Annotated in this window: 82 protein-coding genes, 3 pseudogenes and 1 riboswitch (1 of these 86 running past the window's edge); of the genes and pseudogenes, 49 read left to right on the plus strand and 36 right to left on the minus strand. The window is 47.1% G+C overall.

Annotated elements, in window-relative coordinates; genetic code table 11:
• Positions 1-423: 423 nt before the first annotated feature.
• The 10 genes from CIK99_RS04305 to CIK99_RS04350 all read right to left on the minus strand — a co-directional run bounded on the left by CIK99_RS04305 (position 424) and on the right by CIK99_RS04350 (position 9,486).
• A complete protein-coding gene (locus CIK99_RS04305) occupies positions 424-1,041 on the minus strand; it encodes a hypothetical protein (protein WP_005812828.1) in 618 nt (205 codons plus the stop codon).
• Between the two features lie 17 nt (positions 1,042-1,058).
• A complete protein-coding gene (locus CIK99_RS04310) occupies positions 1,059-2,297 on the minus strand; it encodes a hypothetical protein (protein ID WP_006743467.1) in 1,239 nt (412 codons plus the stop codon).
• Entirely contained in the window at positions 2,294-2,692 is a 399-nt protein-coding gene (locus CIK99_RS04315) for a hypothetical protein (protein ID WP_005812832.1), read from the minus strand. Before CIK99_RS04315 ends, CIK99_RS04310 begins: the two co-directional genes overlap by 4 nt.
• A 288-nt stretch (positions 2,693-2,980) precedes the next feature.
• The gene (locus CIK99_RS04320) at positions 2,981-3,808 is read right to left on the minus strand and encodes a hypothetical protein (RefSeq protein WP_094380152.1); all 828 of its coding nucleotides are present in this window, start codon (positions 3,806-3,808) and stop codon (positions 2,981-2,983) included.
• Between the two features lie 67 nt (positions 3,809-3,875).
• Positions 3,876-5,126, minus strand: coding sequence for a site-specific integrase (locus tag CIK99_RS04325; protein WP_006743468.1), 1,251 nt, complete (start codon positions 5,124-5,126; stop codon positions 3,876-3,878).
• A 37-nt stretch (positions 5,127-5,163) separates the two neighbouring features.
• Positions 5,164-5,478: a hypothetical protein gene (locus CIK99_RS04330; RefSeq protein ID WP_006743469.1), complete on the minus strand. Its 315-nt coding sequence runs from the start codon at positions 5,476-5,478 to the stop codon at positions 5,164-5,166.
• Between the two features lie 12 nt (positions 5,479-5,490).
• Positions 5,491-5,811, minus strand: coding sequence for a helix-turn-helix domain-containing protein (locus CIK99_RS04335; RefSeq protein WP_006743470.1), 321 nt, complete (start codon positions 5,809-5,811; stop codon positions 5,491-5,493).
• Between the two features lie 148 nt (positions 5,812-5,959).
• Positions 5,960-7,222 carry a site-specific integrase gene (locus CIK99_RS04340; protein WP_006743471.1) on the minus strand — a complete coding sequence of 421 codons (1,263 nt, stop codon included), beginning with the start codon at positions 7,220-7,222 and terminating at the stop codon, positions 5,960-5,962.
• Positions 7,223-7,348: 126 nt separating this feature from the next.
• Complete coding sequence (locus CIK99_RS04345; protein ID WP_006743472.1) at positions 7,349-8,521, minus strand: tyrosine-type recombinase/integrase; 1,173 nt, start codon at positions 8,519-8,521, stop codon at positions 7,349-7,351.
• 590 nt (positions 8,522-9,111) lie between these two features.
• Positions 9,112-9,486, minus strand: coding sequence for a desulfoferrodoxin (locus tag CIK99_RS04350; RefSeq protein ID WP_094380511.1), 375 nt, complete (start codon positions 9,484-9,486; stop codon positions 9,112-9,114).
• Positions 9,487-9,748: 262 nt separating this feature from the next.
• Between CIK99_RS04350 and CIK99_RS04355 the strand changes: the two genes are divergently transcribed.
• Positions 9,749-10,900, plus strand: a complete 1,152-nt coding sequence (locus tag CIK99_RS04355) for an ATP-binding protein (protein ID WP_094380154.1) — start codon at positions 9,749-9,751, stop codon at positions 10,898-10,900.
• Positions 10,901-11,003: 103 nt separating this feature from the next.
• Here the strand turns inward: CIK99_RS04355 and cbiB are convergent, their stop codons facing one another.
• The 3 genes from cbiB to CIK99_RS04370 are packed head-to-tail and all read right to left on the minus strand — an operon-like array spanning position 11,004 to position 14,471.
• Entirely contained in the window at positions 11,004-11,963 is a 960-nt protein-coding gene (gene cbiB / locus CIK99_RS04360) for an adenosylcobinamide-phosphate synthase CbiB (protein ID WP_094380156.1), read from the minus strand.
• A complete protein-coding gene (locus tag CIK99_RS04365; RefSeq protein ID WP_094380158.1) occupies positions 11,942-12,946 on the minus strand; it encodes an aminotransferase class I/II-fold pyridoxal phosphate-dependent enzyme in 1,005 nt (334 codons plus the stop codon). Before CIK99_RS04365 ends, cbiB begins: the two co-directional genes overlap by 22 nt.
• A gap of 49 nt (positions 12,947-12,995) precedes the next feature.
• Positions 12,996-14,471 (minus strand): cobyric acid synthase, encoded by a 1,476-nt coding sequence (locus CIK99_RS04370; RefSeq protein WP_094380160.1) that lies wholly within the window; start codon positions 14,469-14,471, stop codon positions 12,996-12,998.
• Positions 14,472-14,938: 467 nt separating this feature from the next.
• On the opposite strand from CIK99_RS04370, the gene CIK99_RS04375 reads away from it, so the two are divergent.
• The 7 genes from CIK99_RS04375 (at position 14,939) to bglX (ending at position 35,654) form a co-directional block, all read left to right on the plus strand.
• Complete coding sequence (locus tag CIK99_RS04375) at positions 14,939-16,045, plus strand: AraC family transcriptional regulator (RefSeq protein WP_094380162.1); 1,107 nt, start codon at positions 14,939-14,941, stop codon at positions 16,043-16,045.
• A 15-nt stretch (positions 16,046-16,060) separates the two neighbouring features.
• Positions 16,061-18,742 carry a leucine-rich repeat domain-containing protein gene (locus CIK99_RS04380; protein WP_094380164.1) on the plus strand — a complete coding sequence of 894 codons (2,682 nt, stop codon included), beginning with the start codon at positions 16,061-16,063 and terminating at the stop codon, positions 18,740-18,742.
• Positions 18,743-18,748: 6 nt separating this feature from the next.
• Positions 18,749-28,990, plus strand: coding sequence for a leucine-rich repeat domain-containing protein (locus tag CIK99_RS04385; RefSeq protein WP_094380166.1), 10,242 nt, complete (start codon positions 18,749-18,751; stop codon positions 28,988-28,990).
• A 202-nt stretch (positions 28,991-29,192) separates the two neighbouring features.
• Positions 29,193-29,780, plus strand: coding sequence for a hypothetical protein (locus tag CIK99_RS04390; protein ID WP_144007897.1), 588 nt, complete (start codon positions 29,193-29,195; stop codon positions 29,778-29,780).
• 100 nt (positions 29,781-29,880) lie between these two features.
• Entirely contained in the window at positions 29,881-31,218 is a 1,338-nt protein-coding gene (locus CIK99_RS04395; RefSeq protein ID WP_158215898.1) for a metallophosphoesterase, read from the plus strand.
• 283 nt (positions 31,219-31,501) lie between these two features.
• Positions 31,502-33,391, plus strand: coding sequence for a histidine kinase dimerization/phospho-acceptor domain-containing protein (locus CIK99_RS04400; protein WP_144007898.1), 1,890 nt, complete (start codon positions 31,502-31,504; stop codon positions 33,389-33,391).
• Between the two features lie 4 nt (positions 33,392-33,395).
• Entirely contained in the window at positions 33,396-35,654 is a 2,259-nt protein-coding gene (bglX, locus tag CIK99_RS04405; RefSeq protein ID WP_094380175.1) for a beta-glucosidase BglX, read from the plus strand.
• 86 nt (positions 35,655-35,740) lie between these two features.
• On the opposite strand, the gene CIK99_RS04410 is transcribed toward bglX, so the two are convergent.
• From CIK99_RS04410 to nrdD, 4 genes are all read right to left on the minus strand, one after another.
• Positions 35,741-38,755, minus strand: coding sequence for a C10 family peptidase (locus CIK99_RS04410; RefSeq protein ID WP_094380177.1), 3,015 nt, complete (start codon positions 38,753-38,755; stop codon positions 35,741-35,743).
• A 768-nt stretch (positions 38,756-39,523) separates the two neighbouring features.
• Entirely contained in the window at positions 39,524-40,210 is a 687-nt protein-coding gene (locus tag CIK99_RS04415) for a PD-(D/E)XK nuclease domain-containing protein (RefSeq protein ID WP_371590944.1), read from the minus strand.
• 132 nt (positions 40,211-40,342) lie between these two features.
• Positions 40,343-40,819: an anaerobic ribonucleoside-triphosphate reductase activating protein gene (nrdG, locus tag CIK99_RS04420; RefSeq protein WP_094380181.1), complete on the minus strand. Its 477-nt coding sequence runs from the start codon at positions 40,817-40,819 to the stop codon at positions 40,343-40,345.
• Positions 40,820-40,823: 4 nt separating this feature from the next.
• Positions 40,824-42,917 carry an anaerobic ribonucleoside-triphosphate reductase gene (gene nrdD / locus CIK99_RS04425; RefSeq protein WP_094380183.1) on the minus strand — a complete coding sequence of 698 codons (2,094 nt, stop codon included), beginning with the start codon at positions 42,915-42,917 and terminating at the stop codon, positions 40,824-40,826.
• Positions 42,918-42,955: 38 nt separating this feature from the next.
• Positions 42,956-43,184, minus strand: a riboswitch (cobalamin riboswitch).
• Between the two features lie 411 nt (positions 43,185-43,595).
• Here nrdD and CIK99_RS04430 point away from each other — a divergent pair.
• The 5 genes and pseudogenes from CIK99_RS04430 (at position 43,596) to CIK99_RS04440 (ending at position 50,036) form a co-directional block, all read left to right on the plus strand.
• Entirely contained in the window at positions 43,596-45,212 is a 1,617-nt protein-coding gene (locus CIK99_RS04430) for an AAA family ATPase (protein WP_094380513.1), read from the plus strand.
• Positions 45,213-45,314: 102 nt separating this feature from the next.
• A pseudogene (locus tag CIK99_RS16010) lies at positions 45,315-46,196 on the plus strand (leucine-rich repeat domain-containing protein); the annotation flags it as partial.
• A 24-nt stretch (positions 46,197-46,220) separates the two neighbouring features.
• The gene (locus CIK99_RS15715) at positions 46,221-47,300 is read left to right on the plus strand and encodes a hypothetical protein (RefSeq protein WP_254047721.1); all 1,080 of its coding nucleotides are present in this window, start codon (positions 46,221-46,223) and stop codon (positions 47,298-47,300) included.
• A 36-nt stretch (positions 47,301-47,336) separates the two neighbouring features.
• Positions 47,337-47,495, plus strand: coding sequence for a hypothetical protein (locus CIK99_RS15200; RefSeq protein ID WP_158215900.1), 159 nt, complete (start codon positions 47,337-47,339; stop codon positions 47,493-47,495).
• 183 nt (positions 47,496-47,678) lie between these two features.
• The gene (locus CIK99_RS04440) at positions 47,679-50,036 is read left to right on the plus strand and encodes a beta-galactosidase (RefSeq protein ID WP_371590886.1); all 2,358 of its coding nucleotides are present in this window, start codon (positions 47,679-47,681) and stop codon (positions 50,034-50,036) included.
• A 58-nt stretch (positions 50,037-50,094) separates the two neighbouring features.
• Here CIK99_RS04440 and CIK99_RS04445 read toward each other — a convergent pair whose 3' ends face one another.
• Positions 50,095-50,403 carry an STAS domain-containing protein gene (locus CIK99_RS04445; protein WP_094380187.1) on the minus strand — a complete coding sequence of 103 codons (309 nt, stop codon included), beginning with the start codon at positions 50,401-50,403 and terminating at the stop codon, positions 50,095-50,097.
• Positions 50,404-50,833: 430 nt separating this feature from the next.
• On the opposite strand from CIK99_RS04445, the gene CIK99_RS04450 reads away from it, so the two are divergent.
• Entirely contained in the window at positions 50,834-51,829 is a 996-nt protein-coding gene (locus CIK99_RS04450) for a S9 family peptidase (protein WP_094380189.1), read from the plus strand.
• Between the two features lie 2 nt (positions 51,830-51,831).
• The gene (locus CIK99_RS04455; RefSeq protein WP_094380190.1) at positions 51,832-52,827 is read left to right on the plus strand and encodes a bile acid:sodium symporter family protein; all 996 of its coding nucleotides are present in this window, start codon (positions 51,832-51,834) and stop codon (positions 52,825-52,827) included.
• 141 nt (positions 52,828-52,968) lie between these two features.
• Here CIK99_RS04455 and CIK99_RS16015 read toward each other — a convergent pair.
• The 6 genes and pseudogenes from CIK99_RS16015 to CIK99_RS04480 all read right to left on the minus strand — a co-directional run.
• Positions 52,969-53,064 (minus strand): annotated as a pseudogene (locus CIK99_RS16015) (aquaporin); the annotation flags it as partial.
• Entirely contained in the window at positions 53,065-53,688 is a 624-nt protein-coding gene (locus CIK99_RS04460; RefSeq protein ID WP_094380193.1) for a lysine exporter LysO family protein, read from the minus strand. It abuts the pseudogene before it with no gap.
• On the minus strand, positions 53,685-53,957 hold the full coding sequence (locus CIK99_RS04465) for a LysO family transporter (RefSeq protein ID WP_094380195.1): 273 nt from the start codon (positions 53,955-53,957) through the stop codon (positions 53,685-53,687). The genes CIK99_RS04460 and CIK99_RS04465 overlap by 4 nt, the downstream gene beginning before the upstream one ends.
• Positions 53,958-54,066: 109 nt before the next feature.
• On the minus strand, positions 54,067-56,610 hold the full coding sequence (locus CIK99_RS04470; RefSeq protein WP_144007899.1) for a hypothetical protein: 2,544 nt from the start codon (positions 56,608-56,610) through the stop codon (positions 54,067-54,069).
• A gap of 3 nt (positions 56,611-56,613) precedes the next feature.
• Positions 56,614-57,201: a FecR domain-containing protein gene (locus tag CIK99_RS04475; protein ID WP_094380199.1), complete on the minus strand. Its 588-nt coding sequence runs from the start codon at positions 57,199-57,201 to the stop codon at positions 56,614-56,616.
• 15 nt (positions 57,202-57,216) lie between these two features.
• Positions 57,217-57,708 carry a sigma-70 family RNA polymerase sigma factor gene (locus CIK99_RS04480; RefSeq protein ID WP_094380202.1) on the minus strand — a complete coding sequence of 164 codons (492 nt, stop codon included), beginning with the start codon at positions 57,706-57,708 and terminating at the stop codon, positions 57,217-57,219.
• Positions 57,709-57,918: 210 nt separating this feature from the next.
• Here CIK99_RS04480 and CIK99_RS04485 point away from each other — a divergent pair, with 210 nt between their 5' ends.
• From CIK99_RS04485 to CIK99_RS04495, 3 genes are all read left to right on the plus strand, one after another.
• Positions 57,919-58,866: an SPFH domain-containing protein gene (locus CIK99_RS04485; RefSeq protein ID WP_254047722.1), complete on the plus strand. Its 948-nt coding sequence runs from the start codon at positions 57,919-57,921 to the stop codon at positions 58,864-58,866.
• A 253-nt stretch (positions 58,867-59,119) separates the two neighbouring features.
• On the plus strand, positions 59,120-60,025 hold the full coding sequence (locus tag CIK99_RS04490; protein ID WP_094380204.1) for a neutral zinc metallopeptidase: 906 nt from the start codon (positions 59,120-59,122) through the stop codon (positions 60,023-60,025).
• Positions 59,925-61,877, plus strand: coding sequence for a heparinase II/III family protein (locus tag CIK99_RS04495; protein ID WP_254047723.1), 1,953 nt, complete (start codon positions 59,925-59,927; stop codon positions 61,875-61,877). The genes CIK99_RS04490 and CIK99_RS04495 overlap by 101 nt, the downstream gene beginning before the upstream one ends.
• Here the strand turns inward: CIK99_RS04495 and CIK99_RS04500 are convergent.
• Positions 61,840-62,208, minus strand: coding sequence for a thioesterase family protein (locus tag CIK99_RS04500; protein ID WP_094380206.1), 369 nt, complete (start codon positions 62,206-62,208; stop codon positions 61,840-61,842). The genes CIK99_RS04495 and CIK99_RS04500 overlap by 38 nt on opposite strands.
• A gap of 117 nt (positions 62,209-62,325) precedes the next feature.
• Between CIK99_RS04500 and CIK99_RS04505 the strand changes: the two genes are divergently transcribed.
• The 5 genes from CIK99_RS04505 to CIK99_RS04525 all read left to right on the plus strand — a co-directional run bounded on the left by CIK99_RS04505 (position 62,326) and on the right by CIK99_RS04525 (position 71,118).
• Positions 62,326-64,887, plus strand: coding sequence for a DUF3943 domain-containing protein (locus CIK99_RS04505; protein ID WP_254047724.1), 2,562 nt, complete (start codon positions 62,326-62,328; stop codon positions 64,885-64,887).
• Positions 64,888-64,894: 7 nt separating this feature from the next.
• Positions 64,895-66,133, plus strand: a complete 1,239-nt coding sequence (locus CIK99_RS04510; RefSeq protein ID WP_158215901.1) for a class I SAM-dependent methyltransferase — start codon at positions 64,895-64,897, stop codon at positions 66,131-66,133.
• Positions 66,134-66,169: 36 nt separating this feature from the next.
• Complete coding sequence (locus CIK99_RS04515; protein WP_094380210.1) at positions 66,170-67,318, plus strand: N-acetyltransferase; 1,149 nt, start codon at positions 66,170-66,172, stop codon at positions 67,316-67,318.
• A gap of 30 nt (positions 67,319-67,348) precedes the next feature.
• Positions 67,349-69,292, plus strand: coding sequence for a DNA topoisomerase IV subunit B (locus CIK99_RS04520; RefSeq protein ID WP_094380213.1), 1,944 nt, complete (start codon positions 67,349-67,351; stop codon positions 69,290-69,292).
• Between the two features lie 305 nt (positions 69,293-69,597).
• A complete protein-coding gene (locus tag CIK99_RS04525) occupies positions 69,598-71,118 on the plus strand; it encodes a S41 family peptidase (protein WP_254047730.1) in 1,521 nt (506 codons plus the stop codon).
• A 117-nt stretch (positions 71,119-71,235) separates the two neighbouring features.
• Here the strand turns inward: CIK99_RS04525 and CIK99_RS04530 are convergent, their stop codons facing one another.
• Positions 71,236-72,933, minus strand: a complete 1,698-nt coding sequence (locus CIK99_RS04530) for a Na/Pi cotransporter family protein (protein WP_094380217.1) — start codon at positions 72,931-72,933, stop codon at positions 71,236-71,238.
• A gap of 87 nt (positions 72,934-73,020) precedes the next feature.
• Here CIK99_RS04530 and CIK99_RS04535 point away from each other — a divergent pair, with 87 nt between their 5' ends.
• Positions 73,021-74,682 carry a nucleoside kinase gene (locus CIK99_RS04535; RefSeq protein ID WP_094380521.1) on the plus strand — a complete coding sequence of 554 codons (1,662 nt, stop codon included), beginning with the start codon at positions 73,021-73,023 and terminating at the stop codon, positions 74,680-74,682.
• A 28-nt stretch (positions 74,683-74,710) separates the two neighbouring features.
• Here CIK99_RS04535 and dusB read toward each other — a convergent pair whose 3' ends face one another.
• Genes dusB through CIK99_RS04555 form a run of 4 tightly spaced genes read right to left on the minus strand, consistent with a single transcriptional unit; the run spans position 74,711 to position 78,645 of the window.
• On the minus strand, positions 74,711-75,691 hold the full coding sequence (dusB, locus tag CIK99_RS04540; protein WP_094380219.1) for a tRNA dihydrouridine synthase DusB: 981 nt from the start codon (positions 75,689-75,691) through the stop codon (positions 74,711-74,713).
• Between the two features lie 48 nt (positions 75,692-75,739).
• The gene (dprA, locus tag CIK99_RS04545; protein ID WP_094380221.1) at positions 75,740-76,879 is read right to left on the minus strand and encodes a DNA-processing protein DprA; all 1,140 of its coding nucleotides are present in this window, start codon (positions 76,877-76,879) and stop codon (positions 75,740-75,742) included.
• A gap of 12 nt (positions 76,880-76,891) precedes the next feature.
• Entirely contained in the window at positions 76,892-77,296 is a 405-nt protein-coding gene (locus tag CIK99_RS04550) for a thioesterase family protein (RefSeq protein WP_094380223.1), read from the minus strand.
• A gap of 59 nt (positions 77,297-77,355) precedes the next feature.
• Positions 77,356-78,645, minus strand: coding sequence for a DUF2851 family protein (locus tag CIK99_RS04555; protein WP_094380225.1), 1,290 nt, complete (start codon positions 78,643-78,645; stop codon positions 77,356-77,358).
• A 107-nt stretch (positions 78,646-78,752) separates the two neighbouring features.
• Between CIK99_RS04555 and dapB the strand changes: the two genes are divergently transcribed.
• The 5 genes from dapB to CIK99_RS04580 all read left to right on the plus strand — a co-directional run bounded on the left by dapB (position 78,753) and on the right by CIK99_RS04580 (position 83,158).
• Positions 78,753-79,508: a 4-hydroxy-tetrahydrodipicolinate reductase gene (gene dapB, locus CIK99_RS04560; RefSeq protein WP_094380227.1), complete on the plus strand. Its 756-nt coding sequence runs from the start codon at positions 78,753-78,755 to the stop codon at positions 79,506-79,508.
• Positions 79,509-79,609: 101 nt separating this feature from the next.
• Positions 79,610-81,043 (plus strand): signal peptidase I, encoded by a 1,434-nt coding sequence (lepB, locus tag CIK99_RS04565; protein WP_094380229.1) that lies wholly within the window; start codon positions 79,610-79,612, stop codon positions 81,041-81,043.
• A 10-nt stretch (positions 81,044-81,053) separates the two neighbouring features.
• On the plus strand, positions 81,054-81,572 hold the full coding sequence (lepB, locus tag CIK99_RS04570; RefSeq protein WP_094380232.1) for a signal peptidase I: 519 nt from the start codon (positions 81,054-81,056) through the stop codon (positions 81,570-81,572).
• 49 nt (positions 81,573-81,621) lie between these two features.
• Positions 81,622-82,245, plus strand: coding sequence for a WbqC family protein (locus tag CIK99_RS04575; RefSeq protein WP_094380234.1), 624 nt, complete (start codon positions 81,622-81,624; stop codon positions 82,243-82,245).
• Between the two features lie 28 nt (positions 82,246-82,273).
• Positions 82,274-83,158, plus strand: coding sequence for a helix-turn-helix domain-containing protein (locus CIK99_RS04580; RefSeq protein ID WP_094380236.1), 885 nt, complete (start codon positions 82,274-82,276; stop codon positions 83,156-83,158).
• Here the strand turns inward: CIK99_RS04580 and CIK99_RS04585 are convergent.
• Together CIK99_RS04585 and ung are read right to left on the minus strand one after the other, a co-directional pair.
• A complete protein-coding gene (locus CIK99_RS04585; RefSeq protein WP_094380238.1) occupies positions 83,155-83,742 on the minus strand; it encodes a DUF3109 family protein in 588 nt (195 codons plus the stop codon). The two genes, CIK99_RS04580 and CIK99_RS04585, sit on opposite strands and share 4 nt — an antisense overlap.
• Positions 83,743-83,804: 62 nt before the next feature.
• Positions 83,805-84,470, minus strand: coding sequence for a uracil-DNA glycosylase (gene ung / locus CIK99_RS04590; protein ID WP_094380240.1), 666 nt, complete (start codon positions 84,468-84,470; stop codon positions 83,805-83,807).
• A 143-nt stretch (positions 84,471-84,613) separates the two neighbouring features.
• Between ung and CIK99_RS04595 the strand changes: the two genes are divergently transcribed.
• Positions 84,614-85,918 (plus strand): LruC domain-containing protein, encoded by a 1,305-nt coding sequence (locus tag CIK99_RS04595; RefSeq protein ID WP_094380242.1) that lies wholly within the window; start codon positions 84,614-84,616, stop codon positions 85,916-85,918.
• A gap of 332 nt (positions 85,919-86,250) precedes the next feature.
• On the opposite strand, the gene CIK99_RS04600 is transcribed toward CIK99_RS04595, so the two are convergent.
• The 3 genes and pseudogenes from CIK99_RS04600 to CIK99_RS16020 form a co-directional block, all read right to left on the minus strand.
• Positions 86,251-87,447, minus strand: coding sequence for an ATP-binding protein (locus CIK99_RS04600; RefSeq protein ID WP_094380244.1), 1,197 nt, complete (start codon positions 87,445-87,447; stop codon positions 86,251-86,253).
• A gap of 242 nt (positions 87,448-87,689) precedes the next feature.
• Entirely contained in the window at positions 87,690-88,157 is a 468-nt protein-coding gene (locus tag CIK99_RS04605) for a hypothetical protein (RefSeq protein WP_094380246.1), read from the minus strand.
• Between the two features lie 134 nt (positions 88,158-88,291).
• A pseudogene (locus CIK99_RS16020) lies at positions 88,292-88,453 on the minus strand (ATP-binding protein); the annotation flags it as partial.
• A 997-nt stretch (positions 88,454-89,450) separates the two neighbouring features.
• Between CIK99_RS16020 and CIK99_RS04610 the strand changes: the two are divergent.
• The 15 genes from CIK99_RS04610 (at position 89,451) to CIK99_RS04675 (ending at position 110,371) form a co-directional block, all read left to right on the plus strand.
• Positions 89,451-89,657 carry a hypothetical protein gene (locus CIK99_RS04610; RefSeq protein WP_144007902.1) on the plus strand — a complete coding sequence of 69 codons (207 nt, stop codon included), beginning with the start codon at positions 89,451-89,453 and terminating at the stop codon, positions 89,655-89,657.
• Between the two features lie 239 nt (positions 89,658-89,896).
• Complete coding sequence (locus tag CIK99_RS04615) at positions 89,897-91,033, plus strand: ATP-binding protein (protein ID WP_094380250.1); 1,137 nt, start codon at positions 89,897-89,899, stop codon at positions 91,031-91,033.
• A gap of 457 nt (positions 91,034-91,490) precedes the next feature.
• A complete protein-coding gene (locus tag CIK99_RS04620) occupies positions 91,491-94,742 on the plus strand; it encodes a TonB-dependent receptor (protein ID WP_094380252.1) in 3,252 nt (1,083 codons plus the stop codon).
• A 32-nt stretch (positions 94,743-94,774) separates the two neighbouring features.
• The gene (locus tag CIK99_RS04625; protein ID WP_094380523.1) at positions 94,775-96,409 is read left to right on the plus strand and encodes a RagB/SusD family nutrient uptake outer membrane protein; all 1,635 of its coding nucleotides are present in this window, start codon (positions 94,775-94,777) and stop codon (positions 96,407-96,409) included.
• A gap of 36 nt (positions 96,410-96,445) precedes the next feature.
• A complete protein-coding gene (locus tag CIK99_RS04630) occupies positions 96,446-97,357 on the plus strand; it encodes a hypothetical protein (RefSeq protein WP_094380254.1) in 912 nt (303 codons plus the stop codon).
• A gap of 106 nt (positions 97,358-97,463) precedes the next feature.
• Positions 97,464-99,149: a C10 family peptidase gene (locus CIK99_RS04635; RefSeq protein ID WP_094380256.1), complete on the plus strand. Its 1,686-nt coding sequence runs from the start codon at positions 97,464-97,466 to the stop codon at positions 99,147-99,149.
• 263 nt (positions 99,150-99,412) lie between these two features.
• A complete protein-coding gene (locus CIK99_RS04640; RefSeq protein ID WP_094380259.1) occupies positions 99,413-99,634 on the plus strand; it encodes a hypothetical protein in 222 nt (73 codons plus the stop codon).
• Positions 99,635-99,647: 13 nt separating this feature from the next.
• Positions 99,648-99,815: a hypothetical protein gene (locus tag CIK99_RS15205; protein WP_158215902.1), complete on the plus strand. Its 168-nt coding sequence runs from the start codon at positions 99,648-99,650 to the stop codon at positions 99,813-99,815.
• Between the two features lie 93 nt (positions 99,816-99,908).
• Positions 99,909-101,138, plus strand: a complete 1,230-nt coding sequence (locus tag CIK99_RS04645; protein ID WP_094380261.1) for a nucleoside recognition domain-containing protein — start codon at positions 99,909-99,911, stop codon at positions 101,136-101,138.
• Positions 101,139-101,171: 33 nt separating this feature from the next.
• Entirely contained in the window at positions 101,172-101,726 is a 555-nt protein-coding gene (locus CIK99_RS04650; protein WP_254047726.1) for a four helix bundle suffix domain-containing protein, read from the plus strand.
• 158 nt (positions 101,727-101,884) lie between these two features.
• Positions 101,885-103,351 (plus strand): lipopolysaccharide biosynthesis protein, encoded by a 1,467-nt coding sequence (locus CIK99_RS04655; protein ID WP_094380263.1) that lies wholly within the window; start codon positions 101,885-101,887, stop codon positions 103,349-103,351.
• An 11-nt stretch (positions 103,352-103,362) separates the two neighbouring features.
• Complete coding sequence (locus CIK99_RS04660) at positions 103,363-105,477, plus strand: S46 family peptidase (RefSeq protein WP_094380265.1); 2,115 nt, start codon at positions 103,363-103,365, stop codon at positions 105,475-105,477.
• Between the two features lie 65 nt (positions 105,478-105,542).
• On the plus strand, positions 105,543-108,389 hold the full coding sequence (locus CIK99_RS04665) for a sugar-binding domain-containing protein (RefSeq protein ID WP_094380267.1): 2,847 nt from the start codon (positions 105,543-105,545) through the stop codon (positions 108,387-108,389).
• Between the two features lie 114 nt (positions 108,390-108,503).
• Positions 108,504-109,331, plus strand: a complete 828-nt coding sequence (locus CIK99_RS04670; RefSeq protein ID WP_094380268.1) for a glycerol acyltransferase — start codon at positions 108,504-108,506, stop codon at positions 109,329-109,331.
• Positions 109,332-109,372: 41 nt separating this feature from the next.
• Positions 109,373-110,371 carry a GNAT family N-acetyltransferase gene (locus CIK99_RS04675; RefSeq protein WP_094380270.1) on the plus strand — a complete coding sequence of 333 codons (999 nt, stop codon included), beginning with the start codon at positions 109,373-109,375 and terminating at the stop codon, positions 110,369-110,371.
• A 60-nt stretch (positions 110,372-110,431) separates the two neighbouring features.
• Here CIK99_RS04675 and dgt read toward each other — a convergent pair whose 3' ends face one another.
• Positions 110,432-111,769 (minus strand): dGTP triphosphohydrolase, encoded by a 1,338-nt coding sequence (dgt, locus tag CIK99_RS04680; RefSeq protein ID WP_094380526.1) that lies wholly within the window; start codon positions 111,767-111,769, stop codon positions 110,432-110,434.
• Positions 111,770-111,889: 120 nt separating this feature from the next.
• On the opposite strand from dgt, the gene dut reads away from it, so the two are divergent.
• The 4 genes in view from dut to CIK99_RS04700 are tightly spaced (at most 26 nt apart) and all read left to right on the plus strand, a layout consistent with a single transcriptional unit that may run on beyond the window.
• On the plus strand, positions 111,890-112,324 hold the full coding sequence (dut, locus tag CIK99_RS04685) for a dUTP diphosphatase (RefSeq protein ID WP_094380272.1): 435 nt from the start codon (positions 111,890-111,892) through the stop codon (positions 112,322-112,324).
• Between the two features lie 24 nt (positions 112,325-112,348).
• The gene (locus tag CIK99_RS04690) at positions 112,349-114,058 is read left to right on the plus strand and encodes a tetratricopeptide repeat protein (RefSeq protein WP_144007903.1); all 1,710 of its coding nucleotides are present in this window, start codon (positions 112,349-112,351) and stop codon (positions 114,056-114,058) included.
• Positions 114,055-114,903: a DUF4292 domain-containing protein gene (locus tag CIK99_RS04695; RefSeq protein ID WP_094380276.1), complete on the plus strand. Its 849-nt coding sequence runs from the start codon at positions 114,055-114,057 to the stop codon at positions 114,901-114,903. The genes CIK99_RS04690 and CIK99_RS04695 overlap by 4 nt, the downstream gene beginning before the upstream one ends.
• A 26-nt stretch (positions 114,904-114,929) precedes the next feature.
• On the plus strand, positions 114,930-115,343 hold the start of the coding sequence (locus tag CIK99_RS04700) for a murein hydrolase activator EnvC (protein ID WP_094380278.1). It continues 1,206 nt past the right edge of the window; the window shows 414 of its 1,620 coding nt (coding positions 1-414); its start codon is at positions 114,930-114,932; its stop codon lies off the right edge, out of view.

Below are 115,343 nucleotides of genomic sequence, written 5' to 3' on the forward strand. Positions count from 1 at the left end.
AATCTGTGTGCGACTTCTACAATTTGAAGTTGTATGCTTTTTTTGAAACAGGTGACATTTTGGATACAAATGGATATGAAGCCAAAGGCTTGAACAATGCCAACCATAGTTTAAACAAACTTTATATTGCTTTAGAAACGGCAACCTACATCTGAAGTATATCAGAATTGTAAATTCCCATTTAGCGGACTATATAAAAAGTATTCCATAACCATCTATACGTGGTTTACGGAATGCTTACTTTATAACAATTAGGTTTACACTCGTTTATTTTGACGGTGCAAAGTTACTCATGCTATCTGGCTCCCACAACGGGCAATAGTGCACATTTTCAAGAAAATGACGTTTTCAAGAAAAAAAATATCCCTACAAACTTAGACTATGCCAAGTTTCGTAGGGATTTTGGAGGGTATAAACATTAGATTACTTCGTCCAGTGGTAGTGACTGTCGAGCATCAGGAAGATAGCCAAGCCGAAAATAACGAGTCCAAGGACAAAGAAGAACCAGAAGAAATACTGCACATAGTGTCCGAGGTAGGTTCCGTCGTACTCCTTGTACCTTTCCTGAACCCTTCTACGTTCTTCATAAAACATTTGATTGACCTCACGGATATGCTTCTGCATCTGAGTGGTCATCCATTCATGTTGTTTGTCGAACATGTCCTGAATCTTCTTCCAGTCAACATCATCGACTCTGACTGAAACCTTCAACTTGGTTGGGGCATCCTTCAGAACATTGTCAATGTGGGTATTGATGGTGTCAACCTTACCACTGATAGTGTCAACGGCATTGCCAAGAGCAGTCTGAGCTGAATTGTACTTACGGATGGCAGACTCCAGTTGAAGAGTTGCATTGATCCAAGTGTTGGTCGCTTTGTCAATGTTCTCACTCAACTGCCTGAGTTCAGGCGCACGACTGACAACAGCATCCTCGGCATCATGCTCTTCAATCTCTTCCTGGACTTCGTTCATCATGTCATCGAAGTCAGGCTTCTGCTCGTCATCTTCGATGAGTTCTTCTACATGTTTTGTTCTTCTCATTGATATGTAGGATTTGTCTAACGGTGGAATGAACGTCTTTTCTGCGGTGGCTTGCACATGGCATGAGCCATCTGGAGGCAACGGCGAGCCCGCTCACGCTCGTCTTCGTCATCATCCTTACCCCAACCAGAGGAAGGAGCAGAACCACCACCGCCACAAGATTCGGACACGGTTGTTGCTGCATCAATCATATCAAGGAAGAGAAGCATACCTACATGAGAAATGTCCTCTCTTGATGCAGTCATATCAGAATCAGGAACCTGAACCTCATTGAGGAAGATGTCCTTGACCGTGTTCGGAATATAGATTCTCTTCATTTCACCGCTAACATTGACATTGAAGGCAGTCTTGGTAGCAACTGGCAATGGCTTAGAATTGGACTGGGTAGGTTTCGTTGTCTGAGCAACATGGCGAGCAGGGCGAGCCGGTGAAACGGAAGGTGAAGCAGGTCGCATCTTGACCTGAGTAGGCTTAGGATGCATCTTCTTCCATGTGGCTTCAAGCTGTGATACCATGAACTTTCGACCGATGGCAGAAGCCTTGAACACTGAGGCATTCTTGCCGATGGTGTAGCCCACAAGTTTGCAGTTAGTAGTGTCATACCTTGGATTGACCTCATAGCCTCTCATGCGAAGCATATCAAAGTAACGGTCAATGTCGAAACTATCCATCTTCTGAAGGGTATATTCGCAAAACTCCGCTATATCTTGTTGGCGCATTTCACGAACCTCCTGAGGTTGCTCCCAACCATGCCTTGCGTTGATAATTTCCGCAGCCCTTATTGCTCTGATGTGAACATCGTGAACATCGTTGGTCTTGCCGTCATTATCCACACGGCAACAGTCAAGATGCAGGTGAAGGGTTCCAGACTTGGAATCCCGATGCAAGGCAGCAACACTCATAGAATTGCGGAAATTGGTCTTGACCTTCTCCTTAAAGCCTTTGGGTAAAAGTCCGACTGAATCCAAAGCTTCCAATCCTTCATCAGCGAGGTTTGCCCAGTCATCCAAGGTATAGTTCTCTGACTCTTCCTTGGATGGGGAGAGTACAAACGTGGTCATGAAGCGTTCCAACTTTCGCCCAACAGTCCTGTCCTGTTGATGCAACTGGCAGTGATGCTTCATCCGATACCAGATTTCGGTGGCATCGAGATAGTCAGGCATGTGGTTCACCTTGACCACGGTTGCATCCTCCTTCTCCATTGCGTACCTTGCGGCATTGCCGCCATAGGCTACTGGTCTTGCGAGTATAATCATTCGTCTTCTTGAACTTTGGTCAGTACAGGAGAAGTAAGGTTGTCTTCAATGCTATACCAGTGTTTGATGAGTCGTTCAACGGCTTCAATCCACCACTTCATGAACTTTGGAGATCTGAACATCTTCTGCTTTTCCTCGGGTGAAGCATCGTGCAACTTACTGCGGACTTTTATCAAGTCGGTACGTGCCTCAGTCAGAGAGTTCAGGGCTTTGCTTTCCTCTGGAGTGAGTCGCTGACGTGGGTGATGCTTCTTGCCAGTCTCAACGAGATACTTGCCTATGCTCATACCACATTCCTTAGCGAGTTTTTTCAGTTCCTTCCAGTCCTTATCGGTACAGCGGAAGGAATGCACCCTTGTGGGTGTCTTCTTGATAATCTTCTTTTTCTTAGCCATATCTTTGAATATGATTAAAGGGATGAATATAAATCAGTAAAAAAGAAGGACATAGGTCTGCGAGCCTGCGAGTAGCCCGAGAAACTTTTAGGACTGCATAAATTTGGTCACAAATAATGTAGTACAAAAGGATTTCTCGAAAAGTACCTCTTAAAAATCGGTCCTTTTACCTGCTAAGTTCCCGTCAGGGCTTAGAAAGTCGTTTCGGCTTGCCGTGTTGTCCTGTATCGGTAAACGTCCTTTGGGATGGTTTGGCGGTGCAGGTCGCATTCCTGAGTCCTCAGACGGCTATTTGTTGCCGTTCTGGTTGTAGTAGCCGTTAGGCTTCTGATAGCCGTTGAAAGGCGGTCTTTGATTGCCGTTAGGCTGTTGTGGCTGCTGTCCTCCTTGCTGAGAAGGTATCTGCTCATGCTGCTTCCCTTCATTCTGCTTGCCATCGGCTTCACCTTGGGGAGAAGGGCTGTCAGCAGACTGCGGGGAATTGTTTTCAGGAGGTGATGTTGACTTGTTGCCATCTGCTCCAGACTTACCCACATTGCCACTATCATTAGATTGTGGTGATTGGTGCGACACATTGCCAGTTGTCTGAGGATTGTTGCCCTCGGCAGAGTCATTGGATTTGTCATCGGCAGAAGCAGAACCTTCCTTGTCCTTCTTCTTGTCATCAGGATCCTCAGTGATGATGACCTTGGAGGCAGGAACTTCCGCATGGATGATTGCCGTACTGTCGTTATTGCGCTTTAAGGCAAAGGCATTCGACACGAACTTGGCATCAACATACCAGCCTGAGAGACAATGAAGGGTGTAGATGCGGTTATCTTCCACTTCCTGAGAAGAGAAAATGCCCACAGCCTCCATAGCATCCAACAGCTTTGGAACCGTCTTGCGGTCTTTGTCCCAGAGTTTGGCAAGTTGGGTATTGTCAACCATAACTTGACCTGCCAAGATTTCTACTTGCTTGGTCTTGCTGATTTGCACAAGTTTTGGAACTGGCTCGGCAAGATCCACAAGCGACATGAAGCATTCCATACGGTCAATCTTGTACTTCTTGCTTCGAAGATGCTTCAACTGCTCTTCAGAGAAAGTGAAGCAACGATGTAATTTTTTATCGTCCATAGTCTATGATATTATTGAAATGTAACCGAATAAAGGGAAAAGGAATATGCCATCAAAAAGAAGAGAATCACTGGATAAGTTCAACCAGGGATTTCTTCATGTCATCATCAATGACTCGGTATCGGGCAAAAGCAACGCTGCCTTTGGCATGACCAGACATAGAAGCAACCAAATCAGGGTCTTTGACCATGCGGTAAAGATTACCGATAAAAGTCCTTCGTGCAAGATGAGAGGTAGCCACATCTGAGATTGGCTTCTTCTCTTCAAGCCGTGTCTTAGGGTTAATCACAGTGACAACACGATTTACCTTGGCACGCTTCAAGATTCTACGGATAGCATCGTTGAACTTGAAGTTATAATGCTTGGGGAAGATTGGTTCATCATCACCATGGTCATGGCCATCAAGGATAGCCATAGCCTTGGGGATAAGAGGAACCCTTACAACGTCACCTAACTTGCCCTTGGTCTTGATGGGGATATATTCCAGAACACCGTCAATAATGTTCTTGGGGGTGAAGGTCACAAGATCACTATGACGGCATCCGACCATACACTGAAACACGAACATATCACGATACTCAGCAAGTTCTGCATCATCCGTTAGGTCTGCATCCAGAACTTGGTCACGCTCCTGAATGGTCAGGAAATATGGAGTGCCATAGAGTGCCTTGGGCATGTCATAGCCAAAGAAGGGGTCATTGTTTGTGACTCCCTGCTTTCGTACCCAGTTGCAGACGGTACGCATCAAGGTCATGTTAGTGACGATGGTATTCATAGATATGTCATAGTCAGAAGACAGGAAATCCGCAAACACACGAAGATCATCGGCAGTCATGCTGTCAATGTTCATCGGGTGTTTGTGTTCATCCTCAAAACGAGTAACCTTGTCAATCAGGCATCGGGTGTTGCACTCCTGATGCTTGCCGAAATGCTTGTTCTGAAGGTACCTCTCTGCCCAGATGACAAAGGATTTGCTTACCGCCATGCCACTGCCCATGCAATAGGCATTGGGGTGGTGATAGGCAAATATCAGTCGTCTTAGCCAGTCGGAGTTTGCTCCGATATAGTATTCCCTGGTTATGATACCTGTAATCTCCTTGACCTGTGAGTCAAAGAGGTTTCTGGTATCGTCATCCACAAGATTGACACGGCTCTTGTAGCCCTGTCGTTCTTGGCTCCAGTGATTGGGATTGATCTGAAGTTCGCTTGCGCACTTGACATCAAGCCCTTTGTCACGGACACGGAAGTACACCGAAGCACGGCTGTCAAGGTCGTTCTTCGATGTATCTTTCTGACGTATGTAAGCGGTAACTCTCATTGATATGTCTATGATATGACAAAAGGGAAAGAAGAAACTATCTGCGGAAATGCAGGTGACGATGCTCGGGATAGTCCGAAGCAATGTCCTTCAGCTGCTGTTCAAGTCGCTCGTTCTGGTATGGAGTGAGCGCATGGATAGCCTTGATGCAGACACTCTGCACAAGCAGGGTTCGTCTGCCGATAGTGTTTTCTTGGTCAATGCCCTTGTTGGCATGTGAAATCTCGCACAGTTCATTGAAGGCATCCTTCATACTGTGATAGCCTGTGCCATCCTTGGCATAGGTAACGGCAAGGCTGGCTACCTGAGCCAGTTTGTCGTTGTACTGCTGTTGATTGAAATCCTGATTCATAATACTCATTGATTAGTGGTTGGCAAGTTCATTCAGCTTCTGGGCTGCTGCCTCCTTGGTCTCAGCCTCAGACATGCTGCGGTTCTGACGCATCCACTTCAGAAGTTCAGCCTTCTCAAAGTAGATGAGTTTGCCGTTTGGACGGAAGAAAGGAAGCTCATGACGATGGGTCATCTTGTAGAGACTGCTCTTTGATATACCCATGAAAAGGGCTGCTTCTTCAAGTGTCAATACCTCCTTGGCTGCGCTGAGAGTGTTCTCCAGAACCTCGATGCGATGCTCAAATGACTCTACCTTCAAAAGAAGAGTCTCGTTGTCAATAGTCTTATTCATAATCTTGATATTTAGTTGTTTACGTTATCCTGAATGCTTGGTTTTGAGATAGCAAGCCCCTAAGGGTAGCGGAAACCACTACCTTGAATCAGGGCACTGCTTTTGATGAAATGAAACTGGTTGTTATCCTGAATCGGCTCGTTAGCCGTTATTCGTTATCCTGTATATCTATGACCTTGCGAGGGTGCGTGTTGGTCGCTGCCGTTCGCTTGGTTCGTGGAATCTTCTTGTTCTCGGTGTGTGGCTTGCGACTCCTGAATACCGTCTTGGTATTGGAGATAGCCTTGACCTTTTCCTCAGTCAGCACGTCTGCATAGACTGCGGTTGATTTGAGCGACTTGTGACCCATGAGTTTCTTGGTGGTCTCGATGTCACCAGTAGCCGCTTGGATCAATGTGCCAAAGGTATGTCGGGAGGTATGGAAGGAGATTGTCTTCGTGATACCTACCTTCTTGGCTATTCGTTTGAGAGCTGCATCCACATTGGCATGGGCAGGAAGGTGGAAAACCTTGTCATCCTTCTTGGGTGGCATCCATGCTTCTGCGGTTGAGCAGATTGGGACGGCATTGAGTTCCTTGGTCTTCTTCTGGACGATTACAAGTGTGTTCGTTACCTCGTTCCTCATGATGTTTGACCATCGCAAAGCCCTTATGTCGCTGATGCGTAGTCCTGTAAGGCAAGCGAAGCCAAATGCCAACTGGGTTTCCCTGACTCCGTTAGTCTCTTCGGATGCCATGAAGAGTTTGAGTTCATCGGGTGTAAGGTACAGCTTGTGACCAGACTTTGGCTTGGAGATTGTGTCTTCCTTCTCCAACTGATAGAAGGGGTTTGCCTTCAACTTGCCAGTCTTGACTGCCTTGTTGAATACTGCGACAATGCGTTGCTGCATGTTCCGCAAACTGGCATTACTCAACGGCTTTGCCTTGACTCTCACATACTTCTGAGGTACATAGTCATTCTTCAGCCAAAGAAAGAATGCCTTGAACCATGTCTTATCGAACTTCATCAGAGTGATGTGCGGTCTGCGTTTGGCTTTCAGAAACTCCTTCATGCGTTCTTGAAGGTATTGAGTCTGCTCGACAGTCCTCTTGGAATATTCGGGATTGCCGTCCATCCACTCCATGTAAGTCTGGATCCAGTCAATGACTTCGGGTGAGTCATCGTTGGGAATGTCGGGTACAACCATCAAGTGACCTTTCTCGGGAATGGTCTCGGGATGAAGGACGCGCTCGGCACGAATCTCCTGCGCACGTTTCAAGGTAGCCTCGTTGCGTTCCTTTGTCTCTTGGTTAATCTCAGGGATTAGGTAGAGGGAAAGGAACTCAAACTTGCGCTTGCCATTCTCATAGATGTCAAGATACAGGCTCTTGTTGTCGTTTTCAAGGTCTTTTTGTCGAAGTGTGATGGTCATATCAATGATTGTTATAATTGGTTATACCACTGGGGTGAAACACCACCCTGGTTTATCAAAGGGGGTGATTTCAAGTCACCTCCCTTAACTCTTTGAAGGGGGGGGGGTACTTTCAAAGTACATCCTTTACTTGAACATTCCATCAATGAGGTTGATGGCTTCCTCCTTCTTCTTATCTACGATTTTCGCATAGATTTCAGTGGTCTGAATGTTGGTGTGACCCATCAACTTGCTTGTGGTGAACAGGTCTGCGCCAAGTGTCAGCATCATTGTGCCGAAGGTGTGACGTGAACAGTGGAAACTGATGTGCTTCTCTACACCTGCTGCCTCTGCCCATTTGCGAAGGGCTCTGCCTATGACGGTCTGAGTAGTTGGTATATCAAAGAAGGGAGTTGTTATTCCCTTTGGTTTTGGTAACCAACGCTTTGCCTCTTCAGAGAGTGGGATGATGACAGGCTTCTCCGTCTTCTGCATTTCCATGTCAATATACTCGCCCTTGCCGTCAGGAGTCTTGAAAATGTGAATCGGTGCAAGTTTGTACATATCACTGAGTCGCAATCCAGTGAAACAAGCAAAGATGAAGGCTTGCTTGACCTCTGGGCGGTAACTGTCGGTTGCCATGAGGGCTTTAAGTTCCTCAATGGTAAGGTATTCCTTCTTGCCATCCTTTGGCTGAATGCGCTCCTTGGCATCCAGTTCCTTCATTGGATTGTTTCGGATAATACCTTGACGGACAGCATTGTTGAGAGTAGTCGAGAACATGCCGAGGTAACGGCTTGCCGTGTTCTGGCTGATAGGTCTTGGCTCAATGTACTTGCAGTGTGAGTTTGGGAAGGTGCGAAGGAACTTCACATACCCACGGCAGAAATCAGCATTGACCTCTTCAAGGGTGATGAAGGTCTGATTGGACTCTTCAAGATATTTCTCCACGGTGTGAAGCATTTCAACACGACAATGGAGGGTTGACTTCTTGGTGCTGACTCCACCTTCACAATACTTCTTGATCCATCCTGTCAAGAGTTGTGAACCCTGCTTGACGGTTTCCCAGTCTTGCACTCCGTGACCATGGAGAGCCTTGATGCGCTCTGCCTTGATACGTTCTGCGAGTGCCATCGTTTCCTTGTTCTGCTCCTTGCAGAGTGGATTGACCTCAGGAATGATATAGAGTTTCAGATACTCATACTTTCTGACTCCCTTCCAGTAGATGTCAAGATAGATACTCTTGTTGCCATCTGCGAGAGGTTTGAGACGAATCTTAATCGGCTCCTTCAGTTTGACTTGTTTCTTTGGTCTTGCCATGCTTGTTTATATTTTATTTTGGTAATTTACTCCCGAAAGAAGGGAAAATGAATTTTGCAGAGGGTCTGCGAGGGTTGGGCTTTTCGGATGCTGATATATCGTTTCTGCATCGTGATTATGCCTTTGAAAGCATGTGCAAAGATATGAAAATCAAGCCATATATGAGAAACAAATCAGAAACAAAAATCATTTTATTATATCTTTTTAAGAGTCGGTTGAGCAAGAATCGGAAAAATCAAAAAATCGCTTATTCGCTTGATACTAAGCACTTTATTTGTCACTTCCTTTCTTATCCTTTCCAACCAATTTTGGAGGACTAAGATATTGATTACATCCTATTCTTTGCATCCTGACCTGCTCCAGTTCCTTTATACTTGCTATTTGCCGTATTGAAACGATATGAGACGCGAAGCTGAACACATGGATAATAATTGTAGTTGTTACTCTTTTTATAATTGACAAATAATTGATATTTGCCTATTTGACGTAACAACTTCGTGTTTGGTTGCAAAGGAATAAAAAACTATCAATCACATACCTATGTATCACACGATTTAGTGTCACACATAGGTATGTGATTATTTCCTTCGTCATGCTTTCCATAGTCCATGCAGGTTACAGTACTCCCTTACGCACAGACACTCTTCACTGGTGATAAACGTTGCCTCGGGTTTACATCCGGGCTTAAGTTCACGCCTTAATACCGACGTCGGTGTCAGCAACTCTACCCATTGGATATAGTGTTCGTCGAGCATCGGATGCTCCACACTTCCCACTTTTACGCGGTATCCATTGACTGTTTTCTCAACCACAGGCACATGTTTCTCCTGTGCTGCATCGGTTGTGTTCTCCTTGAGTAAAATCATCGGTTTGCCGCAGCACACCAAATCCCCTACTCCGGGATTCAACACTTCCACAATGTTGCCGCAAACGGGGCAACGATAGATTTCCCTTAGTTTTGTCATATAATCTCCTTTCTTTTTACGAGCGCACCTATACACTCATGATTATTCGGTGCAAATATAGCAAATAATCTCCCACTTGTCAATACTTATAATAATTTTTTATGTCTATTTTGCATCTATTCTCAATCTTTAATCTTTAGTCATACAATCTGAAATAGTTAATAAAAAATAATAATAATCCCCGATGCTTGCATAATCGGAAAAATAATCAGATATTTGCATTACGAAAAGTTCGTAACGACATTAACGTAATTGCAATGACATGGACAAAAAGCCGAGAAGAATAGCCAATCCATTCCTCGTATATGGATATGAAGGACCGCACTATTTCTGTGACCGGGAAGAAGAAACCCGCAAGTTGGTGTCCGCCCTGGCTAATGGAAGAAACGTTACCCTTGCAGCCCAGCGACGTATAGGCAAAACGGGACTGATACATAATGTGTTTAATAGGGTAAGAAACAGTGAGGACGACATAATCTGTATCTATGTGGATATTTTCCCAACAAGATGCCTCGCTGATTTTGTACATATCCTGGGCAAGGCCGTCTTTGAGGCAGTGCAAAGCCATAGTGAACGACTGTTTTCAAGAGTGGCTTCGTTTCTCAGTGGTTGTCGCCCCGCAATAAGCTTCGACCCTTTGACCGGTTCGCCGAGTTTCTCTATTGACATACCCCCGTCGATGGAGGAAAAGACATTATCTGACATATTCGACTGTCTTGAAAAGTCCGACACTCCTGTATATATCGCCATTGATGAGTTTCAGCAGGTTGCATCCTATCCTGAATCCGGGACAGAGGCCATGTTGCGCTCTCGCATCCAGTTTATGCATAATGTACACTTTATCTTCTCAGGCAGTCAGCAGCATCTTATATATGAGATGTTCTTGTCGGCGAAGCGTCCGTTCTACAACAGTACTCAGATTATGAGTCTTACCACCATTCCATTAGAGAGTTACTACACATTTGCCGAAAACCTGTTTGCCGAAGGAGGCAGGACGATAGACGGAACGCGATTCAAGTTCATCTATGACAGTTTCGAGGGACATACGTGGTATGTGCAGACCATACTCAACCGATTATATGAAACAGGCGGCAATATTACGGACAAGAGTCAGGTGATAGAAGCCATAAAGAGCATTGTGAGGGAAAACACCATGGTTTATCAAACCACTATTGCCATGTTGCCCGACAAACAACTGCAAGTGTTGAAAGCCCTTGCCAAGGAGGGCAAGACCGCCACTCCCAACAAAGGAGCCTTCATCCAAAAATACAGTCTGAAGGCTGCAAGCTCCGTGAGCAGTGCCCTGATGTCGCTTGTTGACAAGGAACTTGTGTATCGCTCTCAGGAAGGCTATTCGGTGTATGACCGTTTCATGGAGATTTGGCTGAGGGAGGATTTGTTTAGCACTGTTTAACAAAGTCTTTCAATGGATGAGAATAATCGATAATGCTATTACGACAATGGAGGGTTTATGTATTTTGAGGCAAGATTATCAGGGGTGCTGAGTAGTTACTGGCTCATACAAATAATAAGAGTATAATAATAATTACTCCTAAAGTCTCGGCAGTGCGGTTGATGCGCACTGCCTTTTCCATGTCTTCTCTTGTCAGTGGTTTGTCTTGATTGCCGATATATGGCTTGTCGAATGTCTCGCCAAAATACTTGTGGGGACCGCCGAAACGGCAACCGAGGATGCCGGCAAGGGCGGCCTCAGGCCATCCGCTGTTGGGACTGGCATGACAGGGACCGTATTTCATTACGAAGCTGACGAGGTTGAGCCTTCGTGCTGCTATCAGCATCAATAGTGCAGTAAGTCGGGCGGGGATGTAGTTGGCAATATCGTCGATGCGTGCCGCCGCCTTGCCGAATTTCAGATAGCGTGGCGAATGATAGGCTATCATCGAGTCGAGGGTGTTCACCATCTTGTAGCCCATCATCGCCGGCACTCCGCCTATGGCCAACCAGAAGAGTGGGGCAATCACACCGTCGTTGAGATTCTCGGCAAGTGTCTCAAGTGCGGCCTTGCGCACTTCCTCGTCAGTGAGTTCGGATGTGTCGCGACCTACTATGCGTGCCACTTGTTGGCGGCCCTCGTCGAGCGAGCTGTCGATGGCATAGAACACCTGGCGCACCTCGCGTATGAGTGTGGTGCCGGCAAGACAATAGAACACCAATATAGCGCGCATCGCCATACCTAAATATACATTAACCTTGTCGGCAACGACTATCATTGTCCAGGTGGCAAATACCACAACAGTTATTAGCATAACGGCAAGCAACGCTCCCTTGAGTACACGCCATTTCCCCAGATTGAGCATACGTTCGCCCTTGGCTATCATCTTGCCGAATAGCACCACGGGATGGGGCAGACGTTCAGGATCGCCAAAGAGGCGGTCGAGAAGCCAACCTATTAGGAATGAGGAAAGAGGAACGAGAAGTGAGGGATTGGAAGTAATTACTTGGTAATTGATGTCCATTGTCTTATTGCATTTATGAGGATTTCGTTTTCTTCTTTGCTTTGTGCTGCCACACGGAAGTGGCGGGGAGAGAGGGTGCGGAAGTTGGAAGCGTCGCGGATGAGGATGCCATGCTGCTTGGCGAGCCAATCTTTCAGTTCGGCAGCCGTGCCTACTGCCAGTTCGCATAGCATAAAGTTGGTGTCTGATGTCATGGCAGATATTCCTTCAATCTCATCAAGAGCATTTCTCAGTCTTTTAGCCTCTGCGATATAATCTTCAATGTATTGGATAGCCTTAAAACCATTGTCGAGGATATAATGTCCGGCAGATATGGCGAGAGCATTCACGCTCCATGGGCGCATACACTCCCTTATGGCCTTGGCAAAGCGGCGGGCGGTGACGATATATCCAAGTCGGATACCGGGAATAGCGCATGTCTTTGTCATGGAATGTATCTGTATGATATTGCCAGCATCTACGGCTTCCTTTGCAGTCATCGTCGGAAAGAGTGTGATGTCCTCGTATGACTGGTCGATAATGAGTGTACCGAATTCCCTTGCCAACAACATCATTCCGCTTGCGTCGATAGCCTCGCCCGTAGGATTGTTGGGATTGCAGATCCACACGGCATCAGTGTCCTCGTCAGCATCGCCTTGTATGAGCAGACCTGCATTGCGACAGGCATCCTCGTATTCCGAAAATGTAGGTTGGATGATATGATGATGTGATAGTCCGAGATTGCGGCAAGCCTCGGCAGCGAGGTATATGGCATCCGTGGCACCATTGGTCACGATGATACATTCCGCGTCGATTCCTTCTTTTTCTGCTATCTTTGCCTCAAGGGTCAGTGCTTCAGGTTCAGGATAATTGCAAATCTTGTCCATCTCACCCCGCAAGTGTTCCACAAGCGGTGTGATGTCAGCGTGGGAATAGATGTTCGAACTGAAATTGATCCGAATATCCTCGTATTCGTATATGTCGTCTCCGTGGCCGGTTATCATCTGCTATGAAATTAAAATATTAAAGAAATAAAAGATTAGTGGGTAATGTTCATGGGCGACTTAGGATTTCATATACTTTCGCCATGTCAACGTGCTTCCTGACATGGTCGGCAAGGCGATTGTAGTGTTGTTCCTTGTATTCCACAAAGTCGAAAGATGTTGTGTCGCTCTGCCCGAGGAGGAAGTTGATCATGCCAGTATTGTCGAGACAGCCATGGAGATAGGTACCCATGCAGTGGCTGTCGGCTATGCAGCCTTCGGGAGTGCCGTCGGCCTTGATGGTCAGCGGTTTATATGTTTCATCGTCGATAGGAGTGGATATGCCTTGATGGATTTCATAGCCTCTCATCTTTTCGCTTCCTGTGGCAAGCGTGAACTCCGTCTGGCATGTGATTTTCTTCTTGCCCATTACGGTTCGCATGGGCAGCAGACCGATGCCTTCGATGTGGATGGCGTCGCCCTCCGTGCGTCGAGGGTCGTCGATGCTTATGCCAAGCATCTGATAGCCGCCACAGATGCCGAAGATGGTTTTCCCTTGTCTGTGGGCTTCCCTTATGGTGTCGGCTACTCCTTCTTCCTTCAGGTGGCGCAGGTCGTCGATGGTGGCCTTGCAGCCAGGAAGGATGATGATGTCGGCCCTGAGCAACTGCTCTCGTTCTGTGGTGTAATAGACGTTTAGGCGATGGTCTTGCTCAATGGCGTTGAAGTCGGTGAAATTGCTCAGATGTCTTAGTTTTACCACTGCAATATTTGTCTTGCCGTCTTTGGCATGGCGTTGCTTCTTGTCGAGCACCACGCTGTCTTCGTCCTCCACGCCGATATCCTCAAGATAGGGCACAACGCCGAGTACAGGCACATGGCATAGCTCTTCAATCATTCGCCGTCCGTCGTCAAACAGTCGCAGGTCGCCACGAAACTTATTGACAATGATACCTTTTATGCGCTGGCGGTCGTTGGGAGTCTGGAGCATAACGCTGCCGTAGAGACTGGCGAACACACCGCCACGATCGATGTCGCCCACGAGGATCACGTCGGCATCGGCATGTCGAGCCATTGGCATATTCACGATATCCCTGTCGCGCAGGTTCAGTTCAGAGATGCTTCCGGCTCCCTCCATGACGATAGGCGAAAAGCGCGAAGCCAACCGGTCGAAAGCCTCGCATGCCTCACGTCTGAGCCAGTCCTTGCCCTCGCCACGGAAGTAGCTGTAGGCATCGCGGTTGCCTATTGGCGCACCGTTGAGCACTACTTGCGACGTGTGGTCAGACTGCGGTTTGAGCAGAATGGGGTTCATATCCACATGGCACGGAATCATGGCCGCCTCGGCCTGTGCAGCCTGTGCCCTTCCTATTTCCAGTCCTTCGGGTGTGGCATACGAGTTGAGTGCCATATTCTGAGCTTTGAACGGAGCAGGATGATAGCCGTCTTGCCTTAATATTCGACAAAACGCGGCAGCGATGACGCTTTTGCCCACATCGCTGCCCGTCCCCACAAACATAATATTTCTAAGTGTCTTTTTTGTCATTACCTTTAGGACTCAATAAATTTTTTCGCACATCCTTGACAAGTCTGTCAGTGAATTGCCAATCTTCTGAATTTTTGTCTTTGCAAAGATACAAATGTTATCTCGAAATATCGCATTTATGGCTAAAACGTTATTTCTATTTAACATTTTGTTGGTGGATTTAATAGTGATATTTTGGATTGTCCATACAATAGGCGGAATACCATTGTTTTGCGGCAAAGATACTCCGTCCGGACTTTATCACGATGGACAATCCAGTACGAAATAAGCAGAATATTGCCGCCTTCGAGTTAAGATGAAGGCGGCTTTGTTGTTATTATAAATTGTGTCAATACGGAAAAAATGTGTCAATACGTAAAAAAGTGCGATTTCTTTCTAATTAATCGTTTCAGGCAGCAGTGTATTATGATTAAATTTCGTATTTTTGCAAAAGTAATTTCACTATATATAATACACAATCTACACGTATGGAACAACAATTATTGACAGTTGAAGCATTTGCCCATTATATGCGGGGAGCCATAACAATATTCTTCGTGTTCTGGTGTTTTAAACTATATACATACAGGCGCCGCAACAGGATGATGCGACTATTGTTCTATACGACTATATTCATAGCTTTCAGTTATATAAAGGATTCTGTGTTCCTCTTTGCGCAATGGAAAAACTCCTTTTGGCTCGATGATTTTGTCAACACTGTCGATCTTCTGTTCATACCTCTTGTCTGTGCCTTCTTCATCGAAGCTACCAATCCTGGTTATCCCACTCGCCGTCAGTTAGCCGCATTGTTGTCTATGCAGGCGTTATTCATACCGCTATTCTTGATTTTCCCCGATGAAATCGTGGTTTTTTGTGCTTTTTCGGTAGCGTGTGTCATAGCTTTGTCAACCATATTCCTTGTAGTTGCGTTCTCCGTGAAGTACCGCCGATATATAAAGCTAAACTATTCTTATAGAGATAATATCGATGTCGCTTGGGTTGAGTTGTCGTGTGTGGCATTTTTCGTATCACTGTTTGTCTATTATTTTGCCTTCGACTATACCACATGGCTAAGCGAGGCGCTCTACAATGTCTTCTCAATAGCATTATGGACATTCCTTTTCCTCTTTTCAACAAGACATCGTGTGGTAAAAATGCTAAAGCCGGAAGATAACGATGAGGAGCAAGCCGCTGAGAAAATTGAAGATCCCAAGTCAGACAACGAAGAAGTAATGTCGCATAACTATATTTTGGCAGTAAGGTTAGAGCAGAAGATGAGTCAGGACAAGCTCTATCTCAATCCGAAGCTAACCTCCGTTGACGTGGCCACTGCCATTGGCACCAACAAGACCTACCTGTCTGACTACCTTAACAACACGCTCAACACGTCATTCTTCGACTATATCAACACTTTCCGAATCAACGAGGCGTGTCGTATCATCGAGATGATGCCCGAACAAGGCAGGGAATCGATGTCGGTAGTGGCGCAGAAGAGTGGTTTCAATTCCCTCTCGTCGTTTCATCGCTACTTTGTAAAGTTAAAAGGTATCAGTCCCAAAAGTTATTACGTCAACAGCTTAATGAAGAAAAATTAAATAATGTGATTGCTTATGAAAAAAATGATTACCGTTTTATTGCTCGCGGCAATAAGTCTTTCAGCCAGTGCCGACAAGGACATCTATCAAGACCAGCTGCTGTTTCATTGCTTTGACGATGGGACGGCTGAAGTAAGACGCTCAGATTATCACGATACCCGGGAGATGGACATCGTGATACCCGAAACGGTGGAAGCAGACGGAAAGACCTATACCGTGACATCCATCGGAGATTATGTCTTCGGGTATCAGATAAGCAGCATCCAATTGCCCAATACGATACGCCGCATAGGCAGTTATGCCTTTTGGGGCTCAGGACTAACGTCAATCACACTGCCCGAGTCGCTTGAAGAGATAGGCGAGGGAGCATTCCAATTGCTGGCTTTGACCACTGTGACCATTCCCGAGGGAGTGAAAGAAATCAGCAAGTCGGCATTCCAAGATAACGAGTCGCTGACTACGGTCGTTCTTCCGTCACATCTTGAGCGTATAGGAGAATCTGCATTCATAGGGTGCTCAAGCCTCGCGTCCATTTCCCTTCCCTCAACGCTCAAGTCGATAGGGTCGTCAGCCTTTTCTTACAATTTTGCCCTTGCCTCTATCATTATTCCAGAAAGTGTAGAGGAGATAGGTGAGCAAGTTTTCAGTTTTAGTGGTCTTACCTCTCTCACATTGCCGAAGGGTATCACAAAAGTGCCTTATGGTCTTTTGTCTCGTTGTAATAAACTGACTGAGGTTGTCATTCAAGATGGAGTAAAGGAGATAGGAGGGTATGCTTTTACTGGCTGTACCAAGCTCGTCTCTGTCACACTGCCTGAAGGACTTGAATCTATTGGCGAGGCAGCTTTCAAGAGTTGCAAGAAACTTACATCGATAGAACTGCCGTCTTCATTGACGACTATCGGTGGCTATTCATTTGGAACTTCCGGACTCGTTTCTCTCACCTTGCCTGCTGCCTTAAAGTCAATAGGCTACAGGGCATTCGTTGACTGCAAATCGTTGGAGTCGCTTGTCATACCGCAGTCTGTGGAGAGAATAGGTGCAGATATAGTATCAAACTGTGCTGCCCTTGTGGAGTTGCAATTGCCGCAGTCGCTCGACATCATCGAAGGCCGCATCCAAGTTCCTGAGACAGCAAAACTCACCTTATACGGAGAGGGAAATGCGCTGGAGATAAGCAGCGACATGATAGTCAACAACCGCAAGGACGGTACAAAAGCTCTGCTCTATGCCTCACCGTCAATGGCTATAGACGGAGTGCTCACCATCCCCGGCGACATATCAGTGATAGGAGATTATGCTTTGGAGAATTACGAAGCCGACAAGATTGTCCTTCCCGAGGGAGTGACCCATATAGGTGTTTCTACCTTCTCCAATTCTGCGGTCAAGGAGGTTAATCTCCCGTCGTCATTGAAAACTATGGGGCAAGACGCCTTCTATACATGTGAGAGACTGGAGAGAATAGCCATTCCTGAAGGTATAGAGGTTATACCAGGCAGTTGCTTTTTTTTCTGCACGTCTTTATCCTCTCTGACACTTCCAAGTTCATTGAAGACTTTAGATGCTTTCTCTCTTTGCGGTTGTAGTTCATTGACGACATTGGATTTGCCTGAAGGCCTCGAAACCATCGGTATTGACGCATTGTTAAATGTAGGCATCACCGAACTCACCATTCCCTCTTCATGCACCAAATTTAACTTATCAGGACAAAAACAGCTGAAGAAAGTCACACTGCCGGCTGGGATGACAGAATTGCCGATGAATGCATTCCGCCGCATGACCTCCCTCGAAAGTGTAGTTCTTCCCGCTGGTATCACCGCCATTCCATCTAATCTCTTCTCAGGATGCACAAGCCTTAAGAGCCTTACCATCCCCGAGGGAGTTAAAACCATTGGCGAGGCAGCTTTCGCAGAGTCAGGCATAGAGTCTATTGTGATACCTGAATCGGTTGAGAAGATAGACAATTACACATTCCAAGGTTGTCCCAACTTGCAGAGCATAGACATCAAGGCTCCCATCAAGTCATTGCCAAATTATTTTGCTTTGGAATGTCCAAACCTGAAATCCGTGTCCCTACCCGAAGGTCTTGAGGAGATAGGCTTTAAGGCCTTTGTACATTGTTCTTCACTGACAGAGGTCTCTTTGCCTTCTACTGTCAAGAATATGAAGTATGCAGCTTTTGCCCAGACAGGTCTTGAGTCAGTCTCTCTGCCCGACGGTATCGAGCATGTGGGAGAGTTCTGCTTCCAGGAAATAGCCGCAGAGCGTGTCGATCTTTCCAACACATCCCTTACCGAAATGTATCGTGGTTTATTTGTTAAAGCTGAGTCGCTGAAGGAAGTGATATTGCCAGCCTCGCTGAAGATATTGAATAATGCCAACTTCCTCGAATGTGCCTCGCTGACCACGGTGAAGTGTCTTGCCCAGGAGCCTCCTCTTGTTGGAGAACCCTGCTTCGAAGATGCCGTAAAGACATCCGCAACGCTCTATGTCCTTGATGCCTCTCTGGCGGCATACAAGTCAGCCAACGTGTGGAAGGACTTCTTTGCCGTGAAGGGCTTGACAACCACGGGCCTCTCATCGCCCGAAGCAGCTGATGACGACACCGAGCGCATCTACGACCTAAACGGCCGCATGATCAACGAGTCGTCGGTCAAGGGAGTGTATATCAAGAATGGAAAAAAGTATGTTAAATAAGAAAATATGAAAAGGACAGCAGGAAATTTAAGGTTATGGCATTGCCGCGGGATATTCTTGGCGGTGGCGCTTTGTTTGACATCACTTGCTTATGCGCAGTTGTTGGATATGCCGAAACTGGTAGATGGGTATTATGAGTTGGAGACTCCTGCCCATCTACGGATTTTCAGCAGTGCGGTCAACAGCGGGTCGCAGACTCTAAACGCCCGGCTTGTAGCCGACATCGACATGTCGGGCGAGGGCGAGTTTGTGCCTATCGGAACGTACGGAAAGGGCTACCGCGGCTACTTTGACGGCAACGGACATACAATAAAGGGACTGAAGCTGCCTGCGCAGAACTACTCGGGACTCTTCGGATATATGGACGGTGGACGGGTGAGCAACCTCACGCTGCAGTCGCCCGTGCTATATCTCGACAACACGACCGTGAATTACGCCGGACTTGTCTGCGGCCATCTGAGCAAGGGCAGCGGCGTGGTTCACGGCGTGATTGAGAACTGCCACGTGCGCGACGGCATCTTGGCAGAGGCAGGAGCCGCATACTTCAACTGGGGCGACAACCATGGCGGCATCTGCGGAAAGGCAGACGTGGCGGCTGAGGTAATCGGATGCACCTTCAGCGGAACTATTCATGGCGACGACTACCTCGGCGGCATCGTGGGCGAGCTGAACTCAGGAGCGCAGATACGCGACTGCACGGTGCTCACAGGTACGAAAATAATCGCACATGAATATGCAGGCGGCATCGTCGGGTATATCGGTGAGATAGGCACGAAGGTGATAAACTGCTCTGTGCAGACGGGATGCACCATCACGGGCTCGCCCAACGGCACCATCTATGGCTACAACGGCGGTCAGGTATCGAGTGCGGCATACACCGTGGAAGGACTTAACTATGCCACCACCGGCGACGTGCAGAGGGCAGAGACGGGCAGTTCGTGGTGTACGGAGATGAAGGTGACGGGCATCGCCGACGCCACCCTGCGCGACTATACCATCTATACCGACATTGGAGCCACCTATTCATATTTCACCTCCGACCTCGCAGGCTACGCCTTCTCCTCGCAGCCACAGGCGAGGAGCCTCACTTTCGCCGACTGCAACAAAGGATCGCAGGCATACAAGTGGATAAATATGCGCATTGCCGACAACGCCTTCCGCAGTTGTCAGGGCATGGAGGCACTGTATATGAAATACACCGTGACGAGCGGTGTTGACCATACGGTGATGCTCGACCCGACGGATGTATATCCCACAGGCAGCGCAGCCTTCTACGACTGTCCCAACCTGAAGGTGTATGTGGACGCCGACAAGTATAATGACTTCATCAACAATGAGCGTTGGAGCAAGTATGCCGACCGCATCGTGGGCACGACAGCCATGCGAGTGGCCGACTTCGCCAATGCGGGCGTGAACTATGCCCGCAACCACCAGAAGAACCCCACAGCAGACTATTCCATAGAGGTGCACAACGGCGTGAACGTCTATCCCGTACACGTCATAGGTCCGGCATCAGACCTTGGCAGCTCTTACGACGGCATAGCCACCATATACAACGACCCCGGCGCCACCTACGCCTACCGCACCACCAAGATATGGGCGGAAGCTTACCGCAACCAGCCGCAGCTGCGCATCGTGCGCTTCTTCAACGCCAAGAGCGGCACGGTGTATGCCCCGCTCAGCATGGAGATAGGCAGCAGGGCATTTGCCGACTGTCCGGGACTGCAATACATTGACCTCGTATATGGCAACACCTCCACGAGTAAATACGAAAAGCTCACCCCGACGCAGATATATCCCGCCGACGACACCATGCTTCAGGGCAGCCCCGATGCCCTCATCCGCGTATGGCCCGACCAGGTGGAGGCGTTCAAGGCCGACGCGCGTTGGGGCAAGTATGCCGACCGCATCGTGGCGTGGAGCAAGGAAGGCAAGGAGTACATCTCCGACGGACTGACCTACAGCACCTTCGCCGCCAACGCTTCGAACAGTTCGCTGTCTGTGGATGAGCTGAACAGCAAGGGCAAAGGACACAACGACACCCTGCGCGCACGCCTTTTGCAGAACGCAAGCGACTTCGTCAGTCTCACGAGCGAGATGGTTGAACGCTGCATCAACAGCGAGAGCGACACGCGCACGTTCTATACCCATGTGACCAACGTAAGCGATGACTACCTGAACAGCAACGGCGGTTCGGTGACGCTCTACAACGACATAGGCGAAACCTACAAATACCGCACCGTGCTGATTGACGAGGGGGCATTCAGGAACAACACCAGCCTCCGCCGCCTCACCTTCGGCGACATCAACACATCGCGCAAGTCCTACGACGACCTGCAGCTCATCATAGAAAGGGGCGCGTTCAAGGGATGCACCAACCTCCGAATGATAGACCTCGGCTACCGCAAATATACGGGAACAAACGTCATCGTCTATCTCACCCCAAGTCAGATTATCCCTGCCAAGGATCTCTTCGACGAGGACAGTCAGGTGATTATCCGCATCGGCGAGGGCACGAAGGAGCAGTTCCTCGCCGACCCTAACTGGGCGCAGTATGCCGACCGGCTGGTGGAATACAACGAGAGTGCCGACTACTATGACGTGGGCGGACTGCGCTATTCCGTCTTGACCGACAGCGTGGGCAACCGCCTTACCATCACCGGCGACGATGACTACACGATTTATGTCACCGACATCACCGAGGACGTCAGCAACGGGAAGACTAAGGACTTCACCATACTCAACGACATAGGAAGAGACCGCCGGTATGCCACCCGGAAGATTGGCGTGAGAGCCTTCGACGAGTCAGCGATAGAGACACTCTCATTTGCCGACTGCTACGCGGGGGTAAAGGCCTACAAGTGGCTTGGCGTGGAGATAGCCGACGAGGCGTTCTACAACTGCAAGTCGTTGAAGGCCATATATATGAAATACACCATTTATTCGGGCACCAACCATACCGTGATGCTAGACCCGACCGACGTCTATCCCACGGGCGAACGGGCATTCACGGGCTGCGACAGTCTGAGGATATACGTCGATTACGACAAGTATGACGCCTTCATCAACGACGAGCATTGGAAGCCCTACCGCCATCTGATTGTGCCTACCACAGAGATGCGCACCTTGGAGTTCACCAAGGGCGGAGCCGCCTACACCCGTGTCAACGCGAAGGACGGCACCGGCAGCTATATAATAGAAAAAGGTGAGGGCGACGTGAATGTATATCTCACCCAGATAACAGGACCAGCCACCGACCTCACCACATCCTATTATGGCGCGCTGACCATATACAACGACCCCGGAGTGACCTACGCCTACCGCACCACACGCATACAGGCAAACGCCTTCAACGGATGCGACCAACTGGTTAATGTCCGTCTGCTCGGGGCTTCGAGCGGCACCGTCTATTCCGGCGTCAACATGACCTTGGGCAGCGGCGCCTTCGCCAACTGTCCCGCACTGAGATACATCGACCTCGTGTATGGCAACACCAACACGAATACCTACGAGGCACTCTCGCCCGATGCCGTCACTCCCGACGACGAGACGCTGATCAGCGGCAGCGAGTATGCCTACATCCGCGTATGGCCCGACCTGGTTGACACGTTCAAGAAACACCCGAAATGGTCGGCTTACCGCGAGCGCATCATCGCCTGGACACCCGTGGGACGCGAATACGTGGGTCAGAACGGAGTGACCTACGAGGGCTACACCGTGCGCGGCAGCGAGGGCGACTACTCGATGGACTATCAGGACATGTGCAGCGGCAAGGAGGGACACAACGCCAAGCTGATGGAGCAGTTGAAGAAGCACGCCGAAGACTATGTGAAGGTGGATTGGGAGCAGTTCAAGGACACGGTGTATAACAACTACTATTACACCCACGTCACCGCCGTTGACCAGAACCACCTCATGGACGGCAACCGCACCATCACCATATATAACGACATAGGCCGCTACTACAACTACCGCACGGTGTGCATCGACTCCACCGCCTTCCAGGGCAACGAGCTTGTCACCGCCATCGACTTCGGCGACGTCAACACCAATGTGGGCAATGCACATCTGCCACTGAAGCTGCTCATACAGCGCGGCGCATTCAAGGGATGCCGCAACCTGTTGAGCATCAATATGGTTTATCATAAATACACGGGCACCAACGACATCGAGTATCTGCGCCCCGAGCAAGTCATACCCGCCAAGGAACTGTTCGACTCCACGCAGCACGTGTTCATCTGCGTGTCGCCCGAACTGGTGAACGCCTATAAGGCCGACCCCAACTGGTCGCAGTACAAGAGCCAGATTGTGCCCTACGTGAAGAGCTACGACACCTATACCGACCTCGGCGTGGTGTATGAGTACTTCCCCGTGCTGATGGACAGCGACGGCGAGGCGCAGTACAACCGCACCTACTACAGCAACAAGCGCAACGCCGACTTCCGCAGCGACTACCTGTGGATGAAGAAGGGATATGGCGAGTTTGAGTGGAGCGACATCCTCACCGACGACGACTATGGCGAGACGGTCATGGAGGTGACATACGCGCAGATAACCGCCGCCGACACCACCTATCTGAAGAAATACGACGGACACCTGAGAATCATCAACGACATCGGTCTGTCGAATGTGTATAAGACCATTGCCGTGTCGCCCACCGCGTTCCGCGGCAATGAATACATCGAGTGGGTGGACTTCACCGACTTGAGTTACGAGCCGCGCGCCAACAACTACACCGAGATAGGCATCCTGCTGCCCGACAGCGCGTTTGCGGGATGCAAGAACCTGAAGCACATCGACTTGGTGCAGTATGTCACCGTCGGTGTGCCCAACCACTACGAAGCACTTTCGCCCAAGCAGGTTATCGTGGGCGAACATGCCTTCGACGGCTGCCACGAGAACTTCGAGATACGCGTGACGGGCGAAATGTACCCGCTCTTCATCAACGACCCCAACTGGGCAAAATACCGCGACCGCATAGTCATCTTCGAATATACCCCCGACGGCAATGACAACAGTTACACCGTGGAGGGCGTGACCTATTCTCCGGCATCGCACATACTCAACAACCTGCCTACCGAACAGAAGGCCTATATGGCATGGTCGCTGTGGAACCTGCCTGTGCAGATAGTGAAGACGGCTGCGATAGCTGCGCTGTCAACTGCCACGGCAGGTGTGTTTGGAGCCGTGACGAGCGGAGCTACCTTGGTGAATGGATTGTCAACAGTAAGTAATTTAGTGCTTCAAAATATCTCCAATTTCTCCATTGCCTCGTTCTGTACCAACCTGGCTGTCGGTGCAACTACTACTACTACCAGCATTATGTTCTCAGAGATGGGAATGGGATATCTTGGCTCGATAGTGAATATGGCAGTATCCTTCGGTGCAAGCGGAATAGCCAACGGCATCAATTCTGGCATACAAGGCGTGACGAAAAAAGTCATCGACGGTGTACTCATAAGCAAACTGGCTGAAGCCGGACTTAAAACCGGACTGGAGCAGGGCATCAAGAGTGCAGGAGCAGCTTTGGCAATACCAGGCCTGTCAAATGCCATTGGAGCAGCCCAACTCGCAATGAACTCTAACGATCCCATAGAGTTAGAGACTTACTCCAAGGACGAGAGTGCCGACCTTATCGGAAAGATGGATGCCGGAGGCGGCTCGTTTGGCAGCTGGTTCTCAGGCACTGCACATGAGCGCAAGGTTGACGGCATCTACCACATGTACGTCAAGGACGTGGACGACAAAACCATAGAGGCAAATGACGGCGTGCTGACCTTCTACAACGACATCGGCGCCTATTGGCACTACCGTACTGTTGCCATGGCACACGATGCGGCAAGGGGAAAGCAGAGCATACGCTCCATACGCTTCAAGGACAGCAACGGAATAAGCGTAAACAACCAGACCACCTTCGAGATGGTGGTGCCCGACAGCGCCTTCATGGGATGCACCAACCTCTCTGACATCTATATGTTCATGGACTGTACGGAGGGTACCAACACCACCCAGGCTCTTGGTCCCGACAACTTCATCCTGCATGGATTCAACGTCTTCAAGGACTGCCCGAACCTCAAGATACACGTGGCCCCCGACCGCTATGAGGAGTTTGCCAACGACACCATCTGGAAGCAGTATAACATCGTGGTCGATAATACCTACGAGGAGCCAACCTGCGACAACGTGGCAGGAGCCTACTACGGCTACAACTTCAAGAAAGGCTCGCTGTGGGAATACACGACCATCAACGACAAGACCCACTATAACGTGCATGTGGTGAAGCCGGAGCAGAACTACATCAACAGCCACAATGGCGAGTGTGTATTGATTACCAACTTCGGACGAACCTACAACTACAACACGACTTACGTGAAACGCAAGGCGTTTGATGGTTGCGCTCCACTGAAGACCGTGAAGTTTCGAACTACATGGGCTGACAAAGAACGTGCATACGTAACGCCGCAGTATGAGCTGCGCGACTCGGCATTCGCCAACTGCCCGGAATTGGAGAGCTTCTATCTCTTCTACGACGAGCGAAACCCAAACTATGAAGAGTGTCGTTCAAAGTTCGTGTCCTTCGACCCGGCACAGATTACATTAGGCAAGGACGTGTTTGCTGGTTCGCCGAAGGTTAAACTGAAGATGCGCTACGATATGCTCGGAGAGTACTTGTCTGACCCGTCATGGAATAAATACATGGAGCTGTTCAGCCCCACGCTGACATGCCTCAAGGACAAGCAAATACAGCAGATTTTCAGCAGCGACGAACTCGAAGTGATTGAGGGTTACAAGGATGAGATATCGCCCTGGTTTGAGGCGAAGCTCGACGACAAATATCTCGACACCGACGAGCCATACAACCGCAACTTCGACAAGTTGAAGAACAATACGGAGATTTACTACTTCGATGAGTTCAAGTGCTGGGAAGCACTCGAACTGCGTAAGGTTTGGCCCGCCATGTTCAGCGGTGCCTCCAACCTGCGCAGCATAGAGCTTCCGGCATCCATCACCGAGATAGGCGATGAGGCATTCATGGGATGCGCTAATCTTGCCTCCATCACCTTGCCCGACACCGTTTGTCATATTGGTGCGAGGGCATTCAAGGAGAGCGGTGTGCAGCGATTCTATGTGGGCAACCCCGTGCCTGCCGAATTGGGTGAGGAGGCTTTTGCAAGCAACTTTGCCAACTATGTCATCTATGTTCCGAAAGAAAACCTGGATGCTTATCTGCAGGCGTGGAGCCAATACTGCGAGCATATCCAGGCATACGACGAGAAGGGTGAATACATCACCGTATATACCAACGACGAGACCGACGTGCTTGACAAGAAGTTGGGACTGGAGTTCACGCCTGAAATGTGGGAGATAACAGCTAATAGAAAAGTTTTGACATGTTTATATTACGGCCTTGAAAATCTGAAAGGCAGTTTCAAACAGATCAAAGGACTCAAGGTGGTAGGAACAATTGGTGTGTATGATGTGGCTCTCATCAGTATGCTTGCCAACTATGGACTTGAAGAACTCGACCTGTCTGAAACTCGTGTCAACTCAGAAGTGTTGTCTGATAGGTTCAAACGATACTATTCAAAAGATTGGCTTTCACGTAACAATACGTTTGCTGAAGGGAAATACTATTTTTATATTACGTGTTTTGGGGCGTTTGCAGAGAACAATACCCTAAAGAAGGTCATTCTTCCCGAAGACGGAAATAGTGCGGACAAACCGTATATAGGTACTTATGATTTCGCATACTGTGATAAACTGGAGACAGTCATAGTCAAGAAACCATCGGACAAGTGGGGTGCCCAAGTCTTCTATGCCACACGTCTAAAGAATCTTGTCTCGCTGTCATCGGAATATTTTGACTATGAGAATGTTCTTAAAGATTGCCAAGTAACAACGCTCTACTGCCCCTCGAGCGTGAATGCCCAATTCGCCACCAAGAGCGAGAGCCTGTTCCGCGAGGTGCTCTCGCCATATAAGGACGACGAGGTGTTCCGCATCCTTGCCATGCACGATGCCTTCAGCTACGACCGCCTTGGCACGGTGACATCCACCAAGGACTGGTTTCGCGGCTCGAACATCAAGAACTTCGACGAGTTCTACATAGCTATTCAGGACACCGTGCTTGCCGACTACTGTTTCGCCGACTGCAAGCAGTTGGAGACCATCTCGCTGCCCACAAACCTGGTCTATCTCGACAATACGGCATTCAAGGGCTGCACGTCGCTGCGCGAGATCAACGTCTTTGGCGTGGAGCCGGCCCAACTGGAGAGCGAGAACGTCTTCGACGACCTGCCTTCCGACTACCGCATCCGCGTGCTCAGCGAGAAGGTGGACGACTATGTGAAGGCATGGCCGGAGAAGGTGGCCCGCCATATCATCTCCTTCGCCAACGACGGAAAGATGACCGAGATTGTGATGAGCAAGGCGGGCGTGCTTGCCGACTCGCTCGGACTGTCTCTCTCGTCCAACAAGATGGTGGTGATAGGCGGCGACCTGTCGAAGCACAAGAAAGTGAAGGTGAGCGGACCCGTCAACCACTACGACCTCAATACGCTCGCTGCCATGGCAGGACAGGTGCGTGACTTTGAGAAGGAAATATCGGTTTCAAGTTCAAGTTATGACTCCGAGGAGATTTGGGGTACCAAGCTGATGCCCGACGTGTGTGCATCAAATGCCTCCCTGAATTACATCGACCTCTCCGACGCCTATCTCGTCAATGAGCAGGGCGAGCGTCAGGAGAACTTCCGAATGATGCGCAACCAGTTCCAGAACTGCGACCGACTGAAGACCATCATCCTGCCGCGCTCTATCGACAAGCTGTCCATCGACGCCTTCTCCTATTGCGACCGCTTGACCAATGTCGTTCTTGGAGAAAAGCCGACATGGCTCAGGTTCTGGTCGCTTACCAACTGCCCGCGTCTGAAGACCGTGACGACATTGTCTGACAAGCTCACTATTGAAGATGAGGCATTCAACGAGACCTTCACGCTCGACACACTCTTCTGCGCCCGCGACAACCATCTGGCTCTGGCCAACAATGCTATGGTGCAACGCTATGTGAAGAATGTCATCCCGGCATACGACGACCACGGACTGATGCGCATCCTCGCACCCCGCGGCTATACCACTCAGGAGCATCTGGCAAGACTGGAGTCGTTTGACAACCTCTTCCATGGTGATGCCGACGTGAAGGACCTCCGTGCCTTGAGCAGGAGTTATCGGGTGAAGAGCATTGCCGACGGCACCTTCGCCAACATGAAGAGCCTGCGCTATGCCGCACTGCCAGACAGCGTGCTTACCCTTGGCAAGGCACTCTACAGCGGTTGCGACTCGCTGAGGTACATCGACTGGCAGAACTGCAAGTCGATGCCGATAAGCAACATCGACCGCAGCGACGAGAAATCGCCATTCTATGGAATGAACAGGCGCACGCTCGTCTATGTTCCCCTCGCCGCCGCCACTGATGACCTTGACGAGAACGTTGTGAACACATCAGCCAGCGGACTGTGGCAGGCAAAGTCATACTATACCGACGACCAGCAGACAGTGGAAGTGCCCTACGCATTCACTACACAGAAGGCAGAAATCAACCGCGTCTTTATGCCCGACGTGAAATCCACCGTCTATCTGCCATTCTCCATCGACGAGACTTCAGCCGATGTCCTTGGTAAGTTCTACGAGTTTGACGAATATGAGAGTGAAACGGGCAATGTATATTTCAAGCGGGTGAACAGCACCGAGGCAGGCAAGGCATACCTCTTCAAGCCTAACACCGACAAGTTGGTGGCAGAGGGAGACCTCGACGTTTGCGTCACTGAACACAACGGCGGAACAGCCGACGGCCTGTACGGCACCTGGGAACGAAAGGTGTGGACAGAAGACCCTGGCAACATCTACGGCTATGCCGCATCGGCAGGCAATGGAGCCGAGAGTGCGGGTCAGTTTGTGAGGGTGACGAAAGGAGCGTCAGTCAATCCGATGCGCGCATGGCTGAGGCTGATGACCTACGGCACATCCACAAAACCCGCCATGTTGTCGGCATGGTTTGACGACGAGTTGTTGGGTGGCACTGGCATCAACCCCATCGACAATCCGAATCCCCTGACTCCCGACACCCTCGTGGATGTATATGGCATAGACGGCCGCCTGGTTCGCGAGTCTGTTCCCTTCGGCAGCAGTCTGTTGGGACTCGCCGACGGCATATACATCATCAATGGACAAAAGATAATTATCAACAATTAAATATAAATAAGGTATGAATAAATAAGGTATGAATAACAAGAAAAAGTATGTAAAGCCGCAAATGGAATGTTATGTAATCAATAATACGTGCATGCTCTTGGTGTCAGGCACGGAACAAAGAAATACAGAAAATACATGTGATGCTCTCGACTTCAGCGGAGAATTAGGCTAAATTAAAATCATCATGCAGGATATGAAATCAATGAAGTATATATTAATGTCTCTCACCGCACTTGCCCTCTGGGCGTGCGGTGGCGACGACGAACCGGATGTGCCGCAGCCGTCGGTAGCTACAACCGTGACGGCAAAGTATCAGGTCTCGCTAAGCGACGACCTCTTGAAGGTGGCCGACGTGACAGCCTATTACGTCTCAGCCGACGGCACAGTGAAGAATGAACCCGTGCAGACATCGCCATGGACTAAGGAGGTGAGCATTGCCGCCGACAAGTCTTTCGGCTTCGCACTGAAATACGGAGTGAAGTCGTCGGCAGATATCGATACCGAGAAAGAATACTCGATCAAAACCACCGAGAGCATCTCCTACGACGTGAAAGATCAGTATGCCTCCTCTATGGCATCGGGCAAGAAGGAGCGTACCACCCTCAGTGCTTCTGTCATGGGTGAGGGCGTAGCCAAATATCTCGCCAATATCAGCTCCTCCTCCGCCTTCCGCTGGGACGGCTCATCCATGTCGTCAGCCACAATTGACTGGGGCTTCAATGCCGACATCACCGGCGGCTATACCGATACTCCCGTTAGTGGCGACCCTGCTACTGGAGACGGAGAGTAATACAAAAAGTAAATAAATATATAAAAATATGGATAAAGCAGTTAGAAGAGTCTTTTGTGGACTTTCATTAGGACTATTGACAACACTTTCAAGTTGTGTTGTGAATTCTGATAACCCGGCGATGCCTCAGCAGCCGGGCAGTTATAAGGTGATGGTGATTTCAGACATCCACCTCTTCGACATGGACAGAATAAGCCACGAGGGCGAGGCTTGGGAGAAGCGCCTTCTGTTGGAGGACAAGAACTATGCCTATTGTGCGGCTTCCATGGAGGCACTTGTGCAGAAAGTGAAGAGTCAGAACGTGAAGTATGTGATAGTGCCGGGCGACCTGACAAAGGATGGCGAGGTGATAAACCACGAGTTTGCCGCCTCGTTTTTCAGGAAGATGGAAGAGGCCGGGGCAAATGTGTTTGTGATAAACGGCAATCACGACATCTCTAATGCCGATGCCAAGGAGTTCACCGCAGAGGGAGAGTTCCCGATAGAAACCGCCACAAGTGCCGACTTCAAGCGTATCTATCATGACTTTGGCTATGCGGAAGCCATTTCTCAGGAAACGGAGGGACTGTCGTATTCTGTGGATATGGGGAAAGACATCAGGCTTATTATGCTCGACTCAAACATCTACAACGACTCAAAGGCCGACCCGCACCAGGAGACTGCCGGCACGCTGAAGCCTTCAACCATGGCATGGGCTAAGGAGCAGTGCGCCAAGGCCATTGCCGAGGGCAGAACGCCTGTGGGAGTGCTCCATCACGGACTTGTAGAGCACATTCCAAACATCCAGACTGTATTTTTGTCCGAATTCCTTGCCGACAACTACAAGGAGGCAAGGCGTGAGTTGGCTACTGCGGGTATGCACATAGTACTGACTGGTCACAACCATGCGCAGGACATTGCCAGTGTGGAAGAGGACGGCAAGCCGTTCTATGACATACAGACAGGAAGTCTCGTTACGCTTTGTCCGTTGAGGTATATAGACATCGACACTGAGAAGCGCACCATGAGTTTAGAGTCGCAGGTGATTGATCAACTGGCTGACGGTACGAAGTTGTTTGAGACACTACTTGAGAATAGTTTTTGGGGAATACGCCGAAACTTCATGCAGCTCATCGAGTCAAACCTAAGAAAAATGGGCTATGCCGGTGAGAAACTTGAGGCAACAATGCAGATGCTCACCACGCTGCCTGTATCTCACGATGGCAGCTATCTCCTGCTCGATGCTCTTGCCGATGCGTATTTAGTCCATCGTCAGGGCGATGAGACGATGACGGAGAAGGTTCAGGAAGTATGCTCCATATTGCAGGGCTATGCTGACTTGACATCTATGACCGGCGACACCGCGTCGGCCCAGTTGCTTCTCATGGTCAAGAATCTCTATGCCGGCCTGTATGTGGATTCTCCGTCGGCCGACAATACTCTTGTAATATCATACTAACTCACCTATTGCAAGTATTTCCTCTTTTTGTGCACGAAATCCGGCTGAAGCTCACTTCCTTTTGGGTTTTAGTCAGATTTCGTGCACTTCTTTCCGGAAATGTTCTGCCGTTATCTGCTTGATTTAGCCAAGGAATAATGCATCGTTGAGCAAGAGACAACTGTTTTGTTGTTATATCAAACGATGCGAAATCGGCCAAATGGCATGGTGTAACTTTTTTTAACCTTTTGTTGCTTTGATTATAAATAATTATTAGTACTTTTGCTGCCAAAAGAAATACATCATGAAAAAACTATTGTTATTGATTATCATTGCCGTTATGGCCAAATTGAATGTTTTGGCGGCCGACGGCGGGAAGACATCTGTTAGACAAGAAAATAAGGTGCTCGTGCTCAGTTCGTATTTTCAAGGATACGGCTGGGCCGGAGTTCTTGAAAGTTCTATTGTTTCACACTTTTCGGTTGACCGAAAATGGAATGTCGAGGTGGATTATCTCGACCTCGTAGCCAATCGTGACAGCAGTTTCATGCACCATGAGGCTGAGCGGCTGATGGCCGAACACGATGCCAACAAGAAGAATATCGTGGTGCTGCTTGGCGAGGAAGCCTGGATAATGTATCGTACATATATGTCTAAGGAATGGAAGAATGTGCCCTGCGTTGCCATTTTCTCCGGCACCTACACCATCAGTGCCTCTAACTACAGTTCTTGCCGCGAGATTACCGATGACATGAAAATTTCATTGGCGGACTCGCGCAAGGGAATAAATGCCACACTCATCAACGATCCGTTTTTTGTTGAGCCCACCATAGAACTCGCTTTGAGTCTGAAACCGCAGACCCGACACCTTGCCCTCGTGAGCGACACATGGCAGATAGGATTCATGGTGAGGGAAAAGATCAAACGGATAGTTAGCGAGAAATATCCGAGTCTCGACCTTATCGACCTCAACAACAGAGATCTCACCACAGCCCAACTGAAAACCCGCTTGGCCACACTTCCGAAGCATACCGCGGTTATCTTCGACTCGTGGTTCAGTCAGAGCAAGAACTCCGCCAACCGTGCCCTTTATCCTGATAATGCCATGAGATATATAGCCAGTTCGCTGACCAATGATGTGGTGTTCGGTCTTTTTGATGTGGGCATACGCGATGGAGTGCTTGCTGGCGGTATATATGCTACTTCCGAAGAACTGCAATCCACCCTCATCAACGTGCTTATGAAGATAGAGAACGGTGTGCAACCCAAGGATATGCCCTTGGTGAAGTTGGACAACGCCAACACATACCTGAACTACCAGACGTTGAAGAAATACGGCATCCCCGAGAATCTCTATCCCAAGAATGCCATCTATTACGGCAAACCCATAAGCTTCTTTGAGCGTAATGAGAAATACATTCTTGGAGGAGTATGTGCCCTGATAGCCATTGTTATCCTAATCAGTGTGGTAGCGTTCTTCGAGCGCAAACTCAAGCGTCAGGCAAAGATGCTGCTTCTTGTTTCGCGCGAGAATGAAAAGGGCAAGTCGAACTTCATTACCAATATGGGCCAGCTGATGCGCTCGCCGCTCCACGCCATACAGATGTCGATAGACATGCTGGACACGTCGAACATGAACGACAACAACAAGGAACTGCTCTCCTTCATCAACCAGAACAAGAGCATGCTGCTGAATATCTTCAATGACATCATCGACCTCGGCAAGGCTGGCGAGAACGACCTCAACCTCTCACTTACCGACGTGGATGTAGAGCCGGCAATAATGAATATCCGAGAGGCGCTGGGCAATGTCAGTGGCATACAGTTCACTATTGACGGCGACGGCAACACCCATTTTGTCAAGGCCGACCCCAAGCGCTTCTCCCAGGTAGTGAGCTATGCCATCGTCAATGCCGACTATTACAAGATGAAAGGCAAGGTGGACGTGAAGTTCTGGGGCAATCAGGACGAGGTGGTTGTACAGGTGGGATGCATCGCCAACTTTACTGAAAAAGACACAGAAGACCTGTTCGACGTGTTCAACAACCGCACCAATCCCGCCAAGAGTGGCCGCAGCAATCTCGAACTCCCACTATGTCGCAAACTCATGCAAGCCATGGGAGGCAACATCACCCTCGAACGTCTTGCCGACAACCAGTGGGCGTTTGTCATAAAAGCCATCCAAAATATATAAATATATGAAGAAAACAGCATTGTTCATTATGGCGATACTGACAGTCACGTCGGTATTCGGCCAAAAGAAACCGATGAATGAGTTTATCGACGAACTGATGTCGAAGATGACTCTCGAAGAGAAAATTGGTCAGCTCAACCTGTTGCCTGGTGGCGACATCACCACTGGTGCAGTGATGAATAGTCCGTTGGCGCAGCTCACTGCCGAGGGTAAGCTCGGTGCGGTGCTCAACGTAAAGGGACAGGACAAAATCAAGGACTTGCAGCAAATAGCTATAAAGAAAAGTCGCTTGGGCATTCCGCTCCTCATCGGCCAGGATGTAATCCATGGCAACCAGACCGTGTTCCCCATACCATTGGCACAGTCTTGCTCGTGGGACCTCGAGGCCATAGAGAACGGAGCGCGTATTGCCGCCAAAGAAGCTACGGCACAGGGCATCAACTGGGTGTATAGCCCTATGGTGGATATTGCCATCGACCCTCGTTGGGGACGAGTGGCTGAAGGAGCCGGCGAGGATCCGTTCCTCGGTTGCCGCATTGGCGAGGCTCTTGTCAGGGGGTATCAGGGCAACTATGGCAAGGAGAACGCCATGGCATGCGTAAAACATTTCGCATTGTATGGAGCCGCCGAGGCTGGTCGTGACTACAACACGGTGGATATGAGTCGAGTGAGGATGTATAATCAGTATCTTGAGCCATATAAGGCTGCCGCCAAGGCAGGAGCGGGTTCGTTTATGTCGTCGTTCAATGTGGTTGATGGCATTCCCGCCACATGTAACCGATGGTTGCTCACCGACCTTCTGCGCAACGACTGGAAATACGACGGATTCGTTGTCACCGACTATGGCTCGATCAACGAGGCTGTGGTGCATGGCATCGGCGACCAGTCTGTCACCTCCGAGCGTGCCTTGAAGGCAGGAACAGATATGGACATGTGCTCAAATGCCTTCATCGCCCAACTGTCAGGACTGCTGCAGTCGGGACGCATATCACAGGCCGACATCGACACCGCATGCCGTCGTGTGCTCGAAGCCAAGTACAAACTCGGACTCTTCGACGACCCCTATCGCTTCTGCGAACCAAAGCGCCTGAAGACCGACCTCTATACCGAAGAGCATCGAAAGGCAGCAAGGGACATGGCTGCAGAGACGTTTGTGCTACTTAAAAATGAAGACCTCCTTCCTCTGAAGAAACAAGGTAAGATTGCTCTTATCGGCCCTCTTGCCGACAACCGCTCGAATATGGTGGGATGCTGGTCAACTGGCGACACTCCCGAACTATATTCCACATTGAAGGAAGCTATGGAGCGTTATGTGGGCGACAAGGCACAGGTGCTCTATGCCCAGGGATGCAATATCTATGCAGACGAGAAGATACAGGAAGGAGCCACCTTCGGTCGTCCCATCTCTCGTGTGGATGACGCTGAGGCTAAGGCCGAGGCTCTGCGCATAGCCGCTGAGGCAGACGTGATAGTGTGCGCCATGGGCGAGATGGCTGAGATGAGTGGCGAGAGCTCCTCGCGAGCCGACCTTTCCTTGCCTTGCGTGCAGATGTCACTCCTGAAGGCTCTTGTGGCAACGGGCAAACCCGTCGTCCTGCTCAACTTCTCCGGCCGTCCCACCATCATGTCGTGGGAGGCAGAGAATGTGCCGGCAATACTCAATGTGTGGTTTGGCGGTTCTGAGACTGGAGACGCCATCTGCGACGTGCTCTTCGGCGACAAGTCGCCTTCTGGTCATCTCACCATGACCATGCCAAAGGTTCTCGGCCAAATACCTATCTATTACAACCATCTCAACACTGGTCGTCCTGTGCCTGAAGGAACAGGGGAATATCGTAAGTTTCAGAGCAATTATATCGACGTGCGCAACGATCCTCTCTATCCTTTCGGCTATGGATTGAGCTACACCACCTTTGAATATGGCAAGCCACGCTTGAGCGGCACGACGATGAACGCAAATGGCAAGCTCACTCTCACTGTCAACGTAAAGAACACTGGCAAGTATGACGCCGACGAGGTTGTTCAGCTTTATATCCGCGACGTGGCAGCCACAATAAGCCGCCCCGTCAAGGAGTTGAAGGGCTTTGAACGAATATTGCTGAAGGCGGGTGAGAGCCGCGATGTCAATTTCACAATTGATGTCGATATGCTCAAGTTCTACAACAGCGACTTGCAGTATGTGGCAGAGTCAGGCGACTTTGAGGCGATGGTAGGCGGCAACAGCCGCGACATACAGCGTCTGAAGTTTACGCTCGTTGAATGACCGAGGTGTAATATATGAGCCAAAAAAGGTTGCGCATCATGCGCAACCTTTTTTTCGTGTCCTATAGTAGTATAGATATAAAGTTATTACTTGATGATTACTTTCTTGTTTTTCTTTACATATACACCCTTGCCTACATTCTTCACCTTCTGGCCTTGCAGGTTGAAGAGAGGCTCGTTGCCGTTGTCGCCGCCCATGTCGCCGTCTGTCACGCTTATGTCGTCGATGGCAGTGGTGTTGTCGTCGCCGTCAAAGATGAAACCTCTTGTCGGTGACGATGCGTTGACACCTGTTGCGGCTGTTTTGCTAATGTCTAAGTAGCCCTTGTTTGGCGTGGCGTTTATCCACGATCCGTCGGTATGTTTTGTGCCACCTACTGTGGCTACAGCCTTATAGAAGCCGAGGTCCTTCTTAGAGTTCATGTTGCTGTAGGTAAGTCGGTAGAATATCTTACCATCTGTAGCCTGAATTGACGTATTCTCGGCAGGTGTGGCTTTAAGGTCGTTACTGCCTTGTATAGCCAAGCCGTTTTCAGTGCCAATCTCTTCCACCTTAACATTTTCTCCGTCGGTCTTCATTAGAACCGCCTCGCCCTTAGCCACTTTATAGGCATAGTCGCCGGTGCGTGGGGTCAGTGCCATCTGTCCGTTGCTCACCGTCACGTTGTATAGTGTCAGCTCCCTTCCTGTCTCCACACCAAGCTCAGTGTCTGCTGTCTGGTTGCTGTATGTTGCCCAATATGTGGAGTTGTTGCCGAGGTTGGTGGCGTGTGAGGTTGTTTTGGGAACATATACTGCGGAGTAGTTCTTGTCATGCGTGATTATTACTCCTTCAGGATCTATTGATAAGACTGATAATTCCTTCAAAGACTCAGAACATGTCGGAGAAGTATATAATTTACCGTCTAAAATACAGAAAACACATATTATATATCTACTTCCAACCTCCTTAGGGGTTGCCGTTATGGTAAATGTCTTTGTCTCATTCTTTTCTATCCGTTCAGTTACCATTTTTTGAACTATTTGTCCTTCCCCGTCAAAACCTTCTAATTGCATTAGCACACTGCAATTTGTTGCTCCACCGGTGTTTTCCATTTTGAACGTAAATGTTGCAGATTCATCGAATGTCTTTGGTGCTTTGACACGATATTTTGCACTACCAATTTTTATAAATGCATTGTTTGTCTCGTATCTGTCGGCAGTGGCGTTAGACTCTACGGCGACGAGAGTAAGTACTGGATCTGAGTTTGCTTCAACAGTGAATTTCTGCGCGGTAATCAAAGAATTACCATTGCCATCGTCAACCCAAACATACAAGTATCCTTGCTCTGATGGGTTAACAGTCAGGACGCGAGTTGTGGTTCCTCCATTTGCAGGCACTGCCAAATACAAAGTGATCGAAGCCTCATCTGGCTTTGTATCTGTACTTGATATATATACTTTCGCATTGTTAAGGTATTCCTCCACTCCGCTATTTGTCACTTTTAGGGTCAGGCCGTTGTTTATTCCATTATAAATAGTTTTATCGGAAGACAGTGTAGCAGACAACGAATAGCCTGTGAGTGATGATGTTGTAGTTGTTCCATCTGACGTGACATAGAAGTGCGGTTTTCCATATTTGCCACCACATTCATCAATCACTGTTTCCCCACTTCCATATACCATATATACCTTTGTTGTGCCCACAGGAAAACTATGGTTGAATGTCAGTGAAGAACTATTAAAATTATAAACTCCATTAATAGATTGGGCAGAAAGTTTAAAAGAGGTAGTTTTGCCTGAAATCAGTTTGTGGCCTGTACCTTCCTTTACAGCCAAAGCCACCCAACCTGTAAAATCATTATATGACATATTATAAACATCTACGTTTACAGTACGGTTTTCCATATCAACACTTTTTACATAGGCATCTAAGCCCTTAGCTTTAGCTATTGGTGCAGTTCCTGTTTGGGTAGATGGCTTTATACCTATCGTCATTCCCATACCTATATTATATCCTCCAGCACCTGTTGTGCTTTCGGCATCAAATGGGTTAAGGAGTGAGATGTCGAAATATCCGTTCCCAGATCCACTCCATCCCCAGTTGATGTGGTAGAAACCATCGCCATTGGCTCCGTCGCAAACAAAAGCGTGACCTGCACCGCTCAGCGTGCGACCATCATAAATTATCGGGCGGTTGTTCGAAAGTTCGTGGTCAATAATACTACACCATTCCTCCAACGAGTAATCACACCTGTCCACGAAAGCAAGAGTGGATTTGTCGTAAGCGAAATACGCTCCAAGCACATGTGAGGTACTACTTGTGATGGCATATGATCCAGCAACGCCATATTCCATCTGAACAGCACAACCACAGTGAAGCATAAGTGTTGCTACTGCAGAGGCTTGTTCGTCAGAATAATTTCCACTTACATATTGCCCCAGCATTTTATTATAATCATACGTTGTTGATGATGCTGTTATTTCCGATGAAGTAAAACCACTTTTACTTGTATATGACGGAATATTATTCTTCAACTGTGTTGGATATCTGTAGTATCTTATCACCTGGGCCATTGCCGTGGCAACACAACCAGTGGCGCAATGCCTGCCTTCTGATATAGGACACATGTTGTAGAACGGTTCAGATTGATCCCACATGATATCTCCGAGCAGCGGACTGACGCTGACTTTTGCTGCCGCCGAAGATTCAGCGAGAGCCATGCGTTCTGCCATTGCACTCTCTAATCTTGTGTCGTCGCCAGCCATCTCCCCATATTGCTTCTCGAAGGTATCGAGCAGCGATTTCAGCTGTATTGGCATGTTGTCCTCTGCCATTGTTCCGCTTGTGGCATAGCCAATCACTTCGGGAAGCCGGTCGTCGCCAGAAACAATGACAAATCCCTTGTTCCCACCATTGTTGAAAAGGTAGAAAGCCTTGCCATCGGTCTCCTCTGCACCGCCAGGCGATTGTTTGCTGAGTGAGGCTTTTGGATTGACAACACCGAGTGCCGCCGCCTTCTGTAAGGCTATAGCCCTTGCCTGTTTGTAGCTACGCGGAGCCGCTAAGCAAATCTGGAATGCTAAGATGCTGAGTAATAGCACAAAGATGTTTTTTCTCATAATAATATGTATTAATTGATTAATTCTTAAAATCAGATAACCGTTTATTCTTTTTAGTCACCTATTAACCCTCAGTTTCCTAATGGTTTATTGCTTTGCAAATTTACGAAAATATTCGAGATATGAGACGTTTATAGTTAATATTTAATAATAATTAACTTAAGTTTCGGAAGTGATTTTTTAACCACAGAGTTTATGAGATTAAGAGTGTTTTTATATGTCATCACTCGAAATGTCGGATGAACCTACTTTATCCTCCACGTCAAATCATACCTATTATTGTAAGTTAACTCACTATTGTTGTAATTGTTTTTATTATCTACTGTCTATATTATATCGGATAGCCCTTAGAGATTTACTAAGGATACGCTTCTGTTTTATGTTCCGCAGTGGTGAACGTATATTCCGCAGTGCGGAACACACATTCCACAGTGGTGAACGTACGTTCCGCAGTGCGGAACATAAAACCAATACGGTACAAAGATACATTAAATATGACTATCATGTCAGTTTTAGTCCAGTTATCCTTATACTTTTATTACTATTTATCAGACACCGACTCATTGGGGTAACTATTAAGAGGTACCCATAATCATTGTCTCTTCGTGTCTTTGTACTACGCGCGCGTACGCACGTGCGCACTCTATAAATTTTAATTTTCTTCTATCACTTCTATCACTAATGAGACAAACATTCTTATTATCTGATAGTTAAATAGTGATAGAAGGCGTGATAGTAGTGATAGAAGAATGGTTTTTTAACTATATTTTAACTGTTTTTTGAAGAAATATGGGTATAATCCCGGTTATTTGTCATATAACTATATCCAAAATCATTGACAGTGCCTGTCTCTGACGAGAAACTTATGCCTACCTTATATATCTTGCGTGGGTCAGCTGCGTAAGGAAGGGCATAGCCTTTTTCCTCTATCTGCTTCAATGCTACTTCAGCAGTAGAGTTGAGTTTGAACTCGAAGATATATACATAATCGGGACACTCGAGTATGCAGTCAATGCGCCCTTGGCTCGTCTCCTTCTCAATATATGTGTTATATCTGCCAAGCAAGCACATGATGAGATAGAAGGTGTATTGGAAGTGACGTTCGCACTCCATAGCGTCCTGCTTGCGCTGGAAGCGATAGGAGATGTTGGCGAGGAAGGCAGTAAGTTGAAGTTTGAACTTTTTGAGGTCGCCTGCCTCCAACGAGTCACTAACGTTGTCAAGCCATGTCGATGATCGGCTTTTATTTCCGAAATAATCAGCAGCGAGAGCCGATGCCATTCCGCTTCTCACTTCCTCATTGGGGAAATCGAGCAGATAAGTATTTCTGCGCTGGTTGTACCCCTTGATGGTCAGATAACCGCTCTGATAAAGCATGGGCAAAGGCCTTTGCTTTGTTGCCTTATAATCAACAAACTCGGGGGCTGAGGAAATAGATTTTCCCCATCGTGACAAGGTCATACACTAATGCCGTCTTGTCAACATACACAAACCCATCTTCACGGCTTGAGCAAAGCGAAAAAAGACGTATGTTCTGGCCTCATAAACTCCTTGACGGGAGCTAAAATACTATTGTCTTTAACTTCATTATGTAGTTACAACTGATTTCTGCAGTCGTCGGGTTATGTCCTCCCAAGTATCGTCTGCTTTCTTGCGATAGAGACGCTGGTTGGTGGTGGGTGAGTTGAGAGGACCGAGGTGACGGAGGTAAGGCCCGAGCTTGTAGTAGTCGAGATTGGATGGATTGACGAGAGGGGAGAGCTGTGCGCGTCCGCTATACCATGCCGTCTTCATGGTGGGGTACGTCTGGTGGATGTATGCTGAATGCATGTCTATTGTTTCCGGCTCGGCATCGCCTCCCATGAATGCTATGCATGTGATGTCGCTGCCATACTCCTCCATGAAGCTGTCGATGGTGTCTGTCGTGAGCGCGCTGCCCGTGTCAGTCCAAAGGTAAGGGCTGTGGCAACCGGGACAGCGGCAAGGACAGTTGGATATGTTGATGGCGAGGGTCACCTCGTCAGGTATTTCTTGAAAAACTATTGAGGAGTTGACGTATTTCATGCTTTTACATTTTTCCCTGAGCGTAGTAACGTCTTGATGCCTCTTCCTGACGTGGCTTTGAGAAGTTGCTCACGCGCTTGAGGTAGCCGATGATGCGTGTCATATAGTCTATATTCTTGGAGTGGCAGTGCGGGCACTCCTTGAGATAACGCTTGTCGATGTGTCCACAGTCGTTGCAGACGGTGTTGGGGATGTTGAACGTGAAGTAGTTGCATCCTTCCTTGGCTGCCACACGGAGAAGCTGTGCATACTGTTGCTTGCTCAGATGCTCTTCGAGGTTCATGTGGAGAGCTGAGCCGCCAGTGAGGTGCTCGATGTATGGGGCGCCATGGAGCTTGAACTTGTCGATGACAGTGAGTGAATCTTCCTCGACGATGTAGAAGTATGAGTTGTAGCAGTCGCGTGGAACGAAGTAGCCGTCTTCGCGGTCCCACTTGGCGTGCTTCACGCCTACGTTCTCGGCTGGAATCATTTCGCAGTTGAACATCACTTCCTTCGTGCGGTATTTCTTGTTGTATTTCTCTATGATGCCGAGGATACCCTGGACGAAGTTCTTGTAGTCATCGTTTGGAGTTATCTTGAGTCCCATGAACTCTGCTGCTTCTACCAGTCCGTTGATGCCTATGGTGAGGTACTGTCGGGAGATGTTGATGTAGCCGGCGTCGAAGAGTGGGAGCATGCCGTGCGACTGAAGATCCTTGAGGTTCTCGTTGTATGCGAGCTGCACTTTGTGACAGAGATCTACCATTTGCTCAAGATACTCATGGTAGTCTATGTTGTTGTTTACGGCATACTGGATGCATCGGTTGAGGTTGATGGTCAGCACGCTCTTCGATCCTGTTGACACACCTCCGGCTCCGAGTGTGTAGCTGAATCCGTTGTCTGTTATCTCGTTGCGCAGGCGGCAGCATGACGAGAGGGAGTCGGCGTTGTCGCTCATGTATGTGAAGAAGGAGTGGCCTTCTGAATACATCTCGGCTGTGAAGTCGCCCCACTCCTCGTCCATAGGCTCGCCTTCGGGAGTGGTGAGCAGTGCCATTGTCTCTACCGGGAAGGTGAGCATGGTGCGTGTGCGCTCTTTGTTGAACCATTTCATAAAGCGTTTCTGTAGCCATGACAGTCCTTCCCAATCGGGCTTTGAACCGTCGGGGAAGTAGAAGTCGCCAAAGATGCTCTCGAAGTAGTAGCGGTCGTAGTAGGCTATGTTCCAGAAGACTGCCTGGTAGTTGCGCGCACCTGTTGGTTGGTTGAGTGAATATACAATCTGCTCGAAGTAGTCGGTGATAACCTTATCGAGTGTGCGCTTCTTAAGGCTGAGGTCAACCTGCTCGTCAGCATGCTGCCAATAGTCTTTTCCATACTCTAAGCCTATGAAATAGTTCATATACATGAGGAACTCAGGTGTGGCGCAGGCTCCAGAAAGCATACTTGACACCATGAAGACCATGTTGACAAAGCCGCCGCAGAAACTCTTTAGATTAGAGGGAGCTGTAGAGTTGCCTCCTATGGCTATGGTGCCTCCGATGAGCCATGGATACATGGTGATGCTGGCACAGTAGTTGGCAAGACTTGTCTCGTCGTTCTTGTATATGAAGTGGTGAGTGAGTTTATCAATATACTCGTTGGCCAAATCCTTGCCATACATTCGCTTGATGCGGTCAGTGAGCAGGCGGCGGTTGAGGCGGATGAAGTTTGACTTTGGCAGTTCTCCTATTAGGGTGGCTATGTTCTTATGCTCTACGTTGGCATTGGCGTCGTATTTAGAACCGGTGGCAGCGTTGACAGATTCGCAGTAGTCGGAGAGGAACTGCAACTTGGAGAGTGTCTCGCGATCCTCGGTATGTGCCTGACGATAGAGCATAAATGACTTGGCCACAGCGTAGTGCCCCTCTTTCATGAGTGCCACTTCCACTTGGTTTTGGATGTCTTCCACCGTGATGTCGTCATGCATCTTCAGCTGGCAAAGAATCTTCGAGATTGTGCCGAGGTCAGCAGGTTGGTTTACACTTTCGAACGCTTTTGCTATTGCGCTCATAATCTTGTCCAAGGAGAAGACAGCCTTTGAGCCGTCTCTTTTCGTAATTGTAAAATTATTCATGTTTTCAGTTATTTGCGTGTCCGTAATCCCGCAGACACATGTTACTACTGGCAAATGGCAGGTCTTCTGACTTATCCTCAACGACACGGTCTTCCCGGACATCTGCAAAACTCTGGTGTTTTGCTATCCAGTGACATTATTGGTCGGTTTCAAAAAAGGACTTACAGCATCGGGTAATGTCGCAGATTCTCACTGCGTTCCCATCTTAGCTCCGTAGCCTCAGAAATATCATCTCTGAGGGGGAGAACCAAATGCGGTTGCAAAATTATATGATTTTCTTGAAAAAGAAGAAGAAAAGAAGAAAAAAAGTACAAAAACATGCTTTTTTGCAATCTAAACTGCTTCTCGCAATAATTAGTTTTTAATGCTTATCAATCCTTATCTTTGCAAATTGTGTTTTTTCATCGATTTAAATAAAAATCTTACGCTCAAAAAAGATAATTTATTCTCTTTTTCTTCGCTAAATCGATTTTTTGCACTATCTTTAGATAAGATAGGCTGCATCTCAACAAAAAAAATAAAAGTTTTTGGACTTTTATTTTGTTTTGTCTTCGATTTAAATAAAAATCTTACGCTCAAAAAAGATAATTTATTCTCTTTTTCTTCGCTAAATCGATTTTTTGCACTATCTTTGCTTCCGAATTGTGGGCATATCACTCCTGCAACAGTCAGAAAAACATGGGTACATATATAAACAAAGGTAATAAAGCTTTCAGAGACATCGTGTCTCACGAATATGTTGACAAGACATCGTTGATACCGCTGATAAATGCTAATCTAAACTCCGAGAGCCGGTACAGTTGTGTCACCCGCTGCCGTCGATTTGGCAAGTCGATGGCGGCAAAGATGCTTTGTGCCTATTACGACAAGTCGTGTGACTCGCGCGAACTGTTTCGCGGATTAAAGGCCGAGCAGGACAAGACATTCGAGACATATCTCAACAAATACAACGTGCTCTATCTCGACGTGACATCATTCACAGCACGGCCGGAAGTCAGGAAAAACATCGTGAGAGTTATCCAGGAAGAGATAATAAATGAACTTAAAGAGGTTTTTCCCGATGTAAAATACAAAGACAATTCCGACCTTATGGATGTTCTTTCCTCCATCCACCAAGCCACAGGAGAAAAATTCTTCTTTATCATCGACGAGTGGGACGCCATCTGCCGCGAGTTCCCCGAGCGACAGAAGATGAAGGGAGACCCTGATACTGTCACACCCACCATACTCGATGAATATGTCATGCTACTCCGCCGTCTGTTCAAGACACAGGATTCCGACGAGGTATTCGCCGGGGCATATCTCACTGGCATCCTGCCCATAAAGAAATACAACACCGAATCGGCGCTGAACAATTTCTGCGAGTATTCAATGATCGACCCGGCTTTCCTTGCCGCTTGCTATGGATTTACTGAAGACGAGGTTAAGATGCTGGCAGAGAGATACAACGCATCTATGGACAACCTTAAGATGTGGTACGACGGATATAACATCGGCAGGGAGAAATCCATCTACAACCCTTATTCCGTGATGAAAGCCCTGCAACGTGGTTCATGCCGAAGCTACTGGACTACAACGGGAGCCTACGACTCGGTCATCACATATATACAGATGAACTTCGACGGGCTCAAGGACGACATCATCCGTATGCTGGCGGGAGAACGCGTGTATGTCAACACCTCAAAATTTCAGAACGACATGAACATTGTCAGGAGTAAGAACGATGTTCTCACAGTGCTCATACACCTTGGTTACTTGGCATACGACGATGAAAAACAGCAGTGCTACGTGCCCAACAAGGAGGTAACCGACGAACTCTTGAATGCAGTGGAAGACACCTCCTGGAAAAGACTTGCAGATGCAATAACCGCTTCGCGCAACCTTCTCGACGCCACCATCGCGGGCAACGAGAATGCAGTGGCACAAGCCATCGACCTTGCCCACGACGAAAACACGAGCATCCTCGCCTACAACGATGAGAACTCCTTGGCTTGTGTGCTCACAGTAGCATATATATGGGCAAGAAATGAATACGTCATCCATCGCGAGTATGCCACTGGCAAGGGATATGCCGACCTTGTGATGATTCCGCGTCGCAACGTCAGCAAGCCAGCCCTCGTCATCGAACTCAAATTCAACAACACGGCCGACACTGCCATCGACCAGATAAAGCGCAAGCAATATCCCGCAAAGATTGCAGAATACACCGGCGACATACTACTCGTGGGAATCAATTACGACAGAGAAACAAAGCTGCACACTTGCAAAATCGAGAGTTTCAAAATTCGTGTGTAAAGTATAAATACAAAAAACGTGATATTTTAGAGGCATATAAATAATAATTATGTATATTTGCAGATGAATAATATATGGACTTAAAAATATAATAAATTAATTATGAAATCGACAACAAAAAACCATGTTAGTAACTTCCTTAACCTTAGAGTGTTAGTGGGGATTGGTGAAAAGTGCAGAACTTATCTGTTGGTTATATTTGCATTCCTGCTCACGGCATTGCCTGGATGGGCACAGAATGTGGTACAGGAGTCGGTGACAGATGGCACTGGGCTAAACTACAAGCTGTATAGCGACAATACAGCTACTCTTCTTGGCGCTACTTCCGAAGATATTTCAGTGCTGAACATTCCCGCCAGCGTGACATACGGTGGTCAGGAATATAAAGTTACCAAAATCGGTGATCACGCTTTTGTAGGAAAATCTTCTCTCACGTCAATCATTGGCGGCGAGAATATTACAAAAATAGGGTATAAAGCTTTTTCGGGATGCTCTGCTCTTACAGGTAATATAGTATTTAATAATGTAACAAATATTGGAGAAGGCGCTTTTTGGGAGTGTGGCAATGGAGGGTTGAATTTGACATTCAACAATCTCGAGTGTGAGACAATAGGTTCTAGTGCATTCAAAAGTTTTAATGGCACTGTGAATTTGTATGGTAATGTTAAATATATTTTAAATAATGCTTTTTATAATGTAAATAATCACGAGAATTTTCAAGTGAATGCTAATCTACGTGGTATCACGATTATTGATGAGATTAACTTTTATAATATAAAAGGAGGAAATATCTCCTTGGAAGTAAACAATGTCAATATTGGTCTATCTACATTTTCTGATTGTATTGCTGGAATAAAAATCTCAGGAACTATACAGAAAATTAATCAAGGGGCATTTTATAATTGTAATGAAACTATCATAGAGTTATATAATTCCTCCATAATATCGATAGATAATAATCCATGTTCGGAGGGAAATATTTCTACTATTTACGTTTTACCATCATTAGTGGAAGAATATAAAACTAAAGGCATCAACGCTAATTTTGAAGCCCTTTCCGACAATCAGGCCCAAACAATCAACGACGTCAAATATGCTGTAAGAAGCAACGCAGCGGAATTTGAAGTGATAGGAACAGAGGTTGGTGCTTCGTTTGAAGACGGTATAGTGAACATAATTGATAATATTTACGGCCTTCCCGTCAGTTCAATCAGGGAAGATGCATTCAGTGAACAAGAGATAAGCTGTATCTTGGTGCCTGAGGAGAGATATAACGCAATACACTCTAATGCCGGAGAATATGCCGACAAGGTGTTTGTAAATAGAGGTAAGGTGAATATCGTGGATGGCGACAATACCACATTGACATCAAGCGACAAAACTTGCTATTTGCCAGGCGACATCACCTACAGCCGCACATTCAGCGAAGCAGGCCAGTACGCCACGATGTGCCTGCCCTTCGACCTCCCTGTGACCAATGCCCAGAAAAAGTTTGAGCAGGTATATGTTGCGCAAGGCAACATCATCCACAACACCTCCACCGACATGTATATCCTGATGCTGCTCAACCCCGAAGGCGAAAGCATTCCTGCCGGCACCCCGTTCTTCGTGAAGACCAAAGACACCGACGTGAAGCTGCAGAACAACGTGTTATGCCGCATGACCACAACGCCAGCCACAACACCGCTCACCGTGGTTGACTGGGACGGCAAGTCGGGACTGATGACCCAATGCCCCGATGTCAACGTGACATGCAGCGGCACCCTCGACGCCCGCACCGACTTCGACGAGACCTACTACACATTCAATACCGACGGCTCGTTCGGCAACCGGCGCGCCGACACCAACTTCCCCGCCTACCGCATGTATCTCAACATCACCAACAAGAGCAATCAGGCTGCCCCCATCCTCATGTCTATCGGCATCTTCGACGACGACGACAACACCACCGGCATCCTCAATGTGATGCCTGTTGTGCTGAAGAAGTCAGCCGCAGAGGGCACCTTCACCATCGACGGCCGTGCCGTAAAAGGCACTCTGTCAAGGGGCTTGTACATAGTGAATGGCAAGAAGGTGGTAGTGGAATAAAAATGAAGAGTACTAACATTTAAGAACGAAAATACAATGAAGAAAAAAAAGTATGAAACCCCATTAATGAAGCAGTATGACATTATGCCAACCCGCATATTGGCTGGCAGCAATGAACCCGGTACAGGTAAAAATGGTAACGGAGGCGGCTACGCCGGAATCTTCTATCCTTCCGCCGACGGCATTATGGCATAAAAGTCAATGATTGTCGAAGGACAATAATTAGTGGAATAATTGGCATTTTGAATCAAAAACAGGATAAATCATCCGTTTTTAATCATTTAATTGCAGATTTTCGTTGATTTATGCGAAAGTCTGCAATTATTTATGTACTTTTGTGGTCTGTAACTTTGCATACTACTTAAATAATATAAATGTATGAAACAGATAATTGAATCGATTCTTATGATATTACTCTTGGCTTGCGTCTTGCCTGATAAGGCGATGGCGGCTGAGAGGGAGACTTTCGCTATAGGCAAGAACACATTCTTGCTTAATGACAAACCTTTTGTGGTGAAGGCTGCCGAGGTTCACTATCCTCGCATTCCTCGCCCTTATTGGGAGCATCGCATCAAGATGTGCAAGGCCCTGGGCATGAACACACTCTGCCTGTATGTCTTCTGGAATATACACGAACAAAAGGAGGGCGTGTATGACTTCACGGGCCAGAACGATGTAGCTGAGTTCTGCCGCCTGGCGCAGAAGAACGGGATGTATGTCATCGTGCGCCCCGGCCCCTATGTGTGTGCCGAGTGGGAGATGGGCGGACTGCCATGGTGGCTTTTGAAGAAGAAGGATATCCGCCTGCGCGAGCGCGACCCGTATTTCATGGAGCGTGTGCGGCTGTTTGAGAAGGAGGTGGGTAAGCAGCTTGCTCCGCTCACTATTGACAATGGCGGACCGATAATAATGGTACAGGTGGAGAATGAATACGGCTCTTACGGCGAGGACAAGCCATACGTGTCGGAAATACGCGACATCGTGTGTGAGTCGGGATTCGACAAGGTCACACTCTTCCAGTGCGACTGGTCGAGCAACTTCACCCGCAACGGTCTCGACGATCTCATCTGGACAATGAACTTCGGGACAGGTGCGAATATCGACAATCAGTTTCGCCGCCTCAAGGAGTTGCGTCCAGAGTCGCCGCTGATGTGCTCCGAGTTCTGGAGCGGATGGTTTGACAAGTGGGGCGCACGTCATGAGACCCGTCCTGCCGACGACATGGTGGCTGGTATCGACGAGATGCTTTCCAAGGGCATCAGCTTTTCGTTGTATATGACTCATGGCGGTACGTCATTCGGTCATTGGGCTGGAGCCAACAGTCCAGGATTTGCCCCAGACGTAACATCCTACGACTATGATGCGCCAATCAACGAGTGGGGACTGCCTACGGAAAAGTATTGGACACTTCGACGCACTATGCAGAAATATGCCGATGGAGGAAAGCTCCCCAATGTACCCAAGGCTCCAATGCCAATAATCTCTGTGCCTAAGTTTATGTTTACGGAGTTTGTTCCTATTACAAGTGGTATCGACACAACAATAGAGTCGCGCGATGTGAAGACCATGGAAGAGCTCGACATGGGGTGGGGCAGCATGATCTATGAGACGACATTGCCCACAGTCGCCTCATCGTCGCTCTTGACGCTGAACGACTGTCACGACTACGCTCAGGTGTTTATCGACGGCAAATATATTGGCAAGATTGATCGTGTGAAAAACGAGAAAAGTCTTATGATTCCAGCAGTCGCGAGCGGCCAGAGACTCACCATCCTCATCGAGGCGATGGGTCGCATCAACTTCGGGCGTGCCATCAAGGACTTCAAGGGAATCACCGAGCGGGTCACTCTCACCGCCGAGACCGACGGCCACATACTCACATACGACCTGAAGAACTGGCACATCGCCACCATCCCCTGCGATTATCAAACTGCAGTAAAAGCATTCGCTTCGGCTAAGCCTCATAGGTTTTCCCTTCAGTCGCCTAACGTTGTTTCTTCATCTAATAAAGGTTACTATCGTGCCAGCTTCACTCTGAAGAAGGTTGGCGACACCTTTATCAATATGGAGGCATTTGGCAAGGGAATGGTGTATGTCAATGGTCATGCCTTAGGTAGGTTCTGGAACATCGGTCCACAGCAGACACTATATGTTCCCGGTTGCTGGTTGAAGAAGGGCAATAACGAGGTTGTGGTGCTCGACATCGTAGGTCCTAAGGGAGCCCCCGTGGCATATTGTCAGGACAAGCCCGAACTCGACAAACTCAATCTTGAGAAGAGCAACAAACACAATAATCCAGGCGACCGTCCCGACCTCAATTCCGCCGCTCCAGTTGTCGATACTAATCTCAAAGCCGGCAACGGATGGCAGACTATTTCGTTTACCGCTCCCGCAAAGGGCAGATATGTGGCAATAGAGTGCCGTTCCACTCATGCGTCCGACCAAGTGGCAGTGGCAGAGCTATATCTTCAGGATAACAATGGCAAGCGTCTCAGTCGCGAACCATGGACAGTGAAGTATGCCGACAGTGAGAACGAGGCGGGAAATCATACCGGCGACAAGGTGTTCGACCTTCAGGAGTCAACCTATTGGCAGACGAAGCGCGGTACCGACTTCCCTCATCTGCTGGTCATCGACCTGGGCAGTGAGCAGACCATCAAGGCTCTCGACTATCTGCCACGAGCCGAACAAGGTGCTCCTGGCAGTGTAAAGCAAATGCGGGTATTCGTATATTAATAAAAGAGGTGTTGTGGAAATATACTTCCTTTCTTACTTGCGATTCATCCACTTCAGATTAGACGATTTCAAACATCTTGTCAAACCCGGTCATCTTGAAAACTTTTTCCACAATATCGTTCAAGCCCTTGAGGGTGACCGTCTGCCCGTTGGCATTTGCAGTCTTCTTGATAATCATAAAAATGCGCAGACCGGTGGATGAGATATAGTTTAGACGTGTAACGTCGATGAGCATCGGCTTTACCATGTCCTTTTGCAGTGACTCAATCTCTTCTTGCAGATCTTGGGCTGCCACGGTGTTTAATTCTCCGTTCATCTCCATTGCAAGGATTTCGGGAGAGTTTTGTGTTACTGTAAATTTAAACATATTTTTTCTTGTTTTGTTCGTATTAAAATGGTAAGATTTTGCAGAAACGTAATTCTTTGGTCACAAAGGTAGTAATATTCTTGAAATATCAACAGAGAAATTTCAAAACATCTTAATATTTAACATTAATTGGCAAAACCTGTAAGGTGCTGAGTAGTTACTATCCGTTGATAAGCGATATGCAACCTTCTCAGCGGTTTGCATTCCTACGCATTAAAAACCTCAGTCATAAGGCAATATTATTTAAAGAAATAGTTGGTCGTTACAGAATTATTTAGTAATTTTGCCCCCGAATGCTGAGGAAATGTGTCTGAAAAAGATATATTTCCTCAGTGCTCGGGGGTATTTTCATAATAAATATGAATCTATTTTCGAATTATTTAGGTATTAATATATGGTTGATAACATTAATGTATAAAAATAAACGATTATGAAAGGGAATTTTGGAAAGATTGTATTAATGGGTTTTATGGCGGTAGCCATGTGCTTTGCCGCTTGTTCTTCGGATGACGACAATGTAGAGACACCACCAGAGAATAACGGTAATGAAGAGGTGACCGACTCTACACTGACGGAGACGGAATGGGTTGTTGACAGTGCCGAGGTGTGGAGCGAGCGCGATGGAAACAGGATTTTTGGCATGATGTATCACAATCCTGCCACGACGAAGAAACAGCCGGCGGTGATACTCTCACACAGCAGTTCGCTCACTCATGAGGCAATGTCGGGCTACTCCAAGGAGATAGCCAAGATAGGTTATGCTGCATATTGCTTTGACTTCTGTGGAGGTAGCGACAAGAGCAAGAGTGACGGGAAAACCGATGAAATGACTGTTTTCACCGAGGTGGAAGACCTGCGAGCTGTTGTTAAGACAGTGAAATCATTGGATTATATCGATCCTTCTCGTGTATATCTGCTTGGCAGCAGCCAGGGCGGATTAGTGTCGGCTTTGCTTGCTGACGAGTGTCCCGATGACTTTGCCGGAATGATACTTTTCTATCCTGCGTTTAACATACCTGAAATGGTTAAGAAGTTCAGCGGATTTGGCGACTTGGGTAATTTCGGCGATTTCGGAGACTTTGGGGGTTTTGGCGACTGGGGCGACTTCGGAGATTTTGGTGGTATGATGTCGATGAGCGAGGCATATATCAACAGTATAAAGGACTTCGATGTATGGTCACATATCGGTAAGTTTCCGAAGCCAGTGTGCATTGTCCATGGCACTCAGGATATGATCGTTCCCATCTCCAATTCCGAGAAAGCCGTGGAACTCTATCCCACTGCAACCCTCAACAAAATAGAAGGAGCTAATCACGGATTCAACACAGCTAACCTTGGCAGTATGGGTAGCTTGATGGGTGGTTCCGCCGACTACGACTCTGTAGTAATGCCAATAGTGGAAAGTTTCCTGAAATCAGGCAAATAATAATGAAAGAAACAGTGAAGGGGATGAGTGTATGGATGGCTTCACACTCATCGACATACGTAATAGCCGCAGCCGTTTTGGCTTTTCTGTTGCCCGACGTGTTCGGGTGGGTGAGGGGAGACGTGTCGAGCGTCATCCTCGGAGTGATAATGCTGACGATGGGACTGACCCTCTCGACTGAGGACTTCCGCATACTGTTCAGCCGTCCGTGGGACATCTTTATCGGTGCCTGTGCGCAGTTTACGCTGATGCCCCTGTTGGCCTATACTCTCACCCAAGTGTTTGGGCTCAATCCCTATCTCTCCATCGGCATCATACTCGTGGGTTGCTGCCCTGGCGGAGTGTCGAGCAATATCATGTCGTTCCTGTGCCGGGGCGACGTGGCGTTCTCTGTGGGCATGACCACCGCCTCCACCCTGTTGGCACCTTTTATGACTCCGCTATTAGTGTGGTGGCTTGCCGACACAAGGATAGAGGTGGATACCCTCGGCATGTTCCGCGGCATATTGCTCATCACGATCATTCCCGTGGGCATTGGTTTCTTGGTCAACCAATATGCCAGTCGCCACAAGTGGTATGAGGATGTAAGGCAGATGATGCCGGGAGTGAGTGTCACGTGTCTTGCCTTGATAGTGGGTGGAGTGGTGTCGCAGGTAAAACCCCAACTGATGATTCACGGTATGGGCCTGTTCCTGCTTATGCTTGCCGTGGTGTTCTGTCATAACACCCTCGGCTATTTGCTCGGCTATAACGTAGGCCGCCTTTTCCGTTTCTCGCTTGCCAAGAAGCGCACCATATCCATCGAGGTGGGAATGCAGAATGCCGGTATGGCCACTGTTCTTGCCACCGCCTTCTTTGCCAACGACGACATCCTCGCCCGCAATCCCGAGGCCATTCTCTGCGTGGTGCCCTGCGCCATCAGCTGTGCCTATCACTCCATCTCGGGCACTGTGCTCGCCGGGATATACGTGAAGTATGACGAGAGGAAGAAGTCTTAGTGAAAGAATTGCGCATTTTGGATATTTTGGCGAAAAGTTGCAATAACCAAGGATGAATACACAAGAGAAGTGGTATTCAGCCTTAGTGTTTGATAAGGTGGGAATAATTTGCTCCCACCTTATCTAATATGATGTAGCGGATTACTCCTTTACATCTATTACTTTCCATATTCCGGCAGCAAGAGCGGTACCGATGAATGGACCAACGATAAAGATCCAGAGGTTAGCGATGGCGGATTATAATGAGCAGAAGAAGGTGACGAGGAAGGGGACGGAGAAATCGACACAGAAGCCATGGAAGATGGAGACCACGACATAAGTCTGGCCAGAGGCTCTGGTGATGATGGGGAGCGTGGTGTCCATGGTGGTGGCTCCACCGAGGGTGATGGGGGCGAGCTTGCCAAACCATCTTGCAAGTAGCGGGGCAAGGAGGAGGGTAAGAATCTCGCGCATGATGTTGGCAAGGAGGGCAATGGTGCCGAGCTCTGGGCCGCGCATCTCGGTGATGAAGATAGAGGAGAGAGAGTAATAGCCGAATCCAGAGCCAATTGCCAAACAGTCGGTCAGCTGTCTGTCGGCAAGCAATGCCGATGCCGCCGTTGTGCCGGCAAGAGTGCCTACGATGGTCATTACGGGCAGAAGCATCAGCCGCGGATTGACACGCTTGAAGCTACGGAGAATCTCCGCATCGCATCCTATGCTTATGCCTACGCAGAACATCAGTGCGCAAAGGGCGTAGTAGGAGAAGGAAGAGTGGGTGACGAGGTGAGTGAACTCGGCAAGTCCCGCATTCGAGGCAGAGAAAAGGGCGAAGACGATGCCGAGGGCAAAGAATGTCACGATGATAAGACTGCCTTTCATGCCTTGCCTCCTTTCGATACCTGTTTCCACAATAGCCATGCGGCAAACACGCTGCCTATGGAGCCGCCGATGGTGAGGATGAGAGCCTCAAGGCCGAGAGTCTGAAGTCCGGAAATGATTTTCGGGTTTGCTCCCACTTCCACTCCAAGCAAGAAGAGCAGTGCCCAGATGAGCACTGTGATGATATGGGAAACAAATCCCGTTTGCCGTCCCCTCAGCAAACGCCCTACAGCGATGCCGCAAAGCATGATACATACGATTATGAGCATTGTTTGAACAGATGAAGTTGATGAAAAAGCGGCCTGCCATGCGCAAGTCTATATAAACAAACGCAGGCAGGCCGTAATTATTGTAATTTATGGGTGTTTTCAGCAATGGTCAGAGAGTTCCCTTATCCCAGTCGCGGTTGTCGATCTTCTTTTCTACATTCTTTTGCTTGCCCGAGAAGATGTTGTAACTTACAGAGAGACAAACCATCGAGCGCTGGTCGGGTATCTCGTTCCAGTGGCGGAATTGGAGGATGTCGTTGGGTAGTGTCTCTGACTCATAGTGCGGTGTGCGCAGGAAGAAGACACTCGTGAGCTGTACCCTAAGCTCCTTGTGCTGGTAGAATGCGGAGAGCTCGCTGTTGTTCTCACACTTATGCAGGAATGGACCGTTGATGCTTTTCGTCACGGTGTTGTAATACCACGACGCTCCGAAGCGTCCCTTGCGGAAACCTATCTCCCAGTTGACGGGAAGTCGGAAGTGAGACTGGCGGCCTACAATGTCGCTCTTGTATGTGTCGTTCCATGCTCCAACATATACTCCGATGGTGAAAAGCTCCGATTTGAACGGTTTCAGCTTGCCCCACACCATGCCGCCATACTGCAGTTCGTAGTTGCCGTTGAGCGGCGACATGACGATACAGCGGTCGTCGCCCACCTTGTCCCACTTGAAACTGCTGCAAATGGGGTTGGAGATATAATCCACGAGAGCCTGAGTGTAGAGTTCGAAATACGGATGCGAGAGATTGAGCGAGAGTATGGCGCAGTTGTCGTTGCCCGACTCGAGATATGGATTTCCGGTCTCGATGAGTCCGGGGATGTATATTTTCGCGCTGTTGCTGAGTTGGGAGATTGACGGCAAGACGGGGTTTGACCTTACCTCCAGTTGCACCTGTCCGTTCTTGATGGGATAGGACAGCACGAGCTTTGGCGTGAAGTAGAACTTGGAGTAGTCGGTGACGTCGTTGTCGGTGTTGACGTATGTTCCTCCCACACCGAGGCGATAGGACAGTTTTCTGAGTTTTCCGCCGATTTCACCGTAGAAATAGTGGTTGTCGTTATGAGACGTGTAGGCATACTCGTCGTAGTTGGAGAGCATGTTGCGTATCTTGTAGTCAGACTTGGCGAGAGTGGCCTTGTAGCCGAGCGAGAGATTAGTCGTGCCCCACGACTTGGCGTAGGCGAGTTCGCCGATGACAGAATACTTGTTGTTCTTGGCACGCATATCGTCGTCGATCAGCACTTTATTAACATTCTCAGTCCACTGGCGGTTGTGGTCGTTCTGCGAGTTGTGGTAGTAAGTGCCGACAACATCCACGGTCAGTTCCTGGTTGTTTTTCATCTTCTTGTTGAGATAGAGGTCGAGTGAAGGGCCGAAGCTGCGCACTTTCCTCTCTTGTCTGCCTGTGCCGTCTTGCCAGAGTGGGTTGTTGTGAGCCTCGATGTCGTTGTCGGTGCGCCAGAATTGTGTGAACAAGTTTGGCGTGAACTTAGCCTGGAAGGTGATGTCGTCCTCTTTGGTGAAGGCATACTTGAGGTTGAAGTCCTGAGTGCAGTAGCCGAAGTGGTAGTTGCCGCGGTAGAGATAATCAGAAACTGCGGTTCCATCGGTGAAAACATACGAATCCTCGCTCTCGCAATTGGCATTGTTGCGATACTGCATGCTATAGTCGAAGGCAATCTGGTGGTTGCCCTTGTTGTAGCGAACGTAAAGGTTAGAGTTGTTGAACGCCACCCATGCGGCCTGCATCACGTCGAATCCGGCAGCATATCCAGCGTCGAGCGGTTGCGTCTTGATGTTGATGAGTGTGCCCACATCAGCATATCGTGCCGGTGGAATGGTGAAATATTCCACATTCTTTATCTTATCTACGGGAATAGACTTGAGGTCGTTGTCGGTAGCCTCGACACCATTGACAAGTATCTTTAGCGACTTGCCTGTCATGGTGTTGAGCTTGCCGCTGAGTGCGTCGAATCGCAGTCCGGGCAGTGAGGTGAGTATCTCCTGTGTCTGTCTTGCGTTCTTCTTCTGTTCGTCGGTGAAGGTGAAGATTGAGCGATCGACCTTATCCACGCGATGATGTCCTTTCACCACGATGCCGTTGATGGCATATTGGTCGCCCGTCATCTTTATTGTGCCTATCTCAGAGATATTCACGTTGCGTTCAATGGTTTTGTATCCAATGCAGGTGATGCGCATGATGGCCGTATTAGTGCTGCACGGAATGACGAAATGCCCGTTTTCGTTGCTCACGCCTCCGGTGATGAATGTGGAGTCGGCGATAGAGAAGAGCTGAATGTTGGCGAATGTCACTGGGCGGTTAGCTTCGTCGGTGAGTTGTCCGATGAGTCGTCGGTCAGTCTTGTTGATACATTCGACGGTGATGAGGCTGTCGCCTATGTGCATGGCTATGGGGTAATAGCCAATGACGTCGCGCAAGGCGTCCACCACTGGGCGGTCGTCAATCTGTTTTGTCACGATGAAGTCTTCCAGTTCGTTGTATATGAAGCTGACGTGATAGAACGACGAAGCACGGTCGAGGTCGATCAGCACCTTCGACATTGACTGGTCGTTATATGAGCGAGAAATGCGCTGTGCTTCCGCCTTCGACGGGCAAAGGGCGAGGAGCAAGAATATGATGATAGATATAGTCATGATTTATTCCACTTCGAGAGTGTCTCCGTTAATTTTTATGTTTATTTTTTCAAAGCTGTTGAGCTCCTCTATGATTTTCTCCATTGGCTTGTTAGTGTCGAGTTTGTAGTACAGTCTCAGTTCTTTTGCCTTGTCTGAGAGATAAGTCACCTTTACGTCATACGCATTAGCCAAGTCGTTGACTATCTGGAAGAGAGAGGCGTTCTCGTAAGTCCTCACTGCGGGAGCCGGTTCGATGACACGTATTGCTGGCTGCATGTCGCGCGCTGGACGTTGGGTGTCGGCTGCAGATGTGGTTTCGGTCTGTTGCTGGCTTTGTTCAGCTGGTCTTACTATTCTTACGGTGGCGTAAGCCAAGCCCGAAATGAGGCATACGGCGATGGCTATGGCAGCCGCCTTATTCTGTATTAAAGAGAGAAGCGGCTTGTGTCGTCTCGGCTTTGCTTCGGCCTGCATGGCAGCGTTGAGATAGCATATAGTCTTATATGTGTCTCTGCCTTCAGCGTCGTCAATGAGCAGTGAGCGAAGTTCGTCTTCGCTGTATCGCTCAGGATGTTCTATCATATCGATAATTTTCTCTGTTTTGTCCATGATAAATGATGTTTTTTACAAATTGTTAAATTCCATTCTCAGTTTTCTTATTCCCTGTGCCAGATGTTTATACACTGCCGTTTCGCTGATGCCGAGCATAGTGGCAATCTCCCGGTATTTCAGTTTCTGCTGGTAGTGCATTCTTATTATCCGTGCGGTCTGTGGAGTGAGTTTAGAGCTGATGAAGTGGGAGATCTTCTCCAACTTGTCGTCGGTATCTTCTGGAGGCTGATAGTCGATGGTGTCGTCAAGTCTCGCGAGTTGCTTGACGCGTTGGGCGATGGTCTTTCGTCGTAGTATGTTGTAACACTTGTTACGCAAACAAGTCATGAGCATGGCCTCGGCATTGTCGTCGGGCAGACGTATCTTGCCGCTTGCCACATCGGCAAACACGTCGCCTACGACATCCTCAGCCTCAGTCGCATCTCCCACGATGAGGCGTGCGACGATGTTCATTTTTGCTGCATACGTTATAAACAGCTCTCCGGAATCAATATTGATATTCATACTTTGTTTCACTCTTTTTTGTCATTATAACAATCGAGAACCGAAAAACCTAACCCCTTTCAGAGGCAAAAATACATCTTTTTTCGAAAAAAAGCAGTGTTTTATTAAAAAAAGTGTGAAATATGTGTAGTTTTTGGTGCGTTTGTTACGTCAAACGGATAGAATTACAGTTTTGGAATTGTATAACATTATTTATTATATAAAGAAAAAATGGAAGAAAAGAAAGAATTTGCCTTCAGTGGCATTACGCTTAATGGTTTTTTGATGCTCTTTGTATCTTTGTTGTTGACTTTCGGGTCGATAGGAATAGCCATATGGGCAGGTATTGAAGAATTGTTTGCTATACTGACGTTTGCTATCATCCTGTTTGTGATAAGCATAATAGTGTGGTGTGGTTTCCTTCAGCTCGAACCCAACGAAGCCCGCGTACTGCTCTTCTTCGGAAAGTATCGTGGCACGTTCACCCGCACGGGCTATTACTGGGTAAACCCGTTCCTCACGGTGAAGAAGCTCTCGCTTCGTGCCCGTAATCTCGACGCCGAACCCATCAAGGTGAACGACAAGACCGGAAATCCCGTGATGATAGGTTTGATGCTCGTATGGAAGCTCAGCGACACATATAAGGCAATGTTTGAAATCGACTCGCAGACTATAGCTGGCGATCCCACAAAGAACGCCAATGCCCTTGGCGCCAGCGTGGCTGGAGTGATGCAGGCATTTGAGAATTTCGTCAAGATACAGAGCGATGCAGCCTTGCGCGAGGTGGCAGGCCAGTATGCTTACGACGAGGAGAACGACTCAGAGGCCATCACCCTCCGTGACGGTGGCGACGAGATCAACCGCCAGTTGGAGGCCAAGCTCGACGAACGTCTGTCGATGGCGGGTATTGAGGTGGTTGAAGCCCGCATCAACTATCTTGCTTATGCGCCAGAGATAGCCGCCGTGATGCTGCGTCGTCAGCAGGCCAGCGCCATCATCTCTGCTCGCGAGAAGATAGTAGAGGGAGCCGTGTCGATGGTGAAGATGGCCCTTGACAAACTTGCCGACGACAATGTGGTCACCCTCGACGACGATCGTAAGGCAGCCATGGTGAGCAATCTTATGGTAGTGCTTTGCGGCGACGACTCGGCACAGCCAGTAGTAAACACCGGAGCATAAGTAGGGTTTACGATATTCTGCATATTTTCAGTCCCATATCCTTCATAAGGCCGGATATGGGACTTTGTTTTTATCTTTTTTCTTAAAGGAACTTAAATTCTTTGTTTTTTATGCCCTCGTCTATTGCAAAATAATGATTATTTTCCGACCTTTGCATGAGACAACAGAGAAATCAACTCGTTAACTCGTCAACTTGTTAACTTGTCAACTTGTAAACTTATCAACTCGTCAACTAACAAAATAATTATAATATATGAGACTTGATGGAAGAAGAATGAGCGACAACGTCAACGACCGTCGCGGAGAAGGAGGAATGAATATGGCCGGTGGCGGATTGGGACTGCTGAGACTGCTCTCAATATTGCCAGGAGGCATAAAGACCAAACTGATAGGCATAGGAGTGGTGATAGCCGTGGTGATGGCTACGCAGGGAACTTCGGGTCTGAGCAATATGCTCGGTCTGAGCACACCACAACAGGAGAATGCCGAATATGTGGGTACTGCCGAGGAGCAGGAATTGTATAAGTTTTCTGCACAGATCCTCGCTGGTACAGAAGACGTATGGACCGAACTGTTCAGACAGATGGGCAAACGGTATGTACCGCCAAAGTTGGTAATCTTTAAGGATGCCGTGAGGTCGGGATGCGGAAATGCCACATCGAGCACTGGACCCTTCTATTGTTCAGCCGACCAAACAGTGTATATCGACCTCTCGTTTTTTATGAACATGAAAAGACAACTCGGTGCCGATGGTGACTTCGCTTACGCTTATGTCATTGCCCACGAGGTAGGACATCATGTGCAGTATCTGCTTGGCGATCTCGACCGAATGCACGAGCAGATGGCATCAAGCAGCGAGGCGGAGAGCAACAGGCTCAGTGTGCGCCTTGAGCTCCAGGCCGACTTCTACGCTGGAGTGTGGGCTTACCACGACAATAAGATGTTCTCCAGTCTTGAAGACGGAGACATCGACGAGGGACTTGACGTAGCCCGAAAGATTGGCGACGACTATCTGCAAAAGAAAGCACGCGGATATACCGTGCCAGAGTCGTTCAATCATGGCACGTCGGAACAGCGCAGCCGATGGCTCAAACTCGGAGCGCATACCGGCGACCTGTCGCGACGCGACACCTTCACGCCTGCCTACGACAAATTATAACGACATGGACACGCCACTTGCCAAACATAGAATGATGAACAGGCTTATTGTCGTCTCGTTGCTTCTTATGTCGGCACTCATGCCAGCTAATGCCGACAAGCTGATGGACAACGTCAGACGCAACCTCGACGCTGTGCCACAAGTGAGGGACAGCTATATACGCTATGGCTCGCAATATGCAGGACAGAGATGGACCTCGCCCAGCGCACAGATGTTTGCCGAATTTAAGACCAATGGCAATCGCACCCGCTACGAGGCAGCCACATTCGCCAAACGCCGACAGTTAGCGGCACTTGTCATGGCGGAGATAGCGGAAGACAAAGGACGGTTTATGGGCGACATCATCGATGGCCTGCAGAGTACACTCGAAGAGACGTGGTGGGGAATACCAGCCCACTATCCGACAAAGATGATGAGGCGAGAGGACCAGAACGTCGATCTCTTCAATGCCGAGACAGCAGGACTCGTAGCGTGGACAAAGCGCGCACTGAAGGAGAAGATAGACAGCTTTTCGCCGATGATGACAAAATGGATAGACGATGAGATAGCACGCCGTATGCTCGCGCCCGCTCTTGCCACCGACTACTGGTGGAAGAAAGCAGGCATGAACTGGAATCCCTGGATCTGTTCTAACTGGCTCGCCTGCGTGATGTTTTGCGAACGCGACTCCGTGCGTCGTCAGCAAGCCATTGAGCAGATAGACAAAGCCATGCAATGCTTCTACAATGCCTATCCCGATGATGGAGGATGCGACGAGGGACCTACCTATTGGGATCGTGCGGCGGCATCGCTCTTCGACTGTCTCTACCTGAGAAACGATGGCAACAGCAGAGATTTTGCCGATGCTAAACTGGCGAGGATGGCAGCTTACTCTTATGCCACGTATATTGCCGACGGCTATTGTCTGAGCTTTGCTGATTCCCATGGCAACAGGATGGTTCAACAACCTAATGTAATGTATCCTTTTGCCGTGATGATAGGCGACAAGACTATGGCGCGCTTTGCTGCTTATGTGGCAAAGGAGAAAGCGTTTATGACCAATGCGGCGGCCATATTCCACCAGAGCGGCAATTATCCCACCCTCGGCAGGGAACTCGTCTTCTTGAGTATGCTCGATACGTTTGTCAACGAAGAAGCTGCAGAACCTCTGCTGGCCGACACATGGCTCCAACGCTTGCAGATAATGACTGCCCGACGCAATGGAGTGTTTCTTGCAATGAAGGGCGGACATAATGACGAGAGCCACAACCACAACGATGTGGGCAGTTTTGTGGTGTATGACGGAGGAATACCAGTGCTTGTCGATCCTGGAGTGGGAGAATACACGTCGATGACGTTCAGTAAGCGGCGGTATGATATATGGACCATGCAGTCGGCATACCACAACCTTCCACAGATAAATGGCTGCGATCAACAGGCAGGTAGGAAGTATGCCTCGCACGATGTGGAGTATCGTCTGGGAAGACTCAAGATGGATTTAGCGAAGACATATCCAGACAGTGCCGGCATCAACTGTTGGACACGCGTCGTGGACATTGACAAGCGTGGTGTCGTCACCCTGAGCGACGACTATGACTTGAGTCGTTGCAGCAGTCCTGTGCGGCTGATGTTTATTGCAGCCCACGAGCCAAGGGTGAAGGCGGGAGAGATAGAGATAGGAACAATGAAAATGAAATACGACACTACGATTCTCGACGTCGCCGTTGAACCTTTGGACGGGAAATTTGACCCGATGTTGAGGCAGATGTGGCAAGACGGTCTTTGGAGAATCGTAATGTCGGTAAAGGGAAACTCGAAGAGAGGTAAGGTGAAGATTACAGTCGCGAGAGGAACTTCTCCCTATCGACGATAAAGCGGAGGTGTGTGCCCTCGCCAATGAGGGTGTCACCCTCGCGCGCTTCCACCTTAAAAAACAGCTTGCGGCCATCGATCTTCTCCAATGTCGCCGTGGCTTCTACTTCAGAGCCTACGGGAGTGGGCTTGAGGTGTGACGACTCTATATGTCCGCCCACGGTGGTGCGTCCCTCGGGAATCATCTCTTTTACAGCCAGCATGGCGGCGTTTTCCATCAGCGCCATCATTGCAGGAGTAGCCAATACAGGCATGTCGCCTGAACCAATCTTTATTGCAGTCACGTCGTCAGTGACCGTCATCTTCGATGTGTGTGTAAGTCCTATTTCCATAATGTAAATTAATAAAAAACGCTGCAAAGTTATTCATTTTTTCCCATTTCTTGTATATTGTCGCTGAAAAACATTAATTTTGCACACGAATTATTAATATATGACAGAAAAATGAGAATGAAAAAAATAATGATATTGGCTTTGTCGAGCCTTTGCTGCATCACCGCATTGGCACAACGAGGGAAGTTTGCAAATATCGGTGTCGGCGTAAACCACACTACTGCTGATTCGCTCCTGATGAGCCATTTTAACGTGGCTCTCTTTGGCAATGTGGATACGCTCCATGGATTTCAGGGCAGCCTTTTCATGAGCGTAGTGAGGCAAGAGACGAAAGGAGTCAATGCCGGTGCGCTTTCTGCCATGACGCGAGGAAAGATGTATGGTGTGCAGATGGCAGGCTTTATCAATGGCATCGATGGTGAGGCACGTGGCGTGCAGATGGCTGGTGTGTCAAACATGGCTAAGAGCATCAATGGCATGCAGATGGCTGGTCTTACCAACGTCACCGTCAAACCTATGCGTGGCATACAGCTCGCGGGTATCACCAATGTGGCCATGGGTGTGGAGCGAGGAGTGCAGATGGCAGGTGTGGCAAATGTCAGTTCGTCATATATGCGCGGTCTTCAGTTTGGCATATATAACTATGCCGATACGCTCAACGGGTCGCAATTTGGTTTTATCAATATCGCCCGTAGTCATCCCCGTGGCGTGCAGGTGGGATTAGTCAATTACACACGCGACACCATTGCCCATAAGATAGGTCTCGTCAATATCAATCCCAAGACGCGCATCGATATGCTTGCCTATCTGGGCTCGTCCACGAAGGGAAATATAGCATTGAGGTTCCGCAATCGCAGCACATATAATATAATAGGTGTAGGAACGCATTTCATGGGCATCGACGAGAAATTCTCGGGAGCCCTGTTCTACCGCATAGGACAGTATTTCCAGCTCTCGCCACGACTCAGTCTCAGCGGCGACCTCGGCTATTATCATGTGGAGACCTTTGCCGATGCGGGCGACACGAGGCCCGAACGCCTGTTCTCTCTTCAGGCACGTTTGAATATCGATTACCAGCTGAGTCCAGTGATAGGCGCCTTTGCCAGTGTGGGATATGGCGACACACGTTATTATCATCATGCCACCCACTATCGCTCACGGCCAATCGTAGAGGCGGGATTGTCGTTGAGATACATGAGAAGCAAGGAGAGAAGTGAGAGAAATGTGAATGCAGCGGAGTGCTACTCTTATGGTTGTCTCACTCCTCGTACTTCGTGTCTCGCCCAGCTATCCGACCACTCGTCACTCCTTGTCCCACCTTCCAAAAAGCGTCCTTGGCTTGCTGCCCTTGAAGTGTTTGGCATCAATGCTGGAGTATGGGCATTTGACAGTTATGTGATGGACGAGGAGTTTGCGAAGATTTCTATCCATACCGTGAAGCACAATATCGAGACCGGTTTCGTATGGGACAACGACCAGTTCTCGACCAATCTCTTTGCCCATCCTTACCATGGAGGACTCTATTTCAATGCAGCACGCAGCAACGGACTGACATTCTGGGAGTCAGCGCCTTATTCGTTCTGCGGAAGTCTGATGTGGGAGACGATCTGTGAGATAGAACCACCTGCCATCAACGACCTTATGGCCACCACTATGGGAGGAATATGTATAGGTGAGGTCACCTATCGTCTTTCCGACCTTATCCTCGATGATAGCCGTCGTGGCTTCCCGCGCTTTTGGCGTGAGTTCCTCGGTACTCTCGTTTGCCCTATAAAAGGTCTCAACCGCATCATCCATGGCGACGCATGGCGCGTGGATCATAAGCACTATAAGCATCATGACTACGACCGCATCCCCGTGCATCTCGCCCTTACCGTTGGCGATCGCTATCTTGCTGACAACGGCGAGTTGTTCCGTGGTGAACACACGCCTTCGGTCAACCTCGTACTGCAGTACGGCGATGCCTTCAACGAGGAAACCACCAAACCATACGACTATTTTACCGCCGACCTCACGTTCAACTTCACCGGCAACCAGCCACTCATCAGTGGTTTACACCTCCTCGGACGACTCTGGGGAGCGCCACTCTCCACTGGCGATAATATGCAGACCGAGCTTGGTATCTTCCAGCATTTCAACTATTTTGACTCGCAGCCAGTGAAAGACGGCAGCAACTTAGTGCCTTTCCGTATCTCAGAGGCGGCATCTGTTGGACCTGGAGTTATCTATCGATTCCCGCATGTGGGAAATCTTGACCGCCTTGAGCAGCACATCTTCCTTAGTGGCATCCTTCTCGGTGGTTCGCTCAGCGACTATTACAACGTCATCGACCGCGACTACAACCTTGGCAGCGGATATAGCGTAAAGGCAAATACGATACTCGACTTCGGTCGGTTTGCCAGCTTCTTGCTCAATGCCCACTATTACAAGATCTATACGTGGAAAGGATATGAAGGTAAAGACCTCTCTACCATCGACCCTATCTATCTCAACGCACAGGGCGACAAGGGACATGCTTCGCTCTTTGTCCTCAATCCGCGTATGATGATAAAACTCACCGACAAGATCAATGTCAATCTCTCAGGAGCATATTATCAGCGTCATACTTATTACAAGTATCACGACAATGTGAAGGCACATACCTTTGAGGTGGGCTTGGGACTGACATACGGAATATAAGCATCTTATGGCAAGCAAAGAGACACTTTACTTCATAAAGGAGCACCTCGACGACAACATACGTCAGCTGGCTCTCAAGGCATATGGCAAGGAGAATATCGACTTGCCATATGCCCTCGACCAGATAGCGGGATTTCAGACGGCACGCAGAAAGCTGCCTTCATGGGCTAAGGTAGAGGGCATTGTCTTCCCACCGCATATCTCCATGGAACAGTGTTCGAGCGAGGTGACAGCCCTCTATAAGTCTTCTCTGCTCGATACCGACTCGCGGTCCATGACCAAGGAAAAGCAACTCATCGACCTTACTGGAGGTTTTGGCGTCGATTTCTCTTTCCTTGCCAAGAGTTTCAGCAAGGCAACCTATGTGGAACGTCATAGTCATCTTTGCGACATCGCGAGGGAAAATTTTGCGCGTCTCGGACTTGGCAATACAGAGGTGGTATGTGCCGACTCTGTGGCTTTTCTCAATACCGTCAGTCATGTCAGTCTTATCTATCTCGACCCTGCACGTCGCGACAATCAAGGGGCACGCACCTTTGCCATTGCCGACTGCACCCCTGATGTGGTGAGTCTCCGTGACAGGCTCTTGGCAAAAGCCGATAAAGTGATGATAAAGCTATCGCCAATGCTCGATTGGCGTAAGGCAGTTGCAGATCTCGGTACAGCCAATGTAAGCCAAGTGCATATCGTCTCTGTTGATAATGAGTGTAAGGAACTCCTTGTGATAATGTCGGGCAGACAGACTGACGAGGTGGAGGTGTGTTGCGCAAATATTATCACTACCAGCCATCCACATTCTGCTCTTCCGTCAGAAGCCACTCCTCGACAACATTACCTCTATGAGCCCAATGCCTCGATAATGAAGGCAGGCTGCTATACCCTTGTAGAAGAGCGTTATGGCATCGCTCAGATAGCGCCAAATAGCCATCTTTTTGTAGCCGACTCACTGGTTGACGACTTTCCCGGCAGGACGTTCGCCGTGGAGCGGGTAGCCACGATGAACAAACGTGAGTTAAGGTCTGCCCTCGAAGGTATCAGTAGTGCCAACATAGCTGTTCGCAACTTCCCCATGACAGCTGTGGAACTTGGTAAACGCCTCAAACTAAAGGAAGGAGGCGAATGGTATCTCTTTGCCACTACCGACCAAGAAGGTAAACACATACTCTATTTTTGTCGAAAAGTAGTACAAAAAGCAGAAAAAAGTTGCAAAAACAGGCAAATCTTTTTGTTTTCACAACAATTATGACTAACTTTGCACACGTAATATTACAAACCATAAGATATGTCTAACATTAAGATAGAAAAAATCAACGACAAGCGTGGACTGGAGAAGTTTATTCAGTTCCACTACGACTTGTATCGTGGCAACGAATACGACGTGCCAAACCTTCATAGTGACGAGATTAACACGCTGTCTGCAGATAAAAATCCCGCTTTCGATTTTTGCGAAGCACAATATTTCCTTGCATATAAAGACGGGAAGGTGGCAGGACGAGTAGCCGCCATCATCAATCATAAGGCAAACAACCGCTGGCAACAACAGCGTGTGCGCTTCGGATGGATCGACTTCATCGACGATATCGAAGTGTCGAAGGCTTTGCTTTCTGCCGTTGAGGCATGGGGCCGGGAAAAGGGTATGAAAGAAGTCGTCGGACCGCTTGGGTTTACCGATATGGATCCTGAGGGAATGCTCACATGGGGATTTGACCAGCTCGGTACACAAGCCACCATATACAACTATCCATACTATCCTCAACACATGGAGAAGATAGGAGGATGGGAGAAGGACAACGACTATGTGGAGTTTAAGATGTATGTGCCCGAGAAGGTTCCTGAGAAATACACCAAGGTAGCGCAGATGATAGAGAAACGCTACAACCTTCACGTAAAGAAACTCACGAGAAAGGAAGTGTTTGATGAAGGCTACGGACAGCGCATCTTCAGCATCATCAACGATACGTTTAAGGATCTATACGGATATTCCGAACTGTCGCAGAAGCAGATAGACCACTATGTGAAGATGTACCTGCCGATGGCCGACCTCAATCTCATCACACTTATAGAAGACTGGAACACGCCCGACAAAAAAGTCGTTGGCGTGGGCATCACCATACCGTCACTCTCACGCGCCTTCCAGAAATGTCGCAACGGCCGTCTCTTCCCATTTGGATGGTGGCATGTGCTACGCGCCTTGAAATACCAGAAGACCGAAGGTGTCGATCTGCTACTCATGGGCGTGCTGCCAGAATACAGGGCCAAAGGTGCTAACGCCCTTATGTTTGCCGACCTCATCCCATGGTACCAGAAATATGGTTATAAGTGGGGCGAGAGTCAGGTGGAGATGGAGACGAACGAAAACGTGCAGAGTCAGTGGGGACCGCTGAAGCCTGAGAATCACAAGCGCCGACGCTGCTATGTAAAGAGGTTGTGAGAAGTGAGCAAACAATAATTAAAACGTAATATGGACGAAATACTACAACCACAACAAACATCTACGGTGGAATATACCGACGACAATATCCGTCACTTGTCGGATATGGAACACGTACGTACCAGACCAGGTATGTATATCGGACGACTGGGTGATGGACAGTTGCCTGAAGACGGTATCTACGTGTTGTTGAAGGAGGTAATAGACAACTCTATCGACGAGTTTAAGATGCATGCCGGCGACCGCATAGAGATAACCGTTGATGAGCAACTGAGAGTATCTGTGCGCGACTACGGACGAGGCATACCTCAAGGAAAGATGATCGAGGCTGTCAGCGTACTCAATACCGGCGGTAAGTATGACTCAAAGGCATTTAAGAAAAGCGTAGGACTCAACGGTGTCGGCGTAAAGGCCGTTAACGCCCTCAGCTCACATTTCGAAGTGCGCTCCTATCGTGACGGCAACGTGAGAAAGGCTACGTTCGAGAAGGGAATAATCACCTCTGACGTCACCGAACCCACCGACGATGAAAATGGTACCTATATCTATTTCGAACCCGACAACACGCTGTTTCTCAACTATAAGTTCCATGATGACATCATCGAGACCATGCTCCGTAACTATACCTACCTCAATACGGGGCTTGCCATCATGTATAACGGACGTCGCATCCTCAGTCGTAATGGTCTGAAAGACTTGCTTAACGACACCATGACAGGCGACGGACTCTATCCTATCATCCATCTCAAGGGCGAAGACATAGAGATAGCCTTCACACACGCCAACCAGTATGGTGAGGAATACCACTCCTTCGTCAACGGACAGCATACCACTCAGGGAGGAACACACCAAAGCGCATTTAAGGAGCATATCGCAAAGACCATAAAGGAGTTTTTCAACAAGAATTTTGAATATACCGATATACGCAACGGACTTGTTGCAGCCATAGCCATCAACGTCGAGGAACCAATGTTTGAGAGTCAGACAAAGATAAAGTTAGGTTCGCTCACCATGACACCAGGGGGAGGCGTAAGTATTAACAAGTATGTCGGAGACTTCATAAAGACCGAGGTTGACAACTATCTGCATAAGAACCAAGACGTGTCTGACGTCATGCTGCAGAAGATACAAGAGAGCGAGAAAGAGCGAAAGGCAATGGCAGGAGTCACAAAGCTGGCTCGCGAGAGGGCTAAGAAAGCCAATCTGCACAACCGGAAGCTGCGCGACTGCCGTATTCACTTCAGCGACGTGAAAAACGAACGCAAGGAAGAGAGCTCAATCTTTATCACCGAGGGAGACTCTGCCAGCGGAAGCATCACCAAGAGCCGTGATGTCAACACACAGGCTGTATTCTCTCTTCGAGGAAAGCCTCTAAACTCATTCGGACTCACCAAGAAGGTCGTATATGAAAATGAGGAGTTTAATCTCCTCCAGGCTGCTCTTGACATTGAAGACGGTCTCGACACACTGCGATACAACAAGGTCATCGTGGCAACCGATGCCGATGTTGATGGCATGCATATACGTCTGCTCATCATCACCTTTTTCTTGCAGTTCTTCCCTGAGCTTATAAAGAAAGGACACGTATATGTACTGCAAACGCCTCTCTTTAGAGTGCGCAACAAGAAGACGAAGATAAAAAACAAACAGGTGGTGGCTGAGGCTCAGGCAAAAGACAAGAAAAAGAGCGATTTCGTCACAATCTACTGCTATAGTGAAGAAGAACGCGTCAACGCCATCGAACAGCTCGGTCCTGATCCTGAGATAACACGTTTCAAGGGTCTTGGAGAGATATCGCCAGAGGAATTTGTCAACTTCATTGGACCAGACATGCGTCTTGAGCAAGTCACACTCCACAAGACCGACCAGGTGCAGAAACTCCTTGAATACTATATGGGCAAAAACACCATGGAGCGTCAGAACTTCATCATCGACAATCTTGTCATTGAGGAAGACCGCCCCGAAGAAGAATAATCGTGGCTTACCTGCATAACTCTATAGGGGGTTATGCAGGTAAGCTGTTTTTTGTCATATCACTCATTTATGTTACCTTTAAAGAAGGTGTATTGCATTCGGATATGCCAAAATTAAAAAATGTGTATTTTTATTTTGTCATATCACTCATTTATGTTACCTTTGAAGAAGGTGTATTGCATTCGGATATGCCAAAAATAAAAAATGTGTATTTTTATTTTGTCATATCACTCATTTATGTTACCTTTGCCGAAAATTTATTTTTTGGAATGAAAAAGATCGTTATTTTAGTATGTGGAGCGCTGATGGCTATTGATGCCGTGGCGCAGATGGACATGGACCAGCCACTGAGGAAGTTGGAGATAGCCGAACTCGCCATAAAGAGCCTGTATGTGGATGAAGTGGATGAGGGAAAACTGGTGGAGGACGGAATACGAGGAATGCTCGAAAAACTCGACCCGCACTCCTCATACTCTACTCCAAAGGAAGTGAAGGCCCTCAACGAACCGCTTTCAGGCAGTTTTGAGGGTATAGGTGTGCAGTTTAACATGATTGACGATACGTTGCTCGTGATACAACCCGTGGTGGGAGGACCATCAGAGAAGGTGGGAATAGTAGCTGGAGACCGCATCGTCAGCGTTAACGATACCGCCATAGCTGGAGTGAAGATGGCTAAGGAAGAAATCATGCGAAGGCTTAGGGGACCCAAGGGTACAAAGGTGATGCTCGGTGTGGTAAGAAGGGGTATTGGCGACGTTCTCACGTTTAAGGTGACACGCGACAAGATTCCCGTCAACACCATAGATGCCACTTATATGATACGCCCTGAGATAGGATATATACGTATTGGCAGTTTCGGTGCCACTACCCATAGTGAGTTTGTGGAAAGCTTGAAGAAACTGAAAGAGAAGGGAATGAAACATCTCATGCTCGATCTCCAGAGTAATGGAGGTGGTTATCTGCAGGCTGCTGTCGATATAGCCAATGAACTGCTTCCAAAGAACGACCTTATAGTATATACTACTGGCAGAAGAGTGCCGAGAATGGAATATAAGGCAAAAGGTAACGGCATGATGCAGGAAGGGAAAGTGGTGATTCTCGTGGATGAATATACCGCCTCCGCAGCAGAGATAGTGACTGGCGCAGTGCAGGATCAAGACCGTGGCACAGTGGTGGGACGACGCACTTTTGGAAAAGGTCTCGTACAGCGTCCTATCGATCTGCCCGACGGTTCGATGATAAGGCTGACAATAGCCCATTATTACACCCCTTCAGGACGTTGCATACAGAAACCATACGAGAAGGGAAAGTCGGAAGACTATGCCATGGACGTATATAACAGACTGAAAAAGGGTGAGCTAACGAATGCTGACAGCATACATTTTGCTGACTCGCTGAAGTGCTATACGTTGAGAGAACACCGCACGGTATATGGAGGTGGTGGCATCATGCCCGACCACTTTGTCCCGCTTGACACACTCGCCTATACCAACTTCCATCGTCAGCTTTCTGCACGCAGCTACATCATTAATGCAAACTTGAAATATGTCGATGCTCACCGCAAGGAACTGAAGAAGAAATATAGCTCGTTCGACGACTTCCGAAACAATTTCACGATGCCACAATACGTGATAGACGACATGGTGGCTGAGGCTGAAAAACAAGGTATAAAACCAAAGGACGACGAGGAACTCAGAAAGACCTTGCCTCGCCTTACTTTACAGCTGAAAGCTCTTGTGGCACGCGACCTTTGGGATATGAGCGAATATTTCGCCGTCTTCAACGAAGAGAGCGAGATAGTGAAAAAAGGCCTTGAAGTGTTTTGAAAGAGAGGAAATGGAAAGCCTGTTTTGAAAGAGAGGAAATAAGACGGCTTTGAGGCGTTTTGAAAAATTGAAGGAATAAAAAAGGAGTTGAGGTGGATATCCTCAACTCCTTTTTTATTAATGTCTTGTTCCCATGCGAGCCTCGACGACGTTGATGACATAGTCGCCAAGTTTCTCACATTCGCTGACGATATCCATATACATCGTACCGATGGCATAGGTATATTCGTGGTTGTTTACATCGTTAATGTTCTGGCTCTTCAGCTGGTTGCGATAGCTGTTAATCTCGTTCTCGATATTGTATGAACGGTTGACGTCGAAGTTATCCTTGCGTCCAAGAAGCAGAACATTCATCTGTGAAAGACTGTCGTCGGTGAGCTCAAACATCTGGTGCAGATGCTCATACTGTGGCTCGGTGAAGTCTTCCTTGCCCTGCATCTTACGATTGATGGTGCGGGCAATGTTGTAGCAAGAGTCGCCGATGCTCTCAAGCTCAGAAATCTCGCGTAACATGGCACGTATCTTCGCCTTCGTGTCGTCGCTGAGGTGGGCGTCGCTCACTCCGTCGAGATATTTGGCTATCTCAATCTCCATATTGTCGGTTATAGCCTCGTACTTCTCTATGCGTTTATACTGCTTGGCAAAGCTGGAGTCATCGGTGGTGGCGAGGAGCTCGCGCACGAAACCAAACATACGGTGTACACGCTGTGCAAAATGCTGTATCTCTTTCTGTGCTTCGAGCACGGAGAGCTCCGGGGTCTTCATGATGGTATTGCCGCCGATATACTGCAGACGGAACTCCTCTTCGTCTTCCTGGGTCTTTGGCTTGATGATGTGGCATACGAGACGCTCTATCTGAGGAATGAACCAAATGAGGACAAAGGTGTTTGTGACATTGAATGCCGTGTGGAATGCAGCAAGGATGATAGGCAGACGCTTGGCAAGCTGTTGTGTGGTGAGCGAGTGGTCGTCGGGATCGTAGCCGACAAAGCTGCATACCATATCCACAAACGGATAGAAGAGACAGAGAATCCAGATAACGCCGATGACATTAAACACGAGGTGGGCAAGAGCTGCTCGGCGTGCTTGGGCGTTGGCACCAAGGGCAGCGAGGTTGGCGGTGGCAGTGGTACCAATATTCTCGCCCATGACGAGAGCGATGCCGAGATATATTGGCAGTACGCCAGTAGAGCATAGTAATATGGTGATGGCCATGACTGCAGCCGACGACTGCACCACGCATGTTATGATAGTGCCAATGGCGAGGAAAATAAGTATTGTGAAATGACTCTTTACGTCGAAAGAGCTAAAGAAGTTTATTACGTCAGGATTATGTTCTAAGTCAAGTTCCTTTCCGGCTCCGCTGAGAAGCACAAGTGAGAAAAATAAAAAAGCTATACCGAAAAGGAAGTCGCCTATGTAACGTTTGCTCTTGGAATAGATTAGGATGATGCCGAGGAAGAATGCCGGGAAGACCACGCTCGTCAGGTCAACATTATATCCAAGGCTCATGATCCATGCCGTCAGTGTCGTTCCTATATTCGCACCCATGATGACCGAGATGGCCTGTGCTAAGGTGAGCAGCCCGGCGTTGACAAACGACACCGTCATCACCGTAGTGGCTGAGGACGACTGCACGGAGCATGTTACAAACATACCGGTAAGCATACCGGTAAAACGGTTTTTAGTCATCGTTGCGAGAATGTGTCGCAACTGCGAGCCCGCCATCTTCTGCAGAGCCTCACTCATCACCTTCATGCCATAGATGAGTAGCGCAAGGGAGCCAATAATCTTAAAAAAAATCCAAATCGACATATTTTTATTTAAATTAATTTCTCTTTCTTTGTAATGTCAGATTTTTGGAGTAACTTTACACTCGCAAAAACATAAAATGATATGGATATGAAACAAGAATTACAAATCCGTTGCAAAAATAATAAAAAAACGGTAAATATCAGCATCGGAAGCTCACTTTTTGAGATTTTTGATGAAATTAATCTAAAAATGGACTTCGGACCGGTCAGCGCCAAGGTTAATAACAAGGTTGAAGGCCTAAATTACAGAGTCTATCACAACAAAGACGTGGAGTTTCTCGATCTCTATTCGCCTTCGGGTTCGAGAGCATATACTCGTACATTATTTTTCATATTATGTAAGGCTGCCAACGACATCTTCCCAGGCCGGAAGATGGTGATAGACATTCCCGTGTCTAATGGCTACTATTGCGACTTGCAATCTGACGTTCCACTCTCAGAAGACGATGTGGCGCGCATAAGGGCAAGGATGCAGGAGATAATCGACGCGAAGATGCCGATACGAAGATATGAATGTACAACCGAACAGGCAGTGAAACTCTTCGAAGAGGTGGGCGACATGGCAAAGGTGAGACTGCTGAAGACCACGGGCAAACTCTATACCTTATATTATGACTTAGGTGGATACAAAGACTATTATTACGGCACGTTACTCACAAATACCGGACAGATTCATCTCTTCGACCTCGTGAAGTATTATGATGGCATGCTGTTGCGCATCCCCTCGCTGAATGATCCGTCAAAATTAGGCGAACTGGTGAGACAAGACAAACTCTTTGAGATATTCAAGGAGCATCACCATTGGCAAGACATACTCGGCGTGCGTACCATAGGCGACTTTAATAACGCCGTTGACAAGGGATATACTACTGAACTGATAAACCTTGCTGAGGCTTTGCAAGAGAAGAAGATAGCGCGTATTGCTGAGATGATTGCCGAACGTAAGAATGTGAAGATGGTGCTCATTGCCGGACCGTCGTCGAGCGGAAAGACCACGACCTGCAAGCGCCTGTCGGTACAGCTGCTTACCAATGGCATAAAGCCTGTGGGTATCTCGCTCGATGACTATTTCGTCGATCGCGAGTTGACACCAAAAGACTCTTCAGGTGAATATGACTATGAACATGTGGAGGCTCTCAACATCAAACTTCTCAACGAACAGATGAATGCCCTCATGGCAGGTGAGGAAGTGGAATTGCCAAAATATAACTTCCAGACCGGAAAGAGCGAGAAGAGCGGACGCCGACTAAAGCTCAATGGCAATGAGGTTCTCGTGGTTGAAGGCATTCATGCTCTTAACCCCATGCTGACGGCCCAGATACCCGAGGAAAACAAGTTCCGCGTGTATGCCTCTGCGCTGACCACTATCCTTCTCGACGACCACAACTATGTGCCAACTACAGACAACCGTCTGTTGCGTCGCATCATACGTGACTATAAGTATCGTGGAGTGTCGGCACAGGACACTATCCGCCGATGGCCTTCGGTGAGGGCTGGCGAGAACAAATGGATCTTCCCTTTCCAGGAGAATGCCGACGTGATGTTCAATACTGCCATGCTTTTTGAACTCGGTGTGATAAAAAGCCAAGCGGTGCCATTGCTCGAACTTGTGCCTGAAGATTGTGAGGAATATAGCGAGGCTTATCGCTTGTTGAAATTCCTTAAATATATCAGACCGATACCCAACATACAGGTACCGCCAACTTCGCTCTTAAGAGAGTTCCTCGGCGGTAGCTCGTTTAAATATTAGGTTGCGGAGAGCAAACTCCTTGGCTCCCTTAGAAAAACTTCGCGGTGATATCGTCGAAGATAGACTGCAGTTCCTCAACTGTCGTGGCACGTAGCATGGCAATGCGCGTGTCGCGGAAGTTGGGGATGCCTTTGAATATTGGTGAGGCGGCGAGATGTCGGCGGGTGTGGAGGATGCCGCGATATTCGTCGATGCGCTCCACGTTGATATGCAGTTGCTCTTTCAGCACTTCCAACTTCCAGTGGTTGTCCATCATTGGGTCGGCTTCGCGTCTTTCGAGATAGTCGTTTATCTCCTTGAATATCCATGGTCGGCCGAAGGTGGCTCTGCCAATCATCACGGCGTCAACACCATATTCGTCAAAGGCATGTTCTACATCCTCGGGTGAACAGATGTCGCCGTTGCCGATGACCGGAATGGTGATGCGCGGATTGCGTTTCACGGCAGCTATGGGATTCCAGTCAGCCTCTCCGGTGTACATCTGCGAGCGTGTGCGCCCGTGGATGGTCAGTGCTGCTATTCCGCAGTCCTGCAACTGTTCGGCAAGGTCTTCGATGATGATGTTGTCGGCTGTCCAGCCGAGACGAGTCTTGACCGTCACAGGTATGTTGACTGCCTTTACCACCTCGCGTGTGATGTCGAGGAGTAGGGGAATGTTTTGAAGCATACCAGCTCCAGCGCCCTTTCCTGCCACTTTCTTTACAGGACATCCGAAATTGATGTCAATGATGTCTGGTTTAGCTTCTTCCACTATCTTTGCTGCCTCCACCATCGATGCCGCGTCGCGTCCATAGATCTGTATGCCTACGGGTCGTTCTATATCGCTGATAACAAGCTTGTTAAGAGTTGACTTTACCGATCTCACCAGTGCTTCCGCACTGACAAATTCAGTATAGACCATTGATGCTCCAAACCGTTTGCAAAGCAGTCGGAAGCCTATATCCGTCACGTCCTCCATAGGGGCGAGGAATACTGGCCGCGGGCCAAATTCGATGTTTCCAATTTTCATTTCTTGCTTGTTTTTATTGTTCAGCTCGTTACTCCTACGCTATTTTTTTCAATACCCTTTACCTACAAGGTGATAGGAGCCTCCGGCTAACTGGCTAATACAACCATTCATCTCAAGGTCAAAGAGCAGTTGGCTGAGTTTTGAGATGTCGTATCCAGTCTTTATGATGAGTATGTTTTTCTGTAAGTCACCATATCGCTCCAGCGCATCGATAATGACGCGTTGCTCGTCAGTGATCTCAGGGAAGAGGTCTATCTCTATGCCTTTGTCTTTTTCTTTTGTCAAGGTGACGTCCATCTGCCACCCCATGTCAGTCAGAAACTGTTCGGCATCGGTGATCAGTGTGGCACGGTTGTCGCGAATCAGGTTGTTGCACCCTTCGGAATACTTGTCGGTGAAACGTCCAGGGAAGGCAAACACCTCCCGGTTGTACTCTTGCGAGATGCGTGCTGTGATGAGGCTTCCGCCACTTTTTGCCGATTCCACCACCACGCAGGCATCAGTTATCCCGGCTACTATGCGGTTGCGCTGTATGAAGTGCTGTCTCTCTATGCCAGAGTGCGACATGTATTCAGTCAGCAAGCCTCCTTGTCTCGTGATGTTTGTTGCAGCCGTGTAATGCGAGCGTGGATAGATCTCGTTTAGTCCGTGGGCAAGTACGGCAATGGTGTCAAGTCCATTGTCAAGAGCTTGCGTATGTGCATGGATGTCGATGCCATAAGCCAGTCCGCTGACGATGAGAGTGTCAGGGCATAGTCGTTTCAGGTCTGATACAAAGCTTTTTACAGCATCTATGCCTATGGCGCTGCAATGACGAGTACCCACGATACTCACAATGTGTTGTCTGTTGAGTTCGGCTGTACCTTTATAATATAGTACCACAGGAGCGTCAGGACATTCGTTCAGTCGCTGTGGATAGCGACTATCTCCATAGAACAGCGTCTCGATACCAGATTGTTGGCAGAAGATTATCTCCTTCTCAGCCAATGCCAAGGCATCGCTCCAGTCTTTGGCAATGAGCTGCTTAAGGCGAGGTGTGGTTTCGGGCAACAGTTCTTCTATATTGAAGCGTTGTTCGAAGATCGCCTTTCCGTTGCCAGCTTCCTGTATAAGGCGGAGCATGTTGTCGGGAGCAATATATCCCAACTGTGTCAGCGCCATGGTGTAAAGTTTCTCCTCGTCTGTCATTATGTGATATTGTTATTTGCTTAAGTACTTCTCGAAAGCCCTGTCATACTCGTCGCACGACGCCAAACGTCCGTTGACGAGGCATACGATGTCGATTACCCCTTGGAAGCATAGCTTCTCGTCAGAGGCACGGAAGATATCCTGTGTGAACACATATTTTATCCCGTCCTTTTTCAGTGCCAGTCGCGATATGAACTCGTCGTCGCATTGTAGAGGAGTCTTGAACTTGAGGTTCATCCTTGCTACCACGGCGTCGATGCCCTTGCGGTGCATCTCGGCAAAGCTCAGACCGCACTCTTTCAGAAACAGGTGGCGTGTATGTTCCGTATAGTGTAAGTAGTTGGCATTGTTTACGATGCCCTCGATGTCGCATTCATAGTCGCGAACCATCATCCGTGTTTCAAAAATGTATTTCATATTTAATGTATTTCTATGAGTTAATTGCCTCTTGCCTTCTTCAGCCTCTTACATCTGTTTTATTTAAGGTATTCATATCCTATTCTGCAACGCAGACAGTCTCGTCTGTCGCAATACTGTTTTTTCAGTTGTATCAGAGCTTGTGTGTCGCCCGCGTTTGCCACGTCGAGACCACATTCTCGCCACATGCGTATGATATGGTTGTCTTCGGGTTTCAGCTGTTCGAGTATGTCGAAAGCCCTGTCGCAGAGTGCCTCGTTGGAAGTGTGGCGTCCATAAGCGAAAAGTAGAGGCACAGCGGTGTTGATGAGTAGGAGATTAATCGAGAACGGCGACATTCGCTTAGTGTTATGAGCGCTCTCAGAGCCGAAGATATAGTGCGTGCCCCAGTATGGTGTGACATGTGTGGCGAGCAGTGAGCTCATCTCGCTTGCCGTCTCACACTCTACGAGTCTGCTCAGCTGGAATCGGCGCTCGTAGTATAGATTGGCGAGTTGCGAGATACGTATGAAGGGGAAGTTCTGTGGTCGCAGTCTCAGGAATCTCCACATCTTGTAGTCCATGGGCGTGAGCGAGAACTTATGCGCTAAGTAGCGATATTCGTTTGCCATCTTCGTGAAATAGGGGTCAGCCAATGCCGCCTGCTGATATCTTGGAGGGATGGCATTGATGTCGAGCAGTCCGGCCTGTCCCATAAACATTGCCTCAATCTGAAAGAGGTCGTCGCGATGATGAGCCACATTGTTGAGGTGGAGGTTGAGAGCCCATTGTTCGAAGGCGTCGCCGTTGATGCCAAAGCCGTAATTGCGTGCAAGGGTGACGAAGAGCGCGTCTTCCCACGACCCTCCCAGCTTCTCCGCTCTCAGTCTTATGGCTTCTGTCTTGTCTTCGAGCCGTTCGGTTTGCAATGACGACATCCACGAGTGTATCATCAGTTTCGTGAGCTTTGGCACAATCTTGTAGCAAGGCGGATAGCTGTCGGTAGCCATCAGCGAGCGGTAGTTGTCGGTCACTTGTTGTGGAACGGAGAGCTGCAGTTGCGGAATGTATTCCCCCTTAGAGTTAAGCACGTCGGCGTCGATGGTTGAGGCTACGTGAAGTATCACATTGTCGTATGCCGCATCCTTGTCGTGCCCATGGGTGTACCAGTCGCGCGAGCGGTTGTGTATCTCCACGTTACCCACCCATGTCTGCCCGTCGATTTTCACTTTTGCATTGAAAAAGTCGGGACCGGCATTGCGGTTGTGAAGTCCGGGATCGACTATTTCCACCAGTCTGTCGTCAGAGGTGAAAAGTTCGCCCAAAGGAGTCATCTTGTGTTTCCACACATAGTGTAATAGTTGTTCCATACGCATTTTTTTCGCTCTACGGCAACAAAAGTAGTAAAAAAAGTTGGAAAAAACAATAGTTTATGCATAAAATTACGTAACTTTGCACCAAATTTATATAGAAACGTATGAAAATAGCACTGATTGGATATGGAAAGATGGGCAAGATGATAGAAGAGATAGCCCGTCAGAGAGGTCATGAAATAGTAAGCATCATCGACATCGACAACCTTCAGGACTTTGACAGCCCTGAGTTTGCTTCAGCCGATGTTGCCATTGAGTTTACAGCACCCCAGGCGGCCTATGGCAACTACTTGCGTGCCTTCAGCCACAACGTGAAAGTGGTGAGCGGTTCGACAGGTTGGATGAACGACCATAAGGCTGACGTGGAGCGAATGTGCAACGAAGAGGGTAAGACGCTATTCTGGGCGTCAAACTTCTCTATAGGTGTAGCCATCTTCTCGGCTGTCAACCGCTATTTAGCAAAGATAATGAATGGTTTCCCACAGTATGATGTGGAGATGGAAGAGGTGCATCATGTTCACAAGCTCGATGCTCCGAGCGGGACTGCCATCACCTTGGCTGAGGAGATAGTGGAAGTCATAGACCGTAAGAAAGACTGGACAAAGGGCGTGTTGCATGCTCCCGACGGAACAGTCAGCGGAAGTGCCGATGCTGCAGCCGACCTGTTGCGCATCGACTCGATACGTCGCGACGAGGTGCCTGGCATACACGCAATAAAGTATGACAGCGAGGCAGACTGCATCACCATAACTCACGACGCCCACTCGCGTAGGGGTTTTGCCCTTGGTGCCGTCCTTGCAGCCGAATACACCAAAGACCACGAAGGTTTGCTCACTATCAGCGACATGTTTAAGTTCTAATATTTTTAGCAAAAGAGTGGTGAAAGGTTAAAGGTGGTTAAGCTAAGAGCCCGGCTTGTAGCAAAACACACTCTTGTATTGTCCAAACGTAAAAAAACACGATGGAAGATTTATCAAAAAAACAACTTAACATGAAAGTGCAGTGGGCAAAGTTTGCCTGTGTGCTCGTCCTCTACATAGCTTTTCTCCTATGGGTGAAGAGCTGGTTGGGTATTATCGTCATACCTTTTATATATGATGTATATATAACGAAAAAGATAAAGTGGCAATGGTGGAAGGATGCCGATCGCCCCGTGAAGTTTATCATGTCGTGGGTCGATGCCTTGGTGTTTGCCCTCGTGGCAGTCTATTTCATCAATCTCTTCTTTTTCCAAAACTATGTAATACCATCGAGCTCGTTAGAGAAGTCGCTGCTCACGGGCGATTACCTCTTTGTCAGCAAGGTAAGCTACGGACCACGCATCCCCGAGACACCGCTGACGATGCCTCTCACCCAACACACTCTGCCAGTGGTGGATTGCAAGTCGTATATAGAGTGGCCACACTGGGACTATCGCCGTGTGAAAGGCCTTGGTAAGGTGAAGGTCAACGATATAGTGGTGTTTAACTATCCTGCAGGCGACACCCTCTGTGCTGCACCGCAATACCAGAGTTTCGACTATTACGGCATGTGCTATAGCATAGGCTATCAGCTCTATCCTCAGCGCCCTAATCCCGACTCGCTCTCGGCTGCCGACAGGATAAGGTATTTCAACACCATATACGAAGCCGGACGACAGGAACTTCGACGCAACGCTGCGGAGTATGGTGAGATTATCACACGCCCCACTGACAGACGCGAGAATTACGTCAAGCGATGTGTAGGTCTGCCCGGTCAGACCCTTCAGATAAAAAACCGCATAGTATATCTTGACGGGAAAGCCAACAAAGAGCCTGACAACGTGCAATATACATACTATGTGAAGCTGCATCAGCGCATACCAGAAGAGATGCTTAAAGACCTCGGAATCTCTACCGAAGACCTTCTTAGTCTCAATTCGACTGGCTATATGCCTCTCACCAAACGCGCTGTGGCAACGCTGCTGCAGAGCAATATTGCCGAGAGCATAGAGCTCAACACCGACGCTTCTGACACCGATGTATATCCGCTCAACGGAAATATGCACTGGACGCGCGACAACTACGGACCTATCTGGATTCCTGCCAAGGGCAAGAGCATCAGTCTCACGCTCGACAATATTGCCATCTACGAGCGTCCGATAAAGGTGTATGAGAACAACGACCTCGAGATACGCGAAGGAAAGATATACATCAACGGAAAGGAAGCAAAGAGCTACACATTCAAGATGGACTACTACTGGATGATGGGCGACAACCGCCATAACTCCGCTGACTCGCGCTATTGGGGATTTGTGCCAGAAGACCATATCGTCGGTAAGCCGATATTCATCTGGTGGTCGAGCGACCCTGACCGTGGAGGCTTTTCTGGCATAAGGTGGAACCGACTATTCCGTTTTGTAGATAATATACGATGAGTAACAAGAGTTGAAAAAGACCGTAATAGCCATCCTGCTGGCAGTAGTAGCCCTCTTGGCTTTCAGGTCGTTGGTAATGACCATCTACACCATTGAGGGTGCCGCTCTCGAGCCTTTGTTCGAGAGTGGCGACCGAATTTTGGTCAATCGCTGGAGCTACGGCCTGCGAACGGGTAGCATTGAAGGTCTTTTCGGCTATGGACGCATAGGCAGTCAGATGCCGTCGAGGGGCGACATTATTGCCTTTGACGATCCCTCAGGCAGTGGCGAAGGTGTCTTCTTGGGACGCGTGACCTCATTGCCTGGCGACACCGTCACCACACGTCAGGGCACGTACCTCGTGCCAGGAGAGGTGACTTGCGCCAATCAAAACTATTACATGGTTGACATGGGAAAAGACGGTCTCATGCCTGTCACCATCCCCGAGACATGTATCATAGGCAGAGTAATACTCATAGTGTATAATCACGACGACAAATATCCCGTAATGTCAGGCTATGCACCTAAACGCTGGTGTCTGCTGCCATGATTCGTCGTCCCGACCTCAAATACAAGTCTTTCAGTCACTCTAATAACAGATGCATCTACTCAGTACAACATATTTCGGTCCAGTACAATGGTATCAGAAGCTGAACGCCGGCCACACTGTATATATCGAAGCCTGTGAGACTTACGCCAAGCAGACTTTCCGCAACAGGTGTGTCATCGCCACTGCCAACGGCACGCAAGCCCTCACGGTGCCCGTAGAACGGCCAGCCGACATAGAACTCAATAGATGTCCGATACGCGACTTGCGTATCAGCGACCACGGCCGATGGCGACAGCTGCACTGGAACGCACTGCAGAGCGCATATAGCGAGTCGCCCTTCTTCGAGTATTATGCCGATGACCTTCGTCCGTTTTTTGAACGTCGTTACGACTATCTCTTCGATTATAATATGGCGATAATAGAGACGATGTGCGAGTTGCTCGACGTGCGTCCCGACATACGTCTTACTCGTGATTACGTGCCGTCAGCCTTTCTGCATCCGGGCACCATAGACTATCGCGAAGCCATCACGCCGAAGCATCCTGCCGACGACCCTGACTTTACGCCAAGACCATACTATCAGGTGTTTGCCTCACGCACAGGCTTCATCCCTAACATCAGCATCCTCGATCTCTTGTTCAACATGGGACCCGAAGGTGTCTTCTGGCTATAACGACACGTCCAAAATAATACCGATTATTATGAGCAAAGAAAAGATAATTGACTTAAGCCTAAGATTTACACAGATAGCCCATGAACATACCGACTATATCGATGGCGACGTGCTCTTGAGCGACAGACTCAACCATGCGTCGATGCCTACCAGTCCGCGACGCATGACATTTATCCTTGTGGCATTGTGTACACAGGGCGAATGTACGTTTACGGTAGATACCCAGCCATTGAAAATACATAAGAACGATCTGGTTGTAATATCTGACCGGCACGTGGTTGACAATTTCCAGTCGAGCGATGACTGTGACGGCTTGCTGATGATCGTATCAGTGAATTTCTTTTATGAAGTGGTGAGCAATGTGAGCGACGTGTCGATGCTCTTCCGTTTCTCGCGCAACCATCCCGTGGTGTCGCTTACCGACGGCGAAGTAGAGCTTTTCCGCAGCTATTTCTTTATGCTAAAAGACAAGATGCGTGCCACTGAGCATAAGTTCCGGCGCGACATTGTGCGGACACTTATCCTTGCCATGTATTACGATCTGAGCAACGTCATTGCCCGTCTCAACGAGGCTGACATCAAGAAGATGACCCGCGCCGACGAGATATTCACCAACTTTATTCGTCTCGTAGAACTTCATTATAAGCATGAACGTAGGGTGGGATGGTATGCAGAGATGCTGACTATCACGCCGAAATATCTCTCGGAAACGGTGAAGGGCGTCAGCGGACGCACGCCAAACGAATGGATCGACAGCTACGTGACGTTAGAAGTGCGTGTGCTGTTGAAGACATCGTCGAAGTCGATAAAGGAAATAGCCGACGAGCTTCATTTCCCCAACCAGTCGTTTCTCGGAAAGTTTTTCCGCGAGCATGTCGGCATGACACCAACGGCCTACAGAAGACAGTCTTAACCGTGTAAGCCTTCTTTCAGTATCTCCTCAGCAGCTTCCTCAAGAGCTTCATACCATTCTGTTCCGAAGCGACGGGTAAGCGGTTCCTTCAGGAATTTATACACAGGCAAGTCGAGTTCCTTGCCCTTCTTCACCGCGTCTTTACACACGTCCCAACGATGGTAGTTAAGGCCAATGAGACCATTCTTCAGTCTCACCTCTCTGATGGGATATAGCGCACAGCTGATAGGCTTGCAAAAGTCAGCCTTGCCTGCACGGTATGCTTTTTCGAGGGCACAGAAGCAGCACCCGTTCTCATGACAAGTGAAGACACAGTCTTTGCCACCTACAATACTCGTCACGAGGTCGCCCTCTTGGTCGGTGTAAGCCACACCTTGCTTGTCAATCACTGTCTGTGCCGAGGCATTAAGGTCGTCCCACACCACATCGAGCGACTCTTCAATGGCAGCCACCTCGTCGAGCGTGACAGGAGCACCGGCATCGCCTTCCACGCAACACTCGCCCTTGCAAGCGTCGAGGTCGCAGCAAAACCGTTCGGTAAGTATCTCTGTCGTCAACAGAACATTGTCTATCTGGAAAAACATAATGAATCTTTCTTTTTTCTTCTTCTTTCACTTCCTTCTATCTTCTTTTCCTCCTGTCACTTCTACCATATTATCTCGTCTTCACCATGCTCTTTCAGATAAGCGTTGGCGCGTGAGAAATGGTGATTGCCAAACCATCCTCCATGGTTGGCCGAGAGAGGCGACGGATGAACCGACTGAAGCACCAGATGGCGAGAAGAGTCAATCAGCTTTGCCTTACTGCGTGCATATCCTCCCCATAGGATGAAGACCAGGTGGTCGCGATGAGCGTCAAGGGCTTTGATGACAGCGTCGGTAAACTTCTCCCAACCTCTACGTTGGTGACTTGCCGCCTGATGAGCCCTTACCGTGAGGGTGGCGTTAAGCAGCAGTACACCTTGTTCTGCCCAGCGTGTGAGGTTGCCTGACATGGGCATTGGCGTGCCGAGGTCGTTGCTAATCTCCTTAAAGATATTTATCAGCGATGGAGGAAACGGAATGCCGTCGTTGACCGAAAAGCTCAGTCCGTGAGCCTGTCCTGGCTCGTGATATGGGTCCTGCCCTATTATCACCACCTTCACCTTGTCGAACGGGCAAAGGTTGAAGGCGTTGAAAATCAAATGTCCGGGAGGATAACACTCGCCCTGGCTATATTCACGACGGACGAAGTCAGTGAGTTCGACAAAATACTGTTTGTCAAACTCTTCATACATGTGCCGTCGCCATGATTCTTCTATCTTTACGTTCATTTGTCTTTTTCTCAATTTTGCCGCAAAGTTAGTGCTTTTTGAAGACAATACAAAATAATTATGTAGATTTTTGTTTTTTTGTTTTGTTATTTCCGAAACTTACATTACCTTTGCAAGGTATTTATCCCATAACATCAGTCATTATGAAGAATTATAAAACAATAATAGCCATTTTCGTATTTGCCGCTACCCTCTTGTCGGCAGCATCTTGCACAAACGATTATTTCAATCAGGAGCGTTATGAAGAGATAATCGAAAGCACATTCCCGGTCTCTAACGTAGATAAATACCACGACTGGAATCTTATGCAGAGCATGTATGTAAGTGCCGACCTCACCGCATCGGGCAGTGACCCGTATTGCGTCGATGTTTTTGACAAAAGCCCAAAGACTGGTGGCGCTACAAAGGTGGCATCAGGAACGATATCGGGCAAGGGTGTGTTTAAGTTTACCATGCCCATCGACAAGGTGCCGACACAGCTCTATGCCATAGCCTACAACCAGAACGAGTGTGTAGTTGACGGAATGATGCCGGTGACGTCAAACTCCATCACGGTGAAGTCTGTAGCTGGAAAGCTGTATTCCTTGCCTTCATATCCGAATATCTCCAACGCCGAATACACTTATCTCTTTGAGGAAACCTTCCCCCAGTGTGGCGATTTTGACTTCAACGACGTCGTTATGGGAGTGAGCATGGAGAAGAACCCAAAGGCGATAAATGGTGTGGCAAACTATCTCGACGTCACTATACGTTTGCGTGCCGTAGGTGCTTCGCAGCCCATAGCGGCATGTATGCATCTCAATGGCATCACTGCCGATGATGTCGAGCCGGAATTCTCAATGCCTCAGAAAGAATGGGACTTCTATCGGTATGCCATCGACTTCCTTGTTGACCCTGAAGGGAAACTCCAGGAAGCGAGAGGCGGCGACGTGCGTATCGACCTGTTCAACGATGCCCACTTTGCCATGAGCGGAGGAGCACTGGACGAGACGGGAACCATGGTGCCCCGTGTGTATATGAACACCAAGACCGACACTATTGCCAAAGACTGGATTACAATGAGCGAGAAAGTATCTACATATCGCATCACGTTTACCAATGAGGGTGCTTACAACGACTTTACGTTTGCCGACCTCGACATCTTCGTTATCTCGTCATACAACGCTTCGTACTACGAGATCCATACCTCGCCGTTCTTCGGAAAGCGCGTGGTGAAAGACTATCCTGCCACCATCTACGGCTATCCTTGGGCTCTCGTCGTTCCCGACGGCAATTTCAAATACCCCGTCGAAGGTGTGCCTATCGGCCGATATTCCACTGATCTAAGTTATTATGAGGGCGCCTACCAGCGTGGACAGTATTCTTTTGGTGCATGGGCGCGCAATCATAGCAACAAAGACGCTCAGGTATGGTATCATTATCCAGCAAAGAATCTCGTTTACGAATGACGTAACACATCTTTAATGCTTCCTCTTTATTGCGTCTTTTACGATCGCCCGTTGTCGTGAAATCACGACAGTGTTTGGAACGACCGTACCATAGCTTGTGTCACGACTGTACCATAGCCTTGTGTCACGACTGTACCACAGCTGTGGAACGACCGTGTCACACGAGCATTCAGTTGGCCACTGAATACCCCACTGAAACATCTCCTTAGTTAGGGAAAAATATTTCTGTACTCGGCTGCGGCTAACTTCATTGAATATCGGCTACTTTAAAGTAGTACGGATTATCATTTTTTAAGTGCAGCCTCAGCAATTGGGGCTGCACCTTATAAATTTTAGTAGTTCATCCCCACAATCCATAGGGGCAGTTTCTTGCCTACGGGATATTCCATATCATCAGCAAGGATATATGAGTCGGGAATATCGGCAATTTGATCGAATGATTTCTTGTTGCCACCCACTTCCAGTATCACTTTCCCGTCAATTCTGAAGTCACCCTCATTCTTGGAATACTCCACGGTGTGATTTACACTCAGTTGGTTAACCACAAAACATTCCCTTATCGTACCTGTTACAAGGCGACTCGACAAAGCATAAAGCATATTGGTGTTGTGTATGAATATCTTGTCGGGTTTCTGCATCTTTGTCACCGATTTGTTGTCGGAATAAACAAGATGCAGCAATTCTGCCCGCTGCATGGCATTCATATAATTCACTACCGTATTCTTGTTTATTTCAAGATAAGAAGCGAGTTTTGATATGTTCACCTCATAAGGCAGATTATCAGCGAGAAAAAGCAACATTGCCTTCAGCTTTCGCGTGAATGCAGGGTCAACTCCGCAGAATGTGGTAATTTCCTGGTCGATGATAAAATTAGCCACATTCTCTATTCTGCTGTAATATTCCATTTCCACACCATCATAGAAAGGATAATACCCAACCCTAAGATATTCTTCGAACATTTTCACTGGTCGGCATTTTACATTTACCTCAGCACATATATTATCGGCATTGCCGAGTATCTCTTCAAGTGAATATTTGGGTAATTGTATCCCTTTGTAAAAATGAAGGAATTCCCTGAAAGACAGCCCCTCCATAGTATATGACAATACCCTGCGCGAGAGGTCGGCATCAGCGTTTAGTATCTGAATAAGCGACGAACCGGTGAAAGTGATTCTCAATTGTGGATATAGGTCTATTATTTCCTTTATCTCAATGCTCCACTTGGGATATTTATGTACTTCATCCAGAAAAAGATGCTCGCCTCCCATTAACACAAATCGCTCTGCAAGTTCCAAAAGCGTGTGTGTAGTGAAATACATACTGTCAACAACGCAATACAGAGCCTTTCCAGCCGTTGTGCCGTAAGTCTTGCGGATATACTGGCGCATAAGGGTTGTCTTGCCCACTCCACGCGCCCCTTTTATGGCTACTAGTTGGCGTTCCCAATTTATATCATTTATTATTTCCCTTATGATATCCATCTTCACTTGGGAAATAAACATTTGGTGCTTTCTGAACAGTGTTTCCATATATGCCTATGTTATATATTCTTTTGGCTGCAAAAGTATAGAAACTTACCGAGATAACCAAAAATAATCCAAAAAAGCTTATTGAAATAAGCGATTTTTAACCAAAACCGCTTATTCTAATAAGCAATATATGTTCAATCCATCCCACTTTATATGACTCCGCTTATATAATCATTGTGTTTTCCTGATATAATAGAAAGGTGCAGCCTCGGCAATCGGGGCTGCACCTTAATTATATATACTTATATTGTTTTGAATAAGTCTTCCATAGTGATAACCTTTTGTATGTTGCCTGAGTATTCATTAAAAAGTAGTCCGAATGTTGTCACGAGAGTTAGGTGGAGGGTCTTGCGGCATTTCGTCTCTTCCCTGAATACGCTCATCTTATGCCTAAGCTGCTTGTCGTAAGATGAAGTGATGGTGTATTCATCCTCAGAGAACTTCATCTCGCAGATGTTAATGATGTTGTCAGCCCTGTCAATCAGCATGTCAATCTGTGCTCCCTCATTCTTTTGCTTGCTCGACCATGGTGATGACTCTGTATGTACACCACTAATACCCAAGGCATGCTTTATCTGGCGGATGTGATAGAAACAAAGAGTTTCAAAAGAGAAACCGCGCCATGCTGTGAGTTGGTGCGACTTGATGTTTGCTTGCCAAAAGTTCTCGTCACTTGTCTTGCTTCCCTCAACAAATGAGAGATAGAACATGCTGAAGCGAATGCATCAAACCATGTCTTGGGAATCTCGTTTAATTTACTGCCATATTGAACAAGACTACCGTAAAAAGCCCTGAGCTGTTGGTCAACAATCTTTTCTGCAGATAATTCAAACGGAGACAATCCCGTATGACAAAAGGCAAATTGCTTCTCAAACATTTGTCTGACGAGATACGTCTTGCCAACTCGCCTTCTTCCATATATAACTGCAAATATCGGTCTGTCAGAGTGATACAGCTCTTCCAATTCTTTCCGCTCTCTTTCTCTTCCAATTAATTTGTTTGCCATAAATTACGTGTTATTTTGCTGCAAAGGTATAATAAATACCATTTCGCGCAAAATAATATCACGCTATTTTGCGCGAGTTAACCAAAATTAGCCATTTCGCGCAAAGTTACCTCGATATTGGGTCAAGCCTCAGCTATCGGGGCTGCACCTTAATTTATTATACTCAACTTTCGCTTCTAACAATCTCCCTTACTTCCGAAACTTAAACTTGTCAACTATAGCTTATTCATTCTGATAGCTCGTTGGCTTTCGACTTCCAATAGAAGCCTGCTTCGCTATAACTCTACACTCTACATTAATTGAAGATAAACGATTTGTTTTCAGATAGTTACAGAATGTAGAGTGCCTCCTGACCCTACATTCACTCTACATTCGCCCTACATTATTGCTTTTTCGGCGCTTTTTCGGCTTGATGTAGGGTGAATGTAGAGTGAATGTAGAGCTGAGAGGCACCCTACATCCGCTAACCTGTTGATTGTCAGTACGAAATTGCCAAATGATGTAGAGTGTAGGGTTGTAGCGGAGCTGGCTTATATACGAGCGAACAGAAACTTCAATAAGCCAACAAGCAAGATGACTTCGGCCACTCTGTCACAGTTATGACAGTCGGCTGCCACAGTTATGACAGGCAACTGTCGTAAGGTGACAGTCAGCAAAACAGAAGGTTATAATGAGAGGTTTGAAAGGTTATATTGAAGCGATTGTACAATAGACATTGCGGTATCAAACAATGTCTTTTAGTGTTTTCAAACATCAAATTTCTGCAAATATTAGTGTTTCCAAACATTAAATTAGGATAATATTTGGTGTTTTCAAACATTATCAGTAACTTTGCCCATGTAACAATATAACATCAAGTGAAATATGAAAGAAGAAAGGATTGAAGAATTATTGAGAGTGTTCAACAGAAGATTGCTTGCAACTCCCACAGATTTCCACACTTATGTTTGCTCTTACTCCACATGCCGACATTGGAAATGTGCGGGAAACGTTTTTCATGAACCAACTATCACAGTCTCACGAACTGTGCTACCCCAAGACTGGTGATTTTATGGTTGATGGCAAATATCTATTTGAAATAGGCGGCAAGGGTAAAGGTTTTACCCAAATCAAAGACATTCCCGATAGTTATCTTGCTGTTGACGATACAGAAATAGGACGTGGAGCAAGAATTCCGCTATGGTTGTTTGGGATGTTGTATTAATATACAAATAAGGTGCAGCCTCGGCAATCGGGGCTGCACCTTATAAATTTTTTGTAGTTCATCCCCACAATCCACAGAGGCAGTTTCTTGCGTCTTTGCCATTCTTCATTATTGCACATTTATCTGTTAGGAATAGGCTTTATATGTAGAAAAGTAGTGTGAATTATCATTTTTTAATTATCATTTTTTGGTAATGATGATAAAATGCTGTATCTTTGCGCCAAAAACATAGGTATTATATGACAGATAACCCTTTTGTGACAAGTGGATATGCGGGACCAGAATACTTCTGCGACCGAGTAGAAGAAACGCAAACATTGATGGACTTGCTCACCAATGGCAACAATGTTGCACTTATTTCGCCTCGTCGTCTTGGCAAAACCGACTTGATACATCATTGCTTCAACCAATTGGAAATGCTTGATGACTATTATACATTCATCATTGATATCTATGCCACTGACTCCGTGAGCGATTTCGTTAATGTTCTTGGAAAATCCATCCTTGACTCTCTCAAACCCAAAGGAAGAAAAGCATGGGAAGTGTTTCTAAACGCATTGCGTTCTGTAAGGTCAGAAATAACATTCGACATAAACAATAATCCCGTATGGGGTATTGGAGTGGGCGCAACCGAATCACCATCTGTAACTCTTGACGAGATATTTGAGTATCTTGGCAATGCAGACCGCCACTGCTTTGTGGCAATTGACGAGTTCCAGCAAATCACACGCTATAAGGACAATAAGAACATCGAGGCCATGTTGCGCACGTATATTCAGCGATGTCCCAATGCCACATTTGTATTTTCCGGTTCCCAGCGTCATCTGATGGGAGAGATGTTTGTGTCCCCATCCCGCCCTTTCTATCAGTCAACAACGATATTCAATCTCCATGCCATCCCGCTCGACAAATACACGGAATTTGCAGAAAGGCAGTTCGCAATTAACGGGAACAGGAAAATATCTCGCGACGTGGTTGAGGCTATATACAATCAATTTAATGGTGTGACTTCTTATCTACAGAAGATTATGAATATTCTTTATATGAAGACATCACCTGGAGCTACATGTCATTATGAGATGATTGAGTCTGCAATACAAAGTTATCTCCAGCTATCGTCCGATACATACGAGGCATTATTGTGCCAAATGCCTGAGAAGCAACGTAATGTATTTTTAGCCATTGCTTCGGAGCGTAGGGCAAAAGCCATTTCCAGTGCCGCATTTGTGAAGAAGTACAACCTTCCATCTGCCAGTTCTGTAGTATCTGCCATAAAGGGACTTGTTGAAAAGGATTTCGTCACCCACGAAAAGAATGAATACTACGTCTATGACCTTTTCTTCCAGCTATGGATAGAGAAATGTTATTGGAGGTAAATTATTGTCTTTTGTTTGTGTGTGCACTTTAGCTCTCGCGCACGTATATATTATATAATAGGTATAGGGCTCGTTTTTGCTACCACGCGAGGAAAAAAGAAATACCACGTGAGGAAAAAAGAAATAGCACGCGAGGAAGCCGTTTTTTCACTGCAGCCGATTAGTTTGACGTTTATCATTTGGACTGGGAATAAAGTCATGTATTTCTGGCGATAAAAGGAAAAGCAAATATAATGTATGAATATGCAAAATGAGCGGCAAAGAGTGTGCAGAAAAAGTATAAGTAATTGCACCAGAATGCTTAAAAACAGACGTTTTTTATAGCGAAATGACTCGAATGTGATAATTTTAAGTACAAAAAACGAAATTTTCAGTTAATTTTCTTTGTAATTAGAGTTTTTTGGTATAAATTTGCACCGAATTTGAAATTTAATTTTTATAAAAGAGAGAGATTTTTATGGAAAAAAGAATCAAAATGCTTTTTGCCGCTCTGTTCCTTTGCGTGGGAATGGCAGTGGCACAGACGCAGGTTAAGGGTACTGTCATCTCCGACGAGGACGGACAGCCAGTAATCGGTGCGACTGTTAAAGTGGTGGGTACCAATGCGGGTACCGTAACTGACTTGAACGGTAAGTTCAGCATCACTTGCCCAAAAGGCAAGAACACCCTCAGTGTTTCATACGTAGGTATGGAACCTATTGAGGTAAGTGCACGCGCCAACATGCGCATCATCCTTAAGAGTGATGCCGAAAAGCTCGACGAAATCATCGTTGTTGCTTATGGTACATCAAAAAAGTCTGCTTTTACAGGTTCTGCAGCAGAAATCAAAACGACAGACATTACTAACCATGTTAGCTCAACAGGTACAAGTGCTCTTGTAGGTAAGGTAGCTGGTATTCAGGCAACCACATCTTCAGGCGAGCCTGGTTCTGCCCCGACTATCCGTATTCGTGGTATCGGTTCGCTGAGCGCAAGCTCTGCACCTCTTTATATTGTAGATGGTGCACCTTATGAGGCTGGAATTGCCAACATCAACCCTCAGGATATCGAGTCAATCTCTGTGTTGAAGGATGCCTCGGCAAGTGCCATCTATGGTGCACGTGGTGCCAATGGTGTTGTCATCATCACAACCAAGAAGGCAAAGGCCGGACAGGATGCACAGATTACCTTTGACGCTAAATGGGGTTCTAACTCACGCCTTGTTCCGCAGTATGATGTAATCGACGATCCTGCTCAGTACTACGAGACACAATATCGTGCGATGTTCAACTCTAAGTACTACAATGGTTCGACAATGGAGGAGGCATACGCATTTGCCAACGCCAACCTCTTCAATGGGGCTAACGGTGGTCTTGGTTACAACATCTATACTGTGCCTGAAGGAGAGAATCTCATCGGTACCAACTTCAAGCTCAACCCCAACGCAAAGATGGGATATAGCGATGGCGAATATTACTATACAGCCGATAACTGGTATGACGAGACATTCCACAACTCATTCCGTCAGGAGTATAACCTCTCTGTATCAGGAAGTTCCGACCGTCTGCGCTATTTTGCCAGCGTTGGTTATCTGAACGATGGTGGTATCGTAAACAACTCAGACTACAGCCGTTATACAGGTCGTACAAACGTGGAGTATCAGGCTAAGCCATGGATTAAGTTCACAACCAACCTCGGATTTACTCACACCGACAGCCAGAAGGCTGCCATTTCAGACGACTGGGGAAGCTCGGGCAACGTGTTCTACATCTGTAATATGATGGCTCCTATCTATCCTCTTTATGTACGTAATGCCGACGGAACAATCAAGACCGACAACGGTCGCATTGTATATGACTCCAACCAGACCAACCAGAAGCGTCCTACAGTTGTTGGTAATGCTGTTCGTGACAACGAATACAACCAGAACAAGATCTACCAGGATGTGTTCACAGGTCAGTGGGCTGCCGTTCTGACTCCCATCGACGGTCTTAACCTTACTGCAAACTTCAGTGTTTCTAACATCACCAACCGCCGCAGTAACCTTCAGAGCACATTCGGTGGAGGTTCTTCTGTTGACGGTGCAGTGGGTATAACATCCAACCGCTATTTCACTACCAACCAGCAGTATCTTGCCAACTATGCCAAGGCATTCGGCAAGCATGACATTGCAATCCTCGCTGGTTATGAGCAGTATAACTACAAGGAGCAGTCTCACTATGGATACAACGACCACCTCTACAACCCGTTTGTGGGTGAGTTGTCAAATGCAGCCGGTACTTCTCAGAAGTCATTGTCCTCATATACTGATGATTATATGACAGAGGGTTTCCTCGGTCGTGTACAGTATGACTATGATGACAAGTATTTCGCAACTGTATCTTATCGTCGTGACGCATCTTCAGTGTTTGCTCCAGGCAAGCGTTGGGGTAACTTCGGTTCATTCGGTGTTGCTTGGCAGATGAACAAGGAGAAGTTCCTTGAGAATGTGAAGTGGATTGACCAGTTGAAGCTCAAGGTGAGCTATGGTCTTACAGGTAATGACAACCTCTCAAGTATCTCATACTATCGTCACGCTTATGCTGACATGTATTCAGCTACGTACAACGAGGACACCAAGTCATATGGTGTGACTATGGTTCAGATGGGTAATCCAGACCTTACATGGGAGAAGATCAAGTCTTGGAACTTCGGTATTGACTTTGAATTGTTCAAGAGCCGTTTGTCGGGTACTATTGAGTACTATACCCGCAACTCTTCTGACATGCTCTATTTCAAGGATCTTCCTCTTTCATCAGGTTCGGTAGTAAGCTCTTATCCAGTGAACGTTGGTTCTATGCGCAACCAGGGTATTGAGTTGACATTGAACGGAACTATCATCCGCAGTCGTGACATCAACTGGGACGTAAACTTCAACGTAACACACAACAAGAACAAGATTACAGAGCTCGATCCCTCAATCGCAGAGGACGGAATGAAGTATGCTACCCGTATCATAAAGGTGGGCGGTACTGTTTATCAGGCATATCTCTACAAGTATGCCGGAGTTGACAAGACCGACGGTAAGGCTACTTGGTACAAGGATACATTTATCGGCAAGGATGGTAAGGAGGTAGCTTCTGTCAAGGATGCCAACTACGACCACACTGAGACTACAACCACTAAGGACATCACAAAGGCCACTAAGTATGACTGTGGCACAACACTTCCTGATTTCTACGGTGGTTTCGGCACAACATTCAATGCCTACGGATTTGACTTGGCTGCACAGTTCTCATTCCAGCTTGGAGGTAAGATCTACGACGGTACATACCAGACGTTGATGCACAATGGTCAGAGCCAGGGTAATGCCATGCACAAGGATCTTCTCAACGCATGGAGCCCAGAGAACCCCAACAGCGACATCCCACGTCTGAGCACTGCTGCTGCTGATGACCCAGGAGTTAAGTCACAGTCACCTCAGGATCGCTTCCTCATAAGCTCTAACTATCTGTGTCTGAACAACCTGACACTTGGATACACACTGCCCAAGAGTATTATCTCTCCTCTGCAGCTTACCAACGTACGTATATATGTATCAGGCGAGAACCTCTTCCTGCTCACCAAGCGCAAGGGTCTTGACCCACGTTACAACTATGGTATCGGTGGTATGACTTCTGGTTCAGGTATGGCTTCTAGTAGCTATAGTGGTACACGTGCCATCACAGCAGGAATCAGCGTTAATTTCTAATTGGTTAACATCGCAAAAATACAGAAATGAATATGAAGATATATAAGATTTCAACAATGGTGCTCGGAGGACTGATGCTTGCATCTTGCTCCGACATCGACGAACAGATATATAGTGGCGGTGCCTTCAGTAAGGAACAGTCGCAGGATATCGTCAATGCCATTCCTACTCGTGTAGAGGCTACCTTTAATGGTTTGTTCACCTTTATGGGTAATCCTGCACAGAACTATGGAACCCGTTTCTCAAGTGCCCGTGCCGACGATTTCGGTTTTATTATGATGGCATTGTCACAGGATTTCGAGGGTGCCGACATGATTGGTGCCGACAACGGATATAACTGGTTCTCTGCAGCTTGTGAATACTCATCACGTACTCCCAGCTACGCCAACCCTTACATCCGCTATGTGACTCCTTACACTCTCATTGGTATGGTGAAAGAGATTCTTGCCACTATACCCGAGGATACCGAGGATGCAAGCCTCATCAACATGAAGGCTCAGGCAAAGACTCTCAGGGCATACAGCTATCTGTCGTTGGCTCCTTATTTCCAGGGCAGCTATGAGACAAGCAAGGACAAGCCTTGCGTGCCTGTGCTTAGCGACTCTGTTGACGTTATAAACAACCCGCGCGCCACTGTTGAGCAAGTTTATAATGTAATAGTTGAAGACCTCACATGGGCTATCGACCATCTCGACGAGACACGTTCTTCCAAGGCATACGTGAATGCCAATGTTGCTTACGGTCTGCGTGCCCGCGCTTATCTCGCAATGGGTAAGGGTGCCGAGGCTGCAGCTGATGCCGAGAAGGCTATGCAGGGATATGAGCCTGCATCTATCGCAGAGGTTAGCGTTCCTACATTCTGTGATATGGAAGAGCACAACTGGATTTGGGCTATCGACATTACCGACGACCAGGCCAACTACTACGGATATGCCACTGCTCCATCATGGCTTTCTGCATTCTGTGGTGATGGCTATGGAGCTGCCTGCGGTACTACTGCAATGATCAATAAGCTTCTGTGGGATAAGATTCCTGCAACTGACGTTCGCAAGGGATGGTGGATTGACGAGAACCTCCATTCTCCCAACTGGGCTGACCTCACATGGGGTACTGCCAAAGGCGACGAGATTGCAAACCTAGTATTGGACGATGGTTCAAAGGTTGAACTTCCTCCTTATACAAACATTAAGTTCGGCATGAAGTCGGGCGTTGGTTCTACTTTGAACAACAACGACTGGCCCTTGATGCGTGTTGAGGAGATGATTCTTATCCAGGCCGAGGGTTATGCCATCAGCGGCAACGAGGCTAAGGCAAAGGAAATCCTCACAAACTTTGTGAAGACATATCGTGACCCCAGCTACACTATTCCTTCTGGACGCACACTTCGCGACGAGATTTGGTTCCAGCGTCGTGTAGAGCTTTGGGGTGAAGGTTTCGCTGTCAGCGACGCCCGCCGTCTTAACAAGCCTATCGTTCGTTTCCATGGTCCTAACACCACCAACTATGCAGATGCATTCCAGTTTAATATCGCCGCTGACGATGGTTGGTTGAACATGCGCTTCCCACAGTCGGAGATGGATAACAATCGGGCAATCGTAGATAACGAAGAAGGTTCGCTGCCTGTATCAGGTCAGAATCCTAATCTGCGCGATGGTGTAACCGACTAATTAGTGATAACATTATTAATATAATAAAAGAAATATATGAAACTGAATAAGATATTTATGCTTGCAGGCATCGCAATGCTGGGCTTTGCAATGAGTTCATGTAGCGACGATGACAATGACTACACTCCTGGTGAGCCAGTTAGTGCCGACTGTCCTGCCGTTTCATTCGTGGCAGAGGAGTCGGGACAGTCTGTTGAGCTCGACCCCGCCGATCCAACTGAGGTAACATTCACTGTTACCCGAGAAAAGGCTGATGCAGCTGCCAGCTACAACCTGAAAGTGCTCAGCAACACCGACGATGTGTTTGTTGTGCCCGCAACTGTTGATTTTGCAGCAGGTGCCAAGGAGGCTAATGTTAAGGCTACATTCAACAATGCAGAGGTTGGCAAGACCTATTCATTTGAGGTTGCCCTTGACGATGAAGTTGTTAATCCTTATAAGTCTTCTACAAGGAAATCATTTACCTTCAAGGCTGTGCGCGTGAAGTGGAACAGTATTGGCACAGGACAGTGGATTGATAACTTCTGGTATGGTTTCTGGGATGAAATAGAAATCCAGCAGAGAGATGACAAGCCGGAATACTATCGTGTGAAGAGTTTATACACCGATGATTTCGTAACATCATCAGGCAGTGCACTTGGTACATACAAGGACTATTTCGTATTTAAGGTATCCAAGGATGGATATGTAACATGGGATGCCCCATTATGCATAAACACTTCATATCAGGATACCGGTATTGACATCCTCGGTCACCTTCCATCAGAACTCAGTCCGAATTTTGCTGCTGATGATGAAAAGAGTGTGGCAACATACGATGATGAGGGAAATATTCAATACTTGACAATCGCCCCGTATTGGTATGTAGGTGGTTTAGGTGGTTTTGGTATTAACAACCTCTACCTCGCATTCCCTGGCTATGATTTAGCTTCAGAGTTGGGATTCTAATAACAATTAGAGTGCCACCAAAATATTATCTTAAGGCAAGAGGGATGGCATTTGTAGCCATTCCTCTTGTTTGTTTCTAATAACCATCATAAATATCATCTGTATTATGAGAAAAGGGATTTTATTACTGTTATCATTCTTCTTGATAGCTTCGGCAGCTTCAGCCAGAACCATCAATGAAAAGAAGGCAAAGAAAATCGCTATTGACTTTCTGACAAGTAAACGACATATCAACACAGACGTGATGATATGCAATCCATACGTATCAACAAGGTCGGTTGTTAGTGAAGCGGGGTATTACATATTCAATTCCACCGACGGCAAGGGATTTGCCATAGTGGCAGCAGAGGACGAATTGCCAGAGATAATAGGTTATTCAGCCACAGGGCACATTGACAGTCAGTCAATGCCTGACGCACTCAAACTTTTTCTTGATTCTTATTCGCAATATGTTGAGGATATCAGAAATGGCATTGCCGTAGCAAGTGATTACTCAGCTACTCGCTCAAGCGATCTTCCTGCCGAAGTAGAACCTATGGTGAAGACACAATGGAACCAGCCAGCCCCCTACAACAAGTATTGTCCCGATGATTGTCCGGCGGGTTGTGTGGCTGTGGCTATGGGTCAAATCATGAACTATCACAAATGGCCTAATGTAGGAACGGGAGCATCATTTACCACATACAATGGCAAAGCCATAAGCGTGGATTTCTCAAAGAGTGAATACAGATGGGACTTGATGAAAAACACCACGAAAGAACTTAAAGAAGACGAGGAAGCAGCTGATGCCGTAGCAAAATTGCTGTTCGACTGTGGAATAAGTCTGAAAATGAATTATTCCAAGAATGGAAGTGGTGCATTTGATAAAAATGTACCTTTGGCATTGTTTAATTTCTTTGGATATAAGCATACCGCATTGGTGTATGACAGTCCTGATTATTATTCGTCTAAGGAGGAATGGTTAGTGAAAATGAAGAAGGAGATAGTAGATGGTCGTCCCATTTATTATAGTGCATCTTCACCCAAAGGAGGTGGCAAGGATGCTGGAGGACATGCATTTGTCATTTCAGGATATGACGAAAAAGACCTGGTGCATGTAAACTGGGGTTGGGGAGGTAAAGACAATGGCTACTACGACATCTTCCGACTTGATCCAGGAGCTTATGCATTCACGGATGGACAGACAGCTATTTATGGTATTGTTCCCAACACCGACGGAATTGATGGCGAATATCTGCCTTTGCCAGCTATAGCCCCCATTGAGACGAACGCAACCGTGTTGGCAAGTAGCGGCACTGGATATGAAAGTTTTAATATCAGTGTAGGAAAGATCTTCAACTTTAATCCCATATCTGCCAAATGGTCATACGGCATTGGATTATATGACAACAATGGCAACTTTATAAAGAAAATACAAACGGGTAATTTCTCTATTACTCTAGAGCCGTATTATTCTCGTCAAAATTTGGCTTTTGTTTGTTCGTTGCCTTCTGATATTCAAGATGGTGAATATATCGTAAAGATGTTTTTTAAATATAATGGTGATTTTGTAGAGCCAAGGGTTGAAGGTGGCAAGATGAATAATTATCTACACTTGGTGGTGGCTGACGGAAAGGCCACGATTGACAAGGAGCCTGTGACATCAGGTATATCCCAAGTGACAGTGGATGATATGTTGAAATCTTCTACGTCATACTTCAATCTCTCCGGCCAACGCCTTTCTTCACCCTCATCACGCAATATTGTCATCCTCAAACAAGGAAACAATGTGCGCAAGATTATGGCTCAATAAAAGTTGTCTCCCTCATTCTATTAATATATAATAAGGTGCAGCCCGATTGCCGAGGCTGCACCTTTTTTCTATCACAATCTTACGATTTTTATTTCAAATACACCAAAACAAGATTATCATATATGACTTTTATACACCAAAACAAGATTATTGGGCGCAAAGATGCTACATGGTATTGTTTTTGATAATAAATAATGTTAATCTCTTGGTATTCCCAAATAAATGCCGTAACTTTGAATTCCATAAAATATGTAACACAAAACATGGAACGACTGAATAATCCTTTCGTCATCTATGGATACAAAGGTGCCGATTACTTCTGCGACAGGCAGAAAGAGACTGAATCCATCACACGTGCTCTGCACAACGAGCGCAACGTTGCTCTTATATCCCCTCGACGTATTGGCAAGACGGGGCTTATTCATCATGCCTTTGCCCAAATAGCCCAAACTCAGCCCGACATTAGATGTTTTTATATGGGGTAGCAAGCAACATATTATGGCAGAGATGTTCACTTCTGCCAAGCGCCCGTTTTATCAAAGTTCGCAGATGCTGTCGCTTTCACCTATTGACAAAAATGTGTATTGTGACTTTGCCAATAGTCTTATGGCAAGAAATAATATGAACTTGAGCGATGATGTGTTCTTCTTTTGCAGGGAAAAGTAAGGGATGTTTTGCTGTTAAGCTGAAAAAATAGAGTAAAAGTTTGGTGATGTGGCTGAAATAAGCTAATTTTGCAGCGATTTAGCAAGTATTGAAATGGTATTGAATTATATTTGGGTGGCGTTCTTCGTCATTGCTTTTGTTATAGCTGTAGTTAAGCTTTTGTTCATGGGGGATTTCGATGTTTTTCCCGCCATGATGGACTCTACGTTCGCCTCTTCTAAGACGGCATTTGAAATATCGCTTGGACTGACAGGCGTATTGTCGTTATGGCTCGGTATAATGAAGATAGGAGAAAAGGGGGGCGTGGTGAATATTCTCGCCAAGATACTGAGTCCTGTATTTGTACGTCTGTTTCCTGACATACCCAAGGGGCATCCTGTCACTGGCTCTATCTTCATGAATATTGCAGCCAATATGCTTGGCCTTGACAATGCAGCTACGCCCTTAGGTCTGAAGGCAATGGAACAATTACAAGACTTGAACAAGAAGAAAGACACGGCATCTAACCCGATGATAATGTTTCTCGTGCTCAACACCAGCGGACTAACGCTCATCCCGGTAAGCATTATGGTATATAGGGCACAGATGGGTGCCGAGCAACCTACCGACATCTTTGTACCTATACTACTTGCCACTTTCTTCTCTACCCTTGCCGGCATTATTGTCACCAGTCTCTATCAACGTATCAATCTCATTAACCGCACTATGTTGCTGACACTTGGCGGAGCTTGCGTGCTGGTGGCTGCGGTGATATGGGGATTCAGTCAGATGGACAAGGACCAGGTTAATATTGTGAGCACTACGGTGGCAAATATGTTGCTGATGCTGATCATCATTGGCTTCATAATGTCTGGCATACGTCATAAGGTGAATGTGTATGATGCATTTATCGAAGGAGCAAAAGACGGATTTCAAACTGCCATTCGCATCATCCCCTATCTGGTGGCAATACTCGTTGGAATCGGCGTTTTTCGAGCTTCAGGAGCTATGGATATGTTAATAGACGGAGTGAAATGGACGGTGGCTGCAGTGGGAGGTGACACTGATTTTGTGGGTGCATTGCCAACGGCGATGATGAAGCCTCTCTCGGGTAGTGGAGCACGAGGAATGATGGTGGATGCCATGACGACATATGGGGCTGACTCTTTCGTAGGTAGATTGAGTTGTGTCTTCCAGGGTTCCACCGACACAACGTTCTATATCCTTGCAGTATATTTCGGCAGTGTAGGCATACGCTACACACGTCATGCTGTTGCCTGCGGACTGCTTGCCGATTTGGCGGGAATAATAGCTGCAATAGCAATATGTTATATGTTTTTCTAACGTTCAGTAAAAATGGGGAATAATATGAATGTCTTGAAACAAGAAAAGCCTGACGGATATAAGTCGCTCTCGGTTTATCAGAAAAGTGAGTGCATATATGATGTAACACACTATTTCGTCAATAATTTCCTGGATCGGGGAAAGGACAGGACTGTAGATCAAATGCTGCAAGCTGCCCGTTCTTGTAAACAAAATATTGTTGAGGGTTATAGTGACGCGGAGGGCTCCACAGAATCGGAACACAAGTTGTCGGTTATAGCAAAAGGCAGTCTTGAGGAGTTGAAAGAAGATTATCGTGATTACCTCCGAAACAACAGTTTGGAAATATGGGGCAAGGACCATCCGAAATACATTGCCGCCCAGCCCTTATGCAGGAAACATAACGACAGTGCATGGTATAGGCGGCAGATAGAAGGTAGAAATGCAGAAGACATCTGCAACATTGCACTGATAATAGTCAATCAGGAATTGGCAATGCTCTATGGATATATAAAATATCTAAATGACAAATTCCTCAAAGAGGGAGGAGTCAAAGAGCAGAGATACAGAATAAGGTCGGAGTGGAGAAAGAGAAATTTAGGGTATTGAAGTAGGTTTTTGTAGGTTGATGTAGGTTGGTGTAGGTTGGTGTAGGTTTTTGTAGGTTAGAGTAGGTTGAAGTAGGTTTTTGTAGAGATTATCTATTTCCTTACAATCCCTACAACCCTTACAATCCTTACAACCCCCTCAACGAAAAAAAAAATATTATGGCAAATTTAAAATCATTATTTAAGGACACGGCAATTTATGGACTTAGCAGTATAGTGGGAAGATTTCTCAACTATCTGCTCGTGCCGCTTTACACGGCAACTCTTTCTGCCGCAGGTGGTGGCTACGGTGTCATCACCAACGTTTATGCCTATACGGCACTCATACTCGTGATTCTGACCTTCGGAATGGAAACGACATTTTTCCGGTTTTCCAATAAGGAAGGGGAAGACCCGCAAAAGGTGTATTCCACCGTCCTGACTGCCGTCGGAATGGTCTCATTGCTCTTCGTGGCCCTCGTCTTTGCCTTTATCGGTCCGCTTTCCGAGGCGATGGGCTATGCTGACCATCCTTCCTATATCTGGGTTATGGCTACAACGGTGGCGATTGATGCTTTTCAGAGCATTCCTTTCGCTTATCTAAGATACAAGAAACGCCCTATAAAATTTGCGGCACTGAAACTGTTGTTCATCGTGTTGAACATCATGCTCAACTTGTTGTTCTTCTTGGTACTCCCGTCCCTCTATGGGTCTTATCCCGATGAAATAGGCAAAATCTATGACCCGACAATAGGTGTAGGCTATGCTTTCTATGTAAATCTTGCTTGCACAGCTTCCATCACTTTCTGCTTCTGGAAGGAGTTGACTGAGTTCAAATACGGGTTCGACGGAAAACTGTTGCGCAGAATGTTGTCATACAGTTGGCCAATACTTGTTTTGGGAATAGCAGGAATACTGAATCAAACCGCTGACAAGATATTGTTCCCCTATATATATAAAGGTGGTAATGCCCACGAGCAACTGGGCATCTATGGTGCAGCCTCGAAGATAGCCATGATAATGGCAATGATAACACAGGCTTTCCGTTATGCCTATGAGCCTTTTGTCTTTGGCAAGGCAAAAGAAAAGGACAACCGCAACACTTACGCCGAGGCGATGAAGTTTTTCGTTGTCTTCACCCTGTTGGCATTCCTCGTTGTCATAGGCTATCTCGACCTGCTGAAACATATAATAGGACAAGGCTATTGGTCTGGCTTGAAAGTCGTTCCTATTGTTATGGCGGCAGAGATAATGATGGGTGTTTATTTCAACCTATCCTTTTGGTATAAGCTCATCGACAAGACCATCTGGGGTGCATGGTTCTCAGGCATCGGGTGTGCCGTACTGATAGTCATAAATGTCATCTTTGTGCCTGAATATGGCTATATCGCCTGTGCTTGGGCTGGATTTGCCGGTTATGCCACTGCAATGCTACTGAGCTATTTCGTCGGTCAAAGGTATTATCCTATTGCCTATCCTTTGACGGATATGGCAAAGTATCTTGTGCTTGCATTAGCGCTCTTTGCCGCTATGACACTGTTGAAGGATTATGTAAGCATCGTCGTGTCGCTGCTCGTCAATACAGCACTTATAGGAGTATTTATGCTCTATATCCTGAAAAAAGAGAAGTTTAGAATTAAAAAATAAATAAAGCTATTATGAAGAAAACCTCTTTTATTTTTGCAGCAATGCTTACCGTCGCCTCGGCGCATGCAGATGAAGGTATGTGGACGCTCTACGACCTGCCCCAGGCCGCATTTGAACAGATGCAGGCAGAAGGTTTCGTATTGCCGTATGCTGACCTTTATCAGTCTGACAATGCCATAAAGAATTGTGTTGTCAACTTCTCGGGTTACTGCTCAGGAGTAGTGGTGTCACCCGACGGACTGGTGTTTACAAATCACCATTGTGGCTTCGAGGCCATACGCTCACATTCTACAGTCGAACATGATTATATGCTCAATGGCTTCTATGCCAAGACTTATGAAGAAGAGCTCCCTAACGAGAACATGTTCGTCAGCTTTATGATAGAACAGAAGGATGTGACAGACTATCTTGATAAGAAAGGTATAAACAAGATTCTTCCTACGCAACAACGCCATTTCCTCGATTCCATCGAGAATGTGATGTCGAAGGAAGTCAAAGAGAAGGACTCAACACTGCGCTTGGAGATAAAGCCGTATTTTGAAGGCAACAAGTATTATGCTACAACATATCGCGATTTCACCGATCTTCGTCTCGTCTTCACCATACCTAAATCTATGGGTAAATTTGGCGGAGAGACTGACAACTGGATGTGGCCTCGGCAGACATGCGACTACTCTGTCTTCCGCATCTATGCAGATCCCAAGACCAATGGTCCCGCCAAATACAGCAAGGATAATGTGCCATATAAAGCAAAGCATTGGGCACCAGTATCGTTGAATGGATACAAAGAAGGCGACTTCGCCATGACCATCGGTTATCCAGGCAGTACAAACCGTTATCTCTCGTCGTATGGAATAAGAGAACGTAGAGATGCGCAGAATGCTCCTCGTGCACAGGTGCGCGGTGTGAAACAAGAAGTGATGCTTCGCCATATGAGAGCCGACGAGGCAGTTCGTATTAAATATGATACAAAATATGCACAAAGCAGTAACTATTGGAAGAACTCTATTGGAATGAATAAATGTATTGATTCCACGGGCCTTATCCAGCAAAAAGCTGACTTTGAAAAGCGTATCAGAAAGTATCAGGACGAGACAGGATTCCTAAAGGGAAAACTTGATTTCGACCTCATGAAAAGCCTTTATGACAAACGACTCGTGTTGATGAGAAACTATATGTTGCTCAGAGAGACCTTTGTACGTTCAAATGAATTGGCAGATAGGGCTCTAAAGGTACATAACGGTATGGAAGTAAAAGGGTCGAAAGAGAAACTGTCAAAACAGTATGTGGAGTTTGAGGATAATAGCGACACTTGGGACGAGGCTCTGGACAAAGAGGTCTATGCCGTGTTGTTAAAGAACTTCAGAGAACAAGCTGATGCCGACTATCTGCCTGAATTCTTTAATACTATCGACAGGTCTTTTGGAGGCGATTACAACAAGTATGTTGAAACTCTATGGAAAAATAGCATGTTGATGAAGAAAGGTGCGAAGATCTTTATTAACAAAAAGAGCTTTATGAAAGATCTCGGCGTAAAGATGGGATTCGACATTACTGAGAAGATCAACGACATGATGGTGGCTTTCCAAGATATCAACGATTCCATCCAACTTCAAGAGCGTTATCTATGCGATGCAAAGGTGCGTATGGAGATGGATCAGCCGCACTATAGTGACGCTAACTTCACCATGCGCTTGAGTTACGGGCAAGTAGGAGGTTACGACCTTGCAGGAAAGCCTTCTGGTTATTATACCACAGCGGAGAGTATAGTTGAAAAAATGAAGAAAAGTGATCAAAACTTTGAGTATTTTGCAGAACCTGTCATGCACGAGTTGATGGGGGCAAAAGATTTCGGAAAGTATGCTGACAAAGAAACTGGAACGATGCAGCTTTGTTTCCTAACAAATAACGATATCACCGGAGGAAACAGCGGATCGCCGATGTTTAATGGAAAAGGCGAACTTATTGGACTCGCTTTCGACGGCAATTGGGACAGTCTCTCAGGAGACATATTCTTTGATAAAAAACTCGCACGTTGCATAGGCGTTGATATTCGTTATGTGCTCTATCTTATGGACAAATGGGGACATGCAGATAGGCTGATAAACGAAATAGGAGCAAGATAAAACATTATTTAGGGTAGTTGTGGAAGAAATATCCATGACTACCCATTTTTTTACTATTACCAAGTATGAACAAACTAACATTGACATTATTATTTATGGCATTTGCTTTGTATGCAAATGCACAGACAACGACTATTGACCTTAGTGGACAATGGATGCTCGGCGAGGATTGCATATACTTGCCCGGGACAACTGATACAAATCGAAAAGGAGAAAGGAACAACCGAAAGGATGAGACGACGCATCTCTCGCGACACTTTACGTGGTTTGGAGAAGCTGTTTATACCAAAAATATCGACATTCCATCAGGATGGAAAGGCAAAAAGATAACTCTCTTCCTTGAACGTACAAAACCTACAACTATTTATATAGATGGTAAGGAGGTAGGAAAATGTGATGATATCTCAGTACCACAGGTGTATGATTTAACAGGGAAAATTAATCCGGGAAGACATGTCCTGTCTATCGCAGTAGATAATGGCAATAGTGTGCCAAAACAACTACTTGGCAGTTCGCATGCTTATACTGAAGATACCCAAACAAACTGGAATGGAATAATCGGGAAAATGTATCTCAAGGCTCATGAATGTCCAGTGACAATAAAAAATGTGAGAACGCATTCACAGGCTAAGGAAAACAGAGTGGATATTGAAGTGACACTCAACGATGCAAGAAAGAAAAAGTATATAGTTGAGACTTTAATAAACGGCAGATTGAATTCTGGTTCGGTTGATCGTAGAATCGCTGATATTAAAAAACGGACTGATAATGTCGATGGAACGACAACATTGCTATACTCGTGCCATCTTGGTGACGACGCGATGAAATGGTCTGAGTTTACTCCGCAGAATGTGTATAAGCTGACGGTGAGGGTCGTGTGTAACGGAAAGAGCGATGAGTGCTCTTCAACATTTGCACTTTGCGATTTTGATGCAAAGGGGAATCATTTTGAAGTAAATGGCCGTAAAACGTTCCTCCGTGGAAAACATGACGCTTGTGTATTCCCGCTTACCGGTCATGTGCCGATGGACCGACAGCAGTGGTATCGCTATTTATCGATATGCAAGCAATATGGCATCAATCATGTCCGATTCCATTCATGGTGCCCGCCTGAGGCATGCTTTGATGTTGCCGATGAATTGGGAATATATCTTCAACCAGAACTTCCTATATGGGGCGGATTTGATGAGAAAGACCAGTGGCTCACCACATATTTGCGCGATGAAGGGCGGAAGATAATTGAGACTTATGGCAATCACCCTTCTTTCGTGATGATGGGATTGGGAAATGAGTTATGGGGTAGCATCGAACTGATGGCCGACTATGTGGAGGATTTCCGCAGGCATGATGATATCGGCAATGGTTGTCGGAGACTATATACATTTGGTTCTAATATGTATCTCGGATATAAGGGAGTGCTCGATGGAATGGACTATTTTACCACTTGCAGAATAGGAGGCGAGGCTTGGGGAAGATATGACACGCATGTTAGAGGATCGTTTTCTTTTGCTGACGCTGCAGATGGAGGACTCATCAATCATGAGTATCCAAACAGCATTACCAATTTTGAGAAAGCCATTGAAGGAAGTAAGGTGCCTATCATAAGTCACGAGACTGGCCAGTTTCAAACCTATCCTGACTATGATGAGATATCTAAATATACTGGAGTACTTTATCCAGATAATATGATTGAGTTTAAAAACCGCCTCGCAAAAGCAGGAATGGCTAATCAGGCTGCCGACTTTCACGAGGCTTCTGGTAAATGGTCGGTGGAATTGTATAAGGCGGATATAGAAATGGACCTTCGTACAAATAATATGGCGGGATTCCAACTGCTCGATATCCAGGACTATCCAGGACAAGGCTCTGCTTACGTAGGCATTCTTGATGCATTTATGGATACAAAGGGTATAGTCCAATCGTCACGCTGGCGTCAGTGGTGTAACGATGTGGTGCCACTTGCCGAATTGCCGCGTTATACCTATAATGATGGCGATACAATTAGATGGAATATACTTATTGCTAATTACTCTGAAAATGACGAACAACTGAAAGGAAAGACGATGAAATGGACTATTTCTTCGTCACAACACCTGATGGCTAAAGGTAATCTAATAGTAGAAAAAGCCGAAGCAGGATTAATGCGTATAAACCAGAATGTGGTGGTGGCTCACCTTTCTGAAACTCATAAAGCAGAAAGACTGACTTTGCGTCTGGAAATCGAGGGGACACCATATGCCAATGAATATCCTATTTGGATTTATCCTTCACCGGGCGTTGCACAAAATAAATATGAAAGGGATATCCTTTTTGTAGATAGCCTCAACGAAAATGTCGTAAGAAAGCTTGAAAATGGATCTAAGGTGTTGCTTATGCCACGGAAAGATATGTTTCGGGAACAAACGGTCGGTGGTCTGACCCAAACAGATTATTGGAACTACAGAATGTTTAAGACCATCAGTGAAAACAACAAAAAACCAGTCTCGCCAGGTACTTTAGGACTGCTCATAAACGATGAGCATCATCCACTTTTTGACAATTTCCCTACACGAAAACATACCGAGTGGCAATGGGCGTCATTAGCACACGAAGCCCGCCCACTGATAATGGATGCCATGCCGGAAGGATATGCACCCCTTGTGCAGGTGATAGACAATGTGGAACGTAATCATCGTCTTGGAATAATTTTCGAATTAGCTGTTGGAAAAGGTAAACTTATGGTGTGCATGTGTGATCTGAAAGCTCAAGACACACCAGAGAGTCGTCAGCTATTGACGTCGATGATGGAATATATGCGAAGTGGACTTTTTAAGCCAAAAGACTCAATTTCAGCAGCAGAGCTTATGATGCTATTTGAGACTAACAAAAGGGAGAAAGAGGTCAAAGAATTGCGAAATATTTCGTATGATTAATGTAAAAAGTTGCAATTGTGTTGCAATTTAATACATTTTCATTAATTTCTTTGCTAAAAGTTTTCTTTTTTCAGATAATTATTATACTTTTGCAGAAAATTGGTATTTGAGAGAATGGAAATAGTAAGCAAACAGACAATAGACATCGACAAAATACTAAATGACAAGATGGGCAAGAAGGCGAAGTATGTACCTCGCCCTCTTGTCACTTGGTTGAAACGTATCATTCATCAAGACGAGGTTAACAGGTATCTTTGGGAAAGCCGACACCTAACGGGTACAGAATGGCTTGAAGAATGTGTACGCTATCTCGATATGACCTTAGAGATAGTTGGCGAGGAGAACTTGCCAGACAAAACTGACGGCCGTCTATATACCTTTGTCAGCAATCATCCATTGGGCGGAGAAGACGGAGTCGCACTCGGGGCCATTATAGGACGCCACTATGATGGGCGTTTCAGATATCTTGTCAACGACTTGCTTATGAATCTTCCAGGATTGGCACCCGTGTGCATACCAATAAATAAGACTGGTAATCAAAGCAGACACTTCCCGGCAATGGTAGAGGCAGGATTCAAAAGTGACAACCATATGCTTATGTTCCCAGCAGGCATCTGCTCAAGAAAACGCGACGGGAATATCAGGGATATAGAATGGAAGAAGACATTCATCACTAAGAGTGTTGAATATCAGCGCGACATAGTTCCTATTCACTTTGGCGGACAGAACTCGGAGTTCTTCTACCGATTGGCAAACTTTTCTGACAAGTATGTGAAGAAGATAAATATCGCAATGCTCTTCCTCGTCGATGAAATGTATAAAAATGCCCATAAGACATTCAGAATAGCCATAGGAAAACCTATTCCATGGCAAACGTTCGACAAGGGCAAAACCCCAGCACAATGGGCCCAATATGTTCAAGACATTGTCTATACTTTATAAACAATAACAGAAAAGCGAACTCAAATTCATATTAAGAAGAAATGGAACATGAAATTATCCAGCCAGTAGCAAAGGAGCTGCTGAAGAGTGAGCTGACGCCAGAACGCCAACTCCGAATGACGAACAAAAGCCATAACGAGATATACATCGTTGATGCACACAATGCACCAAATGTGTTGCGTGAGATTGGCCGCCTGCGTGAAATAGTATTCAGAGAAGCTGGTGGCGGAACTGGAAAGGAACTTGATCTTGACGAGTTTGACACTTGCGAAAACTGTTATAAACAACTCATAGTATGGAATCCTGAAGAAGAGGAAATTATCGGTGGCTATCGTTATCTTCTTGGTTCTGACGTTGATTTTGACAAAGACGGTCAACCTATCCTTGCCACAAGCCATATGTTTCATTTCTCGGATAAGTTTATCAAGGAATATCTCCCATGGACAATAGAACTTGGAAGAAGTTTCGTCTCGTTGGAGTATCAAAACACGAACAAGAATGGTTCGAAGAGCCTTTTTGCCCTCGATAATCTTTGGGATGGACTCGGGGCACTTACCGTTATCCAGCCAGACGTAAAGTATTTCTTCGGAAAGATGACCATGTATCCTTCCTACATCCGTAAGGGACGTGATATGATACTCTATTTCCTGAAAAAGCATTTTGACGACAAAGAAAACCTTATCGTACCGATGAAACCGCTTGTTATTGAGGAAGACCCTCAGGAACTTGAGACTCTGTTCTGTGAGGAATCGTTCAAGGAAGACTATAAGATCCTTAATCGTGAGGTGCGTAAACTCGGTTATAATATTCCTCCCCTTGTAAATGCATACATGGGATTAAGCCCAACGATGAAACTCTTCGGAACAGCTATAAATTATGGCTTTGGCGATGTGGAGGAGACAGGAATACTTATCGCTGTTGACGAGATATTGGAACAGAAACGAGTGCGCCATATCGACTCTTATATCAAGGAACACCCGGAAGCTCTGAAGATAACTAGCGGTGCAAATAAGGTGATATATAAGGAGAACATTAGGTAATGGCATCTCGTTGTGATGCCATAATCCTTTGGAATTCCCAATGCCTTGAATATAAGAACACTATACTATCGGCAGACTGATACCATTGATTTTCTGATATACGTCGAGAGCATATACATCTGTCATTCCGCTAATATAGTCGATGACAGCCATAATGCGGGTTTCAAGATCTGGAGAGTCAATATCGTATTGACTGCTCACACGGCATATCAGTTGTTTAGAATAGTATCGGTCTGGATGTGTCACAGCTTCAATCATCTGTTCCATAAGGGTATTCATTATCTTATAACCGGCAAGCTCAACGTCGAGGACTGGCTTGCTGCGGTATATTTTCTTCCAAGAGATGTCGCTGCAGTGGCGGTATGCTTTTGACATTTTTTCACTGATATGCTCGATTAGTGAGCCTTTCAGCGTACCTTCAAGTATGGCTTTTTCATTGTGGATGAACGCTTGGGCACACTCATGTTCAAGTGTGCCGATAGCACATGCTCGCATATATACTATCTGCTCGTTTTTGTCAGTGATGTCCTCCTCGATGATACGCTTCTCGATATTTATGCGTGTCTCTTCGTCAAAGAAAGAGAGTAGGGCTTCTTTAGTTTCTTCAAAAGACAGTATTTTCAGCTTGTGTGAGTCTTCGATATCCATTATTTCATAACAGATATCATCTGCAGCTTCCACCAAATAGACGAGAGGATGACGTACATATTTCAGCGGTTCGCCATCTTCAGAAACCTTTATTATTCCCATTTCGTCGGCTATCCTTTGGAATAGCTCTTTCTCAGAACAGAAGAAGCCAAACTTCCCCTTATGACCAGCATACGCTGATGAATATGGATATTTGACTATCGAAGCCAACGTAGAATAGGTCATAACAAAACCACCTTCGCGTCTGCCCTTATAGCGGTGTGCCAAAAGCCGGAAAGCATTGGCATTGCCTTCGAAATGAGTTATGTCGTTCCAAAATGCGTCGCTAACCATACCTTTCAGAAAGTGACCAGCTCCCTCGGTAAAGAAGGTCTGTATAGCTTTTTCTCCCGAATGTCCAAACGGTGGGTTGCCCATGTCGTGTGCCAAGCATGCAGTTGCCACTATCTGGCCTATTTCTTCAAATAGAGTGTCTTGCAATTCGGGATGTTTTTGTCTCAATGCCCTTGAGACATCGTTGCCTAACGACATACCAACACTTGCCACCTCAAGACTGTGAGTGAGGCGGTTGTGAACGAAGATGCTGCCTGGCAGAGGAAACACCTGCGTCTTGTTTTGAAGACGACGGAAGGGAGCGGAAAAAATCAGTCTGTCATAGTCGCGTTTGAACTCTGTCCTTTCGTCTTTTCGCTTCGGATGAAAATGCTCTTGTCCGAGCCTTTTATTCGTTATAAGTTGTGTCCAATTCATCATACAAGTGCAAAAGTAGCTTTTTTTTGGCTAAAAAAGCACTTTTTTCCAATAAAAATTCGGTTTTTTGGATTAAAATAACTAAATTTGCGCCATTATATTGATAGACAACGCTGAAAAATGGAAATTAGAGTAATAAACAAGGGACGTCAACCCCTTCCGGAATATGCTACAGCACAAAGTGCAGGGCTTGACTTAAGAGCTAACATCGAAGAGGCAATAGTACTTAATCCGATGGAACGCAAACTTGTCGGGACGGGACTTTTCATGGCATTGCCTCCTGGTTATGAGGCACAGGTGAGACCAAGGAGCGGATTAGCATTGAAGCATGGAATCACGGTATTGAATAGTCCAGGTACCATAGATGCAGACTATAGGGGAGAACTGAAGGTCTTGCTGGTGAATCTCTCCAACGAACCATTTGTCGTCAACGAGGGAGAGCGTATAGCGCAACTCGTGATAGCAAAGCACGAAAAGGCAGAGTTTAAACTTGTGGAAGAGCTTGACGATACCGAACGTGGAGCAGGTGGATATGGACACACAGGAGTTAAATAAGTTATAGACTTATAAAATATAGGAGTGAAGATTTTGGCCTTACGTCTGATAATCATAATAATGATGAGCCTTGTCGGTGCAAAAGTACCGGCACAGGATTCGTCGTCTGTTTACAACCGGCTGTTTCTCGAGGCTGTAGTGGAGCGTCAGAAAGGCAATGATACAGCCGCCTTCGATCTTTTACAGCGTTGTGTACAGATAAATCCCAATGCAGCTGAATCACACTACTATCTTGCTCATTACTATCTGAAACTGAAGAAAAACAAAGAGGCATTAGCTTGTTTTGAGAAAGCTGCACGCCTTGAACCTTCAAACACGACTTACACTGAGACGCTGGCAGAGATGTATGTATCGCTGGCTGACTACAAGAATGCCATTGCTTTGTGGGAGAAAATATTTGAAACTGATGGTTCGCGCGAGGATGTGCTCGAGATGTTGTTCCGCCTTTATCAGATGGATGATAATCTGGACATGGCAATCAACTCATTGACGCGTTTGGAAGTGCTGGAAGACAAAAACGAGGGAATCTCGTTCGCAAAAAGTGAAATATTGACACGGCTGGGAAAGAAGGAAGAGGCGATAGACGAAATCCGCAAACTTGCCGAACACTATCCGTCAGACCTCAATTACAAGGGACTATATGCCGATATACTGATGCAGAATGACTATGATAATGAGGCTTTGAAGGTTTACAATGAAATACTTGACGAGGAACCGGACAACAATAGGGCCCAGATGTCTATACGTTCGTATTTTTTGAAGACAGGTGATACTGCAAAAGCGGATAGCATGACAATGAAGATCCTGCTTAATAAGAACACAACTGGAGAAGGACGTGAATATCTCCTCCGACAGCTTATTTCGGAAGAGGGCAACGATGGCGTCGATAGCATAAAGGTACTGTCGTGTTTCGAAACGATTCAGCGTTCAGATTGTCGTAGCGCAGATATAGGGCTACTGCAGGCTGCCTATATGAGAATGAAGAATATGCCATCTGACAGCGTAGAACGGGTGCTGAGACAAGTGATGACCTTTGCTCCGGATAACGCTCCTGCCAGTCTGCAGCTGATTTATCTGGAATACGAGAGAGGAAACTTTGAGCAAGTGCTGAAACTGGCAGCTACATCAAGCCAGTATAATCCGGAAGAGATGGCATTCTACTATTTTGAAGGTATGTCGCTATATCAGCAAGATGATAAGGACGGTGCACTAAATGCCTTTAGAAAAGGAGTGTCGGTAATCAACGATAGGAGCAATCCTGATATAGTTTCCGACTTTTACTCTGTCCTCGGCGACCTGTATTTCCAAAAAGGGATGCGCAGTGAGGCCTATGCTGCCTATGACTCCTGCTTGCAGTGGAAACCAGACAATTATGGATGTCTGAACAATTATGCTTATTATCTCAGTGAGATGGGAGAGCAGTTGGAAAAGGCTGAGCAGATGAGTTTCAAAACAGTGAAAAATGACCCGAAGAATGCCACTTGTCTCGATACTTATGCATGGGTGCTTTTTAAACTTGAACGCTATGCAGAGGCAAAAGTGTATATTGAACAGGCATTACAGAACGAAGAAGATACAGTAAGCCACGTGCTATATGAACATGCTGGGGATATCTGTGCGATGGGAGGATTTACGGAGAAAGCAATTGAGTATTGGAAGATAGCTCTCCAGCGCGACCCACAAAATAAAGCTATTCAAAGAAAATTAAAACATAAAAAATATATAAGGCAATGAAGATTAATAGTATTCTTAAGGTGGCTATAGTAGCCATCCCGTTTGCATTTACTTCATGTAAATCAACCAAAAACATCGAAACAGCTCCAAAGCCAATGACTCAGGAGATGTTGAATTCACAGGCTTTAGTAAAGCGAGTGAAAGACAATTCGCAGGAGACGAAGTTCATCACTTCGAAGTTGAAATTCCGTGTGCAGATAGGCAGTCAGGATATTTCATTGACTGGCAATCTAAAAATGAAACGTGACGACGTGATTCGCCTGCAGCTCATGGCTTTTGGCTTTGTTGAGGCGGCACGCCTGGAGTTTACGAAGGACTATGTCCTTGTTATGGATAGAATAAATAAACAGTATCTGCGAGCCCCATACGAACAGATAGAGTTCCTGCGAAATAGTGGATTGAATTTCTACTCACTTCAGGCGCTGTTTTGGAATGAGTTGTTCCAGCCAGGTCAGAATGAGCTGACCGACGAGTTGCTGTCGTCGTTCGAGACCGTGACAAATGGTGACGATGTAATCATCTCCCTCGCTAAAGAGAATATGACATACAAGTGGCTTGCCAACCAAAGCGACGGTCGCCTGCGCATGGCAAATATCTTGTACAAGCACCGAATCCATGGCACCAGTCAGCTGAATTGGGATTATGCAGCATTCAAGCCAATGAGCCAAAAGCAGTTCCCTACAGAAAGCAAGATAGTGTTTACGACGGGAAACAAAGAGGTAAAGATTGATATGAATCTCAACTATCTCGGGAGCGATCCTGAGTGGGAGACGAGAACATCTATATCGAATAAATATAAGGAAGTGACCCTTGACGATATTCTGCGTCGATTCATGGCTTTATAATACTGAAGACTGACGAAAAATAGATAATGAGAAGCATTCACATATTCTTCCTGTTGGTTGTGCTCGCACTGGGCGTGCAGGCACAGACCAACAGGAAGACTTCTACGAGGAAGGCAAAAACGACGGTAACAAAGAAAAGCACAAAAAAAAATAGCACAAAGAAAAAAGCGAAGGGAACAACAAGAAAAGATGTTTCCACACCGTCAATCAGTGGACTGAAAAATGAGCGTGAGCAACTTAAGAAGCAGATTGCTGTGCAGCAGAAAAAGTTGCGCAACAATGAACGCGACGTTAAACAGCGCCTTCAAAACCTTATGGTCATCAATACAGAGATTGCTGACAAACGTAAGTCTATCGACACTATCCGTCGCGATATAAATGTGCTCGATGGTAATATCGGTGTGCTCAATGACCAACTCGTGGAATTGCGGAAAGAACTT

The sequence above is a fragment of the Prevotella sp. P5-92 genome (assembly GCF_002251245.1).
Taxonomy (GTDB): Bacteria; Bacteroidota; Bacteroidia; order Bacteroidales; family Bacteroidaceae; genus Prevotella.

Bases quoted from the DNA above. Each gene is read 5' to 3' on its own strand.
- CIK99_RS04340 (WP_006743471.1), bottom strand. From the start codon at position 7,222: ATGACCATCACACTTCGACAAAAAGACCTTGAAAACGACAACAAGAGC.
- lepB (WP_094380229.1), top strand. From the start codon at position 79,610: ATGGAAGATTTATCAAAAAAACAACTTAACATGAAAGTGCAGTGGGCA.
- CIK99_RS04365 (WP_094380158.1), bottom strand. From the start codon at position 12,946: ATGATAACCGGCCACGGAGACGACATATACGAATACGAGGATATTCGG.
- nrdG (WP_094380181.1), bottom strand. From the start codon at position 40,819: ATGAAATACGTCAACTCCTCAATAGTTTTTCAAGAAATACCTGACGAG.
- CIK99_RS04615 (WP_094380250.1), top strand. From the start codon at position 89,897: ATGACAGATAACCCTTTTGTGACAAGTGGATATGCGGGACCAGAATAC.
- CIK99_RS04620 (WP_094380252.1), top strand. From the start codon at position 91,491: ATGGAAAAAAGAATCAAAATGCTTTTTGCCGCTCTGTTCCTTTGCGTG.
- dapB (WP_094380227.1), top strand. From the start codon at position 78,753: ATGAAAATAGCACTGATTGGATATGGAAAGATGGGCAAGATGATAGAA.
- CIK99_RS04310 (WP_006743467.1), bottom strand. From the start codon at position 2,297: ATGATTATACTCGCAAGACCAGTAGCCTATGGCGGCAATGCCGCAAGG.
- CIK99_RS04600 (WP_094380244.1), bottom strand. From the start codon at position 87,447: ATGGAAACACTGTTCAGAAAGCACCAAATGTTTATTTCCCAAGTGAAG.
- CIK99_RS04325 (WP_006743468.1), bottom strand. From the start codon at position 5,126: ATGAGAGTTACCGCTTACATACGTCAGAAAGATACATCGAAGAACGAC.
- CIK99_RS04525 (WP_254047730.1), top strand. From the start codon at position 69,598: ATGGCTATTGATGCCGTGGCGCAGATGGACATGGACCAGCCACTGAGG.
- CIK99_RS04450 (WP_094380189.1), top strand. From the start codon at position 50,834: ATGAAAGGGAATTTTGGAAAGATTGTATTAATGGGTTTTATGGCGGTA.
- CIK99_RS04370 (WP_094380160.1), bottom strand. From the start codon at position 14,471: ATGACAAAAAAGACACTTAGAAATATTATGTTTGTGGGGACGGGCAGC.
- CIK99_RS04490 (WP_094380204.1), top strand. From the start codon at position 59,120: ATGAGACTTGATGGAAGAAGAATGAGCGACAACGTCAACGACCGTCGC.
- CIK99_RS04465 (WP_094380195.1), bottom strand. From the start codon at position 53,957: ATGCTCATAATCGTATGTATCATGCTTTGCGGCATCGCTGTAGGGCGT.
- CIK99_RS04315 (WP_005812832.1), bottom strand. From the start codon at position 2,692: ATGGCTAAGAAAAAGAAGATTATCAAGAAGACACCCACAAGGGTGCAT.
- CIK99_RS04305 (WP_005812828.1), bottom strand. From the start codon at position 1,041: ATGAGAAGAACAAAACATGTAGAAGAACTCATCGAAGATGACGAGCAG.
- CIK99_RS04495 (WP_254047723.1), top strand. From the start codon at position 59,925: ATGGCACGTCGGAACAGCGCAGCCGATGGCTCAAACTCGGAGCGCATA.
- CIK99_RS04575 (WP_094380234.1), top strand. From the start codon at position 81,622: ATGCATCTACTCAGTACAACATATTTCGGTCCAGTACAATGGTATCAG.
- CIK99_RS04410 (WP_094380177.1), bottom strand. From the start codon at position 38,755: ATGAGAAAAAACATCTTTGTGCTATTACTCAGCATCTTAGCATTCCAG.
- CIK99_RS04530 (WP_094380217.1), bottom strand. From the start codon at position 72,933: ATGTCGATTTGGATTTTTTTTAAGATTATTGGCTCCCTTGCGCTACTC.
- CIK99_RS04670 (WP_094380268.1), top strand. From the start codon at position 108,504: ATGGAAATAGTAAGCAAACAGACAATAGACATCGACAAAATACTAAAT.
- CIK99_RS04380 (WP_094380164.1), top strand. From the start codon at position 16,061: ATGAAAAAAATGATTACCGTTTTATTGCTCGCGGCAATAAGTCTTTCA.
- CIK99_RS04505 (WP_254047724.1), top strand. From the start codon at position 62,326: ATGAAAAAAATAATGATATTGGCTTTGTCGAGCCTTTGCTGCATCACC.
- dgt (WP_094380526.1), bottom strand. From the start codon at position 111,769: ATGAATTGGACACAACTTATAACGAATAAAAGGCTCGGACAAGAGCAT.
- CIK99_RS04400 (WP_144007898.1), top strand. From the start codon at position 31,502: ATGAAAAAACTATTGTTATTGATTATCATTGCCGTTATGGCCAAATTG.
- CIK99_RS04335 (WP_006743470.1), bottom strand. From the start codon at position 5,811: ATGAATAAGACTATTGACAACGAGACTCTTCTTTTGAAGGTAGAGTCA.
- CIK99_RS04675 (WP_094380270.1), top strand. From the start codon at position 109,373: ATGGAACATGAAATTATCCAGCCAGTAGCAAAGGAGCTGCTGAAGAGT.
- ung (WP_094380240.1), bottom strand. From the start codon at position 84,470: ATGAACGTAAAGATAGAAGAATCATGGCGACGGCACATGTATGAAGAG.
- CIK99_RS04605 (WP_094380246.1), bottom strand. From the start codon at position 88,157: ATGTTCTATCTCTCATTTGTTGAGGGAAGCAAGACAAGTGACGAGAAC.
- CIK99_RS04635 (WP_094380256.1), top strand. From the start codon at position 97,464: ATGAGAAAAGGGATTTTATTACTGTTATCATTCTTCTTGATAGCTTCG.
- CIK99_RS04485 (WP_254047722.1), top strand. From the start codon at position 57,919: ATGGAAGAAAAGAAAGAATTTGCCTTCAGTGGCATTACGCTTAATGGT.
- CIK99_RS04515 (WP_094380210.1), top strand. From the start codon at position 66,170: ATGTCTAACATTAAGATAGAAAAAATCAACGACAAGCGTGGACTGGAG.
- CIK99_RS04440 (WP_371590886.1), top strand. From the start codon at position 47,679: ATGAAACAGATAATTGAATCGATTCTTATGATATTACTCTTGGCTTGC.
- CIK99_RS04555 (WP_094380225.1), bottom strand. From the start codon at position 78,645: ATGGAACAACTATTACACTATGTGTGGAAACACAAGATGACTCCTTTG.
- CIK99_RS04610 (WP_144007902.1), top strand. From the start codon at position 89,451: ATGAACCAACTATCACAGTCTCACGAACTGTGCTACCCCAAGACTGGT.
- CIK99_RS04350 (WP_094380511.1), bottom strand. From the start codon at position 9,486: ATGACAAAACTAAGGGAAATCTATCGTTGCCCCGTTTGCGGCAACATT.
- bglX (WP_094380175.1), top strand. From the start codon at position 33,396: ATGAAGAAAACAGCATTGTTCATTATGGCGATACTGACAGTCACGTCG.
- CIK99_RS04385 (WP_094380166.1), top strand. From the start codon at position 18,749: ATGAAAAGGACAGCAGGAAATTTAAGGTTATGGCATTGCCGCGGGATA.
- dut (WP_094380272.1), top strand. From the start codon at position 111,890: ATGGAAATTAGAGTAATAAACAAGGGACGTCAACCCCTTCCGGAATAT.
- CIK99_RS04445 (WP_094380187.1), bottom strand. From the start codon at position 50,403: ATGTTTAAATTTACAGTAACACAAAACTCTCCCGAAATCCTTGCAATG.
- CIK99_RS04390 (WP_144007897.1), top strand. From the start codon at position 29,193: ATGAAGTATATATTAATGTCTCTCACCGCACTTGCCCTCTGGGCGTGC.
- CIK99_RS04330 (WP_006743469.1), bottom strand. From the start codon at position 5,478: ATGAATCAGGATTTCAATCAACAGCAGTACAACGACAAACTGGCTCAG.
- CIK99_RS04550 (WP_094380223.1), bottom strand. From the start codon at position 77,296: ATGAAATACATTTTTGAAACACGGATGATGGTTCGCGACTATGAATGC.
- CIK99_RS04460 (WP_094380193.1), bottom strand. From the start codon at position 53,688: ATGAAAGGCAGTCTTATCATCGTGACATTCTTTGCCCTCGGCATCGTC.
- CIK99_RS04470 (WP_144007899.1), bottom strand. From the start codon at position 56,610: ATGACTATATCTATCATCATATTCTTGCTCCTCGCCCTTTGCCCGTCG.
- CIK99_RS15205 (WP_158215902.1), top strand. From the start codon at position 99,648: ATGGCAGAGATGTTCACTTCTGCCAAGCGCCCGTTTTATCAAAGTTCG.
- CIK99_RS04510 (WP_158215901.1), top strand. From the start codon at position 64,895: ATGGCAAGCAAAGAGACACTTTACTTCATAAAGGAGCACCTCGACGAC.
- CIK99_RS04475 (WP_094380199.1), bottom strand. From the start codon at position 57,201: ATGGACAAAACAGAGAAAATTATCGATATGATAGAACATCCTGAGCGA.
- CIK99_RS04430 (WP_094380513.1), top strand. From the start codon at position 43,596: ATGGGTACATATATAAACAAAGGTAATAAAGCTTTCAGAGACATCGTG.
- CIK99_RS04535 (WP_094380521.1), top strand. From the start codon at position 73,021: ATGAAACAAGAATTACAAATCCGTTGCAAAAATAATAAAAAAACGGTA.
- nrdD (WP_094380183.1), bottom strand. From the start codon at position 42,917: ATGAATAATTTTACAATTACGAAAAGAGACGGCTCAAAGGCTGTCTTC.
- dprA (WP_094380221.1), bottom strand. From the start codon at position 76,879: ATGACAGACGAGGAGAAACTTTACACCATGGCGCTGACACAGTTGGGA.
- CIK99_RS04355 (WP_094380154.1), top strand. From the start codon at position 9,749: ATGGACAAAAAGCCGAGAAGAATAGCCAATCCATTCCTCGTATATGGA.
- CIK99_RS04585 (WP_094380238.1), bottom strand. From the start codon at position 83,742: ATGTTTTTCCAGATAGACAATGTTCTGTTGACGACAGAGATACTTACC.
- cbiB (WP_094380156.1), bottom strand. From the start codon at position 11,963: ATGGACATCAATTACCAAGTAATTACTTCCAATCCCTCACTTCTCGTT.
- CIK99_RS04695 (WP_094380276.1), top strand. From the start codon at position 114,055: ATGAAGATTAATAGTATTCTTAAGGTGGCTATAGTAGCCATCCCGTTT.
- CIK99_RS04640 (WP_094380259.1), top strand. From the start codon at position 99,413: ATGGAACGACTGAATAATCCTTTCGTCATCTATGGATACAAAGGTGCC.
- CIK99_RS04625 (WP_094380523.1), top strand. From the start codon at position 94,775: ATGAAGATATATAAGATTTCAACAATGGTGCTCGGAGGACTGATGCTT.
- CIK99_RS04320 (WP_094380152.1), bottom strand. From the start codon at position 3,808: ATGGACGATAAAAAATTACATCGTTGCTTCACTTTCTCTGAAGAGCAG.
- CIK99_RS04660 (WP_094380265.1), top strand. From the start codon at position 103,363: ATGAAGAAAACCTCTTTTATTTTTGCAGCAATGCTTACCGTCGCCTCG.
- CIK99_RS04645 (WP_094380261.1), top strand. From the start codon at position 99,909: ATGGTATTGAATTATATTTGGGTGGCGTTCTTCGTCATTGCTTTTGTT.
- dusB (WP_094380219.1), bottom strand. From the start codon at position 75,691: ATGAAAATTGGAAACATCGAATTTGGCCCGCGGCCAGTATTCCTCGCC.
- CIK99_RS04655 (WP_094380263.1), top strand. From the start codon at position 101,885: ATGGCAAATTTAAAATCATTATTTAAGGACACGGCAATTTATGGACTT.
- CIK99_RS04500 (WP_094380206.1), bottom strand. From the start codon at position 62,208: ATGGAAATAGGACTTACACACACATCGAAGATGACGGTCACTGACGAC.
- CIK99_RS15200 (WP_158215900.1), top strand. From the start codon at position 47,337: ATGAAGAAAAAAAAGTATGAAACCCCATTAATGAAGCAGTATGACATT.
- CIK99_RS04630 (WP_094380254.1), top strand. From the start codon at position 96,446: ATGAAACTGAATAAGATATTTATGCTTGCAGGCATCGCAATGCTGGGC.
- CIK99_RS04520 (WP_094380213.1), top strand. From the start codon at position 67,349: ATGGACGAAATACTACAACCACAACAAACATCTACGGTGGAATATACC.
- CIK99_RS04665 (WP_094380267.1), top strand. From the start codon at position 105,543: ATGAACAAACTAACATTGACATTATTATTTATGGCATTTGCTTTGTAT.
- CIK99_RS04580 (WP_094380236.1), top strand. From the start codon at position 82,274: ATGAGCAAAGAAAAGATAATTGACTTAAGCCTAAGATTTACACAGATA.
- CIK99_RS04480 (WP_094380202.1), bottom strand. From the start codon at position 57,708: ATGAATATCAATATTGATTCCGGAGAGCTGTTTATAACGTATGCAGCA.
- CIK99_RS04595 (WP_094380242.1), top strand. From the start codon at position 84,614: ATGAAGAATTATAAAACAATAATAGCCATTTTCGTATTTGCCGCTACC.
- CIK99_RS04375 (WP_094380162.1), top strand. From the start codon at position 14,939: ATGGAACAACAATTATTGACAGTTGAAGCATTTGCCCATTATATGCGG.
- CIK99_RS04345 (WP_006743472.1), bottom strand. From the start codon at position 8,521: ATGGCAAGACCAAAGAAACAAGTCAAACTGAAGGAGCCGATTAAGATT.
- CIK99_RS04455 (WP_094380190.1), top strand. From the start codon at position 51,832: ATGAAAGAAACAGTGAAGGGGATGAGTGTATGGATGGCTTCACACTCA.